The following is a 115,343-nucleotide window of genomic DNA, read 5'->3' on the forward strand; positions in this document are numbered from 1 at the left end:
TCAGTTTTCAAAGAGCAATTTCTTTGTCGCTGTTTCAAATTGGCGACTTTATTAATTTATCACACTTTCAATTTGTTGTCAACAACTTTTTTGATTTATTTTGTTGTCATCTCACTGAATCGTTTGTGTGATGCGCATTGCGTTTATGCAACGATAATTAATTTATCATGATTCTAAAATGAAAGCAAGTCTTTTTTTAAATAAATTTACACAAGATAAATATTTCTATAATTCATTTTATTAAAGCAGTTTTATAAACCCTTTATAAATCACTGTTTTACAAGTCTGCTTCGATATGTTTTCATATGTAAAAAGCCCCGACAGAAGAAGATCTTCCATCAAGGCTGTTCACAAAACAAGATAATGAATCAACGATTTTTCATTTGCGGGAATAATAATACATCACGAATGGAAGGAGAATTTGTTAATAGCATCACCAAACGATCTACTCCGATTCCTAATCCGCCAGTTGGAGGCATGCCATATTCCAATGCTTCCAAGAAGTCCTCATCCATATAATGTGCTTCGTCGTTACCTTGCGCTCTTTCTTTTACCTGTGCTTCAAAACGCTGACGCTGATCAATCGGGTCATTTAATTCGCTGAAGGCATTGGCATGCTCTCTTCCTACAATAAACAGCTCAAAACGATCCGTAAAACGCTCGTCTTCTTTATTCTTTTTAGCAAGTGGAGAGATTTCTACAGGATGCCCAAAAATAAACGTAGGCTGAATGAGTGTTTCCTCGATCTTTTGCTCGAAAAATTCATTTACAATATGTCCAAAAGTCATCGCTTCTGTAATTTCAATATTGTGTTCTTTCGCTAATGCACGTGCTTCATCATCAGATAAATGCTGCCAGAAGTCTACACCTGTCTCCTGTTTAATCGCATCTACCATATGCAGTCTGGTCCATTTTGGTTCCAGATTTACTTCATTATCACCATATTGAATTGTTGTTTTTCCGTACACTTCCTGTGCAATATGTGCAATCAGGTTTTCAGTAAGATCCATAATATCATGATAATCAGCATATGCTTCATATAACTCAATCATTGTAAATTCGGGGTTATGTCGTGTCGATACCCCTTCATTACGAAATACACGGCCAATTTCATATACTTTTTCCAGTCCGCCGACAATAAGACGTTTCAAATGTAATTCGATTGCAATACGCATATATAATTCGATATCTAATGCATTGTGATGTGTCATAAATGGACGTGCAGAAGCTCCACCTGGAATACTATGCATCATCGGTGTTTCTACTTCTAAATAGCCTTGTGCATTTAAATATTCACGCATGGATTGAATAATTTTACTACGGGCTACGAATGTATCTCTGCTCCCTGGATTGGTGATTAAGTCTAAATAACGCTGACGATAGCGTTGCTCAATGTCTTTTAATCCATGATATTTTTCCGGTAAAGGACGTAATGATTTCGTTAATAGATGAAACTCTTTCGCTTTAACAGATAACTCTCCAACATTTGTTTTAAACATGACGCCTGTAACACCAACAATGTCTCCTAAATCTGCTGACTTAAAAATATCATATGCTTCTTCGCCAATTGCATCTTTACGAACATATAACTGAATTTGTCCACTTAGATCTTGAATATGCGCAAATCCGGCTTTACCTTTTCCACGCTTTGTCATTAAACGTCCTGCAATAGTTACCTCGTCTGTAATGGTTTCCAGCTCTTCTTTAGAAAATTGATCATATTTTTCAACTAATTCTTTTGATAAATGCGTACGTTCATATTTCCCTCCGAATGGATCTAATCCTTTTTCGGTGTACTCTGAAAGCTTATCTCGTCGTACCTGCATTTGTTCATTTAACTCTTCTGACATTTCTACCACTCCAATTCCTAAATAATAAATTATAATATCTTCTAACCTAATTATTAAAACAGCTGTTGCTTTACCTTTACGAAGAATAGTCTCCGTTATTTTTTATCGCAGCTTAACCGGCAGTCCTTGCAGCATCTCATTGCAAGATTTCGGTTTATATATCTGACTTCCAAAGCCTTACATCTTCTTTATCCTGCTCCGGAAGATCTTCTAAATAAGCTTCTACAGACCTTTCGTGTACAGGTATCATAAATTCAGGAGCAATTTCCGCTAACGGAATTAATACAAAAGCCCGCTCATGCATGCGAGGATGCGGTATAATCAATCTTTCTACTGTACTATTTTCATGATTAAACGTCAAAATGTCAAGGTCAATGGTTCTAGGCCCAAATCGGATATCACGCTTTCGTCCAAGCTCCTTTTCAATCTGCTGACAACTATCGAGCAGCTCTATAGGCGATAAGCTTGTTTGGAGCTCTAATACCATGTTTAGAAAATCTGCTTGATGCAGATATCCAACTGGAGCAGTTTCATACACAGAGGATTTTTTTTGGATAGTAATACGCGTATCCGCTTCTAACAAATCTAATGCTTGCAGCAGATGTTCTTCTCTTGGTTCAATATTTGTTCCGAGCGCGATAAATGCTTGATTCATTTTGTTCTCTCCCTATAAATTTCTACAGCTACCGACTCATAATAACCCGGAATCGGCGGGTCAGGCTTTGTTACATGAATGGTACACGCCTCCAGTAACTCAAAGGAAATAAAAAGCTCGTCTGCAATTGCTTCCGCCAAAGCTTCAATAAGATGAAAGCTTTTTTTCTCTACAATGTCCTTAATTTTTTCATACACTTCTCCATAGTGTACGGAGTCTTCCATGGCATCGGACTCTCCCGCTTTCTTTAATGATAGATGCAGATCAGCATCGACATAAAAACGTTGACCTAATGTATTTTCTTCAGGTAAAAGCCCATGATATCCATAGAACTGCATCCGTTTCAAAATAATTTTGTCCATTTTCATCTTCCCTTTTCTATATATTAATTATAGCTTTGAATGGTAAATCGCATCCGCTACTTTGGCCGCTTCCCAATTAGCCTTCACATTATGCACACGAACGATATGCGCACCCTTAGTAATACCGACCACTGTTGTTGCCGCTGTTCCAACATCTCTTTGATCAGCAGGAACATCTAAAATATCACCGATAAATCTTTTTCGGGATGCGGCCAGGAGCAATGGGTAACCAAATATCTTCAGCTCTTGCAGTTCTTTAATCATATATTGATTCTGTTCCATCGTTTTTGCAAAGCCGATGCCCGGGTCAATAATAATCTGATTGTCCTTCACACCTGCCTCTTTGGCAATCGAAATACTCTCTTGTAAGTCTGCTTTTACATCTGTGATGAAATCTCCGTAGTCCATATCTGTTCGATTATGCATTAAAATAATTGGCACCTGATATTGAGCAGCGACCTCCGCAATTTTCGGATCCTTTTTCGCTCCCCAAATATCGTTTATGATGGAAGCACCAGCTTTTACAGCCTGCTCTGCTACAGCTGCTTTAAATGTATCGACGGATATAGGTATTTGCAAAGCATCTTTTAAAGCCTCGATGACCGGAAGAATTCTTTTTAGCTCCTCTTTCACACTGACAGGAGTGTGTCCCGGGCGAGTAGATTCTCCACCAACATCAATGATATCCGCTCCATCTTCCTCCATTTTCTGTGCTGCGGCAACTGCCTTTTCGATGTCTGTATATCGCCCGCCATCTGAGAAGGAATCAGGGGTAACATTTAATATTCCCATAATATGCGTCCGTTTATATAAATCTAATTGAAAGTTTTTTGCCTGGATCACTCGTTTTCCCGCCTCTTTTCTCTCAAAAATATATCTATTCTACATCCTACCTTAACAAGTGAAAGAAAAAAAGTGGGAAGCGCTGGTTAAAAAGAAGAACATAAAAAAGGAGCCAGCTCCTCTTTAAACTGACTCCTTCTATATTTCCACTTTATTCTTCGTCTTCAAACTGGTATAGAGCTGTAGAAAGGTAACGTTCGCCATTATCAGGAAGAATTGCAAGCACCTTCTTGCCTTTTCCTAATTCCTTCGCTACTTTTAGCGCTGCTGCAACGGCTGCTCCAGAGGAAATGCCTCCCAGAATCCCGTTTGTCGTAGCGACCTTACGTGCTGCTTCAAATGCTTCTTCATTTTCAATCTGCAGCACTTCATCATAAATGGATGTATCAAGCACTTCCGGTTTAAAGCCTGCTCCAATTCCCTGAATTTTATGCGGTCCAGGATTTCCACCGGAAAGTACAGGTGAATCCTTTGGCTCAACAGCATAAATTTTCACACCATCAAAATGGTTTTTAAGCACTTTTCCTGCACCGGTAATCGTTCCGCCTGTTCCAATTCCGGAAACAAAAGCATCTAATCCATCTGACATTTGCTCTACAATTTCTTTTCCAGTTGTTTTCTCATGAATTTCCGGGTTCGCAGGGTTGTTAAATTGCTGTGGCATAAAGTAACCTTTTTCCTCCTGCAGCTCCTTCGCCTTAGCAATAGCACCCTTCATTCCTTCAGCTCCTGGAGTTAATACTAATTTCGCCCCATAGGCTTTTAATAAATTACGACGTTCCTTACTCATTGTATCCGGCATAACAAGAATTGCTCCATAACCTTTGGCAGTAGCAACCATTGCTAAACCGATTCCAGTATTACCACTTGTTGGTTCAACAATTGTATCACCAGGCTTTAAGTCTCCTGATTTCTCTGCTGCCTCAATCATTGCTGCTGCAATACGATCCTTTACCGAGCTTCCAGGATTCATAAATTCTAATTTCACATAGACCTCTGCACTCTGCTCATCTGTAACATTATGAAGCTTTACAATCGGTGTTCCACCAATTAAACCTGAAATATTATTTGCGACTGTCATAAAACTCCTCCTAATACCAAGTAATTTTATATGATTTATATATAATGTATTTCTTTATGAGGAAAATGTCAATCCTAAAAGTGAAAAAAGTGCCTATTTTTCTAATTCTAAACCGATAAGCGAATATATCATCTGATGTTGCTTAATTTAAAAAGAGCGATAAGAAGGGCCAAGAAGTTCAAGGTGACGTCATTTTTATTGGACTTTTTGAACATCCTCTTATATAAAAAGCGGCTCATCATACTTTCCATCCGTATCATGAAACCGCTGTTTGCATACTTTTCTATGACTGTTTAAGCTCTTTTAATTCTTCTTCTGTAAAAGTATAGCGCTCATTACAGAAATGGCAGGTTGCTTCTGCTCCATGATCTTCATCAATCATCTGTTGAATTTCTTCCTCACCCAGCCCAATAATTGCATTCGCAAGTCTATCCTTCGAGCATTTACATTGAAATGCAATTGGCATTTTCTCCAATATATTTACATTGTCCTTATCAAACAAAGTATATAGAATTTCTTCTGGTGTCTTCCCTTCCTGGATAAGAGACGAAATAGCAGGAAAAGATTGAATACGGTCCTCCAGCCGCTCAATTACTGCTTCATCTGCACCTGGCATGACTTGTACAATAAAGCCGCCTGCAGCTAAAATACTTAAGTCGGGGTTAACCAGAACTCCTGCCCCTACTGCTGAGGGAACTTGCTCAGAGGTTGCAAAATAATACGTGAAATCTTCACTTATCTCACCGGAAACAATCGGTGTCTCCCCTGTGAAATAGTCTTTCATTCCTAAATCCTTGATAACACTGATGTTTCCTTCTGTTCCAACTGCTCTGGATACATCCAGCTTCCCTTTTTCATTTAAATCAAAATCGACATGCGGGTTGGTAACGTATCCCCGTACGTGACCTGCAGCATTTCCATCTGCAATAATAGCACCAATCGGTCCATTCCCCATTACTTTTACCGTAACAGAGTCATCTCCTTTTAACATTGCGCCCATCATTGCTGTCACCGTAATGGTACGGCCAAGCGCAGCAGAAGCTGTTGCCCATGTGTCTTGTCTCCGGCGGGCTTCTTCTACTGTTTCTGTCGATGTAACAGCATATGCGCGAATCATCCCGTTATAGGTGGTCGCTTTAATTAAATAATCCTTCACCATCATTATCCCTCCATTTTCATATATGTTCACCAAGCTTTTGAACATCTTTTTTAGCTATCATACTTTTTGTGAATAAGATATAATCCATTCAGCGTTAAATATGGCTCCACATAATCTATTGTTTCCGATTCATAGGCAATTAATTTAGACAGACCGCCTGTGGCAATGACGGTTGGCTTTGTTCCTTTTTCCTGTTTAATCCGTTTGACCAGTCCATCAACTTGTCCGATATAACCATAAAATACACCGGATGTCATCGCCTCAACCGTGGAAGAGCCGATAACGTGCTGCGGTTTTTGGATCTCGATCTTTGGAAGCTTGGAAGCCCTGGTATTTAAAGCCTCCATCGAGATATTGACACCAGGAGTAATAATTCCGCCAGCATACCTTGCTTCTTCATCCACATAACAAAAAGTGGTCGCTGTTCCAAAATCAATAATAATTAATGGCGCTCCGTATTTTTCAATCCCTGCTATTGCATTCACAATGCGGTCTGCTCCAACTTCAGCCGGGTTTGGATAATTCATCTTCATCAGCTTGTCATAAGAGGCTTTCCCAATAACTACTGCATCTATGTTAAAGTAATCACGGCTCATTTTCTCTAAAGCAAACATAATAGGTGGTACCACAGAGGAAATAATCACTCCCGTAATATCTTTAAAATGGACTCCTCTGTATTCAAATAAAGAATGAATGAGTATGCCAAATTCATCTTCTGTTTTATAACGATCAGTTTTTATCCGCCAATGATGAATCAGTTTATCATTATCAAAAACACCGAGAACCGTATTCGTGTTTCCTACATCAAGAACAAATAACATCTATCATCATACCTTCCTTCGTTTATTAGACCGTTTCTTAGCAAATGCAGCATTCGCCACACTTTTGGTTAAATGTTTTTACAGCTGCTTAGATTAGACAAATCAGAAAAATTACTTCTCGCTTACCTAAAACTTAATATAACATACTTCTTTTCAGGAAAAACCCCAAAAGCATCCGCATTTAACCTGTCAAAAAAAGAAGCAGCCTTTCCATTCCCCAGGCTGCTTCTTATAAAGACTGTTCAAAAGTCACCAGCGGTCTTGATGGGGCGAGTAATCGCAGCCCCAAGTGATAAGCGGCACCTTTTTGAACACACATTTATCCATCTTTTTCAATCTCTTAGTTTTTACGATCTGAATCAGGGTCTTCCTTGTTATCATCAGAATCAGGTGTTTCTATTTTCTCAGAATAATCACCCATAATCGGATCATTAATATAAGAGTCAGATTTCTTTTCAGCTCTTTCTTTCGCTTCTTCAAAGGAAAGACCTTTTTTATCCTCTTCCTCTTCATCCTTAGATTGGATGCTTACCTTCACATCATCTGAATTTTCTTCCGGCTCAGGAAGCTTTCCATCTTCAAAAAGAGATTTGATTTGTTTTGCATCGAGTGTTTCTACTTCTAATAATGTCTGTGCAATCAACTCAAGCTGCTCTTTGTGCTCCGTCAAAATTGTTTTGGCACGATCATAACAGTAATTAATGAAATTCTGCATTTCCTGATCAATATCATGGGCAATTGCATCAGAATATGTTTGTTCATTTTGAATGTCACGGCCAAGGAATACATTACCCCCACCGCCATTACTGAATTGAAGCGGACCAATCTTATCACTCATACCAAATTCGGTAATCATTTTATGCGCGATACCTGTTGCACGCTGGAAGTCATTAGAAGCACCAGTACTTACCTCGCCAAAAATGATTTCTTCTGCAACACGACCGCCCAGTAAACCAGTGATTTTATCAAACAGCTCAGGTTTTGTCATAAAGTACCTGTCTTCTCTTGGAAGCATGACAGCATATCCACCAGCTTGACCACGAGGAACAATCGTTACTTTATGAACCACATCTGCATCATCCAGCACCATCCCGATTACAGTATGACCACTTTCATGGTAAGCAACAATATTTCTTTCTTTTTCAGAAATAACTCTGCTTTTCTTTGCAGGTCCCGCAATAACACGGTCAATTGCTTCATCAATATCTGTCTGATCAATTTGCTTACGGTCAGCCCTTGCAGCAATTAACGCTGCTTCATTGAGTAAGTTCTCTAAATCTGCACCCGAGAACCCTGGTGTACGCATAGCAATTGTTTTTAAGTCAACACTGTCGTCAAGCGGTTTATTTTTCGCATGAACACCAAGAACAGCTTCACGGCCTTTAACATCTGGACGATCTACCATAATTTGTCTGTCAAAACGTCCCGGACGTAATAAAGCCGGGTCAAGAATATCAGCGCGGTTGGTTGCAGCGATCATAATGATACCTTCATTCGCTCCAAACCCGTCCATTTCAACCAGCAGCTGGTTTAATGTCTGTTCACGTTCATCATGTCCACCGCCAAGACCAGCTCCACGCTGACGGCCGACTGCATCAATCTCATCAATAAAGATAATACATGGCGCATTTTTCTTCGCATTTTCAAATAAATCACGGACACGGGATGCACCTACCCCGACAAACATCTCTACGAAATCGGAACCGCTGATGGAGAAGAATGGTGTCCCCGCTTCACCGGCAACTGCTTTCGCTAATAATGTTTTACCTGTACCTGGAGGTCCGACAAGAAGGACACCTTTTGGAATACGTGCACCTACTTGCGAGAATTTACGCGGATCTTTTAAGAATTCCACAACCTCTACAAGCTCTTGTTTCTCTTCGTCAGCACCAGCGACATCTTTAAAGCGAACTTTTTTCTTATCTTCCGAGTACATTTTTGCCTTACTCTTTCCGAAATTCATCACACGGCCGCCACCGCCGCCTCCTTGTGCCTGACTAAGGATGAATAATAAGAATAGACCAATCAATAAGAATGGAATAATTCCAGTTAAGAATGTAAGCCAAGGACTAGGCTGCTCTTCTTCCTCTACCGTTAATTCACTTTGTTCACTTGCTCTTTCTGTAATTTGTGAAACAAGTGCTTCATTATCTGGTACTTGAGCAACAAATTCTGTCTCATCATCGTCTGTTAACTTACCCGTCAAACGAATGATACCATGTGACGGCTGAAAGGTCAGTTCCTTGATCTCACCATTATTTAAAGCATTCATAAATTGCTGTACATCATACTGCTCCTGATCTTCACTTGGATTATTAAACACTCCAATTACACCAATAAGGATAATAAATAAGAGCATCCAGACAAAGACCTTGCGAAATATCTGATTCATTGCTTACCTCCTCCCAAATGGGGAAAAACTATAGTAAATCGTATCATAGTAAAATCGCTTTATACAAATAATTTAACCATTTTTGACGAATTATTTTTTTGGAATGTTTAAGAAGTCCAAAAATTTCATCGTGCTCTATAAGTGCATCCTTTTATTAAAAATAATATTGCAAAATAATGTATAATATTATCCGGCATTATTTATTCAAATACATACATCGCTAACGAAGGAAAAAGCGATATTTTAAAACAATAGCTATACTCCTGTTCAAGCCTCTGCTACTATCTTTGTACTTTCACCATCAGCCGCCATAAATTTCCGGTTTGAGAACACCAATGTAAGAAAGGTTTCGATATTTTTCTGCATAATCCAAACCATAGCCGACAACAAATTCATCCGGGACTTCAAAGCCAATCAGATCTGCTTTGATATCTGCTGTTCTGCCTGCCGGCTTATCTAACAGTGTCACAATCTTGATTGAATTTGCTTTACGATATTTAAAAAGGTCTACTAAGTAGCTTAATGTAAGTCCGCTATCAATAATATCCTCCACAATGATAATATCGCGGCCCTCGACTTTCGTATTCAAGTCCTTTAGTATTTTCACTTCACCTGTGGAAGATGTTCCGCCATCATAGCTGGATACATCCATAAAATCCATTTCCAGGTGTGTTTCTGTATGACGAAGAATATCTGACATAAATGGCAGCGCACCTTTGAGTACACCAACAGCTAAAGGAAACTTGCCCTTGTATTCTTCTGTTAATACAGCACCAAGCTCCTTGCATTTTTCCTGAATTTCTTCCTCGCTTACTAAAATCTTTTCGATCTCGTCATGAATTGTTCCTTGCACCATGTTTTCTCCTCCTAATTATCGTTCCGAGCTAAATGTTAGCTTTATATTCATTCCTTTACCATTCTGTGCAGTCTCTGCTTTTTTTAGACCGGCAACCCAAAGAATAATCCCTTTATCATCCGTTATAATTGGCCAATTATCCCTTTGGCTTTTGGGAATCTTAGCATCTATAAAAATATCCTTCAGCTTTTTCGAACCATTTAGTCCTCTAACAGACATACGATCTCCGGCTTTTCTTACTCGGATATGTAGTGGTAATGAAATCGAATCTAGCGGAAAAACAAAAGTTGACTCATTCTCTGCCGGTGCTTCTTTGACTTTCGTTGCCTCGATCCTTCTTCCATCAGGAAGCAACACTTCACCTGGAACTGGCAACAAAGAGGAATGAGCTGACTTCGTGGATGATGGATGACCAAATTGCAGATAAATCTGCCCATATACATTTGTCATACGGAGCCTTAAAGGAAAATCTATACTTGAGCTTCCATTCCGGCGTCTTAATAGGTCAAAAAAGGTTACTTCGTGGATATAAGATAGGTCTCTAGGTAAGGTTCCATATAGATAGTTTAATATTAGATGAAAGGCCCTCCTTTGTAAAGCCTGAGGAAACTCCAAAAAAGCTTCTGCAGTAAAACAAATTTCCCGTGTATTTTCGCGAAATTCCACCACTTTTTCCACCATTTCTTTCGCTTGCTCCTGCAAGTATTGTTCATCCTGGGATAAGGTCTCACTCAGTGTCTGAATCGTCTCTGAAATATTTGGATTTTTCGCTTTGAGCAGCGGGGTAACATTTTTCCGGTAATAATTTCTCGTATACGTATCATCTGCATTTGTTTGATCCACTCGATAGGTCAATTGATGCTTGTTCAAATAAGCAAGGATGTTATCTTTTGTCACAGCTAATAATGGACGGATAATTTCACCGCCTGGCAAGTCACGTCGCACCGGTATTCCTTTTAGTGCATTCGATGTGGCAATTCTTACCATCCGCATAACCATCGTTTCTATTTGATCGTCCGCATGATGGCCAAGCGCAAGAACATCTGCATTTTTTTCAAACATAAGCTTCTGATAGACCTCGTAGCGTAACTCACGTGCAGCAACCTCTTCGCTGACACCCTTCTCTTTTTGGTATTTTTTCACATCTACTGTTCTTACCACGCAAGGTATGTCCCATTTCTGACAAATTTCTTCCACAAACCGGCAGTCCTCTGCCGAATCTCCACTGCGTAATTGATGATCTACTGTTACCGCCACAAGTGTCAGCTTCCAATTGGATTGAAATTTCTTTAGAAAATGTAACAGCGCAATCGAATCTGGTCCCCCAGAAACACCGACAAGAACCGTTGCATGCGTTTGAATTAACTGATGCCTTCTGATAAATGCACACACTTGCTGCTCCATCTCATTCTTCCCCCATCCAAGCCTTCTATTCGTCATATTAATCAGAAAAAAGTTGTCTTTTGACTATACCTCTATCATACTCCTTTTTCAGAAACGGTTCAAAAGAGAGGATGCCAAAAAGTGCATTTTCGGTTTACCTTTTTTCCAGTTAAGGCAACAGCATAGAAATAATCCAAAGCACCGAAGCCACCAGCGAAATACTAAATGATTCTTTGACAGGGTAAGCCTTTTTTTGCTGTGTTTTTTTTCGATATTGGCTGCGCCTGTTCTGCACCTGTTTTATTTTACCCATGACATCCTTTTTCATCTCTGCAGCTGTAAGGTACCTTCCTTTTAACGCTTTTTTTAAAATGGGATGCAGGAGCTGTAAATCTTTGGCCCGGTACAGTTTTTTCTCCAGCAGTTTTTCAGAGGACTCTCCCGTTATCCGGTCAAACCGTCTCGGATAATAGATATGGATAAATACCATTGCAACAGCAAATAAATCATAGCTGGGCTCTGCCTTACGCGTCCCCAGTCCCCAATAACCGCGGTCAAAAAACTCGGTATACTCTTTAATGGAACGCCCCATTCTTGTTGTGCCCCCTACATCCACCAGCCGGATTCTTGGCGGATTTGATTCAACAAGAATATTGTCCGTTTTTAAATCACCAAAGGTCCAGCCGGCCTGATGGAGCTGTTCTAAATCCTCCAGTAACTGAATCATCAAGACCCCCAGCCACTTTTTCCCTCTCTGCTGAATAAACGAACCTAATGTTTTCCCCTCCATATATTCCATCACATAAAAGGAATACATCCTTCCATTTGGGGCCTGCCAATCATCGACATCCAATAAAGAAGGTCCAAGGCGATATCCTTGAACCTTTTTCAGTGCTTTAAGCACATTGACTTCTACGGTCACAGCAGCATCCTGTTCACTCATTTTCAAAGCAACAGGGCGTCCATGATGCATGCAGAGGTAAACAGCTCCAATCGCACCCTCGCCAATTTTTCGTACTACCGTATAGGATTTATGATGCCACTTCCCTGTAACTATTTGCTGCGCATGTAAACTAATAGCCGGTTTCTTCCATGTCGAATGGTTCTTCATCCGAATTCCTCCGTAGCTGCTTCTTACTAAATTGGTACATCGCCGCACGTAATGCTGGTCCAGTCGGGGTAATCCCGCCGCTTGTCAGCTTGGGAAAAACTTTTGAAATCCCATCCAGCCTTGGTGACCAATCAAGCACCAGCTCAATATCATTCCGCCTGCCTGGAAACCGGTAAATACAAAAACGATTTTTCCCTACACGTGCATTTAAGCTCATTGATAAATCAAACAGGGCTTCCTTGACTGTTTCTAATTTATCACGCATGCTTGCACTGCTATCGACGAGTACAACTACCTCTAAATCACTGGTTTCACCTAAGTCTTCAACGACCTCCATAATTTCACCGCGTTTTTCAGGATCCAGCTCCTCCATCGACTGATTTTTTCCTAAAATACTGCGCAGCTCTTTATTGACAAACCCCTGCAATGTTTGCGTCATTGCTTGTCTTGTTACCATCTGCACGGTTTGCGATAAGCGTTCACTATAGACAATCTGACTGACGCCGCCGCCAGATACAGCGATATCCTCTACTTCTTGCAGACCTTCTGGCTGTTCTGTCTGATCATCATCTAAAATACCAATGACATTCACGGTAATTCCTTGTTGATTTGCTAAATTGGCCACAATAGCAGGATCTTCACCTTTGTTAGAGCAACCATCTGTCAATAGCAGAATTTGTTTTAATGTTCCTGCCTTCATGTCATCTATACCTCCCTCATCTTCCATTAACAGCATCACCAAATAATGCTTCCCGTATACATCTATTTGATAGATTTGCTCGCGAGAAGAGAGAGTATAAATCTACATAGAAAGTACCTTCCCTTGATGGACTGGAACATTCGCCCACTTTGGTGTGTTTTTCTGTACCTTAGCCACCAAAACAGTCATGTCATCATTAATATCGCCTGATCTTGTCCGAATTACCTCTTCTAATAGCAGATCAGCAATCTCTTGCGGATCTTCTGTATCCATTTCTTTAATTTTCCGTTTAATCCAAACATCGATATTCTCTACATCTTTCGGCCCATCAAAAATTCCATCACTCATCATAATTAATAAATCATTCGGCTTTAACTGTTCACTGACAATATCTACATCAAACTCCTTGATAATTCCCATTGGCAAATTGCTCGCCTCAATCTTCAGCATGGTGTTTCCCCTGCGGATAAAGCTTGGTGTTGAACCAATCTTTAAAAATTCGGCAGATGCATTATGCAAATCAACTACTGCTAAATCAAGCGTCGCAAACATCTCATCCGTTGTTCGTAAAGCAAGAATCGAGTTGATCGTTTTGATCGCTACTTTTTCTCTTATCCCTGTCTGTAATATCTGCTGCAATAAGCGCAACGTTTCTGTACTTTCTTCTTGCGCACGTTTCCCGTTTCCCATTCCATCACTGATTGCCATGGCAAATTTTCCGGCACCGAGTTCAATTGTGGTAAAGCTGTCCCCAGATACCAGCCCGCCTCCTTTTGCTGCATTTGCTGCCCCTGTCTCAATTGCAAAATCCCTCGCTGACCCGAAGACAAAGTGACTGTAACCGTATGGGAAGGAAGAAATATCCTCGTTCCTTACAACAATCATTTCATCGAGTAACTCAGAAAGAACCGGAGCAATCAATTTTTCCCCCTCACCGTGATATTCATAAAAGCTGGTGGTCAATTCAATGTCTACATTTCCTTTCTCTAAGTGATATATATCTAAACGGACCAATTCAATGCCCATTTGTTTTAATGCCTGAATAATTTGCGATTCCTGCAGTTCATGATGCTGCCGCTCCTTCAGTATTTCCTTGGCAAAATCGTTCATCACATCGGAAACCCCCTGGAGCTGATCAGAAACTAAGCGTTTACTTTCTGTCACCTGCTGCTTGAGCTGCTGATTGGCTTCATAAAAGCTCATTTCCGACCGCATTACCTCCATCACCTGACGTGACCTCACACAATGATTCTCAAATTCCTTCACGACATTTCGATGAGGGTCCTGTCCAGCAGTGATATTCTGCTTCATCATCTCCATCAGAGAATAGGTTTTATCAAATTCCTTCTGCCAGCATTTATTCTTTAAAAAGCATCCTTGGCACGTTTTTTCCGTCACCTGACTTAAAAAATAATCCGTATCCCGCCTCTCTTCCCTTTTTTCATCACTTAATGTTCTATCTGTTACAGCAAAGCTCTTGGATAGCGCCTGAAAAACATCTGAAAATTGTTCCACACGCTTTGCCGTAACATCGCGAATCTTTTGCGAATACTGCTCCTGTTCATTTGTATATGCTTCTGTCCCCGGAATATAACGGGCGATTTGGTCAAACCATGATGCCGGGGTAACGATAAACAGCATCACCGCCATAAGTGATTCTGTTAACGATGGTAATAAGGCAACGTTTTCACCATAGACGCCAATCAGGCCTGTCCCAATTAAAAGCCCCAGCGCAGTTCCCGTTTTTTTACCTTCCTTCAGTAATCCCCCGAGGACACCTGAAAATGCGAGCAGGCTCATTTGATAAAGATTGGCAACATTGGCTAATGATAAAATCATTCCTGCTACAACACCGACGGTTGATCCGATGGCTGCCCCGCCAATAAAAGCAAATACTAAGACAAAATATCTGGAAAAGACCTGCTCTAAGGACGCTCCATACACCTCCCAGCCGATAAATCCTGTTAATACCGAGGCAATAAGAATAATCAAACAGACAATTTCTTCACTTTTTAAAGCAGGTTTATAACGTTTTGGTGATAATAGCGGAATACTTTGCATAAATATTAGTACAAGAATCGCTCCCAGTATTCCCTCAACAGCTAACATCATCCACTCAAAGGATGTTATCGTATCCTGAATGGAATATAGAAACATTCTAGGCAGGCTGGTAGCAAAAAAGACAGTAATGGGCAACATCCACTGCTGATTTTTAATAGACTTGGTTGCTGCCGCTATGAAGATAAATAAGATAAAAGCAAGAAAGATATATACAACATGCTGCATCGAGTAGGTTAATGCTCCTAAAATCACAGCTATCATGGACCGGAATGATTTTTCCCGGTGGACAAGCCACATACTCGCAATAAATGCGACAGCAAATGGAGATACCGTCTGCAGGATGACAGCTCGTCCTAATAAGAAACCGGTAATATAAAATAACCAGCCTTGTGCGATTAAGATATGATTCACCTTTGCCATAACCTGTTCTCTCCATTTTCTCTTTTTATTTGCTTTCTCGATTGTAATGCTTCCCGATTCCACCCTTGGAATTGAACCTATCATTTTATCCACTCCCATCTTTCCAACTAGTAAAACACAAGCTGCTTTCTTTTTTTGTCAAAAAAGCTTGGGGGTTTTTAAAAATCGTTCGACGTAATTTTGGTAAGTTAACATCATTTTGCTAAAAGACTGTACATTCAGATAACAATATGTTTTCATGAAAAAATGGCGGGCAGAGCCATTTTAAGCTCCGACTCCTTCCCTGTTCATGCTTTTAAATCTTTACGGCTTTTTAGATACTTCTACATCATTTGTAGAAAAAGGCGGGAGAAAAGCTGTTCTTTTCTATAAGCTCGACAAGATAAGCAAATTTTTAAAAATAGAGCGGACAGCGCATTTTTAGATTGCAGATATAGACCTTCCTCTCGCAGATAACAAATGAGCTTTGAAAATATACAAAGAAACTATTGACACTTCACCCTGTCTGTTGTATGATTTTTCTTGTTGGTTTTCTATGGCGGCGTAGCTCAGCTGGCGAGAGCGTACGGTTCATACCCGTGAGGTCGTGGGTTCGATCCCCTCCGCCGCTATCCTGAATCATGAAAAAGCTCATTTTCTTTTATCAAGAGAATGAGCTTTTTTTGGACTGTAGTATTTTATAATTTTCTTTAACCAGTGAAAAAAGCAGGGAACCAATATCCCTGCTTTTTATCTATCCATAGAGCATTATTAATAGACAGCAACTACTATCCTCTTCTTGCACCACGGCCACCACGCTTTGATTCCGTGTGCTTTTTCAAAGAGGCTAAACGATCCTCGGAATCCTTTAGGAAACGATTCATTTTGGACTCGAAGTTCTCTGTGCGTTCTTTTTGACTCTTTTGACGTACTTGCGGGCGATCTTTCGCCTTTCTAATGGATAGGCCAATCTTGCCATCCTTTTCAACATTAATGACTTTAACTTTTACTTCATCTCCGACTGTTAAATGCTCATTAATATCTTTAACATAGTTGTCAGCAACCTCACTAATGTGAACGAGACCTGTTTTTCCTTCTTCTAATTCCACAAAAGCTCCAAAATTAGTGATTCCGGTTACCTTTCCTTGCAGCTTGCTGCCTACTTCAATTGACATAAAAGAAATGCTCCTCCTTAAAAGATTAAATGTTCTTCAATATATAGTATATTAATCAAAATAAAAAGTGTCAATATGATGGGTCTTCATCCGGCAATTTAAATATTAATTCTCCTTCATTTGAGAAGAAATAATTAGTTCTGGCAATTTCGAGGACGTAGTTTTCATCCTGCAGCAGCTCAATTTCATTATTTAAGCTTTTTTCTTCCTGCTTTAATTCCGCCAGCTGCTGTTCCAACTGTTCGTACTCGTCCATCTTATCTGCCTTAATAGCCCGCTGATTAAAATGATAAATAGACATACTTCCTACGATAACAGCAACAACCAATGCATACAGTACCAGCCTTCTGGTAAGGCGCTGTTTTTTTCTATTCTGTCTCTCTATGTACGCATCGTACTGGTGTACAGATTTGGATTGAAGCTTTGTTACTTTCTTCTTTCTTTCCTCCACAGCTTTTCCTCCTTCGATTAAGACTGAATCCATTTAGTGGATGTTTAAAAAGTCCAAATAAAATAATGCTACGAATTACTTTCTTTTAATCACTCTTTTTTTAACACGTATTTATAAACTATATTCTTCATTTTACTATAAAATCCTGCTATGTGCAGAAAGAATTTTTGAATTGATTGTGGACATATCCGAAAAAGACTTCTCCCTATCCACCTGAAAGGGGTAAACAAGAACAGAAACAGCCATGCCGTTATTTTAAAAATTCCAATCACAATTGCCCTTATCATACGATAGAACGTCAAGAATATCCACCGTAAGGGAGAAATAAGCAAAAAATTTATTAATCTTTCTATTCCCCGATAAATCGCTTTAAAAACACGAATCAAATATTCTAATATTTTTTTGTACACCTGCTTCGCCAAGGCCTGATAAATAGAAAAACCAAAGAGGCATGCTAATACAATATAGATCCTAAGCTCTCCTTGGTTGACTCGATATAATATATAAAATAAAATGCCCGCCTGTATCATCCAAAATAATATCTCTAAAAAATAGGTTAAGAATAATCGTTCCTTCCAATAAATCATGAAGCGACGGAAGGTTTCCTGCGCAATACCTAAATAAAACCCGCTTAAAATCATCGTCATAAGTGTTAAAAATTGTGTAGATAAGGTCATCGGAATATCTTGCTAAAGAACCCTTTAGCTTTCTCCTGCTGCTGATCGTCTACATAGGAAAGCTCATATATTTTTCCTTTGATCGTGACAACTCCTTCTGTCACATCTAAATTCTTCAGCTGCAAATTCTGTCCGCGGATAATTAAATATCCCATTACAGTTTCTAAAAGAAAGGCTTCATTATCAAAGCTGTCCACTTCTTTGACACCCGTAATTTCAAGGTTTTTTCGTTTGTCAATTTTTACCGTATGCTCTAGTTCAACGTTATTTCTTACATCTCTATTCTCATAATAATTCATCTAAAAACCCTCCCTATCGTTAATAGTTTATGACGGGAGGGACAAGTATAGAACTATATTTCTAGAGGATGTTTCTATTGCTCTAATTTTTCTTCTTTAACAATCTTGTAAAGGGTATCTGCTTCCTCTTTACGGACATTTTCCCGCAACGCATTTACTTTAACAGTAACAAGCTTTTGACCAAAACGAATCACAAGCTCATCTCCCTCAGAAAGCATAGTAGAGGCTTTTGCCGGGTTACCATTTACCGTAATTCTTCCTTGCTCCGCTACTTCTTTTGCTAATGTACGGCGTTTAATAATACGGGATATTTTTAAAAATTTATCTAATCTCATTTTCATTCTCCTCCAGTGTCTTTTTTCTTCGCTTCTTCCCAATAAGCATCCATCTCCTGCAAAGAAGCAGTCTCAGGTGTCTGCCTATTTTCTTGAAGCTTTTTCTCTATATACTGAAATCGGTCAATAAACTTCCGGTTGGCACGCTCCAGCGCCACTTCAGGATTTACTTTATAGTATCTGGAAATATTCGCTAAAACAAATAATACATCCCCCAGCTCCTCTTCCACATCCGTAAATTCCTTTTCCTCAACCGCTTCGATAACCTCATTTATTTCTTCCTTCAATTTCTCCCAGACTTCCTCGACATGCCCCCACTCAAAGCCGACCTTCCCTGCTTTTGAGGTAAGCTTATATGCTTTTGCCAAGGAAGGTAAATGAACCGGGATACCATCCAATAAAGATTCTCTGTTTTTTCCTTTTTCCTGCTTTTTAAGCTCGTCCCAGTTCTGTAATACTTCCTCTTCTGTCTCCGCAATGGTTGTCTGAAATACATGCGGATGACGATAAATCATTTTATCAGAAATCGACTGAATCACATCATCTATGGTGAAATAACCATGATCCTCGCCAATTTGGCTATGCAATAAAATATGCATCAGCAAATCGCCAAGCTCCTCTACAATATGGTTATCATCTTCCTCATCAATCGCTTCCACCAGTTCGTATACCTCTTCAATGGTATGGTGACGCAGGGATTCATGCGTCTGCTTCTTATCCCAGGGACAGCCGTCAGGACCGCGCAGAATGGCCATTACCTCGCGTAAAAATGAAAACGTATGGTGAAGATATCCTTCTGGAACGGGAGGAATATATAGCGTGGTTAAATTGCTAATTTCCATCCTGTGATCCAATTCCTCTAAAGGAATTTTTTCAATTTTTTCTGCGCTGCTGCCAGCTGCTTCCACAATATAAATCTCATAATCAGGAGGCAGATCCTCTAATAAAGTCAGCTTGACCTCTGATGCGATAAACGTGTCGTATACCTGGCAAACAAATAAATGATTGCGCAGATTAAGCTGATTGCGTCTGAAATCCGTTCCATCTACAAATTGAAAGCCTTCGATAGGATCAATCTGCATTGCAGTAAACAGATCATCCAAATAACTTTGTCCGCCGGCAATCGACACCTTTATCTCTTTTTGCTCCAACAGAAGCTGCACGGTTTTTTCTGCCAGCATCGGATGACCGGGCACAGCATAAATAACTGGATCTCCGCTTGTTTTTGCGGCTTCTGTCAGCTGGTTTACAATACCCTCATACACAGCTCCAAACTGCTCCTCTTCTTCATAAAGCTGATCAAAGGACGTAAAAGAAACCCCTTCCGCTTTCAGTGCTTCCACTACTGGATGATCTAATGTCCTTGCATAGATCGCTTGTTGTGCTTGCTTTAATTTTCGATATATACCGAGCGGCAGCTGCTCTAAATCGCCTGCCCCCAGTCCAATGACCTCTATTTGCTTCAAGGCTGCTTCCTCCCTTTGTAAATACGTAACAGATACTCTGATTTCGGTAAAATTTTAATCTGATCTTCGGTTAATCCGCCGGTCTTAAGCAAAATAAAAAGAAATAAACCTGCTCCTGACCCCGACATAAAAAGAACATAGACAAGCAAGAGCCATCTTATATTCATCATGAAGGCAGAAAACATTCCTTGCATCATCAACAGATAAATAATCATTGACAAGCTCGCTGCTGCCAAACTCTTCCATGATATAGAACGATATAATGGGATGCCTGGTAATTTCCGATATAATTCAATTACTATAAGCAATAATAACACACTGAGACTGACAATCGTTGCTATACTCGCTCCATATACACCATAAAGCGGGATAAGAACCAGATTACTGCACAGCTTTACAGCAAACGAGATAGCAATAAACACAGCCGTCCGCACAATCATCCCCAGACTTTGCAGAATCGATGCACCGATAATAGAGATGGTAGAAACAGTAATAGCCACGATTAATAGCCTTAATTCACTTGTCCCCTGTGTATTTTTATAAAGTAATTGATTGACCTCCGGAAATATAATAAATAACCCCAGAGCAGCACCAACTGCGATAAAAATACCGACATGAATAGCTGTTTGAATGTAAGTTATTACCTGTTTTCTTTGCTCTTTTAATTTCTTATAACTAATTGCCGGTATAATTGCTAAAGCAATCGATGAACCGATAATCGTTACCACCTGAATGAGCGGCTGTCCCCGATCAAATACACCCTTCATTTCTTTCGCAGCTGTCTCTTCTGCTCCACCAGCTATTAATTGAGGTACAAATGTGAAAGTATCCGCTAACTGCATTAATAATAGCGTCATATGATTCATGGCAGCAGCTATTCCAAATAACAGCAAGGTTTTTACATATTTTTTCCACGGAGCAGCTTCCTCCAATGAAGAAGCTTGTGTCCCTGCATACGGAGTCTTTCGATTTTTATAATAAAAGAGTACCAGAACTGCCAGCGCACCAATTCCACCTAACAGGGATGCCAGCACTGCCGTTGTTCCGATAGCATGTATTTGAAAAACACCCTGGCTGATCAGCCATGCCCCAGCAATAATCGTACATACACGAATAAGCTGTTCGCCAATTTGTGAAAATGCAGTAGGAGCCATCTCATATCTTCCCTGCTGTATCCCCCTGAGTATTGCCAGGACAGGAACAAGCAGAAACAGCATAGCCGAAAATTGATACAATACGATAAAACGCGCATCACCAGCTAAACCGGCCAGTAATGGAGCTGTAAAATAAATCAGCGCGATGAGTATCATATGAAAGCTCCCGAGAATAAGGAGAATCGGTCGGTAAAATCCTTTCCAGGACAATATTTTCCCCTTTTCAATCTCCGTCGCTGTCAACGAAGAAATAGCGGAGGGGAATCCATATAATGCAAGCATGGTCGCAATTCCTAACAGCGGATAAAGCTGCTGATACATGTAAAACCCAATATCCCCTGTTAAGTTTTGCAATGCAATCCGATAAACCGCACTAAATACTTTACTTATCAAACCAGCGATACTTAGTAAAAGGGCACCTTTGACCAGCCGGTTTGTTTCATTATCTGACATGACGCATTTTTCCTTTTCCAAATGAATTTCTCTCAGTATATCATATCGGGGGGAAAAGCACTTTATCATACATAGCTGCATAAAAAAGAAGCCTATGCTCTGGATTGGAGGTAACCCAGAGAAAGCTTCTTCCTGTAATAATATTAGCAAACGCGGTCTATTCCATTTGTTTTGCGAGGAAAACAGATGCAGTTTCTGCTGCCTTCTGCTCTACCTTGTTTAACTTGTCATCATGAGAAAAAATCATCACACAGCCGATTGGATCTCCATTAGCAATAATTGGATGAATCGTATAAGAGTGCAGATTCTGGTCCTTTCCATCTACAATTTCTATTTGAGACTTATCACCTTCATAAACAGGCGAACGCCCTTCAATAATATCTGCAATACGACTGCTTAACGGCTTATTTAAATATTCTTTTTTTGATTCTCCAGCAATGGCAATAATTTCATCCCGGTCAGTGATAATAACTGGCGCTTGTAAGGATTGAAACAATGCCTCTGCATATTCTTTCGCAAAATGCCCCAGCTCGCTAATCGGCGAATATTTTTTTAAAATGACCTCTCCTTCTCGGTCAACAAAAATTTCGAGGGGGTCGCCTTCACGGATACGCAGGGTTCTCCGAATTTCTTTTGGTACTACTACCCTTCCTAAATCATCGATACGTCTGACTATTCCTGTTGCTTTCATCTAAGTATCCTCCCTTTCTGAATGTCGATGATGACTCGAATAGAGGTCTTGCTTCCACGATTCATCATCGGCTGTTTTTATAGTATTAATCAACCAGAAATAACTATACATTCCAAATGAAATTTTTGTTATTTTATTTGTTTTAAATTTAAATGAACAGTTAGAAATCATAGCAGCTTATCATTTCCAGCATAAAACAGGCTGCTCTCTTTTAGAAAGAAAGCAGCCTGCCTCTGGTTTTTATACATTTAACGCGTTACTTCACTTAACTGTTTAATAAATTCTATCACGGTATCATGGCGCTTATAAGCCTTGTCATTACTCCATTTAATACCTGCTTTTAAGTTTTGATTTTCTGTACCCAGGCTTACTTGACGGTCAAATTGATTAGCCACTTCAAATAATTTAGACCCATCAATTTCCTGACTTCTTTCCTCATCAATCAGCATCGTAATTTTCTTTGGAGCCTCTGTAATGGATTGAACACGCTGCTTTTTAGCATGCATTCTCATAATACTTACCGTGAATAAATTCTCCACCTCAGCAGGATAATCTCCAAAACGGTCGATTAATTCATCTCTCAGATCCTGGACTGCTTCTGGACTGTCCAAGGTCTGGAATTGCTTATACATATCAATTTTCTGCTTCTCATCCTTCAAGTATTCATCTGGAATATATGCATCAATTTTCAATGAAATCTCCGGTTCAAACGGCTTGATATCCTCTACTTCTTTTCCTTCCTTGCGGGCATCGATTGCATCCTTCAGCATTTGAGAGTACATATCAAACCCGACAGAGTCAATAAAGCCATGCTGCTGCGCACCGAGTAAATTCCCGGCACCGCGAATAGACAGGTCACGCATTGCAATCTTAAATCCAGACCCGAGTTCTGTAAATTCTTTAATTGCCTGCAATCTTTTCTCTGCAACCTCTGTTAACACCTTATCACGCTGATACGTGAAATAAGCATAAGCGACACGATTGGAACGTCCGACACGCCCTCTTAACTGGTAAAGCTGACTCAGCCCCATCCGATCTGCATGATTGACAATTAATGTATTTACATTCGGGATGTCCACGCCTGTTTCAATAATGGTCGTACTGACTAAAATATCAAATTCCCCTTCAATAAATCCGAAAATAACATTCTCCAGTTCTGATTCGTTCATTTGTCCATGTGCGATCGCTACTCTTGCATTCGGCACAAGCATACTGATATCACGCGCTATTTTTTCAATATTATCCACCCTGTTATGCAGGAAGAAAACCTGTCCGCCTCTGGACATTTCCCTATCAATTGCTTCACGGATAAAGGATGGATTATATTCCATCACGTAGGTTTGAATTGGAAATCTGTTTTCAGGCGGCGTTTCAATAACAGATAAGTCCCTTACACCAAGCATCGACATATGCAATGTTCTCGGAATAGGTGTTGCAGTCAGTGTTAAAACATCGACATTGGTTTTCAGCTGTTTTATTTTTTCTTTGTGCTTTACACCAAATCGCTGTTCCTCATCGACAACCAGCAAGCCTAAATCCTTATACTGAACATCCTTCGATAACAGACGATGGGTTCCTACAACGATGTCCATATTTCCATTTTCCAGACCCTTTATAGTTTCATTGGATTGCTTACGTGTACGGAAACGGCTTAGCAAACCAATATTTACCGGATAGTCCTGGAATCTTTCACGAATTGTCTCATAATGCTGCTGTGCCAGAATTGTCGTCGGTACAAGGATAGCCACTTGCTTGCCATCTGTAACTGCTTTGAACGCAGCACGGATAGCAACCTCTGTCTTCCCGTAACCTACATCTCCACACAGCAGGCGATCCATTGGTTTTTCTTTTTCCATATCGGCTTTAATCTCTGCGATACAGCGTAACTGATCCTCTGTTTCCTGATAGGCAAAGGAAGCTTCAAATTCACGCTGTAATTCAGAGTCCGGGGAAAAGGCATACCCTTTTTGAGCTTCGCGTTCTGAATATAATTTGATTAAGTCATCTGCAATATCCTCAACAGAACGTTGCACTTTCCGCTTTACCTTTGTCCACTCCGTACCGCCTAATTTATATAATTTGGGTTCTTTTCCTTCTGAGCCGACGAATTTCTGCACTAAATCAATTTGATCAATCGGCACAAACAGCTTATCATCCCCAGAGTAACGAATCAGCATATAATCCTTATGCAGCTTGTTGACCTCTAAGGTTTCAATCCCGATATATTTCCCGACACCATGATTTGCATGGACGACATAATCGCCGACCTTCAGCTCCTGGTAGCTCTTAATCCGTTCGGCATTTGTAATTTTGGGCTGTTTTCTGGGACGCTTCATACGCTTTTTGAATAATTCTTTTTCTGTAATAATCGCCAGCTTGTGCATTGGGAACTCAATCCCTGACTGCAAATTACCAACAATAATAGTCGGCTTTTGAATAGGCAGCGTTAATTCTTTTTCCACCTGCGTTTCGATATCATAATCTTCTAAAATAGAGTGTACCTTTTCTGCACGCTGTTCATTTGGCGTGAGAATAACAACAGAAAAATCACCCTTTTCCCAACGCTTCAATTCATTTTTAAATAAAGGCATCTGTCCATGAAATTCCTGCATGGTTCTCGTCGATAGATTAATAACATTTTGCGGACTGGTATTGGAAATATGCCGCATAAATACAGACATATAGACACGCGAATGCGAAATGCCTTCTATCAGCGTATTCCACTGAAAAGAAAACTTGCTGCCCCGAACCATTTTATTCGCTTCCAAAAGCCCTGTATACCACTCCAGCTCCTCGTGATCTAAATTGGTTGCTGTTTCCTGAATACGACTCAATTCATCAAAAAATACCACGCCATTCCGTGGCAAATAGTCTAACAAACTAGCGGGGTCATCGTATAAATAACCAATATATTTATACATACCTTGAAAACGATTTAATTGCTTGAATTGTTCAATATCCTGCCCAATTACCTCGACAAGCTCTTCCTGATCAGCAGGCTTTTTAACTTTTTTCAGTGTATCGGAAAGTGCATCCTCCACCCGTTCTGCTACTTTCACCATTTCTTGTTCATCTATTAATAATTCTGTTGCAGGGTTAATCGTTATTTCCTCTAATTTATCTAAAGAGCGCTGCGACTCCGCATCAAAATAACGGATAGAATCTACCTCTTCATCAAATAATTCAATCCGGACCGGATGCTTCTCCGTAATTGGATAAATATCTATAATTCCTCCGCGCTGACTGAACTCCCCAGGCGCTGTAACCATGGAGGCACTTTCATATCCCATCTCTACCAGGGAATGCAAGAAGACCTCCACCTCAATGTCCTTGCCGACTTGAAATAGAAGCTGATATTTGCTCCAATATGCTTTAGGCGGCAGCATCCTTTTCAATGCTGCAACAGGTGCAATTAATATCCCTTTGTCCTTACCCGTCCAAGCTGTTAACGCTTCAATCCGCTGTGCACGCAGCTCTGGACTGGCTACAGCCATTTCCGAAGCAATTAACTCATTGACAGGATAAAGATATACGCCTTCATCGTTTGTCAGCTCTGCTAAATCATCATAGAGCTGCTGTGCCTGGGCAAGTTGATGTGTAACAATTAATAAAGGACGATTCATAGATTGATTTATGGTGGATAAGAGCAGGCTTCTGGCAGAGCCGCTTAAACCGGCAACCATCTGCTCCTTCATACCTGCAAGCAATCCATCCATAATCGACTGAATATCTTCCTGTAACTTTAAATAATTATGAATTGCTTTCATTCGTATTTCTCCTCTGATATTGTTAAAGTAATTTATAAAACGCTGATTGTGCGTATCGAAGTCAATAAAACATGACAAAGCCTTAAAAAACTTGGCAGACCAAGTCTGAAAGACGCAGGATTGCCAAGTTGGGGTCACCCCATCAAAACCGCTGCGCTTATACTTGGTACCTTAAAATTTTTACTACGTCGAATTACTACCAAGCTAAAATTTTATACTTTCCTAATGTGTAAGAAGAAACGGTATATATGGCCGGCGGAAAAATGATTACCGGAAACAGCTCATTCACCTATTGTAAAAAATGATCCAGTTCATGATAATCAGGGTGAGCGTCAAGAGCCTGCTGACAGTACTCACAAATGACATCCAGGCGAAAATGACCATCTTTTTCAGAGGATATCATTTCTGCCAGTTCCTGCTCTTCTAAAAGCTTGAGAAAACGCATAGATAAATCTATTTCGGTATGATTCAGCACACCCAGCTCTTTTCCGCAATGTCTGCAACCATAGTAGATAACCATCTCATTCACCTCAATTAAAACACAAAAATTTTCAGCACAGTCTGCTCCGTAAATAGAGAGAGTATCTGCGCTTTTCATTTAGTTTTAACCGAGGGGAATAAGAATATACCCTGCTTCCATTTTATGCTAAAAAAGTTCCAAAAATTGAATTTCTTTATTAGTACGTGTTCAAAAAGTTCGATAAAAAAGTCCAAGAAGTTCAAGGCGACGGGGTTTTTTACGAACGGAGCGTATGCTTTTAAATACGTGAGTATCGTAAAAACCACGTCAACGCAGAAATTCGCCGTGTCATTTTTGTTAGGCTTTTTGAACATCATCTATTAGAATAAAGGTATGCTTTATTGATTAAAATCATTCATTACTTCCAGAAACGATTTCCCCTTTACCCATGCTTCAATAGCATCTGCTGCTTCCTGAATGCTTTGTTCGACAGCTTCTTTTTCCTCTTTTGGAAATTTCCCTAACACATAGTCTACCACAGGTGTGGCATTCACCGGGCGTCCGACGCCTAAACGTACACGCTTAAATTCTTTTGTGCCTAAATAATCAATCGTTGAACGAACACCATTATGACCGCCATGACCACCCTTTTGCCGTAATCGGATTTTTCCAGTCGGCAAATCTAAATCATCATAAATAACGACAACATCATCTGTGTCTATATTATAATAATCCATCAATGGGCGAATAGACTCCCCTGATAAGTTCATATAGGTTTGCGGCTGTAATAACACTATCTTTTCCCCATTGAAATGCTCTATGGCATAGTCCCCATGAAATTTGGAGTTGTTTAATTTCCAGCCATGCCGCTCCAATAATGCATCAATGGTGCGAAAACCAATATTATGGCGTGTCTTCTGATATTTTCTGCCAGGGTTACCCAGTCCTACAATTAATTTCATCACCTTACCCTCACTTTTTCCAACCACATTTTCTTCAAATACAATAACCCTTCTTTACACACACTTGTATAGTATATGTAAAGAAGGGAGGTGTTACTTCTATACGGTTAACTTAAAGTACATGTTCAAAAAGTTCGTCCACACTTTCGCGGGATGCGGTAGCTTCTACGTTGGTCACACAACACAGGCATTCTCAGCAGAAGATTCTTTTCCCGCTGCGGCACTTTTATTAGACTTTTTGGAACATCCTCTTAAAAACTATTCTTCCTCTGAATCAGATTTTTCTTTAATGACTTCTGGTTCTGCATTTTCATCTACGTCTGTTTCTAAATCCTCTTCTGTAGTTGGAGGAACAACGGAAGCGATTGTTGTATCTGGCTCATCTATAAATGCATAGTTTCCAGCTACTTTCAAATCAGAAATAGATAAGCTTTCGTTCACATCCAGGTCAGAGACATCCACCACGATTTCCTCTGGAATATCGCTTGGCTTTGCACGGACTTGTACTTCGTATAGCGGCTGTTGCAGCACGCCGCCTTCTTTTTCACCTTTCGAATTACCCTCCAGGCGAACAGAAACCGAAACATCCATTTCCTCAGACATATTTACGATATAGAAATCGGCATGAAGCAAATCATCTTTTATCGGATCTATTTGATAATCGTGCAGCATAACATCTACGGCGTCGCCACCTTCGACCTGCAGTGAAATGATTGCATTTCGTCCTTCATCCCGAACGGTTTTAACTAAATCTATGCTATCCACAGAAACGGTTTTGGGATCTTTGCTTTTCCCGTAAACAACTGCTGGGATTCTACCGTTTTTTCTTATTTCGCTTGTTGCTGATTTTGCAAGATTTTCTCTTTTTTGTGCATTTAATTTTACTGCCATTTCGTATCACCCTCCAAGTTGATTAAAAAATAATATGGAACATTGTCATTGCATATGTCGCATTATTTCTTTTTCTCAGTAAAAAAACGGTCAGTATCATACATACCCTAAAATAGAACAAGTTAAACCTTTCAATTCAGAAAAGCGGAAAGTATCCTGCGCCGGGCAGCTATACTTTGAACTGAAGAGAGGATCATTTATGCCCAAGATTATATTTTCATTATCAGTCAAAAAGAATACTTACAGATTGCATTTCATGAACACGGATAATTGCCTCTCCAATAAGGGAAGCGACCGATAGCTCTGTAATCTTATCAATTCTTTTTTCTTCCGGCAAAGGAATTGTATCTGCAATAACAAGCTCTTTAATTTGCGAGTTATCAATACGCTCAATCGCCGGACCAGAAAGTACTGGGTGTGTACAGCAAGCATATACTTCTTTTGCGCCGCTTTCAATTAATGCATTTGCTGCTAATGTAATGGTGCCGGCAGTATCGATTAAATCATCGATTAAAATAGCTGTCTTGCCTTCGATATTACCAATAATATTCATAATTTCAGCAACATTCGGCTTGGGACGGCGTTTGTCAATAATACCAATTGGTGCTTTTAAGCGGTCAGCCATTTTTCTGGCCCGAACTACACCTCCATGGTCAGGTGAAACAACAATCACATCATCTAAGTTTTTTTGTTCAAAATAAGTAGCTAAAATGGGAACACCTTGTAAGTGATCAATTGGAATATCGAAGAAGCCCTGGATTTGCGGTGCATGTAAATCCAGTGTAATCATACGGTTTGCTCCTGCTTTCTCAATTAGATCTGCAACTAATTTTGCAGTAATCGGCTCACGAGACCGTGCTTTACGATCCTGACGTGCATAGCCATAATATGGCATTACAATGTTTATGGATTTTGCAGAAGCGCGTTTTAACGCATCAATCATAATAAGCAGTTCCATAATATGCTGGTTTACCGGAGAAGAAGTAGACTGAATAACATAAACATCGGAGCCACGTACACTCTCCTCTATATTGATTTGAATTTCTCCGTCACTAAATTGCGTTACTGTACATTTCCCTAATTTCGTTCCAATTTGAGCTGCAATTTTTTCTGCTAATGCTGGATTCGAATTTAATGAAAATACTTTCAACGACGTGTCCTTATAGTTGGATGACATTCCTTTACCCTCCATGACTTTGTAGTCTATTTTTTAAACTTTTTTGCATAGCCTTCTTTATTTGTTTGCTTCGATCTTGCAATGGACAATGCCTCATCCGGCACATCTTTTGTAATGGTCGAACCCGCTGCCACATATGCACCCTTGCCAATTGTGACTGGTGCGATTAAATTTGAATTACATCCAATAAATGAATCATCTTCAATGGTCGTTAGGAATTTATTTTTTCCATCATAATTTACTGTAATTGTACCACATCCGACATTTACACGCTCTCCTACATCAGCATCTCCAATATAGCTAAGATGAGAAACCTTGCTGTTATCACCAAGTACAGTTTTCTTAAGCTCTACAAAATTGCCGATTTTCGTATCGTTCCCTACATTCGAAGCTGGACGAATATGTGCGTAAGGGCCAATATTTACCCGGTTGCCAATACGGCTATCTGCAGCAACACTGAATCGAATGGTTGTATCTTCCCCAACTTCACAATCTTTTATTTCTGTATGTGGACCAATTTCTGAACCAGTTGCAATAGACACATCTCCTTTTAAAACCGTTCCCGGGTGGAGATACACATCTGCAGCAATTTTTACATCAGGACCGATGTACGTATTATCAGGATCCACAATGGTTACTCCATTACGCATATGTAGCTCATTAATACGTCTTTTCATCACTTTTTCTGCTTCACTTAATGCTACACGATCATTAATGCCTATTGTTTCATTAAAATCAGTTGCTACATAAGCACTGATGCGCTCACCTTGGTCACCTAAAATTTTAATCACATCAGGCAAGTAATATTCCCCTTGTGCATTGTCATTGGAAACGGATTTCAAAGCTTCAAATAAGGCTTTATTGTCGAAACAGTAGGTTCCTGTATTAATTTCATTTATCTTTAATTCCTCTAAAGAAGCATCTTTATGTTCCACAATTTTCTCTACTTCTCCTGCAGCATTTCGAACAACCCGGCCATACCCGGCAGGATCATCTGCGAGGGCTGTCAATATACTTGCTTTAGAACCCGTCTGTTCATGGTGTTCAAATAATTTTTGGAATGTTTCTGCACGAATCAAAGGGGTATCGCCACAAGCTACAATGGTTACACCTTCTTTATCCTGCAATAAATTCTCCGCCTGCATCACAGCATGCCCTGTACCTAATTGCTCCGCCTGCACTACAAAATCACTAGATTCTCCAAGCTGCGCTCTTACTTGCTCTGCTCCAAACCCAACAATGGTAACTAATTTATCTAGCTGTGTTTGTTGTAATTGATCTACAACATGCTGTACCATTGGCTTTCCAACTACAGGATGAAGCACCTTATATAACTTTGATTTCATCCTTGTTCCTTGTCCTGCTGCTAAAATAACAGCAAATCGATTCGTCATTAGGAAACCTCCATCATCTAAATATCCATTTAAAAATATATCGTAAAAAAACCTTTATTTCAATAAAATGAAAGGTTTTATTTCTAATACTATGTTATCATATTTTCAATCTTTTCGTTGCATAGCTTTGCTAACATGCAAAAAAAAATTATGGAAAAAGGAAAGACAGAAGTTTTTTCTGCCCACAAGTGGGGCAATCTGATTATGAAACGATTGCAAGCACATCCAGACAAATTTTATGTACAGAAAAAAGAAGGCAATTATCCATTCCGAATTACTGCCTTCTCATTTATTCGCCATTCATTCTAACCTCAGGAAACACCAGCTTCTTCTTTATAGCCGAGTTCTTCTTCATTCTCACGTTCACGATGATACTCCCCTAAAACAGCTTCTTGAATTTTTGAGCGTGTTCCAGAATTGATAGGATGAGCTATATCTCTAAACTCTCCGTCTGGTGTTCGCTTTGATGGCATTGCCACAAATAATCCACTATTCCCGTCAATCACACGGATATCATGGACAACAAACTCATTGTCTAATGTAATTGAGGCAATAGCCTGCATTCTTCCATCTGTTTTAACGCGGCGTAATCTTACGTCAGTCACTTCCATGATGTTTCACCACCTTTTTCCTAATTCAAAGATCATCCTTTATACTTATATTACTTCAACATAAATTACAAAAATCCTTCTTATAAATACCAATAAAATAAAATTTTTTAAATTCACTATCCCGTATACCTAAAAAGTTATTAACATTCGACATCTTTGGTCATTATTATTCATCTTTTTCTTCCAAACATGATAATCAGCTTGCTTTGGTTCCTTTTTCTTTGAGCGGACAGTCTGTGTAATCTTCACATTCAAACCGTTGCATGAAATTCGAATTCTATCTGCGAGGTTTGCGTGTACATATAACTGTCGATCATTGGCACAGGTGTATGTATCTGCGCTTTTGTCGTAACCTATACCCAGCATTTTGGGTTTTTGACTTTCTATGTAAACGACAACATAATAAAGGAAAGAAGTCTAAAAGATTATTTGGAGAGGATGAAATCATGAAGCCATCAATAAAATCGGTAAAAAGATATTTAATCAGAAATATAATAATCTTTACAGTTTTAACAATAGTATTCTATATTAATTATCAAAGTAATAACTCCTCAATATTCGCTATAGAAAATTTACTCTTGTAATTGGAATTACTATATTGATTGTTTCAATAACTTCATATATTTCAATAAGAATATATGAAAAAAACGTAATGCAAAAAATTAGGAAATAAAAAGGCTGCTGCGCAATCAGTTATCCGATTGTGCAGCAGCCCCCTGTATGGCAAACCTATATGCTTTTTAACTGTTTTACTTCAGGACTCCATTTGATAATTCCCCGGCTGTACGGAGACATAATTATTCTGTATATCGACAGGAGAAATTTTTAAAAGGGAAGTATAATCCGTAATCACTCTTTCCTCTTCCTCATCATCTGCTTCTGCCAGCACACCAACAGCTTGTACAGTTGCAGAGAACTCCTCTAAGAGGCTTTTTATCCCTGTGATCGTTCCCCCGGCTTTCATGAAATCATCTATAATACATACATTGGCTCCATCCGGCAGACTGCGCTTGGGCAGCACCATCGTTTGAATTTTCCTGGATGACCCGGAAACATAGTTGATACTTACAGACGATCCTTCTGTTACTTTTGGATCTCTGCGTGCTATAATAACGGGGACATTTAAAAAAGATGCCGTTGCGTATGCTAAAGGAATTCCCTTTGTTGCAACGGTTACGATGGCATCAATCTGTAAGTGGGCAAAGCAGGAAGCAAAAACGCGACCAATTTCCCTGACCATAGAAGGATTACCAAGGATATCACTCATATACAGATATCCCCCTGGAAGAATTCGGGAAGGGTCTTCTAATTTCTTCTGAAGCGTGGATATAAACTCCCTGCTTGCTTCTGCAGTGCTGGTGGGGATATATTTCACACCGCCGCCTGCACCAGTCGTTCTCTCTAAGTACCCTAATCCTTTATGTTGAAATACCTCATGTATAATATCTAAATCCTCACTTATCGATGACTTTGTTGTATCACAAAGCTCGACAAAGTATGGCAGCTGAATATGTTTCCTCGGGTTTTCTAAAAAGTATTCTGTCAACACAACCAATCGATTACTTCTTTTCAAAATCACACCTCAAATACGAATGTTCTCCATATAATATAGCATTTTCATATGCGTTTTAGCAATGGTTATCCTAGCATTCGGATTAATTGTACGTCCTGGCAGAAGCCCCGCATACTATTGTAAATTCGCAGCGCCTTTCGATGGTGCTTCAACAGCCCGAACACAGTCGGTCCGCTGCCACTCATCATTACACCTTCTGCTCCCGCCACCTGCATAGCTTCCTTTAGCCTTGCAACCTCTGGATGCATTGAAAAAGTAATTGGCTCCAATGTATTTCCCAGGTGATTACACAGCTTGGAAAAGTTTCCTTCATGTAATGCTTCCAAAACCTGTGCTGTATTTGGATGCTGTAGCTCAGGAATGTTAATTTGATCAAATACAGTATAAGAAGATACACCAATATCCGGTCTGGCAAGAACAACCCAACAGGTAGGCGGTGCAGGCAGGAGCTCAATACACTCTCCATATCCTTTTGCAATCGCTGTTTTACTGTAAACACAAAAAGCAATATCCGCTCCTAATTGTGATCCCAGATCAGCTAATTCAGCCAATGGGATATCCAGCCTCCATAATCGATTAAGCCCTCGTAAAACGGCCGCAGCATCGGCACTTCCTCCGGCTAACCCTGCAGAAACAGGGATTGATTTATCAATTCGGATGTGAACACCTTTTTTTATATTGTACGTCTCTTTAAATAAAACCGCTGCTTGATAGGCCAAATTTCTTTCATCACTGGGAACATAACGGCTTTCCAAAGATAATTGAATGTTATCTGCAGGTAATTCCCGTAATTCTAACCGATCTGCTAAATCTATCGTTGTCATGACCATTTCAACATCATGATAGCCATCTTCCCGCTTATTTAATACATCTAATGACAAATTTATCTTAGCAGGTGCTTTCTCCATGACAAGCATCTTCAATCACATCCTCAAAGCGTTGGAAATTCATTCACCTATTTGATACCATACCTACGTCCATAAAATATATTTTATTGTATCATAATCAAAACACTGAAGCTAATTTGGTATAAATGTATGTTCAAAAGTCCGATAAATAGAACCAGTCGGCTAAGAACACGACGCCCTGGGGTTGCGATTACTCACCCCACCGAAAACATTTGTGCGTCGAAAGTTCAAGGCGGCGCAGATTGAGCAACGGGCTTTCACAGGATGTGATGACTTCTGTGTTGTCCACACGACGTGGACGAACTTAACAGAAGTTCCTCTATGCTTTTAGATACGTGAGCAGCGGAAAAGCAATGCGATGATTTCTACGTTGCCCACACAACGTGGGCTCCCTTAGTAGAAGTTTCTTTTCCCGCCATGTCATTTTTGAACATCCTCTATAAAGAAAAGAGCAAGCCCGGTCAGGACTCGCCCTTTTTCATACTCTCTTCTGCCATTTCTATCGCCCGTTTCACCATATTACCGGCATCACGAGCTTTGATTCCTCCCCAGCCTTCCTGCTGTACCGTATCGTAAAACCCTAATTCTTTCGCTATTTCTTCTTTCATTTGTGTGGACATAATCCCTCGTCTACCCATATAAAAGCTCCCCTTTACGAATGAATGTATTTCTCGATCGGCAATCATAGCTTATGTATTTTTCCTTCATTCACTCACACAAGAATTAACCAATAAAACCAATTCCTGCTGTTTTTTATCCATTAAAAAACAGCAGACAAATGCTTGTCTACTGCTTAAAAATTACCGCTGAACTTCCTTCAACAAAATTCAGCTCTACCGTTTCTGTCAATATGTCCGTATAGCTGTATGAAACTCGTTCGAATGCATTCTCGTCCTGATCAAGCTCAACAATGAAAACAGAGGGATATGTCTCCGCTAGAATACCGCATCTTTCAACGGTTTTCCGTCTTCCACCATTCGCTCTGAGCTTTAACCGTTTACCTACCTGACCATCTAGACCTTGCTTGATTTCGATCAACGTTTTGCCCACTACACTCCACCTCACATATACTTATTTTAACATATATGCCGATGAAAAGTCAAATAAAAATTATAATTATATCAGCATATGTTTTTGCTTGTCAACTATTAATTATGTCTGTTTCTGATATTATTTGTCGCATTCCTATTTTTATACATAAATTGTCACAAAAAAATGCATAACAGGCTGATTTAAAAAAAACAATAAAAAAACAACTAATCTGAATGATCTAATTATTAATTTATTTCATTGGAAAAAAGGAGGAACAAAAGCATACGTGTTATTCCAATGATCTCCTTTTCTAAATGTGGTTTCAAACTATATTTCACCTTCATTTTCATGTGATAAATAAGGCATGCCTGTTCGCAGCAATCCTCTGGTCTGGATACCTCCCAGACCTTTTTCCCCAGTCAATGTATTACGGAGCGCCTCCCACACAGATACGCTTTCCATAAACGATGTATACGCTACTTTGGCAACGATATAAACAGGATCCAGCGCATGGATATTAACCCGGGATGGTGAGCTGGCAAAATTCGCACCAGAGCGTATTAATGACTCAAAATGAGATTGACATGCTCCTGCAAAAATAACAAGCTGATCCAAATTAGGATAAATACTGCGTGCTTCACGAACAGCTTCGACAAAGTATTTGGAATGACGGTATGCACTTAAATCATGCTTCAATCCTTTGTTATGTGAATAAGCATCATGACCAGTGATGACCATAATATCCGGCTGGATTTTCTCCAGTAAATCTTTAATCTGAAATGACATCTCCGTTTCCGCTAAATGAACACCATGTACTTGCAGCCCAATACGCTGATATAATTGAATGCATTTTCTCAAATAAGATGGATCTCCATCGATATGAAGCACCTTTGCAGGCAATTGAAAATAACTCGCAGCGTCCGTATAGCCTTCTGTCGCTTCATAATTTCTTTTTTCCTTCATCATTTGGTAGTCCTGACGAAATAAACGATAGGAAGACTCCTGCTTTTCTTTATCTACCGCTTTTCTTTTTTTATGCTCTCTTTGGTTTACTATTGTTAAATCCGATAAATCGGCATCTGCTTTGAGCCTTAGTTCCTCTCCATGCAGAATAGCAATTCCTTTTTTTATCTCTGCTACACGGAATAACAGGTCATGACGATATGATTTCCTTGTTACTAACGCACCATTCTGTATATCCATCGCTTGCACCTCTCACCATTTACTCCTCTTAGTGTATGTATAAAGATGCAGCTCTGTTCCACATGCAAAAAGCTAATTAGAAGAGACTCTCTTCTAATTAGCTTTTGGGAAGTTCCTGATAAATCATATTCGCTAAAACAGCAAATTCCTCCATGGTTAAGGTTTCACCACGTCTGGCTCCATCTATTGCTGCTTTTTCAAGTAATGCTTCTACCTGCTGTTTCTCAAATTTCCCATGCAGAAATCTGTTTAGGTTATTGCGAAGTGTTTTTCTTCGCTGGGCAAAGCTTGCCTGTATCAATTCAAAGAAAAAGTCCTCATTATCTACCTGGACTGGAGCTTCTTTGCGTATAACAAGCTTTAATACACTCGAATCAACATTAGGCTGCGGCATAAATACCTGCTTCGGTACATTCATCACAACACGGGCTTCAGTATAATATTGTACAGCAATACTAAGCGAGCCGTAGCTTTTTGTGTTTGGGACAGCAGCCATTCGATCTGCTACTTCCTTTTGAATCATGACAGTCAGACTTGTAACTGGAAGCTGATCACGAACAAGCTTCATCAGAATAGGTGTTGTGATGTAATAAGGAAGATTTGCGACCACATGAATGTCCTGACCTTGATGAAAATGCGTTTGAATGACTTCCTCTACATTTGCCTCTAAAATATCCTGATGAATAATATCTACATTGTCATAGTCTGTTAACGTTTCTTTTAAAATAGGCAATAGACGCTGATCAATTTCAAAAGCAACTACCTTATCCGCATGAATAGCTAATTGCTCCGTTAAAGCACCCATTCCCGGACCTATTTCAATCGCTCCTGCTTCCTTCGTAATTCCCGCTTGCCGGATAATATTTTCTAATACATTAACATCAATAAGAAAATTTTGTCCCAGGCTTTTCTTAAATGCAAATCCATATTTATTCAGCAGTTCTTTTGTCCTCGACGGCGTTGCAATATATTTTTTAGTCATTCTGCTCCTCCTGCTCTATTGCTTTCATCGCTGCATCAAATTGCTCCCTGGAAATTTGAAATTGTGTGAGACGTTTTAACAGCTGCTTTCCGTTCGTATGACCGATATGCAAAAGCTCACCAAGACGTTTTCTGCGGTCCGCAGCCTTCTTACCACCAATTAATCCATAATCGATCAGATTCTCTTTGGTAATATCACTATCCGAAAAATCCGCGAGCTCATATACATCCGCCAGTGCTTTTTGAATATCCTCGACAGAAGCATGCTCAATGCCTAAGCTCTTACTTCTGGAATGCTTTGCTTTTGCCTGATCTCTTCTTAAAAAGGCATGCTTACAGCCGGGAACAGCCTGATTTATCAAATGTCTGATCCGCTCGCCCGGATAATCTGGATCTGTAAAAACAATTACTCCGCGTTTTTCCTTTGCATGACGAATTTTATCGAGCGTTGCTTTATTCACTGCCGAACCATTGGTTTCAATCGTGTCCGCATCTACAGCCAGCTGAATCCGTGTTGTGTCGTCTCGCCCTTCTACAACTATCATTTCTTTTATCTTCAATCGATTTCCTCCAGTTTATTCTGAAATCCTTAGGAATCACTTAATGTTAAAAAGTCGTTTTGCATTCTCTGTTGTTATTTTTCCAACTTCCTCTGCATCCATTTCCCGCAATGCAGCAATATCCTCTGCTACACGGGCAACATAAGCTGGTTCATTTCTCTTTCCACGGTATGGATGCGGTGCTAAAAATGGTGCATCTGTTTCAATCAGCAGACGGTCTAAAGGCACCTGCTTCGCGACCTCCTTTGGTAAAGGGGCATTTTTAAAAGTGACCGGTCCGCCTAAGGAAATATAAAAATTCATATCAAGACAGGTCTGGACATAACGGACAGAATCGTTGTAACAATGCATAATACCGCCAACTTCCTCTGCATTCTCTTCCTGCAGAATAGCTATAATATCCTCTGTTGCTTCCCGGTTATGAATAATAATCGGCATATTTACTCTTTTAGCAAGTGCTATTTGCTGACGAAAAACCTTCTTCTGCACATCTTTTGGCGATTTATCCCAGTGATAATCCAACCCCATTTCTCCAATTGCTACCACTTTAGGATGTGCACTCAAGTCTTCAATCCATTCCAGCTCTTTTTCTGTCATATCAATTGCATCAACAGGATGCCAGCCGACTGCCGCATAAATATTCTCATTCTGTTCAGCAATTTCTATCGCCAGCGGAATGGTCTCATGATCAAAACCAACTACAACCATATACTCCACCCCTGCATCCTTTGCCCGCTGAATGGTCGCTTCTCTATCTTCTGCAAACTGCCTTGCGTTTAAGTGAACATGTGTGTCAAATAACATCTTAACCATCCTTTTTATTCTTTACCTGAAAAGGAGGAGCTGACATGATGACAGCTCCTGCTCCATTTATTATTGTTTAAGAAATCGGCGATCCGTTTGGTACACTTTCCGGCGCTGGAACGATTTCTAACTTCCCGTCTTTTTCTGCGGAAAGAATCATTCCCTGGCTGATTTCGCCACGCATTTTTCGTGGTTTCAAATTAGCTACAATAACGACCTTTTTACCAATCAATTTTTCCGGTTCCGGATAATATTCTGCAATTCCCGATAAAATTTGACGGTCTGTTTCATCCCCAGCATCCAGGCGGAATTTCAATAATTTATCTGCACCTTCTACTTTACTGCAATCCTTCACTTCTGCTACTTTTAGCTCGACTTTATCAAAGACATCATATTTAATTTGTTTTTCTTTTGTAGAAACAAGCTCTGTTTCATTAGGATCCCAAGCTGCTTCTGCTTCTTCATCAGCTGCAGCAGCTCCTCCCATTTGTGAACGGATATATGCTACTTCTTCCTCTACATCTAAACGAGGAAAGATTGGTTTTCCTTTTTTCACCACAGTAATGCCTTCCGGGAAATTGCCGAACGGAATATTTTCCCAAGATAATCCGCTTGCTTCATCTAACCCAAGCTGCTCAATGATTTTTTTCGGTGCATGAGTCAGACAAGGCTGAAGCATGGTCGCAACGACACGTAATGTTTCTGCCAGATGCGCCATAACGCTCGCAAGTTCTGGACGTTTTTCTTCGTCCTTGGCAAGAATCCAAGGCTGTGTTTCATCAATATATTTATTCGCTCTGGAAATTAATGTCCACACTTTTTTCAATGCATTACTGAATTCCATCTTATCCATCGATTCCTGATAATCCCGAATAACAGATGCTGCTGTCTCCTGTAAATCAGCATCTTCCTTATTAACAATGCCATTTACAACAGGTGCTTTTCCGTCAAAATATTTATTAATCATCGCTACGGTACGGTTTAATAAGTTTCCTAAGTCATTTGCTAAATCATAGTTCACTCTGGAAATAAAGTCCTCCGGTGTGAAAACACCATCACTGCCAAAAGCAACCTCTCTCATTAAATAATAGCGCAAAGCATCCAAACCATAACGCTCTACCAGCATTTCCGGATATACCACATTCCCTTTAGATTTCGACATTTTTCCGTCCTTCATCAGTAACCAGCCATGCCCAAAAACTTTTTTAGGAAGCGGCAGGTCTAAAGCAATCAACATGATCGGCCAATAAATGGTATGGAAACGAACAATTTCCTTCCCAACCATATGTACATCTGCCGGCCAATATTTTTGGAAATCAGCGTCATGATCTGTACCATACCCTAATGCTGTAATATAGTTAGCCAAGGCATCAATCCATACATAAATAACATGCTTCGGATTACTCGGAACCTTAACTCCCCAGCTGAATGTTGTACGGGATACTGCCAAATCCTCAAGCCCCGGTTTAATAAAATTATTAATCATTTCATTTTTACGGGATTCCGGCTGGATAAAGTCTGGATGCTCCTCATAATATTTCAATAATTGGTCTGCATACTTACTCATACGGAAGAAATAAGACTCCTCTTTAATCAGCTCAACAGGATGTCCGCTATCCGGTGATTTTCCGCCAATTATTTTTCCATTCTCATCTTTTTCAATATCTACAAGCTGTGTTTCTGTATAGAAGGTTTCATCAGGAACAGAATACCAGCCTTCATATTCATCCAGATAGATATCTCCCTGCTTTAAGAAACGCTCAAAAATATCCGCCACAACCTTCTGATGCTGTTCATCTGTTGTACGAATAAATTTATCATTGCTTATTTCAAGTGTCTTCCATAAATCCTGCATTCCAGCTGCCATTTCATCTACGTATTCCTGCGGTGATATATGCTTTTCAGCTGCCTTCTGCTCAATTTTTTGACCGTGTTCATCACTTCCAGTTAAATAGAACACATCAAATCCAAGCATACGCTTGTATCTCGCCATCGTATCACAAGCTATGGTTGTATACGCATTACCAATATGTAATTTTCCGCTTGGATAATAAATTGGCGTTGTAATGTAAAAAGTATTTTTGTTTCCCATCCGTTATGCCTCCTAGATCTCTTCCTATTTAAAAAATCTTATATCGGAATATTCACCTTTAAGAGTATGTTCCAAAAGCCCTTCCAAAAATGACACGGCGAGAAAAGGAACTTCTACTACGAACACCCGCGTCGTGTGGACAACACAGAAGTCATCACATCCTGTGAAAGCCCGTTCCTCAAAGCTGCGCCGCTTTGTACTTCTTGGTCCTTTTTGAACGCACACTTTAAGGCGATACATGCTATGCAACAAGCATTGCCATCTCATCCGAAAAAGATTCAAAATTAACTTTTTTAGAATTGCATTCTTCATATTTCTTCCAAAAACACACTATAAATATAAAAATGTCAACATCTATTGTAGCTATTATATCGCAATTTGCCAAATTGTGTACCTATCCACTTGCTGTTTATCTGTCCTCTTATCAATTAATTTATTAGAAAATCAGGTTGTCACCAGTTATTTAGATAGCAACCTTAGTTAAGACTCCGGACTGCGATTACCTCCCATGCCAAAAGCATTGCTATTTGCTGGTTTAGTAAAACCATTCCATTTAAGCAGTTTAGAAAAACAAAAGAAAGCACTTCGTCTTTTAAAACATCGTGTTCTTATCATAAAGATATCTGCTTCAGCCTCTATTCTATACTTTCTGCTCTTAAAAAAGGATAAACTTTCCTAACTGCCAAAAAAAGCGATACATTCTCATCCCTAAACCATAATATTCTATTAAAAACCTGAATATTTATAAAAAATAAATAAAACTTTTCCTTAAACAGTAAAATTGTATTGACAATACCAAATATTGTTGCTATTCTAATGTTATTAGTAACGACCTATAACGACATTTTTTGCAATTTCTTTCATTATTTGAAAGTGCAAGGTTCGTTTATTCAGAAAATTTTATTAAATCTAATATTGGAGGAATGGAGAAATGAAATCTACTGGTATTGTACGTAAGGTTGACGAGCTTGGTCGCGTTGTTATTCCTATTGAATTACGCCGCACACTTGATATTAAAGAAAAGGATACAATGGAGATTTACGTTGATAATGATCGTATTGTATTGAAAAAATACCGACCAAACATGACTTGTCAAATTACTGGAGAGTTAACGGATGATAACCAGACTTTAGCTGATGGGAATCTTATTTTAAGCCCTGAAGGTGCAAAAATTTTACTAGAAGAAATTCAAAACCGTTTTAAATAATGATTGCTGATTCAAAGGCAAAAAAGGGATAACCCCTTCTGTTTTCAGGGGACATCCCTTTTTCGTTATATAACATGATAGCAGCAGTCAATCAATATGGTAGCTTTGATAAACTTCTCTTTTTGGCAATTTCCGTTCCACTGCTGTTTGCTTAATGGCTTCCTTACTTGATAAATGATCTTTATTCATCAACGCCTCTACATGCTCTTTTATCGATAATCCTTCCCACCAGCTCAGGTTTTCTTGAAAATAATCTGAAGCTGCCTCATTTTGTCCTTCTACAACAATGACAAACTCCCCACGCATCTCTGTTTTCTTACTCCATGAAAAAAGTTCTTGACTGGTTCCTCTAACATATTCTTCAAATTTCTTAGAGATTTCTCTTCCTATTGCCGCTTGTCTATGCGTTAAAATACTTTCCATTGCTTCCAGCGTATCCTTCATACGATAGGGTGACTCGTAAAAAATTAAAGTAGAATTTAAATTTTTTAATCTTTCCAGTGTTTCTTTTTTATCTTTTTTCTTCCTGGGAAGAAAACCATAGAATGTAAAAGGCTGTGCTGTTAAACCAGAACCAACCAATGCGACAAGCGCTGCATTAGCTCCTGGTAAAACAATAACATCCAGCCCTTCCCTGATAGCGGCTTGTACCAGCTCTGAACCAGGGTCAGAAATGGCAGGCATTCCTGCATCACTGACAACAGCAACAGACTCTCCATTACGAATCTTATCTAAAAGCAGCTTCTCCCTTTCCTGGTGATTATGCTCATGATAGCTGATGAGAGGTGTATGAATCTCAAAATAATGAAGCAGTTTTTTTGTATTTCTCGTATCCTCCGCAGCAATCCATGCGCATTCCTTTAACGTCCGGATAGCTCGGAAAGTCATATCCTCCAGGTTACCAATAGGTGTCGGGACGACGTATAATGAAGCATGCTCCCCTGATCTGTAGCTATTTTGGATATTCATTCATCACACATTCCTTTCTCATAGGCTTGAATCATCGCCAGCTTCTCATGACGCGGTAATTTCTTAATTCGATACTCTGCCCGCATGGCATCGGACTTGTCTTCAAATGCACATGTATACATCAGATGAAAAGGGCCTCTGCCTCTTGTATATTTTGCCCCTTTTCCTTCCTCATGCATACGGATCCGATGCGCTAAATCATTTGTGTATCCTGTATAAAGCGTTCCGTCCTGACATTTTAATATATATACCCAATGTTCTTTGCTAGCCATAGATAACTTCCTCGGCCTGCTTTGTGTAAGAGCCATCCTGCTCATAAATATAGAAGGGCGGCAGTATTTTCACATCCGCTTTCCCGTCGCGAATGCCCTCGATTAAGAGCATATTTGCTTCCTTTCCCTGTTTTGGATAAACAAATTGCACACGCTTCGGCTCAATACGATACTTTCGAAACTGCTCAATAATATCAACGAAGCGCCCCGGACGATGCACCATAGCTACTTTTCCACCTGGTCTGACATACCTTTTACAAGCTTTCACGACGTCCTCCAAGGTACAGTACACCTCATGCCTGGCAATGGTAAGAAATTCATTGTGATTGTGTTCTGCCGCAGAAGGTGTTTTAAAATAGGGCGGATTAACGGTAACCATGTCAAAGGAGCTTTGAGTCAGCGTTGTTTGCATTTCCTTTAAATCACCATGAATCATTTGTAATTGGGAGTGTAAGTCATTTAACATAACATTTCTTTCCGCCATCTTAAAAATGCGCTCTTGAATCTCCACACCTATTATTTCTGCATTGGTCTTTTTGGAAAGTAATAAAGGAATGACACCATTCCCTGTACATAAATCAAGAATTCTTCCTCTTTTTTTAGGAATCGAACTAAAATGAGCTAATAATACGGCATCTAATGAAAACGCAAAAGCAGTCGGGCTTTGGATAATCTTCATTGTTTCATCTGCTAACAAATAATCTAAACGTTCATCATCATATAGCTCCACCACCGGTTCATCACATCCTTATCTTCTCTCTGAAAAGCTTATCAGAAAAAGAGCTGCCTTCATAGGAAGACAGCATCCAATACGATACGCTTATTTCGTTTTTCCACAGTATGAGTGTCCATAAATGACGCTCATACTGTATAAAAAATGTATATTAAGTTACATCGGAAAAAACGGACATACTCGAGCTTCCGTTTTCATTCAAGCTTGCATCATTAGGGAAAGGCGCTCCTGATTAAAGCTTCGTTTTATCAAAGAAGTCCAAGCAAAAAATACAATCTTCATTTCTTCTCGGACTGCCGAACTCTAAACTGCAAATATGGAATCCTTCTTCATAAAGACGCGCTAAATTATCATAGCCTTCTCCTGGAAATACGCCTTTTTGTTGCTTAGAGTCACTTTGTTTTTGCTGTTTTTCTACGGATTCCTCTGTAAAATTATCTAGGTGATTGCGCAAATGATGATTTTCATGGGCTAACCGGTGATTTTCTTCGAGCAAATCACTTAGCTTTCCTTTTAAATCACCTAATTGCTCATATAATTCACCAATTTGCTTCTCCATATCGGAAACTTGATCAAATATTTCCCTGTTTCCCACGATTGATCACCTCTATTCTGTGACTTGTGCTATAACATGACGTTCAAAATGTCTAATAAAAATGACACGGCGAATTTCTGAGTTGACGAGTTTTTCCGATGGGACTGCGATTACTCGCCCCACCCAAAAGCGTTACTCACGTATTTAAAAGCATACGCTCCGTTCGTAAAAACCTCGTCGCCTTGAACTTCTTGATCCTATTTATCAGCCTTTTTGAACACTCATTATAATTCCCTCTTCAATTAATTCATCTAATGTATACTCCACAACACGTTCTTTATCTAAAAGCTCAATTTGAACCATTTTTTCCAATATATTTAAACCGACAACCTTGCCTTTTCCGTGTGGTGTCGGCATTGTTTCTCCAATATCAGGCAAATCTCTTTTTGCTGTTTCATACGCATCATTTTCATATTTTAAGCAGCACATTAATCTTCCGCATAGACCGGATATTTTTGCCGGATTTAAAGAAAGGTTTTGATCCTTTGCCATTTTTATCGACACTGGCTCAAAATCTCCCAGGAAGGTGGAACAGCACAGCATACGTCCGCATGGGCCAATTCCGCCCAGCATTTTTGCTTCATCTCTGACTCCGATTTGCCTCAGCTCAATACGTGTCTTGAACATGGATGCAAGATCCTTTACCAGATTTCTGAAGTCCACTCTTCCGTCTGCTGTAAAATAGAAAATAATTTTATTGCGGTCAAACGTATATTCTACGTCTACCAGGTTCATCTCCAGCTTATGCTGCGTGATCTTGTTGGTACATATGTCAAAGGCTTTTTTTGCCTGTTCCTGATTTTCTACAACGGTCCGCTTATCCTTTTCATTTGCGACCCGAATGACTTTCTTTAAGGGTAAAACTACATCTTCTTCGTCAACTTGCTTTTGCGCAATGACTACTTTTCCAAATTCTATCCCTCTTACCGTTTCCACGATGACATAGCTATCTGGAGTTACCGAGTAAGAATCCGGGTCGAAATAGTAGATTTTACCAGCTTTCTTAAAACGTACGCCAATAACTTCTAACATTTTTTCACCTCTGTATTTGAAGCGCTAGTTGTTCAATAACCAATGTTGGCTGAACATTTGCCTTTAATTTTCTTTTTGCCATTAAAATCTGATTTAAGATAGTCAATAGTTGAGCTTGCGAAAAAGTAAGGACCATCTTTTCCAATTTGGATGGATCATTGGGTAATAGTATCGTATTGGCGTCTGTGTGTATATGCTGATGTAAAATATCTTTAAATCCTAGTATTAATAAGTCCAGACCTCGTTCCTGGTCTTCTCTATCTTTTAAATGAGGTATCCAATGCTGATGAATATATGTGTAGATATCCTCAGGCTGTGTGGTATACATTTCTACCCATTGTATCACTATTTTTCGCGCACCTGCAAACCAATCATCCTGGGCTAGCTCAAGTGCTTCTGCCAGACTATTCGTCAGTACACTTAACAGCTTGGCATCTGACTCACTCAGCCCCTCCTGCTGCAATCTTTCCTGCAGGATACCCGGCGGAAGCGGCTGCAGATCAATAATCTGACAGCGCGACCGAATCGTGGACAGCATTGTATGACCATTCTCTGTAAGCATCATAGCAGTCGTTTCTACGCTTGGCTCTTCTAAAAATTTTAACAGGCGATTGGCCGCATTTACGGTCAATGTATCGGCGTCCTTAATGATATAAACCTTCTGATTCGATTCCAAGCCCGAATACGTAAATTCCTTTTGCAAATTACGTACCTGTTCTATTTTAATAGAGGCTCCGTCCGGCTCGATCCAATGCATGTCTGGATGATTTCCCGAGTCGATCCGCTGGCAGTTGATACAGCTGTTACACGGATTTTCTCCCTGTCGATTCATGCAAAATAAATATTTTGCCAGGAGAAGTGCCATCTCCTTTTTACCAGTCCCTCTATCTCCTTGAAATAAATAGGCATGGGAGATACGATTTTTCTTGATACTATTGATAATGGTTCGACTTGCCACAGGCTGTATTTTTTCGATTTCTTCCCATGTCTGCATCATTACTTCCACCTTTAAAAATGGAGCCTGCCTATCGTCCGTGTTCGAACACTCTATTTAACACTTATTCCTTTAGCTTTATGAAAGGTCAGGCTCCTTTTATATGATAAAGCTTAGCTCATGTATAAATATTAACTAACAAACCTTTAATCTCTCCTATTAGTCCGAGAATATCAAGGGTTTTCTTTTCTTCGTCCATTAAGTCTTCTGCTAACTGGGCAATTTTTTCATCAATTATTTTTACCGTAGACAATTGTCTGCTGCCCTGCATGCCAAAGCTTTGTTTTTTCTCTAATAGATACCCTTCTGATGTTGCCTTTTCAAGAAACCCTTTTACCATTCGCTTAAATTTGACCAGCTCACGAAAAGAACGGTATCGGCTCAGCTTATCGCCCTGCTCCGTAATCTGCTTCACCATATGCGTTAATTCCTGCGTTTTCAGCTGTTCTGACTGGGTTTGAACAAGATTTTGAAAAGAGGCATTACCGGGGTGCGAAGGGCGCTTCAGATTGCCATCTCTTGGTGTTAAGATATCACTTGAAATTTTCATTGTTCTCCCCCTTTAGCTTTATTAAAACGTGTGTTTAGAACTGATAAAAGGACTCAATAGGCAGAATAAACACTGTAGCTCCGCCAACTTCCACCTTCACTGGCTTTGGAATGTACGAATCTGCATTTCCTCCCATTGGAGAAATAGGCGCAACCATCTGTTCACGATGCGAGCAATTATCACGAATAATTTCGAGTGCATCATTCACATACTCGTCCTCACAGCCAATCATTAGCGTCGTATTACCTTCTTTTAAAAAACCGCCTGTTGTCGCTAATTTTGTTGTTTGAAATTGATTTTCTCCTAATGCATTTACCAGTCGATTGGAATCTTTATCTTGAATAACCGTGATAATTAATTTCATTATTGATCAGCCCCTTTTTAGCTTATTTATAGAAGTCATTATTCTTTCCAGCACATCCTGATATACCACTTCAAGTGAGCGATCGGCATCCACTGTTTGAAAACGCTCCGGGAAACGAGATTTGATTAGCTGATAACCTTCATAGACTTTCTCATGAAACACCATCGTTTCTAAATCCAGGCGATTTTTCTCTCTATCTGCATTTGCTGCAATACGCTCCAACCCTTTTTTAGGATGAATATCAAAATAGAGCGTTACATCCGGCATACAGTCCTGAATCACAAATTGATTGATGGCATATACCTCTTCCACACCAATGCCTCTTGCATAACCCTGGTAAACCAGACTGCTGTCAACAAAACGATCGCATAATACTATTTTCCCCTTTTCTAATGCTGGAAAAACCTTTTCTACGAGATGCTGCCTTCTTGCCGCTGCATATAATAATGCCTCCGTTCTTTCTTCCATTTCAAGATGCCAAGGATCATGAATAATCTCTCTGATTTTCTCGGAGATACGAATGCCACCTGGTTCTCTTGTCTTGATAACTTCTATTCCTTGTGATGTCAATTCTTCATAAACCTGATTTAGAATGGTGGTCTTACCAGCGCCCTCGCCACCTTCAAATGTGATAAACAAACCAGTTGTCATAATCGTTCCCCTTTATTCCTATATATGCGTACACTCACGTCCCTATGCTGCAATCGAACACCCTGCTCCACTAATTTTTCCAAGCGTGTGATATGCGCCCCGGTTATTTTTTCTCCTTTTAAAATAAGTGGAATACCGGGCGGATAAGGGATAACCGCCTCAGCAGCTATTTCGCCTATACCTTCCTTCATTGGGACCGGATACGTTGTATAATTGTTCATTTCCTGATACGACAAATCTAATTCCTGAATCTTTTTCGGGAAAAAATTTGTCCTCTCTATTGTAGCATGATTTACCGAATTTTTTAATGGATGCCCTATTGTTTTCAACCTTTTTTCCAGTCTATCTTTTTGTGCAAATGGAGCTAGTCCATGAATAAATAAAATTTGTTCATCTGTAGCAAGCTCCGGGAAAATACCTGCTTTTTCGAGCAGCTCTACCATTGATTTTGTCGAAAAAGAATGTTTCACGTGGAACGTCAGCTTTAATGGATCAGCCGAAGGAACAAAATCCCAGAAAGGAAGATTTAACAACAAATTTTTTACATGCTCGACACTCTTTATTGTTTTTATTTGGGCTTCTTTTGAAAAATTCGCCAAAAAATGTCTTGCTATATCCAAGGAAGCCATAAGCACGTAAGACGGACTGCTTGATTGGATAATTTGTAAATAATGGGCAATTTGAGTCTGGTCAATACGCTGCGTCACAATATGTAAGTAGGAAGCCATTGTCATCGCCGGAGCCATCTTGTGGGCTGAGTGCACCACAGCATCCGCTCCTAATTGAATTGCTGACGCAGGAAAAGGATCTCCTAATGTAAAATGAACTCCATGTGCTTCATCGACCAAAACAAGGATATCGAATTGATGCGCTTTCTCTATCATGGCTTTTAGATGATATGTTTGTCCAAAATAATCCGGATAGGTAAGGATTAATGCTTTTGCATCCGGATGCTGCTCTATCGCCGCTTCTACCGTTTCGTAGCTTGGGCTCGTATACCTGCTAACACACTCATCCCAATCTGGTGCTAAAAAAATTGGCTGCGCTCCGGCTAATTCGACACCATTCATCACAGATTTATGACAATTACGCTGAATGAGCACCTTATCTCCCTGCTTACAGGTTGCAAGGATCATTGCCAGATTTCCGGCAGTAGACCCGCCCACCAGAAAAAAAGTATGCTGTGTCTTAAAAAAATCTGCTGCCAGTCTTTCTGCTTCAGCAATAACGCCTGTCGGTGCATGTAAATCATCCATTCCCGAAATTTCTGTTACATCCCAGCTCAGCAGCTGTTGAAAATCTGCGTGGTAATCAGGTGTGAAGACCTGTCCATGCTTATGACCAGGTACATGGAAAGAGATAGCATTACTTTTGGCGAATGCCTGTAAATGCTCTGCTAATGGCATATGCTGTTGGTTCATTTGCCTGCCTCATTTCTTTTTATATCTAAATAAACAAACCAACTCATAGGAATTGATTTGTTTCTAAGTGTTTCATTCTATTATAACAAGTTAAGATAGCGTATGAAAAATATGTATAAAAAAAGCCTTTGCACGCAAAGACTTTATCATAAAGGGATTATTTTAAGAGTGTAATGTTGATTGATTGATATTTTTTAACTTTGAGAGATAGTATTGATATTTCTCTTCCCGCGGCTCCGTGTGAATCATATTATGCTCACATTCCGAACATAGAAACATGGAATATAAATGAATCCCATTTTCCTTTGGCTCCTCACAAATTCCGCAATACTCATATGCTTGAACTTTTTGCTGTTTCATTTCCCCACCTCCGTTAAAACTAGTATCTCCTAATCTAACGGATGTTATACATAAAAAAATATATTATTGATCAGCATTACTAGTGGAAGAAATATAAAGAAAACTTGGCAAGCCAAGCCTGAAAGGCGCAGGATTGCCTTAGTAGGGACTGGGACTGCGATTATTCGTCCCACCGAAAACCATTGCACTTATACTTTTTTCCTTAGATTCTTTATACTTTCTTAAAGTGCAAGGATAGCCAAACAGCATCTTAAAGAGGATGTTCAAAGAATAAATAAATGAATAGCCGCCAGGGAACCAACACCAAATATACCAAGAAACCCAGATACCAGAACCGTAAATAGATTAATGGGAATATGCAAGCCGACAGATCCTCCAAGTACATTCAAGAAAAAAAGCAGTAATACCCCTATTCCCAGCTTCATTATTGCTTTCCCAATATGCTTCATTGGTTTTACCGGTGCACCTACGATAAATAAAAGAATAATCAATCCGATAATCGTTCCAATAAATAGTGCTGAACTCATCCCTCTCCCCACTTTCCATTCCTCACTTTAACTTATTTCTATGATTGGACGATAGGGAATAGAACAGACTTTTAAAAGAGGTTCCTTTTTCTAATCATTGGCGGCGTCCTTCTTTAGCTGAGCTGAACGAGCAATAAAGAAAGTCATCGTCCCTATTAGAATAAGAATGATAATGACAAGAGCCCATGTATTCATATAAGAAGGGAACCCCCTCGCAACCCGAATACTATTCCAAATTGTAAAGGAAAAGAGAATGGCTATTTCATTCTTTAAGAAATTTACTAACATTCTAGAATTGATATATTGACCTTCCACATTTGCTTCGGTAAGATTTCTGTAATTATAAAGATGTGGAAATCTCTCCATAACAGTCATAACGATCCATAAAAGTAACCCGATACCTAAAAGGATGAATAGTTCTTCTCTCCCTCCCCATCTTGTTACTTCACCAGCAAAATTATAATGTCCTGGAATCCGTTTTGGAATAGAGCTCCATGTCAAAATAATAAATAGCATAATACCGGAAAAGCTTAGTATTCCAAAAACATTAAACAGCTTTTCAATCAAAGTCATTCTTAATTTCAGAATTGGTGGATTATTTTCCATGATAAGCACCTCTTCTACTTTTATAAAAAAAAGAACCAGGCAGCTTCTGACATACTTGATTCTTTTGTAAAACTTATTTTTTATTTTAAAACCGATCAGCTTTTACCTTACGAATTCGGGCTTCTCTTAGCAGCATCATATATTTGGATTTCGCTAATAACTCCTCTTTCATCCCATTTCGTAAGGGATCGATACTTTTCCGTACAAAATCCTGAAGCTGTCTCCATTCTCCTTCTACTTGATATAAAGCATTAAGAAGCTCTTGATCTACATCCTTTTTCTTTAATTTCTTTGCCATACTTCCACCAAACCTTGTTATAAATGAAATTTCATCCTTTTAGATGATCAGAAACAGCAATTAGACATCTCTTCTTCCTTCTAATGCTTTGGACAACGTCACTTCATCCGCATATTCTAAATCGCCGCCGACCGGCAATCCATGTGCAATACGTGTTGTACGAATACCTGATGGTTTGACCAGGCGGGAAATATACATCGCTGTTGCTTCCCCTTCAATATTCGGATTTGTTGCCAGAATGAGCTCCTCTACCTCTTCGTCTTTTAAGCGATTGAGTAAATCTGGTATATTAATATCCTCTGGACCAATCCCGTCCATCGGCGAAATCGCTCCATGAAGCACATGATATCTGCCGCGGAACTCCTTCATCTTCTCCATCGCAATGACGTCTTTCGGGTCCTGAACCACACAAATAATAGAACCGTCCCGGCTTGTATCCTGACAAATCGCACACGGGTCCTGATCGGTAATATGTCCGCAAACTGAACAATGGGTAAGCTCCCGTTTTGCATTCACTAATGCATTGGCAAAATTCATCACATCATCATCTTTCATATTTAAAACAAAGAAAGCCAAACGTGCTGCTGTCTTTGGACCAATTCCCGGTAATTTCGAGAAACTGTCCATCAGCTTGGTTATCGGCTCTGGATAATACATACTCTCTTACCTCCCTATGGAAACGTCAATTTAAGAGGATGTTCAAAAAGCCCAATAAAAATGACACGGTGAATTTCTGCGTTGACGAGCTTTTTACGATACTCACGTATTTAAAAACATACGCTCCGTTCGTAAAAAGCTCGTCGCCTTGAACTTCTTGGTCCTTTTCATCGTACTTTTTGAACACGCACTTTTAGGGAAAATAAGACGCCTTGGCAAAGAAGCCAGACGCCTTATCTTTAAATTAGAAAGGAATTAGAACATTCCTGGCATATTCAATCCTTTTGTAAATTGTCCCATTGTTGCGTTTGTTTTTTCATCAATTTGATTTAAGACATCATTTGTCGCTGCTACAATCAGATCCTGCAGCATTTCGATGTCGTCCGGATCGACAACCTCTTCTTTAATTTCTACATCAATAATTTCTTTTTTACCATTTGCCCGGACAGTTACCATACCGCCGCCAGCTGTAGCCTCAAAGGACATTTCATGCAATTCGTCCTGTGCCTTCATCATTTTTTTCTGCATTTTCTGCATTTGCTTCATCATGTTATTCATATTTCCCTTCATGGAAAATACCTCCTTTAAGTATATATGTTAATCATGAATTTCTAAAAGGTCATCACCAAAAAGCTTTCGTGCCTCATCTACCAGGGGATCTCCTTCTGGTTTATTCTGTTCATCGGGCTTCTCCTGCTTTTGGATATATTCACTGCGCAGGTCATTCCACTCTTTTTCTGGAATGGGAATAATCGTGCGATGCTTATCTAAATTCCCTAATATCGATTCTACCATTTCCCGATGGTCAAGGAATAAAGAGCAATGAATCTCATATTTAAATGCAACAATCAGTGTATCCGCTGATGCCGCGGCAGGCTTGCTGTCCTGAATTGTCGCATGGGCCGGGGCATTCGTTGTTTTCAATTGATTTAAGAAGTTTGCCCAGTTTGCATGCACATCCTTCAGTTCTTTTTTCTCTGCCTTCCCTAGTGTATCACGAATCCGGTCAAATGGAATCTTATATGTGTTCCGTGAATTCCTGGAAGCCGGACGGCGTCGCTCAGGCGCAGGAGCAGTACCTCCAGCATCCTGATACTGTGGAGGGGCTTCTTTTAATTTCGCTATATCGCGCTCCATCGCCTGCAGCTGCTGCTGAAGCTTGCGAACAACCTCTGATTGATCGACAGCTTCTGTTTGTATTTGCTGCGGTGCCGATTTTCCAAATTGGTCTGTAATAGATAACAAAGCTACCTCAATAAAGATTTTCGGACTGTTGGACCATTTCATTTCCTGCTGGCATTGATTCAGTTCAATAATAGCATGCTGAATCCAGCTGTTTTCAATCTGTTCAGCCAATGCTTCAAAAGCTTCATTCGCTACTGCCCGCTCTAATAAGTCTCCTAATCCGGACGAGCTTTTATATAAAAGTAAATCACGCATAAAGTAGATCAAATCCTGTACAAACTTTCCCGGATCCTTTCCTGTTTGAATCATCTGATCTAATCCATTGAGTACGGTCTGTACATCCTGCCCGATCATCGAACGGACGATATTGGTAAGAACCTCCTGCGATACACCGCCAGTTACAGCAAGCACATCCTCTAACTCTACCTGCTCCTCACTATAAGAAATAGCCTGATCCAGGATACTCAGTGCATCACGCATACCGCCCTCTGCTGCTAATGCTACAGACTCTAGAGCTTCCCCCGTAACAGAAACATTCTCCGCCTGCATGATTTTCTGCATTCTCGCTACAATTGCCTGGTTAGAAATCGGTTTAAAATCAAAGCGCTGGCAACGGGATATAATTGTTAATGGTATTTTATGCGGCTCTGTTGTTGCAAGGATAAAGACAACATGCTTTGGCGGCTCCTCCAGTGTTTTCAGAAGCGCATTAAAAGCATTGACAGATATCATATGCACTTCATCAATAATATATACTTTGTAAGGTACAGAGCTCGGTGCATACTTCACTTTATCCCGGATATCACGAATATCATCGACGCTTGTGTTTGATGCCGCATCAATTTCAATAACATCCGAAATAGAGCCGTCCTGAATTCCTTTACATGCCGCACATTCATTACATGGCTCTTTGACAGGTGCATGCTCACAATTAATGGTTTGTGCAAAAATCTTTGCAGCACTTGTTTTCCCTGTCCCTCTTGGACCAGAGAATAAATAAGCATGTGAGAATTTATCTTGCGTAATGGCATTTTGCAATGTTCTCGTGATATGCTGCTGCCCTACAACATCTTCAAATGTTCTTGGTCGCCAGACGCGGTATAAAGCTTGATAACTCATGATTTCGATTCCCCTTATTTGTCTCCTTATTATTATACCCGATTAAAGGCTTGGATGAAAACCTTAGAAATAGATTAATATGAAAGTAATTCATGTTTGCAGATAATGATTAAAAAAATTGATTTTTATCAATTTTATTTATGAAGAATAAAGAAGCTTTATCGAAATAATAGAACAAATGTTCTTGTTGTGATATAATACACTTTGATACACACAATAAGAAATTTAATGGCGGAAGGTACCATCTCCTGTATGAAAGGGGGTGATGCTTATGGCTACTTTTGATACCCTGTCTTTAATGATCAGCTTTGGCCTGCTTATTATAGCCATTCTTTCATTTCATGATAAAGACCAAAAGTAAAAACCACCCTTCGCTTGCCGGCAAACAGGGTGGCTTCATTCGTCACTTTAAAGCAGCCTTCCCTCTCTGATGGAGAGAAATAACTGTGTGTATTTTTCGGGCAGTATGTGGATGCATCCTGCCCTTCTTTATATACGATGTTTATCTATAAAAATTATACCATATCCCTTGCTTCTAGTACAATTTTACCTGTTAAAAACTTTCGATTAACTATACTGATATAAGCCTATACACCGCTACTTTTTCGGATAAGCCCGCTTATATTGCCTTGCCGGTTCCATTGTATCCCCCAGCTGCTCGCTGGCCCGAATCGCCCAATAAGGATCTTTTAGCATACCGCGGCCAATGGCAACTAAATCCGCGTCACCATTTCCGATCACAGCTTCTGCCAATAGCGGGTCTTCTAAAATTCCAACAGCAATCACCGGAATATCCAGCTCTTCTTTAAACCTGCGTGCAAACGGAACCTGGTAGCCTGGGTGTGTCGCCGGTTTTTGTTTTCCCGGAGGTGCTTCCCCACCGCTGGAAATATGGAGCATATCGACACCAGCTGCTTGATATTTTTTGGCAATTTCTAATGCATGGTCGATATCATAACCGCCATCCATATATTCAACAGCCGAAATACGCATCAGCAATGGCATATCCTCAGGGATAACCGCTTTAACAGCATGAATAATCTGGACACCAAACAAGGATAGCTCCTGACCATATTTATCCTCTCTCTGATTGATGCCTGGAGAATGAAACTGGTGAATCAAATAGCCGTGTGCACCATGCAATTCAATCGTATCAAAGCCAGCCTTCACTGCTCGTTTTGCTGCATCCTGAAATTGTTGAACTGTTTTTTGGACTTCCTCTGTAGTTAGCGCACGAGGCATTTTGTCATCTTTTGTGACAGGAATTGCAGATGGAGCAACCGGCGGATTCGCATCTTCTCCCTTTCTGCCGGCATGGGCAATCTGAATACCTATTTTTGCGCCTTGCTTGTGAACTGCATCAACGATTTTCTTGTAAGCTGGAATGTGTTCATCTGACCAGAGACCAAGATCATAATCGGTAATCCGACCATCTGGATCAACATCTGTCATCTCAACTAAAATTAATCCAGCGCCGCCCACTGCACGAGATGTATAATGGACAAAATGCCAATCATTCGGAATTCCATCTTTGGCATCCACAGAATACTGGCACATTGGCGCCATCACAATTTTATTTTTCAAGGTTAAATTTTTAAATGTAAAAGGTTGTGTTAATTGAGCCATCTTTGCACCCCATTTATAAATTTCTAAGTAATTCACAGCATATGCTTTCTTATTCTTCCATGCAAATAATCTGTTTATCCCGCAATATTTTTGCATAAAAAAAAAGAACTGCATTAACAGTTCTTTTTCAATATGTAACGTGCACCTGCTTTCGATGAAATGACCATATGCGCTACATAAGTTCATGGCTCAGCCCAGGCTTCCCTGCGGCACACAAGAGTAACCACTTACTGCTGCTTCCTTCCGGACCTGACAGGGTTCATGGGCCCCTGTTGCGCAGGACCCGGACGTCAACACCAATCCCTTATGTCGGACCATACAGTCATCCCACCTAGAGCAGGAATTCGGCCTCGCTATAGCGGATTGCGAGTACAGGGCACCGCTACCTCCCCGCTTAGCACGTAACTATTATTATAGCTTCCTGAACGGAAAAATGCAATGAAAATGGTATCTTTTCCGATACACACTTTACTCTTCCGTTTCAGAACCTCTGTCATTCTTTTTTTGACGCAGTTCTTTAAAAAAATTCTTTAAAACGGTACTGCATTGCTGCTCAAGGATGCCGGATGTCACATCGACCTGATGATTGAAACGCGGTTCTTCTAATAAATTCATTAATGTACCGGCGCATCCAGCTTTTGGATCACTCGCTCCGTAAACTACACGTTTAATCCTTGATTGTACTATTGCTCCAGCACACATCGGACAGGGCTCCAAAGTAACATACAAAGTACAATCCTCCAGTCTCCAGCTGCCCACCGCCTGATTAGCCTCCTGAATAGCCAGAAGTTCTGCATGAGTCAGCGTTGTCTGCATGGATTCACGTAAATTAAATCCTTTTCCGATCACTTCCCCATCCTTCACAATTACAGCACCAATCGGAACTTCATTTAACATCCAGGCCCGGCGTGCTTCCTGCAGGGCAGCTGCCATATACTTTTCATCCTGACTTACGAATATTTCTTCTGTCATCTTGATCACATCACTTTATTATCGTTTTAATTATTGTTATAAGAGGGAATACTACATGAACTTATTTCTTTAAAAAGGAGACAAACTTATGAATATTACAGCTGATAATACAGCCCTTGTCTTTGTCGACGTTATTAATGACTTTAGATTTGATGGCGGTGATAAGCTTCATACTTATACAAAAAACATGCTGCCAAATTTAATCAAACTCCGTTATTTCGCTAAAGAAAAATCTATTCCTATCATCTATGTTAATGACCATTATGGTTTATGGCAAGCAGACTTTCATAAAATTATCAACCATTGTAAAAATGATAAAAGCAAGGAAATTATCGAAAAAATCAAGCCTGATGATGACGATTATTTCCTTATTAAACCACAGCACTCTGCTTTTTTTCAAACACCCTTGCATGCACTATTAACAGAATTAAACCGCTCGCATATTATTTTAGCAGGAATTGCCGGTGATATTTGTATTCTATTCACTGCAAAAGATGCCTATATGTATCAATTAAGCCTTTCTATTCCTAAAAACTGCATTGCCTCTGAGGAACACGACAATAATAACTATGCACTTTATCTGATGGAGTCTGTTATGAACGCAGATGTCTCACCAGTTTAGCATATAACTACCTCCCCCTTCATAGATATAGTATGTAAGAAGCAAACTGAAGGGGGTTATTATTTTGCAAATATATGTTGTCGAACAAGGTGATACACTAGAGCAAATCGCTAATACATACGGTTCCTCCGTTCAAGATATTATCAATGCCAATGAATTAAATACACCGGACCAATTAGTTATCGGGCAAGCACTTGTCATTCCAATTGTCGGGGAATTTTATTTTGTTCAGTCTGGAGATACACTTTCTTCCATTGCTGCTCAATTTAATATTCCTGTAAACGAATTAGCAACAATTAACGGTTTGAATGCGAATCAAATTATTTATCCTGGTTTCCGTCTGTATATTCCGCCAGCTCCCAAAACTCCAATTACTTCCAATGCATATGTTGAACCGATGGGAGAAGAAGTTTCTCAAACGCTGGAAACAGCAGTCAGCACCTATACACCTTTTTTAACGTATCTCAGTTTATTTAGTTATCGTGTGAATCGGGATGGTACACTGACAGCTCCGCCAACTGGAAACCTGGTTGCCTCTGCGAGAGAAAATGGAGCCTCCATTGCGATGGTGGTAACAAATTTAGAAGCAGGCGCATTCAGCTCAGAAGTCGGTCATATTATTTTAACAGTACAGGCTGTCCAAAATACATTATTAGATGAGATTATTAATATCGCAACCGAACAAGGATTTCGCGATGTACATTTTGATTTTGAATTTTTATTGCCGGAGGATCGGGAGGCATACAATACCTTTTTACGGACAGCAAAGGATCGCCTTTCCCAAGCAGGGCTGCAGATTTCAACAGCACTCGCTCCCAAAACAAGTGCAGAGCAGGCCGGACAATGGTATGAGGCACATGATTATCGAACACATGGGGAGATCGTTGACTTTGTTGTATTAATGACCTATGAATGGGGCTATAGCTATGGTCCGCCAATGGCTGTTTCCCCACTAAATGCCGTTCGGGATGTGGTTGAATATGCCGTCTCCGAAATTCCGGCAGAGAAAATTTTACTGGGGCAAAATTTATACGGATATGATTGGACACTTCCTTTTGTGGAAGGAGGAGCAGCTGCAAGAGCAGTCAGCCCACAGCAGGCTGTCAATATCGCCTGGGAAAATAATGCTGCTATTCAATTTGATTCTGTGACTCAGGCACCTTACTTTATGTATGCTGATGCATCTGGACAGGAGCATGAAGTTTGGTTTGAAGACGCACGTTCCATTCAGGCAAAATTTGATTTAATCCGGGAGTTTCAGCTTTTAGGTATTTCTTATTGGAAATTAGGGCTGGCTTTTCCGCAAAATTGGATGCTTTTAAATGCTGAATTTGAGATTCGAAAATTGGATGAATAAAAATCTGTGTTCGAAAAGAATAATATGATGTCAAATGCTATACTTCCTTATCCCAAAAGAGGGTGTTCCAAAAAATTTGGAACACCCTCTTTACCTCTTTCTATTACTGATTAACGAAGCACATTTACTGATTCGCGGTTAAATGCCGGAAGATCATCTGGTGTACGGCTGGTTACTAATTGATTTTGGCAGACAACGACTTCCTCATCTTTGTAGTTTGCACCAGCATATTCCATATCCACTTTAATTGATTTAAAACCGGTTGCACCTCGGCCTTCTAATGCTTTTGCTGTAATTAGCAACTGTGGACCATGACAAATAGCCATCACCGGCTTTTTCTCATCCATAAAGTGTTTTGCAAATGCCACGAAGCGATCGTCTGCACGCAGTATATCTGGAGAGAAGCCGCCAGGAATTAGCAGCGCATCGAAGTCTTCTGGATTTACATCATCGATTCCTTTATCAATAGTTACTTTTGTATTTTCTGATTTGCCTGTTACCGTATTTCCCTGTTTGTTTTCAATGGTAACCAGCTCGTGTCCAGCTTCCTCCAAAGCTTCTTTCGGACTTGTATATTCTACATCTTCAAATAAGTCTGTAATCACTGTTGCGATTTTTTTACCCATGAATGATTCACTCCTTCTATACTTAAATGGTTACATTTCTTGTCTTCCCAAGTAGTATTTTTTTCAAACATAAGAAATTATATTCTTTTTATAACTTTTTACAGTTGAATATTCATTTATTCTTTTTTCGACTGCAACAAAAGAGACCGGAATATTTCTCCGATCTCTTGTTCATTTTATTCCTCTAATGTCGACGTATCACCTGTCGGCAATCCTAACTCCCAAGATTTCAAGAGACGACGCATAATTTTACCGCTGCGTGTCTTAGGAATAGAATCCTTCACTTCGATTTCTCTTGGGGCTGCATGTGCGCTCAGCTCTTTTTTAACAAATTGACGAATTTCCTCTAGAAGTGCATCACTTTTTTCATAGCCCGGGTTTAAGGTAATAAACGCTTTAATAATTTCTCCGCGTTCAGGGTCGGGCTTACCGATAACTCCGGCCTCTGCAACAGCCTCATGTTCTATCAGCTTGCTCTCTACTTCAAATGGCCCGACGCGCTCACCAGATGTATTGATCACGTCATCCAGGCGGCCCTGGAACCAGAAATATCCGTCTTCGTCCCGATACGCACTGTCTCCGGAAACATACCATCCGTTAATAAAATAGCTCTCATATTTTCCTTTATTATTCCATACCTCACGCATCATAGCCGGCCAGCCAGCTTTAATTGCTAAATTTCCCATTTGGTTCGGTGGTATTTCATTTCCTTCATTATCAACAATCGATGCTTCTATGCCAGGAATCGGTTTCCCCATGGAACCTGGTCTGATTTCTAGTGACGGGATATTTACGATAACCTGTGCACCTGTTTCTGTCATCCACCACGTATCGTGAATACGCAGATCAAATGCCTTCAGTCCCCAGGTAATAACCTCTGGATTCAATGGCTCTCCAACACTCAGGATATGGCGTAAAGAAGACAAGCCATACTCTCTGACCTTCTCCTCCCCATGACTTACCAGCATACGTAAAGCTGTCGGTGCAGTATACCACACGGTAACCTGATTATCCTGAAGCGTCTTATACCAATCATTTGGAGAAAAACGTCCCCCTCGAATCACATTTGTCACACCATGCAGCCAAGGTGCAAAAATACCATAGCTTGTTCCTGTTACCCAGCCCGGGTCTGCAGTACACCAGTAAATATCATCCTCTTTTAGATCCAATACCCATTCTCCTGTTGCATAATGCTGAATCATTGCATTATGCACATGCAGAATGCCTTTTGGTTTACCAGTTGAACCGGATGTATAGTGAAGCAGCATTCCATCTTCTCTATCTACCCAAACGATATCAAAATCAGTTGACGCACTTTTCATTTCTGCATGGAAATCAATATACTGATCTCCTTCTCCCTCATACGCACCCACTAAAATAATCTTTTCCAAATTGGGCAGGCTATCTTGAGGTACACGATAGAGTAAATCAGGTGTAGTTATTAATACGCGTGCCTCACTATTTTCTAATCGATCTCCAACAGCCTGCTCCATAAATGCCTCAAATAATGGTCCTGCAATCGCACCAACCTTTAAAATACCAAAAAATGCCTGATAAAACTCCGGGCTTCTCGGCATAAATAGAAAAACACGATCTCCCTTTTGCACATCGTATTTTTTCAGTACATTTGCAAACTGGTTACTTTGTAAACGAAGCTCATCAAAGGTTGTTTTTTCTTCACGATCTGGATCTGAATATAGTAATGCAATCTTATCCTTTGTATCAGGATTAGCAGCATGTTTATCAATTGCTTCATATGCCATGTTCACTTTTCCTGTTTCATGCCAGGAGAAGTTCTTTTCTACATCCCCCCAAGAAAAAGTGTTTCGAAAATCCTCGTAGTTTTTTAAATTATGATTGCCCTCACGGACCGGTATTGCTTGCATATCCATCTAATCACCTCTTCATCTTAATTGGAACCGATTACAAAAAGAATTAAAAAAAGGATTCAAATATTTTGTTAACTATTTCTATTCTAGAACATTCTGTGACATTTTTAAAGAGTTTATTTCTAATTTTACAAAATAAAGGAGATACCCTTTCCCGTTATCAATCTATTATAAAACCGATAAGTCAAAGCTTATCGGTTTTATAAGTTAGGCCTTCTGCGTTTTGCTCTCTTTTCGTTTCTCCCGCTCTGATAAAATATATGCACATGCAGCATCTCCGGAAATATTTAGAGACGTTCTCAGCATATCCAGAATACGGTCAATACCAATAATTAATGCAATCCCCTCGACAGGAAGACCAACCTGATTCAGAACCATTGCCAGCATGATTAATCCGACACCTGGCACACCGGCTGTACCAACACTCGCCAAGGTGGCAACCAGTACAACCATTAAAAGCTCCGTAATCGTAAGCGGTAAATCATACACTTGCGAAATAAATACAGTAGCTACAGCCTGCATAATTGCTGTTCCATCCATGTTGATAGTAGCTCCAAGCGGCTGTACAAAGCTGCTGATTTCTTTCTTGACGCCAAGATTTTCTTGTGCTGCTTTCATCGCTACAGGCAGGGTTGCATTCGAACTCGATGTACTGAATGCTACTGTCATTGCCGGGAAAAATCCTTTATAGAAGGTAATAGGATTCCCGCGTCCCAATACCCAAATAGCCAATGAATAAATGATTAAAGCATGTAAAATCAGCCCGGCAATAACCGTCAGCATGTAGCTCAACATGGAACCAACTGCATCCAGTCCTGCACCGCCAATTGCTGATGCAATTAACGCAAATGCACCATATGGAGCAAATCGCATAATTAACATGACAAGCCAGTTTAAAATTTCATTTGCCTGTTCAAATAAATTAAATATACCTTTTGTTTTATCACTTAAATATGCTAAAGCAATTCCTATGAAAATAGCAAAGGAAATAATTTGCAGCATTTCCCCGGATGACATTGCCGCTATTGGGTTCTCAGGAATAATATTAATCAATGTTTCCATAATAGGCGGTGCTTCACCAGGTGTATATCCATCCAAATTAGAGGTATCAAAAATACCTGCTGTTCCCGGCTTGACAACATATGCCAGTGCTAAACCGATGGTAATGGCAATTGCCGTAGTTGTTAAAAAGAAAGTAACTGTAAAAACACCGATTTTCCCCAACTTCGCCGGATCACCAAGACCTGCAGTCCCTAGAACAATAGATACAAATACCAGAGGGACAACAAGCATCATTATAAGATTAATAAATATTTGACCGATTGGATCTAACACATACTTGTCGAGGGGGTTAAAAAAGCTTTCCGGGGCAAATGTCAAGGCCATACCGACAACTGCACCAGCAAGTAAAGCGATTAATATTCTTCTCGTTAGGTTTTTAGAATCCATATATCTTCTTCCTTTCACTATGTTTGTGGTTTTTAAAAATATCCATCTCTAAAAGATAAAAATTTATAGAGGTTCTCATTCACCTTGTTTCAGGTTCATCGTTCTGCACTCTTGATAAATTCTTGGCTGCCATAGGATATAAAACATAGATTTATTGGATTTTTCTTTGTAGTTGAGGCGACTACATTTTACAGGGATTATTTCTAAATGCAGAGTAAGTAAAATAAATTCTACCATAAATGTTAGGTATTTGGATAGCGCTATTTTTAATATCACATTATCCAAGAAGACTTTGCAATCTTTACCCCAACTTTTATTGAATAAAACACAATCTTATGGAGATTCGTTGAGCTTTTCTATAGTAATAAAAAAACTACCTCCTGTAATGAGGAGATAGAACACAATTTACTTACTATCCAGGATTAAATTAACTTTGATTGAGAGATTTTTCTATGAGGAAATAGCTGTGTGGCGCCCTTCATAATATACATATCCAGGCTCTTTGAGGTATTATTCTGATCTAAGGTGTATAAAATCTCTTTTACTGCACAGTTTGTGTCATTTCATTATTTTTATAAAAACTCTTTGCATTTATTTAATGCATCATTTAATTCCTTATCAAATAACATTTTCACATCAATCTGTAATGCAGCTGCTATTTTTTCCAGAGTATCTACATCAATCTTTGTCTTCCCTTTAGAAATATTCGTATACCAGGCAGGTGTTTTTGAGCACTTTTTCGCAATTTGTGTCTTTGTTATCTGTTTTTGCTGCCTGATAAACTCAATTTTCTCATGTATTTCCACTAAATCACTCCGTCCTTCTTTTGTTTTTGCAACTTAAATTATAATTAAGCGCTTTGCATAAGTCAATATACCAGAACATTAAAATTTGCATTTCGCTTAAAAATAATATTGTTCTCATTAAAAATGGTATTATCTCTATATTGAGGTGGATACAATGAAAATTCTTTCCCAACGATTAAGAGAAGCACGAGAAAATGCTGGATTAAAACAAATTGAAGCATCCAAACTTCTTGGTATTTCAAATGGTACTTTATCAGGTTATGAAAGAGAATATCGCGATCCCGATACGGAAACTTTACATAAAATGGCTGATTTATATGGTGTTTCTGTGGACTGGCTTCTAGGTAAATCTATGTATCCCTCAACGGAAGATACTTCCCAGCCTGAGGCGATGTCTGAGCAAGATACATTAATGTTCCGTAATTGGAAACGCATGACAGAAGAAGAGAAACAAGAAGCATTAAATGTGATACAATATATTTTATACAGAAAGAAAACAAACAACGGAAATGCTGATAGAACAGAGTAATATTTACTATTTTTAATAAGGAATATACAAACAGGTGTACATGCTGCACCTTATTTTTAATACCTAAAATAGAACATACATTCCTGAAAAGGTGATCTGATGTATTATTCAAATGCAGAAAATGTTATCGGAGCTTTATATACACAGCTTGATATCCCCCCTCTATTCCTGCTGTTGCAGAAGCTTTAAAAATAGAATTTATTTATTCTGAGTCTGAAGTAAACTTACTACATGGCAGGATGATTTTTTAGATAAACTGTCCTTTACTATAAGAATAGGATTAAAAATAGACCTTATTTTCTTATCTAAATGAAAACAAGGCCTGCCTTCCTAAAAGAAATTTAGTAGCACAATTCCACTAACAATCAGAATAACAGCAATCATTCTTCTTTGATTAATCCGATATTTCGGCAAGTTAAACATACCAAAGTGATCGATTAACAGTCCCATGATAATTTGTCCCAAAATAGCAGACATCATTGTTAGTGTAACGCCAAGATAAGGCATTAAAGTAATGTTTGAGGTAATATATGCTGCGCCGAGTGCACCGCCGGCAAAATGCCAGGACTTTAATTTTAAATCCCCGGAAGTACGTGCTAATCTTATTCCTTTATTAATCAGTATGGATAGAATAAGTAACACAGCAGTACCGATAATAAATGATATAAAAGCGGCATAGAAAAAGGAATCTACTTCATATCGTAAGGCACTATTGATCGCTGTTTGCAATGGCGGCATCATTCCTGTACATAATCCAAATAATATCCACAGACGAGAACGATTCTGCGTAACAGCATTTTGCTTTCTCGCATTCATATAAACAATTCCGGTAATTAACAGGAGTACACCAATTATATGCATAAAATGCAATGGTTTTATTTCTGCATTAAACCAGCCAAATGTATCAATTAAAATACCAATCAACATCTGTCCGGTAACTGTAACAATAACCGTTAACGCTGCACCGATTCTAGGCAGTAAAATAATATTACCTGTAAGAAAAATAACTCCGAGTACACCGCCAGCAAACCAAACATAGGAAAAAGATTGCGATGCAAAGTAAGATACCGTAAATTTTTCTGGTTCCATGATGAAATTAATAAAAAATAAAATAACACTCCCTGTTAAAAAGGAGTAAAAGGATGTTGGTAAAACAGCCTTGGTAAACACATTCAGCCGATTATTCACCGCTGTCTGCATAGGAATCACCATTCCTGCAATTACCCCCAAAATAATTAAGAAATACAAAAAAGAAACCTTCCTTCTAAAATATGTAATGTATTTATTTTAAGCAAATATGCAATGAAAAACAATATTCAGGAGTTTTGTTATGAAAATAGCAGATGAACTGGTGAAAAATACAGAGGATATATTAAACCGGACCCCGGCGCATTAATTGCGACTGTCCTACGGGAAAAGGCTGGAAGCAAATCCAGCGAAAAAGCAGCTTTCTACATTTGAGCAGGAAGCTGCCTTGTTTTATACTGCTAACGTGAAATCAGATCGCCAAAGTCTACCTGCTTCAAATTCCACAAATATTTATCACAGATAATCGTCCGTAAAACCCCAACTGATTGAAGTTTCATTTTATGAAATGAATCACATTTAAAACCAACTAAATTAATATGTTTAATTGAAACAAATATATATTTAAAGTAAAATAGGAGAAAATAAAGTAGGAGTGTTATCATTGGCAAAGATATATATATTACATGAGAATGATGATTGGACAGTACATTTAACCAATCGCTTAGAAGAATTAAATTTGCCTTATGAAGCCTGGCATTTAGATAAAGGTATTGTCGATTTAACAGCGGAACCGCCTGAAGGAATATTTTATAATCGCATGAGTGCCTCTGCACATACTAGGGATCATCGTTTTGCACCTGAATTAGCTAAAGGTGTGCTGGCCTGGTTAGAAATGCATCATCGAACAGTCTTTAATGGTTCACATGCACTCAATCTGGAAATTAGTAAGATAAACCAATATACAGCTCTTGAAAAGAATGGAATAAAAACACCAAAAACAATTGGAGCAGCTGGACGCGAAGAAATTATAGAAGCTGCCAAGAAAATCGGGGAAACTTCTTTTATTACAAAGCATAATCGAGCTGGTAAAGGGTTGGGAGTCCAGCTTTTTCATTCTATCAATGCGCTTGAGGCGTATGTATATGGTCCGGATTTTGAAGAGCCTGTTGATGGAATCACACTGATTCAACAATATATTCAATCATCTGAGCCTTTTATAACACGGGCTGAATTTATTGGCGGAAAGTTTTTTTACGCAGTTAAAGTAGATACCTCCGAAGGCTTCGAACTATGCCCTGCAGATGCATGCCGTATAGATGCTGCCTTTTGTCCAGTTGGCGAAGGAGAACATCGGCCTAAGTTTGAAATTCTTGAAGATGGGATTGACCCGGAACAAATCGATCGTTATGAAACCTTCTTAAAAGATAGCGGAATTGATATTGCAGGAATAGAATTTATTCGTGATTTACAGGGTGAGGTTTACACATACGATGTAAATACGAACACAAACTATAATTCAGAGGCGGAAGAAACAGCGAATAAATATGGCATGTTAGAATTAGCAGAATTTCTGGGAAAAGCTTTAAAAGAAAAATTTGTAACGAAATAATGGGAAAAGAAGCGTTCCGGCTCAGGCAGGAACGCTTCTTTTCCCATTATACCCCAACGCCCCCGGCAGGATTCGAACCTGCGGCACACGGTTTAGGAAACCGATGCTCTATCCCCTGAGCTACGGGGGCTTTCCATACAAAATCAGGTTATTATATACACCTGATTACAATGTATCATCCGTTTTGTAAAGAAAACGTGGCAAGCCAAGCCTGAAAGGTGCAGGATTGATCGCCTTCGTTGCGCTTATACTTGGTACTTTAAAATTTTTACTACGTCGAATTACTACTTCCAAGCTAAAATTTTTTACTTTCCCAACGTGAAAAATAAACGAACAATCGTATTATACTAAACCTTATCTATTTTGGGAAGCAGGTTGCTTGCATTTATTTCCCCGCTTTCTGTAATCTTGTCCGATAAGGGATAGACAGAATGTGAAGAATCATTAATAAACACCCTGCCAGAATAATTCCAGTAGAAGACAGCTTTAATACAAAGGCCAGCCCTAAAAAAACAGGAATGGCCAACAAAGGAAGCCAGCCGCCTTTTTTACTTGCTTTATAATAATTTTCTTTCCCGCAATGCGGGCATATCATTTTAATTTTAAATACCTGTTTAAAGGTCTGCCCATAGCTCCATCTTTTCCCGCAATAGCTGCAGTCCGGTGTATGCATCTGCTTCTCCTCTTTTCTCTTAAAGTGTGCGTTAAAAGATTATTTCTGTGCATTTGTAATTTCGATAGAACGCTCTCTGGCACCATCTATACATGCTTTGATAATCTTATCAAAGCCATTCGCCATTAACTGATTTAAGCCAGCCTCTGTTGTCCCTGACGGGCTGGTAATATTAATCCGGAGCTGCTCCGGATCTTCACCGGATGACTCCAGCATTTTTCCTGCACCGATAACAGTCTGGGTTAACAGCTCTAATGCTGTATCCCGGTCCAGTCCTGCCTCAATAGCTGCTTTTTCCATCGCTTCTACCATATAATAGAAAAATGCCGGGCCGCTTCCTGCAATGGCAGTAATGGTATGCATCTGCTCCTCTTCGACAATTTTTGTTGTGCCCACCGTCTGAAAAAGTTCTTCTGCCAGATAAAGCTGACTAAGCTGGACATAGGAGCCCTTTGAAATGGCAGTAGCTGATTGACCGATCAATGCAGATGTATTTGGCATGGTACGGATAACAGGAATACCCTCTCCAAGCGTTTTTTCCATCTGTTCGATGGATAACCCTGCAATCACAGATATAACCACGTGATGCGGCTTTATGTAATCTTTAAGCCAGTTTAAATAATTGCCGGCATCCTTAGGCTTCATCGCCAAAATAATAATATCTGCTTCCTGAATCATTTCTTCTTTATTCCGGTTACATGTAACCCCATACTTTTCAGCAATGACATCCAACCGTGCTTTATCACTGCGGTTTGTCACAAGCACTTGTTCTCTTGTAACCACTTTAGTCCTTGTCACACCAGCAATAATCGCCTCCGCTAAATTTCCTGCACCAAAAAATGCTATTGTCTTATTCATATGTTTTCCTCCTGTATTTTTCTTCATTCAATTGTTATATATAACCACTGATACCCCGTAACAATAAAAAAACTGATTACTCATCCTTTGTAAAGGACGGAATCAGTATTACTCCGCGGTACCACCTTTGTTGATAAACGTTACCCACTCTCATTGATAATGCAGCTTACTGCAGTTAGCACCTACTAACATACTCCCAGATAGGTTCATCAAGGCATTTGCAGAAATCTTACAGCCGCTGGATTCCCTCTCTTTGGTAAATACACATCGATTACTGGTCTGTTCAACGTATTGTTATATTGAATTGTACTATAAGGCTTTGCCGTAGTTTTGTCAAGACTGCATGGATGAAGGTGAAATCTGCCGCCTTTTTATCTGCTATTCCCAACAACCTTTGCTATACTTATATTGTACACTAACGAAAGCTAGAAAGGAATTTTAGCAATGGATGATGGAAAACAAATAAACCAACTGAAAGCTGTACGAAAAGAACTGACACGTTTTATGCTCAGCTACAAATTTGGATTGGATGAAATGAATACGAAGCTTAACATCCTTCAAGAAGAATTCGAACATATTCATGACTATAACCCGATAGAACATTTAAAATCACGTGTTAAATCACCGGAAAGTATTTTGCGAAAATGTCAGCGCAAAAATATTCCGATTACCCAAAATTCGATTAGCAGTCATATTAAGGATATTGCAGGCATACGGATTGTCTGCTCATTTATCTCTGATATTTATAAAATTAGTGAAATGATTCAAGGACAACAGGATATCAAAGTGGTTGAAACAAAGGATTACATCAAACATCCGAAGCCGAATGGTTATAAAAGCCTACACTTGATTGTATCCATTCCCGTCTTTTTCTCCGACCGTCAGGAGGAGGTCTTTATCGAAATTCAAATTCGTACCGTTGCCATGGACTTTTGGGCAAGCTTAGAGCATAAAATTTATTATAAATATGATGGGGAAGTACCGGCATATCTTATTGAAGAATTAACAACCAGTGCGAATATTGCAAACCAGTTAGATGAGAAGATGGAAGTACTTCATACAGAAATCAATGAGGCAAAAGAAGATAAACATGCAGAAAGACAGCTCGATTTTCTGCCACTGAATAACAAACGCTTCCCACTGCCAAAACAGTTATTAGAATCATTGATGGAGAAAAGAGATAGAGAATAAATAGAGGCTATGCAGTAAAAATACGTTCTAAGATATAAGAAACCCGCAACTCCATAGCTGCGGGTTTTTATCTTTAATTTTTTATATTTGTTATAAATGGAGGAGGTAGAGGGATTCGAACCCCCGCGCGGTTTGACCCGCCTGTCGGTTTTCAAGACCGATCCCTTCAGCCAGACTTGGGTATACCTCCACAGATATAAATAAAGTTCACTGACTCGTTCCTTAGCGAACAAAATATACTATATCATCCTTAAATCTTATTTGTCAACAATTTTCCTTAAAAAACAAGAAGCTCTCCCTCAACAGAAGAGCCCTTGTTTATCTGTTACTTACCAATAACCTCTACACCGCCCATGTAAGGACGCAATACTTCAGGCACAACCACACTTCCATCTTCCTGCTGATAATTTTCCAAAATAGCTGCTACGGTGCGTCCTAATGCAAGACCAGAACCATTTAAGGTATGAACAAATTCCGGTTTTCCATTTGCTTCCCGACGGAAACGGATTCCGGCACGGCGCGCTTGGAAATCTTCAAAGTTAGAGCAGGAGGAAATTTCACGATACGTATTCTGGCTGGGAATCCATACTTCAATATCGTATTTCTTCGCAGCTGTAAAGCCTAAATCACCTGTGCACATGGTCATTACACGATAAGGAAGCTCTAACAGCTGTAATACCTTTTCTGCTTCTCCAGTTAATTTTTCTAGTGTCTCATAAGAATCTTCCGGTTTCACAAAATTCACAAGCTCTACTTTATTAAATTGATGCTGACGAATCAAGCCGCGTGTATCCCTTCCGGCAGAACCTGCTTCAGAACGGAAGCTGGCACTGAATGCGACATATTTTTTAGGCAGGTCATCACCTGTTAAAATTTCTTCCCGATGATAATTGGTGACAGGAACCTCTGCAGTTGGCACCAGAAAATAATCCCAGTCCTCCAGCTTAAATGCATCCTCCTCAAATTTTGGAAGCTGTCCTGTCCCTGTCATGCTTGTGCGATTTACAATGTATGGAGGCAGCATTTCCTGATAGCCATGCTTATCCGCATGCAAATCCATCATAAAATTCAATAATGCACGTTCCAGTCTGGCTCCTAAGCCTTTATAGAAAACAAAACGGCTTCCTGTCACTTTTGCAGCACGTTCAAAGTCCAATATATCTAAATTTGTCGCAACATCCCAGTGCGGCTGCGCTTCAAATGAAAACTCCGGCACAGTACCCCAGCTGCGTGCTTCTAGGTTATCATCCTCACCTTCTCCCACTGGAACACTTTCATGTGGCAGATTAGGAATGGAGAGCATAATATGCTCTAACGTTTCTTCAATTTCTTTTAATTCTTTATCAAGCTTAGCTATCTCATCTCCAACTTCACGCATGGAAGCAATAGCAGTTTCCGCATCTTTCTTCTCACGCTTTAAAACAGAAATCTCCTTAGACACTTCATTACGCTTTGCCTTTAACTGTTCTGTCTCCGCAATTAACTCCCGTCTTCTTACATCAAGCTCACCAAATCTGTCTAATTCGCCAAGATCCTCTCCCCGATGTGCAAGACGACTCTTGACCTCCTCAAAGTTATTTCGTACATACTTCATATCTAACATCATCATTACCTCCTTGGAATTTTTGATTACACTTTTAAACCATTAAAAAACTCCCGTCCCTTATATAGAAAGGGACGAGAGTATATTTCCCGCGTTGCCACCCTAATTAAAGAATCTGTGCAGATTCTTTCGGCTTTATATACGAATAACGTCGTATCTCCGTGCTTATTTCATGAGTCCCGCTCACTTCCATAAGCATGCTCCAGGATGGATTCACTGTCCTCTAACGCTAATTTACACCGGCCATCAGCTCTCTTTAGATAGAGTCAAACAGTTACTAATTCCTATCAACACATAATTATTTCAAGAGGATGTTCCCTCTATTTCAATGAATTATTGTATATCATAAGCTATTTCTTATCAGGTTGCAAGACTTCTCATAAAAATTAGCTAAAAAGTCCTTTTACCCAATTAAATGCACCTTGAAATATATTAACAAAGAAATCACCAATAGATTGGAGAGTAAGCATAAACCAATTGGATTTTTCTACGGCATCCATTGCAACTAATTCATAGCTTTCCTGACTTGCTTCATCCGAAATATATCCAAAATCTTCTTCTTCCCCGTCATAGACAACAGTAACTGTTCCAATAACTTCATCTGCTGCTATCGGAGCTTCTAATTCTCCATTTTCATTCAGCCTGTCTTCATCAATAGAATACTCTAAATGGTATAATTCTTCCTCACCTGATTTGATGGGAACATGGATACCTTCATTGATACCAATATTAACTTCTTTTTCTTTTCCTCTTGCTACAGGAGCAGTTTCGCTGCCTTCTTCTTGATATCCTGCCGGGAATAATTCTTGTGTCTCAAACTCATCAAAACCATAATCAAACAGTCTTGCTGTCTGTTCAAATCGTGCATCTTCACTTTCTGTCTTCATGACAACAGTGATCAGACGTCGTCCATCACGTTCTGCTGTTCCTGTAAAAGCATAGCCGGCAACTGTAGTAAAGCCTGTTTTTAAACCATCGACACCTTCATAGTAATGCTGCTGTAAAAAATCGGCATCGTGCTCCAGCATATAATTCCAGTTACGAATTTCCTGCTGATCAAATTCTGTACTTGGTATGCTGGAAATCTCTAACGCTTCCGGATAGTCATTAACCAATGCAGACCCTAAGATCGCTGCTGAACGGGCTGATAATAAGTTGGTATCATTAGGACTTGTTCCTTCTGGATAATTATCCCCCAAACTCTCATTATCTAATCCAGTCGAGTTTACAAACTTGTATTCCGGCATACCCAGCTCTTCTGCTTTTGCATTCATCATTTCAACAAATTCGCTTTCTGATCCTGCAATTAATTCTGCCAGGGCAATTGTTGTTGCATTATCTGAATTAATCGCCATTGCTTCATATAGCTCTCGTACAGTATAGTCTTGTTGCTGTGTTAATCCAACACCTGAGAAATCATCATTACCAGATATTTCATATGCATAATCGCTAATTTGCGTTGTTGTATCCCAAGAAATATCTCCATTTTCAACTGCTTCCCAAACGAGATATTCTGTCATTATTTTCGTCATGCTAGCAGGAGGTAATGCCACATCCGGATCTTTCGCATATAAAATTTTACCCGTCTCCGCATCCACTAAAATAGCCGATTCCGCCTCTAAATCTAATCCACTTGCATAAACAGATATAGATGGTGTAACAAAAGATGTTAAGACAAGCGCTGCCGCAACTACCAAAAGAAATAATTTATTCATAGACTTTCTCACATTTCCTTACCTCCGTTTAATAATATAGCTTGTTTACATAAAACGAAACTTTATTTTGTGGGCGCTTTTCCTCACAAAATATTAGTTGAGTCAATCAGGACATTAGCGGCCGTTTTCTCTCGCCTTCATTTATTCTTTACCCTTTTCTCGAGGGCGGGAGCATTTACGGACGGTTATCCGTGATAAAACGAAACTTTATTTTGCAGGTGCTCTTTCATCCCCACAAAACTTCATTCAGTGACATTTTTCGCTCTTTTTCTCACTGAATAGGGTCTGTCATTACCTATTCCACCTTAAAAGCGCAGCACTGTAAAAGTTCTATGTATTCTGCTAAGCACGCTTCACATTTTACCATAAAAATTCATAAAAAAATAGATAGAGCAACATCCTCTATCTATTTTTTTTAAGACGGTATGACACAAATTTGTCATCAAATACTATCTGTTATGTCTTCCTGCATTACTGTACAAAATAGTTTGGAGCTTCTTTCGTAATCTGCACATCATGCGGATGACTTTCTTTTAACCCTGCTCCTGTAATGCGGATAAAGCGGGAATCATTTCTTAAATTCTCTAACGTTTTCGTTCCGCAATAACCCATACCGGAGCGTAAACCGCCTGCCAATTGATGGAAGGTATCTCCAAGTGATCCTTTGTAAGCAATACGCCCTTCAATACCTTCTGGAACAAGCTTTTTATTTTCTGATTCACTTTGGAAGTAGCGGTCTTTTGATCCTGCCTGCATCGCTCCGACAGATCCCATACCGCGATATACTTTATATTGGCGTCCCTGGAAAATTTCTGTTTCCCCAGGGCTTTCCGTTGTCCCTGCAAAAATACTTCCCAGCATCACTGCATGTGCGCCTGCTGCTAAAGCTTTCACAATGTCACCGGAATATTTAATGCCGCCGTCTGCAATGACAGGTACACCATATTCTTTTGCTGCCCGTGCACAATCATAAACTGCTGTAATTTGCGGTACTCCGACACCTGCCACCACACGGGTTGTGCAGATTGATCCCGGTCCGATACCTACTTTTACAACAGAAGCTCCGGCTTCGATTAAAGCTCTTGTTCCCTCTTCTGTTGCCACGTTCCCTGCAATAATTGCTAAATCAGGATATGCCGCACGAATATTTTTTAATTGATCCAGAACACCTTTAGAGTGACCATGTGCTGTGTCAATCACAATGGCATCCACACCAGCGTCCACTAATTTTTCAATTCGCTTCATCGCATCGCCGGTCACACCGACTGCTGCTGCTACAATCAACCGCCCCTGTGAATCCTTTGCTGCATTTGGAAATTCAATGACCTTCTCAATATCTTTAATCGTAATTAATCCTTTTAAGATTCCCTGATCATCAACAAGAGGCAGCTTTTCAATTTTGTATTTCTGCAGAAGCTTCTCTGCTTCCTCCAGTGTTGTTCCTACCGGTGCTGTTACCAATTCCTCCGTCGTCATTACTTCTGAAATCAGAATTGAATAATCCTCAATAAAGCGCAAATCACGATTGGTTAAAATACCGACAAGCTTTTGTTCGTCAATATTATTTACAATAGGAACTCCTGAAATGCGGTATTTTCCCATTAAATGTTCCGCATCGTACACCTGATGCTCAGGAGTTAAAAAGAACGGGTTCGTGATAACACCACTTTCCGAGCGTTTGACACGATCGACTTCCTCTGCCTGCCGTTCAATAGACATATTTTTATGAATGACCCCAAATCCACCTTGACGTGCCATCGCAATTGCCATTTCTGCTTCTGTTACGGTATCCATCCCGGCACTGATAAATGGTGACTTCAATTTTAAGCTTGATGTTAAATCAACACTTAAATCCACCTGGTTTGGTAAAACCTCTGATTCTGCCGGAACAAGCAATACATCATCAAACGTAAAACCTTCTTTTGCAAATTTGTCTTCTCTCATTGCTAGCTTATCCTCCAATCATTGAATTCGCAACATCGTTTCACTTTATTTTGCAGGTATTATACAGTTTTCAAGGTATATCCTCATACGATATCGGAGAAACTGCTAAAATATACCAACCTTCTGAAATTAGTAGCAAATATCTATTTTTACTTACATTACTCTATCTTTTACGCTTTTTCAAGCACTCAATATAGAAGAAAAAATAGAAGATAGATTCAAAATATTTCAATAGTTATGGAGCTGGAATGAAAATGCATAATGAAGATATATATTCCTTTTTAACAGTGGAAGAAAATGCACAAAATTACTTGAGAGAAAAATATCACTTTCTTGATGATACTTCTACAAAAAGCTATCAAAACAGCTCTGCCTTTATACATTATCTCAGTAATGGAACCAGCTTTATGGAAGCCAGTCAGGGAAGCAATATTCTGGTTCAGCCGGTTCTGTCGTTTTATGGAATGATACACCTTTTAAAAGGCTGGCTGCTGACGAAACGTCCAGATTATCCTGAAACAACAAGTGTACTCGCCCATGGTTTGACAGCCCGGAAAAGAAAACGAAAAGATTATCGTTTCATCGAGGATGAGGTCAAAATTCAGCAGCAGGGGTTATTTCCATATGTCAGCCGCTATCTATTTTCTCTCCATCCTTTTCCGTTACATCGTGTTTCTATGCAGCTGCTGCTGCGTTCTATTCCGGAACTAAGCAGTATATGGAAGCTCTACCGGGAAGCCCCTATGGTAATTATCGGGGAACAAGGAAGCAAAGAGCTTCGTTTTCCAAACAGGATTTTTGATGGCTTTCATTTAAAAGAAGAGACATTTGTAGAGCGTATTCGTATGTTTTTGCCACCCATTGATCATATTCAGCAAAAAGAGGGAGAACTGCTGCTTTATCTGACAGAACCCGTCAAAGATTGGAACGGGCCATTCCGTTATCATCTGCATAACCAATGTATCTATTTTCCGGCAGATAGAGCGGACTACTTCCCTTATTCTGAAATTCTGGTCCATTATCTTCTGTTGTTTAATTTAAGCATGATTTGCCGATATGAAACCGAATGGTGGGGCGAGCTTATTCAATTAAAAGCAGATCGGGAGTATCCGCTTATTCAGCAATTTTTAAAAGTAACCCAGAAAAAAACACCGGCTCTTATCAGTCAGTGCTTATTGCAGCATTTTGAAATTAAGGACAAATAGTTAATAAAAAATCAACCGACGAGCTATACTTTCATAGCCTGCCGGTTGATTTTTATCGTCTGCTGAAGTAACGAAACTGTCTCAAAACGTGTGTATTATTCGTCGTTATGATCGTTTGCTTCTTTATTTTCCTCTGAACCCTCTACTTGTTCTGATTGTTCCGTTTCTTCCTCTTCTTCCTTCTCAATCCGCGCGACAGTTGCAACCTCTTCATCGTCCTGCAGACGAATCAGGTGTACCCCTTTGGTATTTCTGCCTGTCTGCGAAATATCGGATACTTGAATACGGATCAGCACACCTGCAATCGTGATAAGCATTAAATCTTCATCGCCATGGATAGCTTTCACATCAACAACATGTCCTGTTTTTTCATCCAGCTTACAAGTAAATACCCCTTTACCTCCACGGTTTATGCGGCGGTATTCATTTTCCGGTGTTTGTTTTCCAAACCCTTTACTGGTTACATGAAGAATTTTAGAGTCTTCTTCCAAAATTTCCATCGATACGACTTCATCGTCCTCCCGTAAAGAGATACCTTTTACGCCTGCTGCTGTTCTTCCCATTGGGCGCATCTGCTCTTCCTCAAAACGAATCAAATAACCGTTTTTGGTAGCAATCATAATTTCTTTTTCGCCATCGGTCATGCGGACAGAAATCAATTCATCCTCTTCCCGCAGATTTACGGCAATCAGTCCGCCTTTACGGATATTTTGGAATTTTTCAAGAGATGTACGCTTTGCTATCCCATGCTTCGTTGTGAAGAATAAGAAATGCTCCTCATCAAACTCGGATACAGAGATGACAGCATTTACCCATTCTCCTTTTTCTACCTGCAGCAGGTTGATAATTGGAATCCCTTTAGCAGTACGACTAAACTCCGGAACCTCGTAGCCTTTTGTTTTATATACCTTCCCTTTGTTCGTAAAGAAAAGAACGGTATCATGAGTTGAGGTAGATACAAGATGCTCAACAAAGTCATCCTCATTGGTTCCCATCCCTTGAATTCCCCGGCCGCCGCGACGCTGTGTCCGGTACGTAGAAGCCGGCAATCGTTTAATGTAACCTTGATGTGTCAGCGTGATAACAATATTTTCTTCTGGAATAAGGTCCTCGTCTTCAAAGAAACCAGCCCCGCCGGCAACAATTTCAGTGCGGCGTTCATCGCTAAATTTCTCTTTAATTTCCGTAAGCTCTTCGCGAATTATTTCCAATACTTTTTCTTCATCCGCTAAAATGGCTTTTAATTCAGCAATTAACGCCTGGAGCTCTTTGTATTCTTCTTCAATCTTTTCACGTTCTAAACCTGTCAAACGCTGCAGACGCATATCAAGAATTGCCTGAGCCTGCTTCTCTGATAATTTGAAGCGCTCCATTAATCCTTCTCTGGCAATATCTGCTGTTTTCGAATTACGGATTAAGGAAATAACCTCATCCAGATGATCAAGCGCAATTCGCAATCCCTCTAAAATATGGGCGCGTGCTTCTGCTTTATTCAATTCAAAAGCTGTACGGCGCTTAATAATTTCTTTTTGATGCTCTAAATAATATTCTAAGCACTGCTTAATGGTTAATACTTTGGGACGCCCGTCAACAAGGGCAAGCATATTGATCCCAAACGTTGTTTGCAGAGAGGTATGCTTGTATAAATTATTCAATACAACATTCGCATTTGCATCTCTTCTAAGTTCAATGACAATCCGCATTCCATTACGGTCAGATTCATCACGAAGATCTGTAATGCCATCAACCTTTTTATCGCGGACCAGCTCAGCTATTTTTTCAATAAGCTTAGCTTTGTTCACTTGATAAGGAAGCTCTGTCACAATAATCGTTTCTTTATCATTTTTGCCTTGTTCAATATTGCTTTTTGCCCGGATTGTAATAGAGCCTTTGCCTGTTTCATAGGCTTTACGGATACCGCTTCTTCCCAGAATTTGTCCGGCAGTAGGGAAATCCGGACCCGGAAGATAGCTTTCCATAATTTCATCTACTGTTAAATCAGGATTTTTACTCACTGCCAGTACAGCATCAATCGTTTCACCTAAATGATGCGGCGGAATATTTGTTGCCATTCCGACAGCAATCCCCGATGTTCCATTCACCAGCAGATTGGGAAATCGTGCCGGAAACACAATTGGTTCACGTTCTGCACCGTCATAGTTATCCTGATAGTCTATCGTGTCTTTATTAATATCACGAAGAAGCTCCATGGAAATCTTTGACATACGCGCTTCGGTATAACGCATTGCCGCTGCAGAATCTCCATCAACAGATCCAAAGTTCCCGTGTCCATCCACGAGCATATAGCGATAACTAAAATCCTGTGCCATTCTTACCATTGTTTCGTAAACAGCCGAGTCTCCATGTGGATGGTACTTACCAATAACCTCTCCAACGATACGTGCTGATTTTTTAAATGCTTTGTCAGAGTGCATCCCCAAATCATTCATTGCGTAAAGAATACGGCGGTGTACAGGTTTCATTCCATCCCGGACATCAGGTAATGCACGGGATACGATAACGCTCATTGCATAATCTAAGAAGGATGTACGCATCTCTTTACTAATATTTATTTCCTGGACACTCGGACGTTTTTCCTCTGCCATAGTTTAATAACCTCCCAATCACTATTATGTTAGTGATTTCCTTGAATCTTTCTGTTAAATTAAGTTGGATTACATTATTTGAGCTTTTTGAATATGTTTAGAATGTTTAAGAAGCTTATATAGCGACCGCTCCAACGTTTTTTATGGGGGAGTAATCGCAACCCCGGAAAAACACTAGGTGTAGGGAATACATATTCATCATTGTTGTAAGAAAGCAAACATTAAAGCATGTAATTTATCATCCAGCTTATACAGTTATTGTATTTTCTAATATCTAACAACAAAGCGATAGAAGTACTTCTATCTGCTTTGTCATTATTATTAAAAGGATGTTACTTTTAAATATCTAAGTTCTGTACATATTGGGCGTTTGCTTCAATAAAGTTGCGGCGCGGTTCTACTTTATCGCCCATCAGCATATCAAAAACTTGGTCCGCCTCAATGGCGTCACTAAGTTCAACCTGCAGCAATGTGCGTGATTCCGGGTCCATGGTTGTATCCCAAAGCTGGTCTGCATTCATTTCGCCCAGTCCTTTATAACGCTGAATACCCGGCTTTGGCGCTTTTGGAAGCTCGGCAAGGAGTGCATCCAGCCCTTTATCAGAATACACATAATGAACCGCTTTGCCCTGCTTAATTTGATAGAGCGGCGGCTGTGCTATATAAATATAGCCATGCTCAATTAATGGACGCATATATCGATAGAAAAAGGTTAATAATAACGTTCTGATATGAGCACCATCAACATCAGCATCGGTCATAATAACAACTTTATGATAGCGCGCCTTGGATATATCAAAATCTTCACCGATACCGGTTCCTAATGCCGTAATCATCGCCCGTACTTCATTATTGGATAAAATACGATCCAGACGTGCTTTTTCGACATTTAAGATTTTTCCGCGTAAAGGAAGAATTGCCTGATAATGACGGTCTCTTCCTGACTTTGCCGAACCGCCGGCAGAGTCACCCTCTACGATGTACAGCTCACTTTTAGAGGCGTCTTTGGAGGAACAATCAGCTAATTTCCCCGGCAGACTTGTTACATCAAGTGCACTTTTACGGCGTGTCAGCTCTCTTGCTTTTTTCGCAGCCAAACGTGCCCTGGACGCCATTAACCCTTTTTCTACAATAATTTTGGCAGTCGTAGGATTTTCATAAAGGAATTTAGAGAAGGACTCTGAAAATACACCATCGGTAATGGCACGTACCTCACTATTTCCTAATTTTGTTTTTGTCTGTCCTTCAAATTGCGGATCAGGGTGTTTTACAGAGACAATAGCTGTCAATCCTTCCCGGACATCCTCCCCGGACAAATTAGATTCATTATCTTTCAATAAACTATTCTTTTTCGCATAATCATTGATAGCACGTGTCAGTCCAGAACGGAAGCCAACCTCATGTGAACCGCCCTCATACGTATGAATATTGTTTGCAAAAGAATATAAACTCGTTGCAAAACCATCGTTGTATTGAATCGCGAGTTCCACAGCTATTCCTTGATCTTCCCCTTCAGCATAAAACGGGGCGTGTAATACTTCTTTATTTTTATTAATAAATTCAACATAAGAGCTGATTCCGCCCTCATAATAATAAGTCGCAGGCTCTTTCTCAGTACGCTTATCTTCAATGGAAATACGCAGTCCTTTATTTAAAAAGGCAAGCTCTCTTAAGCGCTGCTCCAACGTTTCATAATTATATTCTGTTGTTTCCGTAAAAATTTCCGGGTCTGGTATAAAATGGGTGACTGTTCCAGTAATATCTGTATCGCCAATAATCGTAATTTCCCCATCAGGCACACCTTTTTGAAAAGAAAGGTAGTGAACTTTCCCATCACGATGAACAGATACCTCTAAACTGCTAGAAAGAGCATTCACAACAGATGCACCAACACCATGAAGTCCACCGGAAACCTTATACCCGCCACCGCCGAACTTACCGCCGGCATGAAGTACTGTCATAATAACTTCCAGAGCCGGGCGACCTGTTTTCTTCTGTATATCTACAGGAATTCCCCGCCCGTTATCCTTCACAGTAATACTGTTATCTTCTTCAATAGTGACTTCAATATGATCACAATAGCCTGCCAACGCTTCATCGATACTATTATCGACAATTTCCCAGACCAGGTGATGCAATCCTTTTTCACTTGTAGAACCAATGTACATTCCTGGTCTTTTACGAACTGCTTCAAGACCTTCAAGCACTTGTATCTGATCAGCATCATAGGCTTGGTTTTCTGTAACTCTGTCTTCCATTGACATCTTCTCACACTCATTTCTATATGAATTACGCTTCATCAATTTACCACGGATAACCATCCGTAAATCTCCTGCCTCAAAATAAATTTATTTAGCGCGAGATAACGGACGTACTTTCCTGTTTCACTTAAGCTGTAATTTAGTGGAGAAAAATGTTCCACTTTAATTACGTTTCGATTTATATTTAAAAGAGCATATTCTGCGTTATTTTAGAGCAGAAATCTCTTGATTTTGTTGTCTGTTTAAGAAGTTATAAAATTGTTTACTTGTGAATAACTATTTATAAAAACAGCCATGTCCACCTCCAGGCGTCAAACTTTAGAGGGGTATACTTTAACCTGTTATTCATAATAATCTTCTAGATTACTGATCGTTGTTAAAATACCTGACCGCTTTCTTAACGTAGCTACAGATAAGGAACTGAAAAAAATATGATTTTCTGTAATCATCATAGATTTGGCCTTTTTTTCGGGACCGGAAACTTTTTTTTGCTGCTTCCATTCTTGTATCATCTGATACATTCCTGATGCATTTGTATATAAATCGTAATCAATGATCGCAATGACCTCCTGAGACCGGATAACGTTGTCATTGCCAATGTGAATGAACACGATCAATCGCTCCCTTTCTTCGGCTGTCTATTTGGGGTGAAGGGGGTATTTCAAAAAAACATAAATTTGATTTTCGGATCCTTCGTTAAAATAACAGCAGATTACAACTCTTTTTCATTTGTGGCAAACCCTTGGTGGACATGAAACAACTCTGCATTTTTCAGCGTTTCATGATGAATACCATCGATATTGGTCGTGGAAACAAATGTCTGTACCTTTCCCTGAATCGTATTTAGTAAGTGTGACTGACGATAATCATCGAGTTCACTTAATACATCATCCAGTAACAGAATCGGATATTCACCAACCTCTTGATAGATCAATTCGATTTCAGCCAGCTTAATCGACAATGCTGTTGTCCGCTGTTGTCCTTGTGAACCATACGTTTGTACATCCTTGCCATTCACAAAAAAGATCAGATCATCCCGATGCGGTCCAATCAACGTTGTGCCGCGTTCAATTTCTTTTTTACGGGCATCCTTAAAGGAATCGTGGTAGCTAGTAGTTATTTTCTCCTTATCCGCCTCTTCTGATACCTTTATTGTCGCATCATATTGAATTTCTAAGTTTTCTAGATTACGGCTGATGCCTTCATGAATCGGCCCGGCCCATTTTCTTAGCAACTCAAGGTAAACAAATCGCCTCTCCAACAAAAAAGAAGCATGCTCAACCAGCTGGTCTGTTAATACATCCAACATAGTTTCATCAGCAGAGTTCCTGCGTTGCAGCTGCTTTAATAAATGGTTTCTTTGCTTCAGTATTTTTTGATATTGAGATAAATGGTAGATATAAGTCGGCTGGATCTGACCTAACTCCATATCCATAAAACGACGGCGAATTTGCGGAGCTCCTTTAACGATGGTTAAATCCTCCGGCGCAAACATAACCACATTAACTGCACCTATATAATCACTTAACCGGTGCTGCTCCAAATGATTGATTTTTGCCCTTTTCCCTTTGGATGAAATGGAGATTTGCAAGGGGATAGATTGCTTTCTTTTAGTAATCTTGCCCTCTATTGTAGCATAATCTGAGTCCCAGCGAATGAGCTCTTTTTCCCGCATTGTACGATGAGAACGGGTAAAAGAGAGCACATAAATAGCTTCCATCAGATTGGTTTTTCCTTGTGCATTCTCGCCAATAATGACATTTACCTTATCATCAAATGTAATATCCAATGCTTCATAATTGCGATAATTGGTTAATTTTAACTGTTCAATATGCATGCTTTATTCCTCTTTAAGAATGATAAAGGACCCTATCTCATCTATTTCAAGGACATCTTCCGGATATAATTTTCTCCCGCGGCGATGTTCACGTTCGCCATTGACCACAGCACCTATATCTTGAAGATATACTTTAACCATTCCACCAGAATCTAAAAAGTTAATCAGCTTGATACATTGCCCAAGCGTTATATATTCCGTATCTATTTTTATCTGCTCATGCATAGATATCACCAAATGCTTTCTATTTATTTTATCTAAGTGTAACCGGCTGTATGTTTCACTTTATTTCCGCTATTATCTATTTTACTAAAGATTGATTAAAAAAGGAAGAATAGGCCTCAAATAATTGCAAAAAGATGCGTTATAGCGTTTTTAAGCTGTATTTAATGGGGGGAATTCTTATTTTTCCATTCTCTTCTTAGAGCGCGTTTTCTGTTGTTTTTTAGAGGGTGTATAAATGGACTTCTGTTTTTCTTTTTAATTCCCAAAAAGAAAAAGCCTTTCCAAACAAAAAAGCTTTTTCTTATCAGGTATAACTTTTACTTATTGTCTTATCCAACGTTTTTTTTAACGCGAAATGCATAAAAACATATTGTCCAATGTGTCTTAATATGTTCTTACTGGTAAAATTAGCTGCAGAATAGAATCATTTTCTACTGGGCGAATGATAAATGGACGCATGGCTCCAGTGAATTCGATTAATACTTCATCATATTCAATCGCTTTTAGCGCATCGATCATATATTTTGAACTGAAGGAGATTTTTAAGCTTTCCCCCTCAATCTGATCAGCCGTCACTTCTTCCTCAACATTTCCGATTTCCGGAGAATTACTTGATATTTGAATCAAGGTATCATCATTACTTGTAAACTTAACCACATTATTTCTTTCTTCTTTTGCTAATAAAGAAGCACGTTCAATTGATCTTAAAAGTGGTGTTGTTTTGATTTGAATGGTTGTTTTACTATGATCCGGGATTAATCTTGAAGTTTCCGGATAATTGCCATCTAATAATCGGGATAAGAAATTTAAATGTTTTGTACGGAAAAGAATTTGGTTATTGGTAACACTGATTTCTACTGTTTCCTCCGAATCATTTAAAATTTTATATAGTTCATTCAAGCTTTTTCCAGGTACAACGACCTGCTCGATAGAAACAGTTGCCCCTGCTACCGGAACTTCTCTTTTTGCCAGACGATGGCTGTCTGTTGCAGTAAATACAAGGTTTTGATCCTCTAATTTAATATTTACTCCAGTTAAAATTGGCCGGGTTTCCATCGTAGAAACTGCAAAAACAGTTTGTTTAATCATACTTTTTAATAAATCAATAGGCATCTCAAAGCTATTTTTTGTTTGTACCTGTGGAAGCAATGGGTATTCGTCTGCACTTTGCCCGTTTAAATTAAACTCTGATTTTCCAGAAGTAATCTTGACATTAAACTGCTCATCAACAACAATATCTACTTGTGATTCTGGAAGCTTCCGGACAATTTCAGGGAAATACTTCGCCTGCAGGACAATAGTTCCCTCTTCTATATTTTCAACATATACTTTATCTTCATCCTCTGCTGGAATATAAGATTCAATAGAAATATCAGAGTCACTCCCAGTCAATGTGACCCCATGTTGTTTCACTTCTATTTTCATTCCGGTTAATATTGGAATCACTGTCCTGGAAGATATTGCTTTCATTACATCTTGGACACCGGCAATGAGTTTATCTCTTTGTATTGTAAAACGCATTTATATTTCCTCCTTCTTTATAAAAAAAGCTTAGCGATAATAGTTTTTAATTTTTCCTAAATCAATGAAAAAAGGGTTCTATTATTTATTAATTATAATATAAAAGACAGTAATAATAGTAATAAGTGCTGTGGTTATTGTGGATAAGTGAAATTGATTTAAAAATATCAAAGTTTTCCACATGTGTATAACCTGTTTATATGTTGCGCTGTTTTTTCACATCATACACAGCTATGCATTATCATTAGCTGTAAGAATCCCACTTCAAGCATAGAGAAAGATCAAAAATTCTAAAGGGATGAAAAGAAAACCCCACCTGAATGAAGTTTCCCTTTATATGGATTTAAGCTTTTCTTTTAGTTCCTCAATATCCCGATCGAGTTCTGTATCTGTTTCAAGCAGCTTCGAGATTTTTTCATGTGCGTGAATGACTGTTGTATGGTCTCTCCCGCCAAATTCCTGACCAATTTTAGGTAACGAAGCATCTGTCAGCTCCCTGGATAGATACATGGCAATCTGTCTTGGGAATGCAATCGATTTGGTACGTTTTTTAGCAGGAAAATCCTCGAGACGGATATGATATCGATCCGCTACAACCTCCTGGATGGCAGGAATGGTAATTTCTTTTGGTTTATTACTTGGAATAATATCCTTCAAAGCATTAGCTGCCAAAGAAGCATCAATATCCTGATTTACTAATGAAGAATAAGCAACGACACGTATCAGCGCACCTTCCAGCTCCCGGATATTTGTATTAATTTGATTAGCGATATATAGCATGACTTCATTTGGAATATCTAATCCTTCTGCTTTGGCTTTCTTATTCAAGATAGCAATTCTTGTTTCTAAATCAGGAGGTGTAATATCTGTAATTAGTCCCCATTCAAAGCGCGAACGTAAACGATCCTCTAATGTAGGAATTTCTTTTGGCGGCCGGTCGCTGGAAATAATAATTTGCTTGCTTTCCTCATGCAGTGCATTAAACGTATGGAAAAATTCCTCCTGCGTTGATTCTTTTCCAGCAATAAACTGAATATCATCAATAAGAAGGACATCGATATTGCGATATTTATTGCGGAAATGATTCGATTTATTATCCATAATGGCATTGATAAATTCATTCGTAAATTTTTCAGAAGTCAGGTAAACTACTTTGGCATCTTTGTTATGCTCTCTTACATAATGCCCGATTGCATGCATTAAATGTGTTTTTCCTAAACCTACTCCACCATAGATAAATAATGGATTATATGCTTTGGCAGGAGCTTCGGCAACAGCTAATGAAGCTGCGTGTGCAAAGCGGTTTCCTGCGCCGATAACAAACGTATCAAATGTATATTTATCATTAAGCATAGATTTTGGAGAGTCTGATGCTTTAGCGTCAATATTTGGTTTTGGCATCGGTTTTTGATCGGACGGTTCTTCTACAGAATCAGGAATAATAAATTTTGCATTTAGACTTGTACCAGTGATTTGTTCTAAAGTCTGTGTAATTAAGTCTGTGTATTGTGTTTCCAGCCAGTCCTTCGTAAATTCATTTGGAGCAGAGATAACCAATGTATTTTTTTCTAAGTGAAGGGCCTTGGTGTTTTTCAGCCAGGTATCAAAGCTCGGCTTGCTTAGTTTTTCTTTTATAACATCCAGTGTCGCATCCCAAAGTTCCTCAATATTTTCCAAAGTTACTTTCACTCCTTTCGACCTAAGTTTAGAAAATGTAATGATCAGCATGATTAGCAATTAGGAAGGTTCCATTTGCAGATAATCTATTAAACGCAACCAGCTTGTTTGATTGCTATCAGTAATAAAAGTCTATATAAAAGGTAATTTCATTCCTGATGAAGAGAAAAATATGTTTGTCTGCTTTTATAAACCTCTAAAAATAGAAGAAAAAAGCCTCTCTCAATCTATTTTAATTTATTAGATGGAAAGGCAAACGTATTAATATTGTAAAGAAAGCTTAGCAAGCTGATCCAGAAAGGCACGGGTTTGCCTACGTCGGAACTGGGACTGAGATTACCGTCCTACTGAAAAGCCCGCTCCAAACCGCTGCACCTTTACCGACTAAATACGATCACATTGTGTGACGAATGTCGATGACAGGACATTGTGTCCATCGTACTTTCATAAAGTGAAAAAAAGACTGTGGATAAATAAAATGAGATTTTATATGTCATTCAATGCTACTATTAGAAACTGGTCATTGATATCATCAAAAATAAAATGATACATTTATATACGCTATCCACAACTTTGTAGAAAACTTTATCAAAAATCCGTGGAAAGAATATCCACAACTTATCCACATTTTGTGAATAAGTTTTTTAGGGCGAGATTATTTCCACAAACTAAAACATAAATATAATACCAAATAAAACCGAATAAATCAATGGCTTTCCAATAGTTATCCACATTTTCCATCTATTGTGTGCTTCAATTATAAACAACACTGTATTTTGTGATTATCTTGTTTATTTTGTGTGTGGATAGAAAAAAAGAGAGAAAAAATATTCGATAGAAATTGTGGATAATAAAGATGATTGCTAAAATAGAAATTTAATGAGTGCTGTATTAATCACTGTACTATTGCTGGAATGTTAGAAAATGATTTTCTCGTTGGTAGATGCAAAGATATAATTAGCAGGAGCAGAGAAATATCCTGAAATTAAAATGGGATAATGAAGAATTTATTTGGAAATAAATAAGATAGTAGCTGCTATATTCATTTGAAAATGTGTGAGAAACAGAGGAAACTGGAATTTTATTAAATAGCTGGTTGACAAAATGAATCATTTTTTCGTATAATATCAAGGACTGTCTAATTGATAAGTTATAAGCTATTTTAGTTTAAATATGAAACTTGGATTTTCCAAGGAGGTGCACACTCATGAAAAGAACGTTTCAACCAAATAATCGCAAACGTAAAAAAGTTCACGGCTTTCGCGCGCGTATGAGCACAAAAAATGGTCGTCATGTATTGGCTCGTCGTCGTCGTAAAGGGCGTAAAGTTTTATCTGCATAAGCCACTGACAACTATCAGTGGTTTTTTTTCTGTTATTTTAGAGGGGATTCACATTTTTGAATACCCGCTTGTATAGTTATTCACATAAAATTACATATTCTTTTCCTGATAAAGATGGACTAGCTATTCCAGTGTTAGGAGGAAGACTCGACTTGTTTTCTTTATTGGATGAATAGATGAGGATGTATGTGGGGTAAATTAAAAGGTGATGACGGTGAAAAAACAATTTCGAATTAAAAAAAATGAAGAATTTCAGGCAACTTTTAAGAATGGAAATTCTTTCGCAAATAGACAACTGGTCATTTATTATAGAAAAAAAGAAGGTCAGAAGCACTTTCGGATAGGGCTGTCTGTTGGGAAAAAAATAGGGAATGCCGTTGTCAGGAATCGTATAAAAAGATTGTTGCGGGCGTCTTTTCAAGCATTAGAACAAGATATTAAGCCTTGTTATGATATCGTAATCATTGCCAGGAATCAAACAAAAACAATGGATTACGAGATGATGAAAAGAAGTCTCTCGCATTTATTGTATAAAGAAAAGCTATTTAAGCATTCCAAATAGAAAAACAATATTTTATACTTTCGTACTTTGCAAGTTTAAGATAGAATTCACTATGTAAATAAGCTAAAATAGCTAGTAGAAGCATTGGGAATATTAAGGAGGAAAAGCTTTGCGCAAAAAATACGGGATTTTAATCACTTTTCTCGTGTTAGCGGTTTTTTTAGCTGGTTGTACCCAGATCAATGAACCGATTACACCCGAAAGTGAAGGATTTTGGAATACAATCTTTGTTTATCCATTATCTTGGATTATAACAGTGATTGCAGAATTTTTAAGTGAAAACTATGGCTTGGCGATTATTTTAGTAACAGTAGTTATCCGTTTAATATTAGTTCCATTGAACGTAAAACAGATTAAAAGCACAAGAGCAATGCAGGAAATTCAGCCGCAGTTACAGGAGCTGCAGCAAAAATATGCGTCTAAAGATGCAAATACACAGCAAAAATTACAGCAGGAAACGATGCAATTATTCCAGAAGAATGGTGTTAATCCATTAGCAGGATGTTTGCCAATTCTTGTACAGATGCCAATATTTATCGCGATGTATCATGCAATTATGCGTACGACAGAAATTGCTACACATGATTTCCTATGGTTCCAGCTTGGAACACCGGATTATATTTTACCAATTTTGACAGGACTATTTACTTTCTTACAGCAGAAATTAATGATGTCTACCAACTCAGCTGCGAGCAGTAATCCTCAAATGAGATTACAGCTGCAGATTATGCTTTATGTGATGCCGGTTATGATTGGTGTGATGGCATTCTTCTTCCCATCAGCACTAGCATTATACTGGGTAACAGGTAACGTATTTATGGTATTCCAAACACTTCTTATTAATAAGCCGATGATGTCAAAAAAATAATTTCTTATAATAAATGGGGGGGAAGTGATTTCCCCCATATTTAATAAGGAGATGAATCGTTATTCCCCGTACAATAAAATAATTTTTTTATAAATTAAAAGGGGAAATTACGGACACTCATGCTGTATAAATGGAGGGGAAGCTATTGAGAGAAGTAACTGCAAGTGGTCAAACAGTTGAAGAAGCGATTCAATCAGCTCTGGAGCAATTAGGAGTGGAAGAGAATCAAGTAGATGTTGAGGTCATTGATGAAGGTAAAAAAGGAGTATTTGGAATCTTTGGATCGAAGCGTGCTTTTGTAAAAGTAACTATCGCAAAGGATCCAATTGAAGAAACAGCTCAATTTATCAAAGAAGTTACTAGCAACATGAATCTCTCAGTAAAAATTGATGCAGAAGTAAACGAGAATCACGTAACGTATACGATGCATCATGAAAATATTGCACAGCTCATCGGAAAACGTGGACAGACTCTGAATGCACTGCAATATTTAGTTCATTTAGCCATTAATAAACATAATGAAACGTATTATACGGTGACCTTAGATGCAGAAGGGTACCGTGCAAGAAGAAAAGAAACATTGGAGTCACTTGCGTTAAAAATGGGTGATAAAGCACAGAAAACAAAGAAGAAGGTAGTGCTGGAGCCAATGCCGGCATTTGAACGTAAGATTATCCATAGTGTCCTGCAAGATAAAGAAGTTTCTACTTATTCTGATGGTGTTGAACCGCATCGGCATGTTGTTATTAAACCGTAAAACCAGAGCTTGAGCGATTATATTTTCTCAGGCTCGGTTTTTTATATAATAGGTAAGATAACGAAAGAAATACGTTTCATTGATATATATATATATGTTTTCAAAGTCAATTCTTATCCGAAATAGATTTTGTAGTTTAATTAAACAGATGAATCCTTTTTGACATTTTTAATTTTAGGAGTATCCCTATCCTGAATTGAAATGGTATCAAGAAGGATTTTTTTATTTCTATATAAACTTTGATAATGAGGAGCCTATAAAAGGAAAGCTTTTTATCTTGGATATACACATATACTTGAAGTGGTTTTTAAATAATTACAATAATCCATTGCGGAACATAAATGGAAAAAACACGTTATGCACATGTGGATAACATTACATGCGTAGAAACTAAAACATTTTTTGTGGATAAGTTTCTTTTTTTTAAAATCTATGTTATTCTTGATTGTTAGTGATAATAAAAATTAACGATTTAATTATAGATATAGAATGAAGGTAAGGCAGGTGAACAGAATGGATACAGATACAATAGCAGCGATATCTACTCCAGTTGGTGAAGGGGCTATTGCCATTGTGCGTTTAAGCGGACCAGAAGCGATTTCGTTAGCATCTGATGTGTTTCAAGGAAAGAGCCTGAAAGAGGCAGATTCCCATACAATTCATTATGGGAAAGTAATTGATCCGGTAACGAAAGAGCTGGCAGAAGAGGTCATGGTATCTGTCATGCGTGCTCCGAAAACATTTACGCGGGAAGATATTGTCGAGATTAATTGTCATGGCGGTTTAGTATCTGTGAACCGTGTGTTAGAGATTGTGCTGGCAAAAGGAGCGCGTCTGGCAGAGCCGGGTGAATTTACAAAACGTGCTTTTTTAAACGGCCGTATTGATTTATCACAGGCAGAAGCAGTTATGGATTTAATACGTGCGAAGACAGATAAAGCAATGAATGTGGCACTAAAACAAATGGATGGACGTCTGTCGAAGCTTATCCAGACGCTAAGGCAGGAGCTTTTAGAAACAGTTGCCCATGTAGAGGTAAATATCGATTATCCAGAGTACGATGATGTAGAGGAAATGTCGCATACCTTGATGGAGGAAAAGACCAAAGAGGTAGGAGAAGAAATAGAAAAGCTGTTGGAGGTTGCGGCACAGGGGAAAATCCTCCGTGAAGGACTGGCAACAGCGATTATTGGACGGCCAAATGTTGGCAAGTCTTCCTTAATGAATACGTTAGTACAGGAAAATAAAGCAATTGTAACGGAAATCCCAGGGACAACAAGAGATATTATTGAAGAATATGTGAATGTCCGCGGTGTTCCATTGCGGTTAGTCGATACCGCCGGGATCCGGGAAACCGAGGATATTGTCGAGCGTATCGGTGTGGATCGCTCCAGACAGGTATTGAAGGAATCAGATTTAATTTTATTTGTATTAAATTATAATGAATCTTTGAGTGAGGAAGATAAAAAATTATTTGAAGCTGTTCAAGGATTAGAGTATATTGTTATCATCAATAAGACAGACTTAGAGCAGAAATTAGATTTAGAAGAGGTACAGGCATTTGTAGAAGGGAAGCCAGTCGTAACAACTTCCTTAATTGAAGAGCAGGGCGTTGATCAACTGGAGCAGGCAATTGCCGATACCTTTTTTTCTGGTGAAGTAGATGCAGGAGATTTAACGTATGTATCCAATGTACGTCATATCCAGCTGTTAAAGCAGGCAAAACAAGCACTAGATGATGCACGTGAAGCGATTGAACTCGGGATGCCAATGGATATTGTCCAAATTGATGTGACCCGCTCGTGGGAGTTTATGGGGGAAATCATTGGGGATACAGCAAGCGACAGCCTGATCGATCAATTATTCTCTCAGTTTTGCTTAGGAAAGTAAATTTATTGTTTATATAAAAGGAAAGGAAGAAAAAAATGACTTACAATGCAGGAAATTATGATGTCATTGTTGTTGGAGCCGGTCATGCCGGAGTAGAAGCGGCGTATGCTTCTGCCCGTATGGGAGCAAAAACATTAATGCTGACATTGAACTTAGATATGATCGCATTTATGCCTTGTAACCCATCCATCGGCGGACCTGCAAAAGGAATTGTGGTACGGGAAATTGATGCACTTGGCGGAATAATGGGGAAAATTATTGATAAAAGCTATATTCAAATGCGGATGCTGAATACGGGGAAAGGTCCGGCTGTACAGGCATTACGTGCGCAGGCTGATAAGCCGGTATATATGCAGGAAGTAAAGAATCTGGTTGAAAATGAACAGAACTTAACAGTTCGCCAGGGAATGGTAAATTCTCTTATTGTAGAGGACGGTATTTGTAAAGGGGTAATTACGGAAACAAAGGCAGCTTATTACGCCAAATCTGTTATTGTGACTACCGGAACATTTATGCGCGGTAAGGTACTGATGGGTGATTTAGAATATGAAAGTGGTCCAAATAACCAGCGTGTGTCGATTAAATTATCGGAGAACTTAGAGGAATTAGGCTTTGAATTAACACGTTTTAAAACAGGTACGCCGCCGCGTGTCAACAGTCATACGATTGATTATTCCAAAACTGAAATTCAACCGGGAGATGATAATCCGAAAAGTTTCTCTTATGAAACAACAAAGGTTATTGAGGATCAGATTCCGTGCTGGTTAACGTATACGAATGAATTTACACATGAAGTGATTAATGAAAATCTGACGCTTTCAGCTATGTATTCTGGAATGAAGCGGGGAACCGGTCCAAGATATTGTCCATCTATTGAAGATAAAATTGTCCGTTTTAATGATAAGCCGCGTCATCAAATTTTCTTAGAACCAGAAGGAAGAAATACAGAAGAAGTGTATGTGCAGGGACTGTCAACATCATTACCGGAATCCATTCAGCATGAAATGGTAAAATCCATTCCTGGTCTGGAAAATGCAGAAATTATGCGTGCCGGCTATGCGATTGAGTATGATGCTGTAGTGCCGACACAGCTTTGGCCGACACTGGAAACCAAACGTTTACCAGGACTATTCACAGCCGGACAAATTAACGGAACTTCCGGTTATGAAGAAGCAGCCGGTCAGGGGTTAATGGCTGGAATGAACGCCGCAGCAAAAGTAACAGGCAAGGACCCGATTATTTTAGATCGTTCTCAAGCTTATATTGGTGTGATGATTGATGATTTAGTAACAAAAGGGACGAATGAACCTTATCGCTTACTGACATCACGTGCAGAATATCGTTTGTTACTTCGTCATGATAATGCAGATTTACGTCTTACCGATATTGGCTATGACTACGGGTTAATTTCTGAGGAAAGATATGCAGCTTTCACGGCGAAGAAAGAACAGGTGGAAGCAGAGAAAAAACGTTTAAATAATATAGTTGTTAAACCGACAGAAGAAGTACAAAGTGTTATGAAATCTGCCGGCGCTGCACCAATGAAAGAAGCAGTTAAAGCATACGATTTATTAAAACGGCCTGAATTAACGTATGAATATGTAGATCAAATGATTGAAAGTGATAATGACCTTAGCGATGATGTAAAAGAGCAGGTAGCAATTCAAATAAAGTATGAAGGCTATATAAAAAAAGCAAAAGAACAAGTAGCAAGAATGCTTAAAATGGAAGATAAGAAGATACCAGCAGATATTGATTATAGTGTTATCAATGGAATTGCCACAGAGGCAGTTGAAAAACTGAAAAAAGTCCGCCCGCTTTCTGTCGGACAAGCATCCAGAATCTCTGGTGTAAATCCTGCTGATATTTCTATCCTGCTTGTTTATATCGAACAAGGAAATATTGCCCGGGTTGCAAATGAATAGTAGAAAGCTTTGTATTTGCCAAATCTTTGGCGGAACTTGTAAATAAGAAAGCATAAAACCTTCCTATTTACGAATAAAATAGCGGCGTTATCTATACGTCGCTATTTTTCTAAATAGAATATAGCGTTTTCTATTTTGATGTATAGATAGAGCATGCATCTGGCAGGGGAGAGGATTGCTCTTCCTGAAAAAATGCATACATAAATATATTGGTAAACTGTAATAGTAAATAGTGGCTTGCTATAAGGTTTACTTTTAAACATAAGATAATACATTATATATTAATTTACATAAAATACCATTTATATAGAAGGGGATTATTATGAAACCAGAACAATTTGTACAAGCATTGGCGGAAAAGGGAATAACATTAAATGAATCCCAGCAAAAAGCATTTGATATTTATTTCAAAGAGCTTGTCGAATGGAATGAAAAAATAAATTTAACAGCAATTACAGAAAAAGAAGAAGTCTATGAAAAACATTTCTATGATTGCATTACCGCAGCCTTCTATACAGATATGACGCAGGAGCTATCTATTTGTGATATTGGTGCAGGAGCGGGGTTTCCAAGTATTCCATTGAAAATATGTTTTCCGCATTTAAAAATAACCATTATTGATTCTTTAAAAAAACGGATTACTTTTTTAAATCACTTAGCAAATAAACTGGAACTGACTGGTGTCGCATTTTACCATGATCGTGCGGAGAATGCAGGAAAAAATGAAGTGTTCCGGGAACAATATGATCTAGTAACTGCCAGAGCAGTAGCCAGAATGTCTGTATTGAGCGAATTATGTCTCCCATTTGTGAAGAAAGGTGGTTATTTTGTTGCCATGAAAGGTTCGCAGGCAAATGAGGAGCTGGAAATAGGTAAAGCTGCGATTGAATTGCTTGGGGGTGAGGTAGAATCAATGAATACCTTTACACTTTCTCAGGATGCCGGGGAACGCTCCATTATTAAAATTGCTAAGAAACGTAAAACACCAAAAAAATATCCCAGAAAAGCCGGATTGCCAAATAAAGAGCCGATTGAATAAAATTTCAGACAGATACGCTTTAGATTATTTAAACGCATTTTATATTTTTTCAGCGGTATGTATGGTAAAATAAAACTATACATACCAATTGTTTGTTGTTGTATTATGTGAAGCATTGATGCTATTATAGGAATGTTATAGGTGTTGATTTACTAGATGAATTCACTAAATATTTATTCAAGAAAAAATAGAGAGCTTTTGTTAAATGCAGAGCCTCGATACCGAACTCTCTTTATTTTTAAGATAAGGAAATAGGCAGAGTTAACGAACCAATAAAGATAATGTTTCACGTGAAACATTATTTTTTACACTTTAAGAAAGTATACAAAATTCAAGGAAGAAAGTATCGCAACTAAGACTGTCACCTAAAAGCTTGGTGACAATCAAGTTTTCTTTAAGTGAAGAGCAAGTGTGAATGTAATATGCATAATCTCTGATAGATAAAGTAAACTTACAGCCAGTTATATTGCAAGAAATTTTTGCATAAAGCTTCGAGCTTTTATTTATATAGATGGAATAATGAGTTTGTTAAATTTAGAAGGTGGTGTCAGCAAGTGGTAAGTCCTTTTAATCGGATATTTGGAAAAAGCGATAAGGATCCAATAGATACAGATAAGGTTTCCTATTCTTCAGATGAAGTGATTCAAATCGATATCGATAAAATTCAGGCTAATCGCTACCAGCCACGAACGATTTTTCAAGAGGAAAAGATAAAAGAATTAGCACAAACCATACACACACATGGCATAATTCAGCCAATTGTCGTTCGTAAATTAGATGATGATTCCTTTGAATTGATTGCAGGGGAGAGAAGATGGAGAGCAGTTCAGCATTTGGGCTGGAAACAAGTGTCGGCAATTATTCGTGAAATGAGCGATACAGAAACAGCTTCTGTTGCGCTTATTGAAAACCTGCAGCGTGAAGAATTGACTGTCATTGAAGAAGCTATTGCATATAATAAGCTGTTGGAGCTGCATAATTTGACGCAGGAAGCACTAGCGCAGCGTCTTGGTAAAAACCAGTCTACAATTGCAAATAAACTGCGCTTATTAAAACTGCCGCAAGAAGTACAGGATGCTTTGTTAGAAAAATTAATAACAGAAAGGCATGCCCGTGCTTTGATTAAGTTAAAGAATGAGGAACAGCAGCTGCTTGTGTTAAAAGAAATTCTTGAGAAAGAATGGAATGTGAAGCAAACAGAAGAGCGAATTGCTAAAATTAATGAACCAAAAGATGAGAAGAAGAAGACAAAACCGAAATTAAAGGGTATTAATAAAGATGTCCGGATTGCTATGAATACAATCAGACAGTCCCTCAACATGGTTTCAGATACTGGTGTCGATGTAGAATCAGATGAGCAGGAACTGGATGATTACTATCAAATAACGATTAAAATACCAAAACAAAAATAGCAGCAGAATTACTGGCATATATATTTCTTTGCCCATCTTCCATTAGATGGGTATTTATTTTGAAGTAATGGAAGACGGAGGCATTTTCTAGTGGTACTTTATATTATTCTATATTAAAATTAAATTAAAATATGCTAGAATGCATCGTAATTTCAAAAAAAATGCTATGATAGTGAATATAGAAGTGATTGCTCAAGTTTTTTATCAAGAAAGATTTGAACAACCTCCGGGTAAGGTAGGTGTCAACATGGGAAAAATTATATCCATCGCAAATCAAAAAGGTGGCGTTGGAAAGACAACATCGTCTGTGAATGTCAGTGCTTGTTTAGCTTCGTTGGGGAATAAAGTATTACTCGTTGATACAGACCCTCAAGGCAATGCAACAAGTGGTGTTGGTGTGAATAAGGCAGATGTGAATCAATGTATCTATAATGTATTAGTAGAGGATACACCGGCAGAAGACGTCATTGTTCCTTCCAATTTAGAGAATTTAGATATTATTCCTGCCACAATTCAGCTGGCAGGATCAGAAATTGAACTTGTTCCGATTATTTCAAGGGAAATTCGCTTGAAATCTGCATTAGGTGAGATAAAAGATCAGTATGATTATATTATTATTGATTGTCCTCCCTCCTTGGGCTTATTGACAATCAATGCATTAACTGCATCAGATACGGTAATGATTCCAGTACAATGTGAGTATTATGCATTGGAAGGCTTGAGTCAGCTATTAAATACGATAAGGCTGGTGCAAAAGCATTTAAATAAAGAATTAATGATTGAAGGAGTCCTTTTAACGATGCTGGATGCACGTACCAATCTTGGCATTCAAGTAATTGAAGAAGTGAAAAAATATTTTCAAGACAAAGTATTTGAAACCATTATTCCAAGAAATGTTCGTTTGGGTGAGGCACCGAGTCACGGTCAGCCGATTATTTCTTATGATTCCAAATCTCGTGGTGCAGAGGTATATCTTGATTTAGCGAAGGAAGTGATGACAAATGCCGAGAGGGTTAGGTAAAGGAATTAATGCGTTGTTTCCAGAAGCTGAAAAAGACAGTAAAGATCATATTCAAGAGATTGAAATATCTAATTGTCGTCCCAATCCTTATCAGCCAAGGAAGAGCTTTCAAGCAGATTCTATTGAAGAGCTGAAGGATTCCATTAAAGAATATGGTGTTATTCAGCCAATTATTGTCCGAAAAAGCCTCAAGGGTTTTGAAATTGTTGTCGGTGAAAGAAGGTTTCGGGCGGCAAAAGAAGCAGGACTCAGGACTATTCCTGCTATTATCCGGGAATTAACGGATGAACGCATGATGGAAGTTGCATTATTAGAAAACCTGCAGCGTGAGAACCTGACTCCCATTGAAGAAGCACAAGCCTATGCGAATTTAGTAGAAAAGCTGAAAATTACACAGCATGTCCTTTCTGAAAGGTTAGGAAAAAGCCGCTCTCATATTGCAAATATGATTCGTTTATTATCCTTACCTGATGAAGTGATTGCTCATATTAATAATGGTGATCTGTCTATGGGGCATGGACGGGCACTTCTTGGCCTAAAAGATCGGGATGCAATCCTTGTTCTGGCTAATAAGATCCGCAAAGAAAAATTGAATGTCCGGCAGGTAGAAAAGCTTATTATCGAAATGAACGAAAAACAGATAAAGAAACAGAAGAAAAAGCCGAAAAAGGATATATTTATCCAGGAAAGAGAAACGGTACTTCGGGATACACTTGGAACAGCTGTCCATATTCATAAAGGGAAGAAAAAAGGTAAAATAGAAATTGAATTTTACAATGATGATGATCTAAACCGTATATTGGAATATCTTGAAAAATAATAAATAGCCGATGTATTCTTTATGACTATTCATGAGAATATAACGGCTATTTTTTTATGGTTATAGATGAAAATATTGAGTATACAAAGGACAAGGAATTTGATGAGATTCAAGCTAATACGATGATTTTGGACTATTTATCCAAAAATAATTATATAACACGAAAAGAAGTAGAAAGACTTTGCGGTTTTTCGCCAGCTACAAGTAAGAGGATCTTAAAAGGTTTAAGAGATCAGGGAAAAATCGTTTTAGTGGGTCAAAATAAATCCAGTAAGTACCAATTAAAAGAATAAGCGGTCTGTAAATGAGCCGCAAATCAAAAATATTAAAAAACTGTATTTAAATGGGATTTCTGGGAGTTATAGTAAAAGGAATTTTTTAGGGGAATTAAAATTGCAAATATAGATGTCTATGGAAAGTAAATCATAAGACAAGATACCGCCCGGTTATCCTGTCTTTTTTAATATTCATTTACATAGATAGCTGATTATGATGTAGAATGCTTTTACTACAATATTATAACTCATATTGGAATATAATGGTTAAAAAGTTTCCTTAAAGAAAAATAATAGACAAGATAAAATTTACTTGACAAAATGAAATACACTGCATAAAGTAGGTGTTAGATAATAAAGTTTACCGTATGCAAAAATAAAGGGAGGAAGAAAATGGAGAACGTTTGGAAGAAAGCACTTTGCTTGGCTATGGTAATAGGAATATTATTTTTAGCAGCTTGCGGGTCAGATAGTAAAGAAGGAAATGCAAGTGAAGAAGAGGGCGATGAACCAATTGAAATTGTCACAACAATTGCGCAAATAGGCGAGCCCTTATCTGTCATTGGCGGCGATCTAGTACACGTAGAAAGTCTAATGGGACCATCTGTGGATCCGCATTTATATAATCCTACACAAAGCGATATTTCTAAGTTGTATGATGCAGATATTATTTTTTTCAATGGCTTAAATTTAGAAGCAAATATGGTTGAACCATTAGAGGCTATTGGAACAGAAAAGCCAGTATTAGCAATCGGTGAAACATTGCCGGAGAGTGTTCTTTTAGACGATGAGGAAGAAGCAGGAGCTACTGATCCACACATATGGTTTGATTATCACTTATGGCAGGATGCACTGGATGCAGCTGTAGAAGAATTGAAAGAATATGCTCCAGAGCATGCAGATACCTTAGAAGCAGGGAAGCAGGAGTATTTTGCACAATTACAAGCGTTAGATGAAGAAGCGGCTAAATTACAAGATATTCCTGAAGCACAACGTGTATTAGTAACAGCCCATGATGCATTTGGTTATTTTGGCAAATTGCATGATATAGAAGTCATTGGTTTACAAGGGTTAAGTACGGAGAGTGAAATTGGTGTATCTGATATTAATGATACAATTACGATCATTGCAGAGAATCAAGTTCCGGCAATTTTTGTTGAAAGCAGTGTAAATCAGGACTCCATCAATGCAGTTATCGAAGGAGCTGCCGATAATGGTGTAGAAGTGGAAGTCGGCGGAGAATTGTATTCTGATGCAATGGGAGAAGCAGGATCAGAAGAAGGCACATACATCGGAATGTATAAGCATAATATAGACACAATCTATGAAGCTTTATCTGGAGGAGATGAGTAAGGTGGCAGCAGCTGTTATAAGCGTAGATGGTTTATCCGCTTCCTATCAAAAAAATACCGTATTGCATGATGTAAATTTTCAAGTTAGAGAAGGAACCATTACAGCAATTGTCGGACCCAATGGAGCTGGCAAATCAACGCTAATTAAAACCATGTTAGGCCTGCATCCCAAACTGACAGGAAATGTAAGATTTTGGGATGATGCTTTTAAAACAGCAAAAAAGAAAATCGGATATGTGCCTCAACGCGGCTCTGTGGACTGGGATTTTCCGACAGATGCACTGGATGTTGTAACCATGGGCTTATATGGGAAGATAGGCTGGTTTCGGATTCCTTCTAAAAAGCATAAAGAAAAGGCGATGCAAGCTTTAAAGAAAATGGGAATGGAAGCTTATGCACATCGGCAAATCAGTCAGTTATCAGGAGGGCAGCAGCAGCGGGTATTCTTAGCACGTGCATTGGCCCAGGATGCTGAGCTGTACTTTATGGATGAACCACTGGCCGGAGTAGATGCGTCCACAGAAAAAGCAATTATGGCTATTTTGAAGGAATTAAAAAGCAGGGGAAAGACTGTATTGGTCGTCCATCATGATTTACAAACAGTTCCTGAATATTTTGATCATGTTTTATTTTTAAATAAAAAAGTATATGCACATGGTGAGACAGAAAAAGTATTTACCAAAGACAATATTGCAACAACGTATGGTGGAGATATGCAATGGGTTGGAAAGGGAGATCAATATGTTATCCAATCTACTTCACACTAATACGATGTGGGTTATGACAAGTACCATGATTCTGGGAATTGCTGCTGGAGGAATTGGCTGCTTAGCTTATTGGAAAAAGCAAAATCTGATGAGTGATGCTTTATCCCATGCAGCACTTCCCGGAGTTGTTGTAGCTTTCTTCATTATACAGGAAAAAAATCTGCTGCTGCTTGTTATCGGTGCAGCAATCAGTGCTCTCTTAGGAGCATTCCTTATTCAATGGATCACCAATACATCAAGAATTACAGAAGATACGGCAATGGGGATGATATTATCGGTCTTTTATGGCGGCGGTGTGATGCTGCTAGCTATTGCAAATCGCTCTGCCGGAGGAAACCAGAGTGGGCTAAACAGCTTTATATATGGGCAGGCGGCAGCGATGGTCCGTTCCGATGTCATTACGATGATGGTGTTAGCATCTATTGTTATTTTCATCATTTTCATCGCTTTTAAAGAATGGAAATTATTTTTGTTTGATGCTTCCTTTGCAAAAGGGATCGGATTATCTGTTCGTGGTATGAATGTGCTTTATACCACAGTACTGGTCACAACAATTGTGATTGGAATACAGGCTGTTGGTGTTATTCTGATGGCAGCCATGCTAATTATTCCGGCTGTCAGCGCGAGGTATTGGACGCATTCCTTTAAAATGATGATTATCCTTTCTTCTGTTGTCGGCGGTATATCTGGTGCAGCTGGTACCTGGATAAGTTCTACGGGAAGCGGATTGCCGACAGGACCATTTATTGTGTTGGTTTCTGCGACTATTTTTGTTCTTTCTTTGTTATTTGGGAAGGAAAAAGGAATTATTATCCGTTTCATTCAGTTTAAAATACAGCAGCGATCCTCTAAAGAAGATTATCCATTGACAGCCGGAAAAGGAGGGTCACAATGACATATACGATGTGGATTATTTTAACAGCATCACTTGTAGGCCTTTCCTGTGGCTTAATTGGTGTATATCTCATTTTGAAAAAGCAGGCGATGATGGCGGATGCCATTAGCCATACGGTGCTATTAGGAATTGTATCAGCTTATCTGGTGACACAGCAAATGACAGGAACAGCGATGCTGGTGGGCGGTATTTTAGCTGGACTTCTCACGGCATTCCTTGTTCAATCGCTTAATAACTTAAAGGTGCAGCATGATGCTTCACTGGGAATTGTATTTACAACATTGTTTGCAATCGGGGTTATTCTCATCTCTACCTCTGTTGGTAACGTACATTTAGATGTACAGCATGCCTTGATGGGAGAGATTACATTTGTTCCATTTGCAACGATAGATATTCCTTTGATTGGAGCTGTTCCAAAAGCAACAGCATTACTTGGCCTTGTCTTAATTGTAGTGATTTTCTTCATCATTGCCTTTTATAAGGAATGGAAAATTACCTCTTTTGATCCGGCATTAGCAGCAAGTATCGGTATTCCAGTCGTTTTCTTTCACTATTTATTTATGACACTTGTATCGATAACAACAGTGGCTTCTTTCGATGCAGTTGGTGCGATACTAGTAGTTGCGATGCTGATTACGCCGGCAGCAGCGGCTTATTTATGGACGGATAAGTTAGTTGTCATGCTGTTTCTAAGCGGCGGATTTGGGGTATTATCTGCCATCACAGGTTATTGGGTAGCAACATGGCTCGATACGTCTATTTCCGGGTCGATGGCATTTGCAACGGGATGTATCTTTTTTATAAGTTTTATCTTTTCACCAAAGCATGGGCTGATTTCAAAATGGGTGCGACCTGCGGGAGTCAGTGAAGAGCAAGGAATATAGGAGATTTTCATAAAAAAAAGGATTTTCATATCGAGCAGGATATGGAGTTCCTTTTTCTTTTGCACTTTAAGAAAGTATACAAAAATTAAAGGAATAAAGTATAAGCGCAACTAAGGCAATCCTACGCCTTTCAGGCTTGGCTTGCCAAGTTTTCTTGATTATACTATGGATAAAAGAAAAATGTTTCACGTGGAACATGTAATAAACAAGAGGTATCTGTAAAGTGAAATTTTACTTCGTTTTCGTTTTATAAATGTGGGACGGCGGGGGATTGCTAAAATCATTGGAGACTGCAATGGTTTGTCCCATTTAAAACCGTTACGGTGTAGTAAAACCTCATAAACATAGGAGGAGCAGGAAGTGGCTTTATTTGGAACGATTGTTAATTTAGTATTTATTATTATTGGAAGTATTATTGGTTTGTTTTTCACAAAAATCCCGGAACGGTTTAAAGAGACAGTGATGAATGGAATTGGGCTGGCAATCGTTTTAATTGGTCTGCAAATGGCATTACAAACGGAGCAAATTATTGTTGTCTTATTAAGCTTATTATCTGGAGCAATCATTGGCGAGGGGTTAAAGATAGAAGAAGGGTTAAATCGTTTTGGAACATGGATAGGCTATCGTTTTGCCGCTAATGAAAATGATACCAGCATTTCTCAAGGCTTTGTGACAGCTTCTCTTATATTTTGTGTCGGAGCAATGGCAATTATTGGGTCTTTAGACAGCGGCATCCGTGGAGATCATGGTATTTTGATTACCAAAGGGATTATTGATGGCTTTACTTCTCTTGTCTTAACAACGACATTAGGTATTGGTGTTATCTTATCAGCTATTCCAGTTGTACTTTACCAGGGAACGATTACACTTTTGGCAACGCAAATTGACAGGTGGGTGCCGGCTGCTTTTTTAGATGGATTAATTGTCGAGCTGACAGCCGTTGGCGGGCTGCTTATTCTTGCAATTGGATTAAATTTATTAAATATCACTAAGATTCGGATTGGAAATTTATTACCCAGTATTTTGACCGTGGTGCTGGTTTATTATGTGTTTACTTTGTTTTAAAAACAAAAAATAGCAAAAATCGGGTGGAGATGCCCGATTTTTTCGATCTATTGTAATCAACTGGGGAGGAAAATTTTCCGATGACAGTTTCACTTTACATCATATTCCGGCTGTATGAGAATGCTGGGCATAGGTTAATTGATTATCAATTTGTTTAAGTATACCTGCTATTTCTAAAGCCATGTCCATTACCAGAGATAGGCGGGTGTTTTGTAAAACTGTATGCTCCATAAAGCCGCTGACATTGACAACGCCGGTAATGTTCATATTGCCAACCTGCGGGAGTTGTTTGTTAAGAGCAAGACCGGGCTTTAAAGGTTTGTTTTCAGCAATAATACTTCCGACAGAGCTGCTTTTGCCCAGACATGCATCAATGGCAATCAGATAAGGTTTATCATGTTTTTTATAAATGCTATGGAGTGCTTCTCTTAAGTTAACAGCATGGACTGGGTCATGAACTGTTCCATAGACATGTAATTTTCTTGGTCTCATTTCCTCAAAATAAGTGCCGGCGAGCGGACCTAATGCGTCTCCTGTAGAACGATCGGTGCCAATAAAGATGGCAATATAATTATTTGCTTTCAAAGGAAACCAGGGAAATACTTGCTTAGATAACGTTTTAGCTATATCGGGTTGTTTATAATTTGCTTTGAAATAGTCTGATTGTCTGCGCAGGCTTGTTTTTAGATTCATAGCAGTTCCTCCAAAATCATATTGTTACAGTATACGGTAAATTACGAAGAACTATACGTATGAATTGGAGGAAATACCATGTGGAGAAGAGGTCTGCAATGGATGGCGTTAATCCTTGGTGCAACGATTGGTGCCGGATATGTATCAGGAAGAGAGCTGTGGCAGTTTTTTGGGCATGAGAGTGGACTGGCTATTGTGATATTTGCTTTTCTTTTTTCATTTTGCTGTTATGTGATTATGGCGATTAGCTATCAGATGAAAAGTGTAAATTATTTACCTGTTTTAGAAATCATAGCCGGAAAAAAGCTGACAAAGGTATTTGACGGATTAATTCTTTTGTATCTTTTTACGACCACCATGATTATGATTGCAGGAAGCGGGGCGGCAGGACAGGTATTCCACTTACCATATAGTGTTGGAATCGCGATTACTGGAATTTTACTTGTGCTGCTATTTCTAAAAGGAATAAAAGGATTGCTTACTGTAAATGAATTTATTTTACCAGTTCTGATTACCGGACTTTTATATGTATTAGCCTTGTATGTCTCTAATGAGAATTTACAGCTGTTTGCATATTGGCATGAGCAGCGTAACTGGTTTGCAGCGTTTCCTTTTACGGCATTGAATATTCTTCCTTTAGTAGCTATTTTAGGGGCAATTGGAAGCAAGGTAAAGGGCAGAGGAGAAATGCTGGTTTGCTGTATTGGTACCGGACTGTGCTTAGGCACCGTTTCGTATATTTATAATAGCAGCCTGATTCAAATTGCAGATGAAATCATGCTGTATGAGATTCCTTTATTCGCTATTTTAAAAGAGTTTCCATTAGCGATGATTTTATTTATGTCTACCCTTCTCTGGCTGGCTATTTTTACAACTGCTGCTGCAGGGATGCTGGGCATTGCTACGAGAGTACAGTCATTTTTAAAAGAAGAAAAACCCATGTACCTCATCGTGTTTATTTCTGTATTGCTTATGCTGCCATTGACAGGATTTGGTTTTGCTAACCTGATAAATTTTCTCTATCCCTTATATGGTGTCCTCAATTTATATATTTTAGCAAGGTTATTAACATATCCATTATGGAGCAGAATTAAATAAGCAATTAGATTTTGAGTAAACTACTTAAAAATGTATGTAACTATAATGCTTAATGGTTAAAAGAAGTAAGTATAAATGTATAATACGAAAAATATAAGATTTGTACGTTTACATTTTTGCAGAAGGGAAATACATTATGGTAATATTTTTTGAGCATCCATTGTAAAGATGCTGGTATGGAAAGTGAAAGGAGTTATTACTGTATGAATTTTATAAATAATCAATTAGACAAGCTATGGGATTATTTGAGCAGTCCGGAGCCCTGGTTAGCTATTTTAGAGGGAGCAATCCGAATTGTTCTGATTATCTTTGTTTCTTGGCTGGTTGTTCGTATTGTGCGGAAAATAGTAGATAAATTATTTGTACAAAGGCAGCATGGACCGATAAGGATTCCAAAACGCCGGGAAGATACGCTGAAAAAATTGATCAAGAGTGTGGTTGCCTACGTAGTCTATTTTATGGCGATTGTGATGGTGTTACAGGTCTTTAACTTTCAAATTGGACCCCTGTTAGCCGGAGCTGGTGTTGCAGGCTTAGCGATCGGTTTTGGGGCACAGAATCTTGTCCGTGATATCATCTCAGGCTTCTTTATTATTTTTGAGGATCAATTTTCAGTAGGAGACTATGTTTCCACTGCAGGAATTGAAGGAACAGTTGAAGAAATTGGATTACGCACGTCAAAAATAGTCTCCTGGACAGGTGAGCTGAACATCGTTCCCAATGGAAATATTACGCAAGTTATCAATTACTCATCCCGAAATGGACTGGCTGTTGTAGATGTGAATGTGCCATATGAAAGTGATGTTGCTCAGGTAGAGCAAATTATTCAGGAAGTAGCTGAAACACTGCCGGATAAGTATGAATTTATTTTAAGTGTTCCTGAGATTATCGGTGTTCAAAACCTGGATGTCTCTCATTTTGTTGTTCGTGTTATTGCTGAAACAGAGCCTGTCTTCAAATGGGCGGGAGAGCGGAATATACGTAAAGAAATTCAAGATAAGCTATATAAATCTGGCATTAAAATTCCTTCTCCCCGAATTGTCACTTATTCTGAGGAAGAGGTTGAGAAATTAACCCGGGACCGTCAGCAAAATCACAGATAAATCCTTCTAAAATTTGCTATAATAAATGTAAGAAAAGCTCCGGGCCCCATTTCTGGAGCTAGACACCATTAATTTAAAAAACTTGGTTGTCATCAAGCTTTTAGGTGACAACTCTTGGGTTGCGATTACTCACCCCATGAAAAACGTAGCACTTATGCAGTAAGAAAATTTAAACTTTCTTAACTGCCAAAAAAGGAGCAGGAGTTATGGATAAAGAATTTGGTTTGAATGATGTTGTCCAAATGAAAAAGCCACATCCATGCGGTGAAAACCGTTGGAAAGTTATTCGTATGGGGATGGACATCCGTATTAAATGTCTTGGCTGCGGACATAGTGTGCTGATACCAAGACGGGATTTTACCAAGAAGCTAAAAAAAGTCTTGGAAAAACATGAAGAATAGTGAAAAAAAGATTTTATATGAGAATTGGGAAGATAAAAATAAATATTTCCTTAGGAGAAAACGCAAAACAGGCTTAGATAAGGAACCTGTTTTGCGTTTTCTCATGCTTGTCTTTTTGTCAGGGACTATCTATAATTGGAGTTACGAAAATGTTCATGAACGAATTGAATCCTTAAGGAGTTGAAGAAAGTAATATGGCATTAACAGCAGGAATTGTCGGTCTTCCCAATGTAGGGAAATCTACATTGTTTAATGCAATCACACAGGCTGGAGCAGAAGCAGCAAACTATCCATTTGCTACGATTGATCCGAATGTAGGGATTGTGGAAGTTCCAGACGAACGTTTAAATAAATTAACAGAGCTTGTCAAACCGAAGAAAACAGTCCCGACTGCATTTGAATTTACGGATATTGCCGGCATTGTAAAAGGCGCCAGTAAAGGGGAAGGATTAGGAAACCAATTCTTATCTCACATCAGACAGGTAGATGCGATTTGCCAGGTGGTACGCTGTTTTGAAGATGAGAATATTACACACGTTTCTGGAAAGGTCGATCCGATTGATGATATTGAAATCATTAATCTGGAGCTGATTTTAGCAGATTTGGAATCTGTCAATAAACGATTCCAGCGTGTAGAAAAGTTGGCACGTCAAAAGGATAAGGAAGCACTTGTAGAGTATGAGGTATTAAACAAGATTAAAGAGGGCTTGGAGAATGATCAGCCAGTACGTGCTTTGGAGTTTACAGAAGAGCAGGAAAAAACGGTGAAAGGGCTGCATCTGTTAACAAGTAAGCCAACATTATATGTAGCAAATGTAAGCGAAGATGAAGTAGCAGACCCGGATGCAAATGAAAATGTGCAAAAGGTAAAAGAATATGCAGCAAATGAAAATGCGGAAGTGATTGTTGTTTGTGCGCGTATTGAAGAAGAAATAGCAGAATTAGAGCCGGAAGAAAAAGTTGAATTTCTGGAGGACTTAGGTATCTCCGAATCAGGCTTAGATAAATTAATTAAGGCTTCTTATAGCTTACTTGGACTGGCCACTTATTTTACAGCCGGTGAACAGGAAGTACGTGCATGGACTTTCCGTCAAGGAATAAAAGCACCACAGGCTGCAGGAATTATCCATACCGACTTTGAGCGCGGGTTTATCCGTGCCGAGACAGTATCCTATGAGGATTTAGTGGATGCCGGCAATATGGCAACTGCAAGGGAAAGAGGGAAAGTAAGACTGGAAGGAAAAGAATATATTGTTCAAGACGGTGACGTTATTCATTTCCGATTTAATGTATAAGCTTATTTTCTAAGCAAACTATCGCTGATACAAACAAGCTAAAAGCTGATTAACAGTAATTATTGAAAAAGATAAATCAGGTTCTCTCGAAGACTTGTCATAACATAATTTATTTGGTATAATATTGCATTGTGAGTAATTAGATAATTATTCCTTGCTCTTATGTCTATGATTCATTGTGGAATGATGAGAGATGAGGGCCGCTAAGACCAAAAGGAGGTGTAACGGATGAGAAAATACGAAATTATGTACATCATCCGCCCAGATATCGAAGAGGAAGCACAAACGGCTTTAATCGAGCGTTTTAACAAAATCCTTACTGATAACGGAGCGGAAATCGAAAAAGTTGATGAAAAAGGCAAGAAGCGTCTTGCATACGAAATCAATGACTATCGTGATGGCTATTATGTTGTTATCAATTTCCAAAGTGATGAAGCTGCAGTTAATGAGTTTGATCGCCTAGCGAAATTCAACGATGATATTATTCGCCATATGGCAATTCGAGATGAAAAATAATAAGGAGTGGTTCTGATGTTAAATCGTGTCGTATTGGTTGGCAGATTAACGAGGGATCCTGATTTACGCTATACTCCAAATGGTGTGGCAGTAGCCAACTTTACTATTGCTGTTAACAGACCTTTTTCAAATCAACAGGGAGACCGCGAAGCAGATTTTATAAACTGTGTCGTTTGGCGTAGACCAGCTGAAAACCTGGCGAACTATATGAAAAAAGGAAGCCTGATTGGTGTAGATGGACGTGTTCAAACACGTAATTTCGAAGGACAAGATGGCAAACGGGTTTATGTAACAGAAATTGTTGCGGATAGCGTTCAATTCCTGGAGTCGAAAGGGACTCAAGGCGGAGGACAGTATCAATCTGATGGCTACCAGAGTAACCAAAATAATCAGAACCAATACCAGCAAAATCCATTTTCATCAAATCAAAATCAAGGATTTAATCAAAACCAAAGCTTTAATCAAAATCAAAATCAGGAAGATCCATTTAAAAATAATGGAGAACCGATTGATATATCAGATGATGATTTACCGTTTTAAATCATTACCTAAACAAATATAAAAAAGAAGGAGTGTATTCACATGGCAGCTCGTCGCGGACGTGCAAAACGTCGTAAGGTGTGTTATTTCACAGCAAACGGAATTACACACATCGATTACAAAGATGTAGATTTGCTAAGACGTTTCGTTTCTGAACGTGGAAAGATTCTTCCTCGTCGTGTAACTGGAACTTCTGCAAAATATCAACGTAAATTGACAATTGCAATTAAACGTGCTCGTCAAATGGCTTTATTGCCTTACGTAGCAGACTGATTAATGAACCCTCAAGTTCCTATGGACTTGAGGGTTTCATTGTGTTCTTATATCTGGATTGATCTCTTGCAATACTTGTATAAACTTCTCCTTGGACTCTGGAGAAATATAGATAATACGATATGTTCCATAGCTGATTTCTATTCGGTGTATGGAAAGAGCAGGTGCAGAATAGATATTTTTTGTTTTGCGAATGAAGTGAATCTCTCGGATAGGGATAGATATTTTCCAGAAACCTGATTTTATAATAAGATGCTGATTATTGACGATATATTTTGTATGAAACAAAAGAGAGCTGAGCCAAAAAATAAATAACGATAAAATAATAATCGTAATGATTTCTGATAGAAGGATAGAGCGGATAAATAAAAATAAGAGAAACAATATACTCGGTATTAAGAAAATACCTATCCAAACATCCATTTTTGATTTAAAAACCATGAAAAAAACTCCTCTATAAAAAAACTAAGCGATATTTGCGTAAGTTTTCCTTTTAAATAAGAGCCCGCCATATCAATACAGCAGCTAAAATAATCACAGGCAAGCCGATAAAGTAGATATAGGAAAGGCTTGAAAAACTTTTCTTTTGTTCATAATTATCATCTAATCGTTTAGTAACCAAAATCGTACCCGCTAACGCTATCATACAGACGATAATAACAATGATGATCAGGATATGCAGCATATTCAAAATCCGTTCACCTCCTTGATAGATCATACGTGCTGACTTGGAAATAAAGCTGTCTATTTTTGCAGGGTTCTCCGCCTTCTCAGTCATATACTAAGGCTATCACAGAATAATGATAGGAACTTTGACAAATTTCAAACATCCTTATTCTTAATAAAAAACACTCTTCAAGCATAGGGAACTTATCTACACTTGAAGAGCGTATATGAATCTATCAATTTGATTTTAGATAGTAACAACACCAATTAAAACTGCAAACCCTAACAGGATAATACTGAATCCCCATAGCCAGAAGAAAGAGTATTTGATATGCTTACCCATGTTGGCGGAAGCAAGACCAATCCCTAACCATAGCGCAGGAGAGAATGGACTAACAAATGTACCGATAATATTTCCAATCATCATAGAATAAGCTGTTGATACAGATGCAATATCCTGTGTGCTGGCAATCTGGTCAACGATTGGCAGCAATGCAAAATAATAAGCATCTGTACTGGTTAATAAGTCTAAAGGAACTCCCAGCACACCAACAATCAGATGAATAAACGGAATAACAAAGGCTGGCATAATTGCTACGGCCGCTAATGCAATCTGTTCAAGCATCCCTGATTCATTCAGGACACCCAGGAATACCCCGGCAGACAGGATAACTGCAGCCATCATTAAGGCATTCGGAGCGTGAACTTTGACGCGATTCATTTGGTTATCAACGCCTTTATAGTTTAACGGAAGGGCAATAGCAACCCCAATCATAAATGCGTACTGAGGTGCCAGCAAACCAGCCATCATTGTTCCTAATACGAGAACGGTAAGAACAAGGTTTGCCCAATTTCTCCACGCTACATCTCTTGGCTGTTCTTTCGCTTGTGCCATCTCTTCATTCTGTCTCTTTGTAAAGTTATCAGCAATAGCCAGAATATTGATATTTTCATTTAATGTAATCTCACCTGCAGCAGCTCGTTTACTGATTCTTTTCTTTTCACGAATACCAAGAATTACAGCGAGTGTCAGGATAAGCCCGGCACCGATTGCCTGTACAGGAATAAGCGGTAAGTAAAATTCAATTAGATCCATCTCTATCACTGTTGCTGCCCGTGCAGCTGGCCCTCCCCAAGGAATCATATTAATAACACCAGCACTTAGAGCAACTAATAATAATAGTAAATAACGACTCATATGTAGTTCTTTATACAAAGGAAGCAATGCCGGGATACAGAGAAGAAAAGTAGATGCTCCTGCTCCATCGAGCTGTGCAATCATACCAATAACTGCTGTCGCTATAGCTACAACTATGACATTTCCCTTTGTTACTAAAATCATAAAGCGGATGAAGGGATTGAATAAACCGCTGTCTTGCATAATGCCAAAGTAGACAATGGCAAAAATAAACATAATCACAACGCCCATTACTTGCTGCGAGCCGGCTGCTAAAAATTCTGATAATTCCCCGAAATTAAATCCGGCTATAAATGCACCTATAATTGGAATAATCGTCATTCCGACAATCGGACTGATTTTATTGGAAATAAGTAATCCGACAATGGAAAAGATAATAAGCAGCCCAACAATCGTGAGCCAAACAGAAATGTCTTCCATAATAAACCTCTTTTCTTTTGTAAACGCTTTACAAAACTTTTAAAAAATTGCATATTACTACTATAAAACGTTTATAAGTGAATTTCAATCATTTCTTTTGCATGGATCAGTTAGCGAGTTCTCTTTTGCGGGTATAAGAAAACCATCCTTATCAATAGTAACAAAGGATAAATAAAAAAGATACCTAAAAACCAATCTGGAATTGGCCAAATGAATGAAGTCAAGGTAAATACTGCTGTAGGGATGGTGATCGAACAAGCCGTTAATTTCCATAGTGTTCCATAGGAGAGCTTTCGATTTGCCAGATGAACAACCCCTCTGCCCAAATAAGCAATAAGTGAAATAACTCCCAGCAATAGAATGGCTAATATTAAATAATAGAACATAAAGAAATAGATAAGCTGAAAAATAATGTTCATCTCTCCTCCTAAACCAGTCCAGTTTGTTAAACGGAACATGAGCTCAGGTAATGATGCGATCGTAAATAAGATAAATAGATAAATCATGATTTTATCCATCTCTATTCGATTGATTTGAAACATTGCTTTCTTTTGTGGCAGAAACAAGCTTTCTTTTAGTATCTTGATAAAGTTCATTTTTTTCATCCTTTATTTAAAAGTGGGGGGAAAGTCTCTTCATTATCATATAATGAATGATGTGATTTAATCCGCTTTCTGTTGGCAACACTATTATTATAAAGGAATCTGCTTTTATATGGGAAAGAAAATAACACTATTCGACAAATTTCCCGGGAAATAATATCAAATTCTATCACATCCTGCCAATGTTCAGAGGGGTAATTGCAGCACGTATTCTGCTGAAGAGGTGGATAGTTCTTGGGAAAATAAAAATTTATACTATGAACAAGATGCAATACAAGCCATTCTGTTAAATTCATGTTATCATTATAAAATATGTGTTGAATGAACAATGGTTGTCTGAAGACAATAAAATGATTGCAGATAAGTGAGGAAGAAAGCAGTCAATTTCTTTTTTTGACAATCTTTCTCATAAGCAGAGAGAAGTTTTCACCAAAATAAATTTATTTTGGTGAAGATATAACTATTTATTTTGCTAGAACGAGGTGCAGTATATGAACCAATCGAGAAAAGTGACAGAAGGAGCATTAATGATCGCTATTTCTATCGTTATATTGATAGCTTCTTTATTTCCGATACTTAGTTTGCTTACAGCCTTTGTATTACCTGTTCCTTTTATTTTTTATGTGAAGCGGCATGGAGTAAAGGCAGGTCTTGTTATGACATTGGCTGTTGCTATTATTTCTACATTGCTGATGTCTGTGATGATATTGCCAATTGTATTAATGGCAGCAGCAGGCGGTATTTTCATCGGATATGCAATCTATAAAAAGAATACAGCGTATGAAACACTGGCTCAAGGGACATTTGGGTTTATCCTTGGCGGGCTTCTGTCTTTTGTCTTTATTCAAACACTATTAGGTGTTAATATAATGGCTGAATATGAAAATATGGTAGAAGAATCTGTCAGGATGAGTGCATCTATGATAGAAAGTGTCAGCCCATCACTGAGCGGAGAAGATATTGAAGCGCTGCAAGAGACGCAAACTAACTTATTACAGCAATTAATTCCTACCTTTATGGTTGTGTTTGCTTTTATTATCGCGTTTCTCACGCAATGGATCAGCTATAAATTATTAAACCGGATAGAAAAAGAAAAATTATCCTTTCCTCCATTGCGTGAATTACAATTTCCAAATGCCATTATTTGGATTTACCTGTTGGCATTAGTTCTTTCTGTGATTGGTTTTGAAGAAGGAAGTACGATGGCATTTGGAGCGCAGAATTTACTGATGATTGTTGGAATTGCTTTGGTATTGCAAGGATTTTCATTTATTTTTTATTTTGCGCATATCAAGAAAATCGCAAAAATAGTCCCGATCTTAATTGTTATCACAACAATAATTTTTCCTGGATTTCTTCTTTATTTCATCCGAATCTTAGGTATAATTGATATAGGTTTTCGATTAAGAGGTCGGTTGAAATAAGAATAAGAAAAGGAAGAAGTTTGCTGTGTCATTTTTATTGGACTTTTTGCACATCCTCTTATAAAGAAAGACTGTTGGAGTTTGAAGGAGCTGAATGCCGTGCCAGATTTAGAGAATAGACCAACATTGAGCAAGCATGTATGGCTGATTTATATCCTTACTTTTTTGCTGCTTCTATGTGTGTGGTACTATCAATGGATAGTTGGCTTAATAATGACAGTTGTCTTCGCTGCTTCATTTTATTATAGTATTCGAACGGAAAGAGTGCTTCTGGATGAAGCGGAAGAATATATATCGACCATTTCTCATCGTGTCAAAAAAGTTGGTTCGGAGGCTTTATTAGAGATGCCTTTTGGAATCGTTCTATTCAATGAGAATTATCAAATAGAATGGTCTAATCCGTTTATGAACCAATTTAAAACAAGCAAAGACACGATTATAGGTGAATCTCTTAATAATTTATCTGAAGATTTAATTCCGATGATTATTGAAAATAGAGATGAGATATGGGTGAAAATAGGAGATTATACGTTCCTGTGTGTGATTAAAAAGGAAGAAAAACTGCTCTATTTCCTTGATCGTACAGAGCATCAGCATCTGAAGGATCGCTATCATAATGAACAGACAGTACTGGCCATTATCTTTTTAGATAACTACGAGGAAATCACGCAAAATATGGATGATACAGCCAAGAGTCAATTAAATTCTCAAGTAACGGCGGTTCTGAATAACTGGTCCAGCCATTATGGGCTTTATTTGAAGCGAACGTCACAGGAAAGATTCTTAGCTGTTGGAAATATAGAAATTCTGGAGGAACTGGAAAAAGTAAAATTCTCTATTTTAGATGAAGTCCGGGAAATGGAAGGATCTGAGAGTAATCCAGTCACATTAAGTATTGGCGTCGGCGTTGGAAACATGACACTGCCGGAGATAGGTGAAGTGGCACAGTCCAGTTTAGATTTAGCTTTAGGCCGCGGCGGTGACCAGGTTGCTATTAAGGATGAAAATGGAAAAGTACGCTTTTATGGCGGAAAGACGAATCCAATGGAAAAACGTACCCGTGTAAGAGCCCGAGTGATTTCTCATGCATTAAAAGAGCTGGTCCGTGCCAGTGATAATGTGATTATTATGGGGCATAAATCACCGGATATGGATGCGATTGGTGCAGCTATTGGTGTTTTAAATATTGCTAAAACAAATGATGTTTCCGGCTATATTGTATTTGATGAAAATGAAGTAGAGTCCGGTGTTTCCAAGCTGATGAATCATATTCGTGAAGATGAGGAGCTCTGGGAGCAATTTATCAGCCCGGATGAAGCCGAAGAACTGATGATAGACCAGCAGAGTTTATTAATTATTGTTGATACCCATAAGCCAAATATGGTTGCAGTAGAAAGCTTATTAAACTATACCGATTATAAAATTGTTATTGATCATCATCGCCGGGCTGAGGAGTTCATTGATAATCCGACGCTTGTTTACATGGAGCCTTATGCATCGTCTACAGCAGAACTGGTAACAGAGCTATTGGAGTATCAGCCGAAAGGAACCAAGCTGAAAGTATTGGAGGCAACAGCGCTGTTAGCTGGAATTATCGTTGATACGAAAAGCTTTACACTGCGTACAGGCTCCAGGACGTTTGATGCGGCATCTTATCTCAGATCACAAGGTGCAGATACTGTATTGGTTCAGAGACTGCTCAAAGAAGACTTAGATGTATTCGTCGAGCGCAGTCATATTATTGAAAGAACACAAATATATAATAATCATATTGCGATTGCGAAAGCACCAAGTGGAAAAGCATACAGCCCGGTGCTGATAGCCCAAGCCGCAGATACCTTGCTGACAATGGAAGGCATTTCCGCATCATTTGTTATTTCGGAAAGATCGGATGGCAGAGTGGGCATTAGTGCCAGATCACTTGGCGATGTTAATGTCCAGGTCATCATGGAGAAAATGAATGGCGGCGGACATTTGACTAATGCAGCTACGCAAATCGCCGGCAAAAATATCGATCAAGTAGAAGAGATGCTTGTTGAAATTATTGATGAGCTGGAGTATAAAAAAGGGAGAGATTCAGA

General features: G+C 38.9%; 110 protein-coding genes, 3 tRNA genes, 1 other RNA gene, 1 pseudogene and 1 other annotated feature (1 of these 116 running past the window's edge). Of the genes and pseudogenes, 34 read left to right on the plus strand and 81 right to left on the minus strand.

The features are described 5' to 3' along the window. Window positions 1–368 precede the first annotated feature (368 nt). The 13 genes from lysS to spoIIE all read right to left on the minus strand — a co-directional run bounded on the left by lysS (window position 369) and on the right by spoIIE (window position 15,778). A complete protein-coding gene (gene lysS, locus FLK20_RS14825) occupies window positions 369–1,850 on the minus strand; it encodes a lysine--tRNA ligase (protein WP_152657379.1) in 1,482 nt (493 codons plus the stop codon). 154 nt (window positions 1,851–2,004) lie between these two features. Continuing rightward, the gene (gene folK / locus FLK20_RS14830; RefSeq protein ID WP_152657380.1) at window positions 2,005–2,505 is read right to left on the minus strand and encodes a 2-amino-4-hydroxy-6-hydroxymethyldihydropteridine diphosphokinase; all 501 of its coding nucleotides are present in this window, start codon (window positions 2,503–2,505) and stop codon (window positions 2,005–2,007) included. Beyond that, window positions 2,502–2,867, minus strand: coding sequence for a dihydroneopterin aldolase (gene folB, locus FLK20_RS14835; RefSeq protein ID WP_152657381.1), 366 nt, complete (start codon window positions 2,865–2,867; stop codon window positions 2,502–2,504). The genes folK and folB overlap by 4 nt, the downstream gene beginning before the upstream one ends. Window positions 2,868–2,894: 27 nt before the next feature. Continuing rightward, entirely contained in the window at window positions 2,895–3,659 is a 765-nt protein-coding gene (gene folP, locus FLK20_RS14840; protein WP_152657526.1) for a dihydropteroate synthase, read from the minus strand. A 202-nt stretch (window positions 3,660–3,861) separates the two neighbouring features. Beyond that, on the minus strand, window positions 3,862–4,791 hold the full coding sequence (cysK, locus tag FLK20_RS14845) for a cysteine synthase A (RefSeq protein WP_152657382.1): 930 nt from the start codon (window positions 4,789–4,791) through the stop codon (window positions 3,862–3,864). Window positions 4,792–5,074: 283 nt separating this feature from the next. Continuing rightward, the gene (gene hslO / locus FLK20_RS14850) at window positions 5,075–5,947 is read right to left on the minus strand and encodes an Hsp33 family molecular chaperone HslO (RefSeq protein ID WP_305080942.1); all 873 of its coding nucleotides are present in this window, start codon (window positions 5,945–5,947) and stop codon (window positions 5,075–5,077) included. A gap of 53 nt (window positions 5,948–6,000) precedes the next feature. Further along, complete coding sequence (locus tag FLK20_RS14855) at window positions 6,001–6,771, minus strand: type III pantothenate kinase (protein ID WP_152657384.1); 771 nt, start codon at window positions 6,769–6,771, stop codon at window positions 6,001–6,003. A 340-nt stretch (window positions 6,772–7,111) separates the two neighbouring features. Next, the gene (gene ftsH / locus FLK20_RS14860) at window positions 7,112–9,163 is read right to left on the minus strand and encodes an ATP-dependent zinc metalloprotease FtsH (RefSeq protein ID WP_152657385.1); all 2,052 of its coding nucleotides are present in this window, start codon (window positions 9,161–9,163) and stop codon (window positions 7,112–7,114) included. A gap of 301 nt (window positions 9,164–9,464) precedes the next feature. Beyond that, the gene (hpt, locus tag FLK20_RS14865) at window positions 9,465–10,019 is read right to left on the minus strand and encodes a hypoxanthine phosphoribosyltransferase (RefSeq protein WP_152657386.1); all 555 of its coding nucleotides are present in this window, start codon (window positions 10,017–10,019) and stop codon (window positions 9,465–9,467) included. Window positions 10,020–10,034: 15 nt separating this feature from the next. After that, entirely contained in the window at window positions 10,035–11,423 is a 1,389-nt protein-coding gene (gene tilS, locus FLK20_RS14870) for a tRNA lysidine(34) synthetase TilS (RefSeq protein WP_152657387.1), read from the minus strand. Window positions 11,424–11,571: 148 nt separating this feature from the next. After that, window positions 11,572–12,513, minus strand: a complete 942-nt coding sequence (locus FLK20_RS14875) for a serine/threonine protein kinase (RefSeq protein ID WP_152657388.1) — start codon at window positions 12,511–12,513, stop codon at window positions 11,572–11,574. Further along, on the minus strand, window positions 12,476–13,213 hold the full coding sequence (locus FLK20_RS14880; RefSeq protein WP_152657527.1) for a VWA domain-containing protein: 738 nt from the start codon (window positions 13,211–13,213) through the stop codon (window positions 12,476–12,478). The genes FLK20_RS14875 and FLK20_RS14880 overlap by 38 nt, the downstream gene beginning before the upstream one ends. Window positions 13,214–13,315: 102 nt before the next feature. Then, the gene (gene spoIIE / locus FLK20_RS14885; protein WP_152657389.1) at window positions 13,316–15,778 is read right to left on the minus strand and encodes a stage II sporulation protein E; all 2,463 of its coding nucleotides are present in this window, start codon (window positions 15,776–15,778) and stop codon (window positions 13,316–13,318) included. A 453-nt stretch (window positions 15,779–16,231) separates the two neighbouring features. On the opposite strand from spoIIE, the gene FLK20_RS14890 reads away from it, so the two are divergent. Further along, window positions 16,232–16,305 (plus strand) — tRNA-Met (locus FLK20_RS14890). A gap of 156 nt (window positions 16,306–16,461) precedes the next feature. Here the strand turns inward: FLK20_RS14890 and FLK20_RS14895 are convergent. The 24 genes from FLK20_RS14895 to metG form a co-directional block, all read right to left on the minus strand. Further along, window positions 16,462–16,848 (minus strand): S1 domain-containing RNA-binding protein, encoded by a 387-nt coding sequence (locus FLK20_RS14895; protein WP_077602862.1) that lies wholly within the window; start codon window positions 16,846–16,848, stop codon window positions 16,462–16,464. A gap of 70 nt (window positions 16,849–16,918) precedes the next feature. Beyond that, on the minus strand, window positions 16,919–17,299 hold the full coding sequence (locus FLK20_RS14900) for an FtsB family cell division protein (RefSeq protein WP_152657390.1): 381 nt from the start codon (window positions 17,297–17,299) through the stop codon (window positions 16,919–16,921). 89 nt (window positions 17,300–17,388) lie between these two features. Next, window positions 17,389–17,976, minus strand: coding sequence for a spore cortex biosynthesis protein YabQ (yabQ, locus tag FLK20_RS14905; protein WP_152657391.1), 588 nt, complete (start codon window positions 17,974–17,976; stop codon window positions 17,389–17,391). Continuing rightward, entirely contained in the window at window positions 17,973–18,275 is a 303-nt protein-coding gene (gene yabP, locus FLK20_RS14910; protein WP_152657392.1) for a sporulation protein YabP, read from the minus strand. Before yabP ends, yabQ begins: the two co-directional genes overlap by 4 nt. A 74-nt stretch (window positions 18,276–18,349) precedes the next feature. Then, window positions 18,350–18,610 carry an RNA-binding S4 domain-containing protein gene (locus FLK20_RS14915; RefSeq protein ID WP_152657393.1) on the minus strand — a complete coding sequence of 87 codons (261 nt, stop codon included), beginning with the start codon at window positions 18,608–18,610 and terminating at the stop codon, window positions 18,350–18,352. 2 nt (window positions 18,611–18,612) lie between these two features. Then, complete coding sequence (gene yabN / locus FLK20_RS14920) at window positions 18,613–20,076, minus strand: bifunctional methyltransferase/pyrophosphohydrolase YabN (RefSeq protein WP_152657394.1); 1,464 nt, start codon at window positions 20,074–20,076, stop codon at window positions 18,613–18,615. Continuing rightward, the gene (locus FLK20_RS14925) at window positions 20,073–21,683 is read right to left on the minus strand and encodes a putative polysaccharide biosynthesis protein (protein WP_152657395.1); all 1,611 of its coding nucleotides are present in this window, start codon (window positions 21,681–21,683) and stop codon (window positions 20,073–20,075) included. The genes yabN and FLK20_RS14925 overlap by 4 nt, the downstream gene beginning before the upstream one ends. 157 nt (window positions 21,684–21,840) lie before the next feature. Next, window positions 21,841–22,374: a stage V sporulation protein T gene (gene spoVT / locus FLK20_RS14930; protein ID WP_152657396.1), complete on the minus strand. Its 534-nt coding sequence runs from the start codon at window positions 22,372–22,374 to the stop codon at window positions 21,841–21,843. A 248-nt stretch (window positions 22,375–22,622) separates the two neighbouring features. Next, window positions 22,623–26,141 carry a transcription-repair coupling factor gene (mfd, locus tag FLK20_RS14935; RefSeq protein ID WP_152657397.1) on the minus strand — a complete coding sequence of 1,173 codons (3,519 nt, stop codon included), beginning with the start codon at window positions 26,139–26,141 and terminating at the stop codon, window positions 22,623–22,625. Between the two features lie 289 nt (window positions 26,142–26,430). Further along, the gene (fin, locus tag FLK20_RS14940; protein ID WP_152657398.1) at window positions 26,431–26,661 is read right to left on the minus strand and encodes an anti-sigma-F factor Fin; all 231 of its coding nucleotides are present in this window, start codon (window positions 26,659–26,661) and stop codon (window positions 26,431–26,433) included. Between the two features lie 338 nt (window positions 26,662–26,999). Continuing rightward, window positions 27,000–27,563 (minus strand): aminoacyl-tRNA hydrolase, encoded by a 564-nt coding sequence (pth, locus tag FLK20_RS14945; protein ID WP_152657399.1) that lies wholly within the window; start codon window positions 27,561–27,563, stop codon window positions 27,000–27,002. 258 nt (window positions 27,564–27,821) lie between these two features. Beyond that, complete coding sequence (locus tag FLK20_RS14950; RefSeq protein WP_152657400.1) at window positions 27,822–28,454, minus strand: 50S ribosomal protein L25/general stress protein Ctc; 633 nt, start codon at window positions 28,452–28,454, stop codon at window positions 27,822–27,824. A 223-nt stretch (window positions 28,455–28,677) separates the two neighbouring features. After that, window positions 28,678–29,631 (minus strand): ribose-phosphate diphosphokinase, encoded by a 954-nt coding sequence (locus FLK20_RS14955; RefSeq protein ID WP_152657401.1) that lies wholly within the window; start codon window positions 29,629–29,631, stop codon window positions 28,678–28,680. A 26-nt stretch (window positions 29,632–29,657) separates the two neighbouring features. Beyond that, window positions 29,658–31,025: a bifunctional UDP-N-acetylglucosamine diphosphorylase/glucosamine-1-phosphate N-acetyltransferase GlmU gene (glmU, locus tag FLK20_RS14960; RefSeq protein WP_152657402.1), complete on the minus strand. Its 1,368-nt coding sequence runs from the start codon at window positions 31,023–31,025 to the stop codon at window positions 29,658–29,660. 311 nt (window positions 31,026–31,336) lie between these two features. Next, on the minus strand, window positions 31,337–31,636 hold the full coding sequence (spoVG, locus tag FLK20_RS14965) for a septation regulator SpoVG (RefSeq protein WP_152657403.1): 300 nt from the start codon (window positions 31,634–31,636) through the stop codon (window positions 31,337–31,339). A gap of 754 nt (window positions 31,637–32,390) precedes the next feature. Continuing rightward, entirely contained in the window at window positions 32,391–33,209 is an 819-nt protein-coding gene (gene purR / locus FLK20_RS14970; protein ID WP_152657404.1) for a pur operon repressor, read from the minus strand. Window positions 33,210–33,274: 65 nt separating this feature from the next. Next, window positions 33,275–34,126: a 4-(cytidine 5'-diphospho)-2-C-methyl-D-erythritol kinase gene (ispE, locus tag FLK20_RS14975; protein WP_370453197.1), complete on the minus strand. Its 852-nt coding sequence runs from the start codon at window positions 34,124–34,126 to the stop codon at window positions 33,275–33,277. A 452-nt stretch (window positions 34,127–34,578) separates the two neighbouring features. Next, window positions 34,579–34,755, minus strand: a complete 177-nt coding sequence (locus FLK20_RS14980; RefSeq protein WP_152657406.1) for a small, acid-soluble spore protein, alpha/beta type — start codon at window positions 34,753–34,755, stop codon at window positions 34,579–34,581. A 148-nt stretch (window positions 34,756–34,903) separates the two neighbouring features. Next, window positions 34,904–35,167 carry a biofilm formation stimulator Veg gene (gene veg, locus FLK20_RS14985; protein ID WP_152657407.1) on the minus strand — a complete coding sequence of 88 codons (264 nt, stop codon included), beginning with the start codon at window positions 35,165–35,167 and terminating at the stop codon, window positions 34,904–34,906. 309 nt (window positions 35,168–35,476) lie between these two features. After that, on the minus strand, window positions 35,477–36,352 hold the full coding sequence (yabG, locus tag FLK20_RS14990; RefSeq protein ID WP_152657408.1) for a sporulation peptidase YabG: 876 nt from the start codon (window positions 36,350–36,352) through the stop codon (window positions 35,477–35,479). A 97-nt stretch (window positions 36,353–36,449) separates the two neighbouring features. Then, entirely contained in the window at window positions 36,450–37,334 is an 885-nt protein-coding gene (rsmA, locus tag FLK20_RS14995; RefSeq protein ID WP_152657409.1) for a 16S rRNA (adenine(1518)-N(6)/adenine(1519)-N(6))-dimethyltransferase RsmA, read from the minus strand. Further along, complete coding sequence (gene rnmV, locus FLK20_RS15000) at window positions 37,327–37,893, minus strand: ribonuclease M5 (RefSeq protein ID WP_152657410.1); 567 nt, start codon at window positions 37,891–37,893, stop codon at window positions 37,327–37,329. Before rnmV ends, rsmA begins: the two co-directional genes overlap by 8 nt. Window positions 37,894–37,929: 36 nt before the next feature. Continuing rightward, entirely contained in the window at window positions 37,930–38,697 is a 768-nt protein-coding gene (locus FLK20_RS15005) for a TatD family hydrolase (protein WP_152657411.1), read from the minus strand. Window positions 38,698–38,773: 76 nt separating this feature from the next. Continuing rightward, window positions 38,774–40,789, minus strand: a complete 2,016-nt coding sequence (metG, locus tag FLK20_RS15010) for a methionine--tRNA ligase (RefSeq protein WP_152657412.1) — start codon at window positions 40,787–40,789, stop codon at window positions 38,774–38,776. 931 nt (window positions 40,790–41,720) lie between these two features. Between metG and FLK20_RS15015 the strand changes: the two genes are divergently transcribed. Then, on the plus strand, window positions 41,721–41,996 hold the full coding sequence (locus FLK20_RS15015; RefSeq protein WP_040977653.1) for a transition state genes transcriptional regulator AbrB: 276 nt from the start codon (window positions 41,721–41,723) through the stop codon (window positions 41,994–41,996). Between the two features lie 87 nt (window positions 41,997–42,083). On the opposite strand, the gene rsmI is transcribed toward FLK20_RS15015, so the two are convergent. The 17 genes and pseudogenes from rsmI to dnaX form a co-directional block, all read right to left on the minus strand. Further along, entirely contained in the window at window positions 42,084–42,965 is an 882-nt protein-coding gene (gene rsmI / locus FLK20_RS15020; RefSeq protein WP_152657413.1) for a 16S rRNA (cytidine(1402)-2'-O)-methyltransferase, read from the minus strand. After that, window positions 42,962–43,237 (minus strand): GIY-YIG nuclease family protein, encoded by a 276-nt coding sequence (locus FLK20_RS15025; protein ID WP_152657414.1) that lies wholly within the window; start codon window positions 43,235–43,237, stop codon window positions 42,962–42,964. Before FLK20_RS15025 ends, rsmI begins: the two co-directional genes overlap by 4 nt. Continuing rightward, window positions 43,230–43,970 carry a tRNA1(Val) (adenine(37)-N6)-methyltransferase gene (locus FLK20_RS15030; RefSeq protein ID WP_152657415.1) on the minus strand — a complete coding sequence of 247 codons (741 nt, stop codon included), beginning with the start codon at window positions 43,968–43,970 and terminating at the stop codon, window positions 43,230–43,232. The genes FLK20_RS15025 and FLK20_RS15030 overlap by 8 nt, the downstream gene beginning before the upstream one ends. 232 nt (window positions 43,971–44,202) lie before the next feature. Then, a complete protein-coding gene (gene yabA, locus FLK20_RS15035) occupies window positions 44,203–44,565 on the minus strand; it encodes a DNA replication initiation control protein YabA (RefSeq protein ID WP_152657416.1) in 363 nt (120 codons plus the stop codon). Window positions 44,566–44,769: 204 nt separating this feature from the next. Beyond that, complete coding sequence (locus FLK20_RS15040) at window positions 44,770–45,597, minus strand: PSP1 domain-containing protein (RefSeq protein ID WP_152657417.1); 828 nt, start codon at window positions 45,595–45,597, stop codon at window positions 44,770–44,772. Between the two features lie 4 nt (window positions 45,598–45,601). Then, on the minus strand, window positions 45,602–46,591 hold the full coding sequence (gene holB, locus FLK20_RS15045) for a DNA polymerase III subunit delta' (protein WP_152657528.1): 990 nt from the start codon (window positions 46,589–46,591) through the stop codon (window positions 45,602–45,604). A 118-nt stretch (window positions 46,592–46,709) separates the two neighbouring features. Then, the gene (locus FLK20_RS15050) at window positions 46,710–47,141 is read right to left on the minus strand and encodes a YaaR family protein (protein WP_152657418.1); all 432 of its coding nucleotides are present in this window, start codon (window positions 47,139–47,141) and stop codon (window positions 46,710–46,712) included. 34 nt (window positions 47,142–47,175) lie between these two features. Beyond that, window positions 47,176–47,505 carry a cyclic-di-AMP receptor gene (locus tag FLK20_RS15055; protein WP_152657419.1) on the minus strand — a complete coding sequence of 110 codons (330 nt, stop codon included), beginning with the start codon at window positions 47,503–47,505 and terminating at the stop codon, window positions 47,176–47,178. Further along, window positions 47,474–48,156: pseudogene (tmk, locus tag FLK20_RS15060) on the minus strand (dTMP kinase). The gene FLK20_RS15055 and the pseudogene tmk overlap by 32 nt, the downstream one beginning before the upstream one ends. Beyond that, entirely contained in the window at window positions 48,153–49,577 is a 1,425-nt protein-coding gene (locus FLK20_RS15065; RefSeq protein WP_152657421.1) for an aminotransferase class I/II-fold pyridoxal phosphate-dependent enzyme, read from the minus strand. Before FLK20_RS15065 ends, tmk begins: the two are co-directional and overlap by 4 nt. Window positions 49,578–49,739: 162 nt before the next feature. Next, window positions 49,740–49,937: a sigma factor G inhibitor Gin gene (locus tag FLK20_RS15070; protein WP_152657422.1), complete on the minus strand. Its 198-nt coding sequence runs from the start codon at window positions 49,935–49,937 to the stop codon at window positions 49,740–49,742. Window positions 49,938–50,200: 263 nt separating this feature from the next. Continuing rightward, the gene (locus FLK20_RS15075) at window positions 50,201–50,464 is read right to left on the minus strand and encodes a pro-sigmaK processing inhibitor BofA family protein (RefSeq protein ID WP_152657423.1); all 264 of its coding nucleotides are present in this window, start codon (window positions 50,462–50,464) and stop codon (window positions 50,201–50,203) included. A 90-nt stretch (window positions 50,465–50,554) separates the two neighbouring features. Then, window positions 50,555–51,070, minus strand: a complete 516-nt coding sequence (locus tag FLK20_RS15080) for a DUF1648 domain-containing protein (RefSeq protein WP_152657424.1) — start codon at window positions 51,068–51,070, stop codon at window positions 50,555–50,557. Between the two features lie 85 nt (window positions 51,071–51,155). Continuing rightward, window positions 51,156–51,368: a DUF2508 family protein gene (locus tag FLK20_RS15085; protein WP_152657425.1), complete on the minus strand. Its 213-nt coding sequence runs from the start codon at window positions 51,366–51,368 to the stop codon at window positions 51,156–51,158. A 60-nt stretch (window positions 51,369–51,428) separates the two neighbouring features. Continuing rightward, window positions 51,429–52,025 carry a recombination mediator RecR gene (gene recR, locus FLK20_RS15090; RefSeq protein ID WP_152657426.1) on the minus strand — a complete coding sequence of 199 codons (597 nt, stop codon included), beginning with the start codon at window positions 52,023–52,025 and terminating at the stop codon, window positions 51,429–51,431. Between the two features lie 255 nt (window positions 52,026–52,280). Next, the gene (locus FLK20_RS15095; RefSeq protein WP_152657427.1) at window positions 52,281–52,595 is read right to left on the minus strand and encodes a YbaB/EbfC family nucleoid-associated protein; all 315 of its coding nucleotides are present in this window, start codon (window positions 52,593–52,595) and stop codon (window positions 52,281–52,283) included. Between the two features lie 27 nt (window positions 52,596–52,622). Beyond that, window positions 52,623–54,329, minus strand: coding sequence for a DNA polymerase III subunit gamma/tau (gene dnaX, locus FLK20_RS15100; RefSeq protein WP_152657428.1), 1,707 nt, complete (start codon window positions 54,327–54,329; stop codon window positions 52,623–52,625). 271 nt (window positions 54,330–54,600) lie between these two features. On the opposite strand from dnaX, the gene FLK20_RS21965 reads away from it, so the two are divergent. Continuing rightward, window positions 54,601–54,690, plus strand: a complete 90-nt coding sequence (locus FLK20_RS21965; protein WP_227995066.1) for a putative holin-like toxin — start codon at window positions 54,601–54,603, stop codon at window positions 54,688–54,690. A 236-nt stretch (window positions 54,691–54,926) separates the two neighbouring features. Here FLK20_RS21965 and FLK20_RS15110 read toward each other — a convergent pair whose 3' ends face one another. The 3 genes from FLK20_RS15110 to tadA form a co-directional block, all read right to left on the minus strand. Next, complete coding sequence (locus tag FLK20_RS15110; protein WP_152657430.1) at window positions 54,927–55,955, minus strand: NADH:flavin oxidoreductase/NADH oxidase; 1,029 nt, start codon at window positions 55,953–55,955, stop codon at window positions 54,927–54,929. Window positions 55,956–56,092: 137 nt separating this feature from the next. Further along, an RNA gene (gene ffs / locus FLK20_RS15115) (signal recognition particle sRNA large type) lies at window positions 56,093–56,358 on the minus strand. 65 nt (window positions 56,359–56,423) lie between these two features. Continuing rightward, complete coding sequence (gene tadA / locus FLK20_RS15120) at window positions 56,424–56,927, minus strand: tRNA adenosine(34) deaminase TadA (protein ID WP_152657431.1); 504 nt, start codon at window positions 56,925–56,927, stop codon at window positions 56,424–56,426. Between the two features lie 88 nt (window positions 56,928–57,015). On the opposite strand from tadA, the gene FLK20_RS15125 reads away from it, so the two are divergent. Together FLK20_RS15125 and FLK20_RS15130 are read left to right on the plus strand one after the other, a co-directional pair. Beyond that, window positions 57,016–57,549, plus strand: a complete 534-nt coding sequence (locus FLK20_RS15125) for a cysteine hydrolase family protein (protein WP_152657432.1) — start codon at window positions 57,016–57,018, stop codon at window positions 57,547–57,549. A gap of 64 nt (window positions 57,550–57,613) precedes the next feature. After that, window positions 57,614–58,906 carry a glycoside hydrolase family 18 protein gene (locus FLK20_RS15130; RefSeq protein WP_152657433.1) on the plus strand — a complete coding sequence of 431 codons (1,293 nt, stop codon included), beginning with the start codon at window positions 57,614–57,616 and terminating at the stop codon, window positions 58,904–58,906. A 110-nt stretch (window positions 58,907–59,016) separates the two neighbouring features. Here FLK20_RS15130 and FLK20_RS15135 read toward each other — a convergent pair whose 3' ends face one another. From FLK20_RS15135 to FLK20_RS15150, 4 genes are all read right to left on the minus strand, one after another. Next, window positions 59,017–59,532 carry a type 1 glutamine amidotransferase domain-containing protein gene (locus FLK20_RS15135; RefSeq protein ID WP_152657434.1) on the minus strand — a complete coding sequence of 172 codons (516 nt, stop codon included), beginning with the start codon at window positions 59,530–59,532 and terminating at the stop codon, window positions 59,017–59,019. Between the two features lie 176 nt (window positions 59,533–59,708). Beyond that, window positions 59,709–61,424, minus strand: coding sequence for an acetate--CoA ligase (acsA, locus tag FLK20_RS15140; RefSeq protein ID WP_152657435.1), 1,716 nt, complete (start codon window positions 61,422–61,424; stop codon window positions 59,709–59,711). 204 nt (window positions 61,425–61,628) lie between these two features. Continuing rightward, window positions 61,629–62,870, minus strand: coding sequence for a dicarboxylate/amino acid:cation symporter (locus tag FLK20_RS15145; RefSeq protein WP_152657436.1), 1,242 nt, complete (start codon window positions 62,868–62,870; stop codon window positions 61,629–61,631). Window positions 62,871–63,442: 572 nt separating this feature from the next. Next, window positions 63,443–63,676 carry a helix-turn-helix domain-containing protein gene (locus FLK20_RS15150; protein ID WP_152657437.1) on the minus strand — a complete coding sequence of 78 codons (234 nt, stop codon included), beginning with the start codon at window positions 63,674–63,676 and terminating at the stop codon, window positions 63,443–63,445. A 154-nt stretch (window positions 63,677–63,830) separates the two neighbouring features. Here FLK20_RS15150 and FLK20_RS15155 point away from each other — a divergent pair, with 154 nt between their 5' ends. Beyond that, entirely contained in the window at window positions 63,831–64,205 is a 375-nt protein-coding gene (locus FLK20_RS15155; RefSeq protein WP_152657438.1) for a helix-turn-helix domain-containing protein, read from the plus strand. 330 nt (window positions 64,206–64,535) lie between these two features. On the opposite strand, the gene FLK20_RS15160 is transcribed toward FLK20_RS15155, so the two are convergent. Further along, on the minus strand, window positions 64,536–65,453 hold the full coding sequence (locus FLK20_RS15160; protein WP_152657439.1) for a DMT family transporter: 918 nt from the start codon (window positions 65,451–65,453) through the stop codon (window positions 64,536–64,538). Window positions 65,454–65,895: 442 nt separating this feature from the next. Here FLK20_RS15160 and FLK20_RS15165 point away from each other — a divergent pair, with 442 nt between their 5' ends. Continuing rightward, complete coding sequence (locus FLK20_RS15165) at window positions 65,896–66,843, plus strand: ATP-grasp domain-containing protein (RefSeq protein WP_152657440.1); 948 nt, start codon at window positions 65,896–65,898, stop codon at window positions 66,841–66,843. Between the two features lie 57 nt (window positions 66,844–66,900). Here the strand turns inward: FLK20_RS15165 and FLK20_RS15170 are convergent. The 3 genes from FLK20_RS15170 to proC all read right to left on the minus strand — a co-directional run bounded on the left by FLK20_RS15170 (window position 66,901) and on the right by proC (window position 68,374). Further along, window positions 66,901–66,973 (minus strand) — tRNA-Arg (locus FLK20_RS15170). A 255-nt stretch (window positions 66,974–67,228) separates the two neighbouring features. Then, window positions 67,229–67,516, minus strand: a complete 288-nt coding sequence (locus tag FLK20_RS15175; RefSeq protein WP_152657441.1) for a TIGR04104 family putative zinc finger protein — start codon at window positions 67,514–67,516, stop codon at window positions 67,229–67,231. 39 nt (window positions 67,517–67,555) lie between these two features. Beyond that, window positions 67,556–68,374, minus strand: a complete 819-nt coding sequence (gene proC, locus FLK20_RS15180) for a pyrroline-5-carboxylate reductase (RefSeq protein ID WP_152657442.1) — start codon at window positions 68,372–68,374, stop codon at window positions 67,556–67,558. Window positions 68,375–68,818: 444 nt separating this feature from the next. Between proC and FLK20_RS15185 the strand changes: the two genes are divergently transcribed. Further along, window positions 68,819–69,565 carry a GTP pyrophosphokinase gene (locus tag FLK20_RS15185; RefSeq protein ID WP_152657443.1) on the plus strand — a complete coding sequence of 249 codons (747 nt, stop codon included), beginning with the start codon at window positions 68,819–68,821 and terminating at the stop codon, window positions 69,563–69,565. Window positions 69,566–69,662: 97 nt separating this feature from the next. On the opposite strand, the gene FLK20_RS15190 is transcribed toward FLK20_RS15185, so the two are convergent. The 4 genes from FLK20_RS15190 to guaB form a co-directional block, all read right to left on the minus strand. Then, window positions 69,663–69,755: transfer RNA gene (locus FLK20_RS15190), tRNA-Ser, on the minus strand. 135 nt (window positions 69,756–69,890) lie between these two features. After that, a complete protein-coding gene (gene serS / locus FLK20_RS15195) occupies window positions 69,891–71,168 on the minus strand; it encodes a serine--tRNA ligase (RefSeq protein ID WP_152657444.1) in 1,278 nt (425 codons plus the stop codon). A gap of 67 nt (window positions 71,169–71,235) precedes the next feature. Continuing rightward, window positions 71,236–71,468: a binding site (T-box leader), on the minus strand. 86 nt (window positions 71,469–71,554) lie between these two features. Beyond that, window positions 71,555–72,895 carry a D-alanyl-D-alanine carboxypeptidase family protein gene (locus FLK20_RS15200; RefSeq protein ID WP_152657445.1) on the minus strand — a complete coding sequence of 447 codons (1,341 nt, stop codon included), beginning with the start codon at window positions 72,893–72,895 and terminating at the stop codon, window positions 71,555–71,557. 459 nt (window positions 72,896–73,354) lie between these two features. Next, window positions 73,355–74,827, minus strand: coding sequence for an IMP dehydrogenase (guaB, locus tag FLK20_RS15205; protein WP_152657446.1), 1,473 nt, complete (start codon window positions 74,825–74,827; stop codon window positions 73,355–73,357). A gap of 254 nt (window positions 74,828–75,081) precedes the next feature. On the opposite strand from guaB, the gene FLK20_RS15210 reads away from it, so the two are divergent. Next, entirely contained in the window at window positions 75,082–76,032 is a 951-nt protein-coding gene (locus FLK20_RS15210; RefSeq protein WP_152657447.1) for a YaaC family protein, read from the plus strand. A 95-nt stretch (window positions 76,033–76,127) separates the two neighbouring features. Here FLK20_RS15210 and gyrA read toward each other — a convergent pair whose 3' ends face one another. From gyrA to dnaA, 7 genes are all read right to left on the minus strand, one after another. Beyond that, window positions 76,128–78,638, minus strand: a complete 2,511-nt coding sequence (gyrA, locus tag FLK20_RS15215) for a DNA gyrase subunit A (protein WP_152657448.1) — start codon at window positions 78,636–78,638, stop codon at window positions 76,128–76,130. A gap of 338 nt (window positions 78,639–78,976) precedes the next feature. Then, window positions 78,977–80,902, minus strand: a complete 1,926-nt coding sequence (gyrB, locus tag FLK20_RS15220; protein ID WP_152657529.1) for a DNA topoisomerase (ATP-hydrolyzing) subunit B — start codon at window positions 80,900–80,902, stop codon at window positions 78,977–78,979. A gap of 338 nt (window positions 80,903–81,240) precedes the next feature. Beyond that, window positions 81,241–81,510 carry an extracellular matrix regulator RemB gene (gene remB / locus FLK20_RS15225; RefSeq protein ID WP_152657449.1) on the minus strand — a complete coding sequence of 90 codons (270 nt, stop codon included), beginning with the start codon at window positions 81,508–81,510 and terminating at the stop codon, window positions 81,241–81,243. A gap of 101 nt (window positions 81,511–81,611) precedes the next feature. Next, window positions 81,612–82,736, minus strand: coding sequence for a DNA replication/repair protein RecF (gene recF, locus FLK20_RS15230; protein WP_152657450.1), 1,125 nt, complete (start codon window positions 82,734–82,736; stop codon window positions 81,612–81,614). A gap of 3 nt (window positions 82,737–82,739) precedes the next feature. Next, complete coding sequence (yaaA, locus tag FLK20_RS15235; protein WP_152657451.1) at window positions 82,740–82,961, minus strand: S4 domain-containing protein YaaA; 222 nt, start codon at window positions 82,959–82,961, stop codon at window positions 82,740–82,742. A gap of 384 nt (window positions 82,962–83,345) precedes the next feature. Then, window positions 83,346–84,482, minus strand: a complete 1,137-nt coding sequence (gene dnaN, locus FLK20_RS15240; RefSeq protein ID WP_152657452.1) for a DNA polymerase III subunit beta — start codon at window positions 84,480–84,482, stop codon at window positions 83,346–83,348. Window positions 84,483–84,815: 333 nt separating this feature from the next. Continuing rightward, window positions 84,816–86,159 (minus strand): chromosomal replication initiator protein DnaA, encoded by a 1,344-nt coding sequence (dnaA, locus tag FLK20_RS15245; protein WP_152657453.1) that lies wholly within the window; start codon window positions 86,157–86,159, stop codon window positions 84,816–84,818. A gap of 1,207 nt (window positions 86,160–87,366) precedes the next feature. On the opposite strand from dnaA, the gene rpmH reads away from it, so the two are divergent. The 16 genes from rpmH to FLK20_RS15325 all read left to right on the plus strand — a co-directional run bounded on the left by rpmH (window position 87,367) and on the right by FLK20_RS15325 (window position 103,033). Continuing rightward, window positions 87,367–87,501: a 50S ribosomal protein L34 gene (gene rpmH, locus FLK20_RS15250; RefSeq protein WP_080871878.1), complete on the plus strand. Its 135-nt coding sequence runs from the start codon at window positions 87,367–87,369 to the stop codon at window positions 87,499–87,501. Between the two features lie 214 nt (window positions 87,502–87,715). Then, window positions 87,716–88,063 carry a ribonuclease P protein component gene (gene rnpA / locus FLK20_RS15255; protein WP_152657454.1) on the plus strand — a complete coding sequence of 116 codons (348 nt, stop codon included), beginning with the start codon at window positions 87,716–87,718 and terminating at the stop codon, window positions 88,061–88,063. Between the two features lie 109 nt (window positions 88,064–88,172). Continuing rightward, window positions 88,173–88,931 (plus strand): membrane protein insertase YidC, encoded by a 759-nt coding sequence (gene yidC / locus FLK20_RS15260; protein ID WP_152657455.1) that lies wholly within the window; start codon window positions 88,173–88,175, stop codon window positions 88,929–88,931. A gap of 145 nt (window positions 88,932–89,076) precedes the next feature. Beyond that, window positions 89,077–89,688 carry an RNA-binding cell elongation regulator Jag/EloR gene (jag, locus tag FLK20_RS15265; protein WP_152657456.1) on the plus strand — a complete coding sequence of 204 codons (612 nt, stop codon included), beginning with the start codon at window positions 89,077–89,079 and terminating at the stop codon, window positions 89,686–89,688. Between the two features lie 513 nt (window positions 89,689–90,201). After that, window positions 90,202–91,578 (plus strand): tRNA uridine-5-carboxymethylaminomethyl(34) synthesis GTPase MnmE, encoded by a 1,377-nt coding sequence (mnmE, locus tag FLK20_RS15270; protein ID WP_152657457.1) that lies wholly within the window; start codon window positions 90,202–90,204, stop codon window positions 91,576–91,578. A 35-nt stretch (window positions 91,579–91,613) separates the two neighbouring features. Beyond that, window positions 91,614–93,503: a tRNA uridine-5-carboxymethylaminomethyl(34) synthesis enzyme MnmG gene (gene mnmG, locus FLK20_RS15275; RefSeq protein ID WP_152657458.1), complete on the plus strand. Its 1,890-nt coding sequence runs from the start codon at window positions 91,614–91,616 to the stop codon at window positions 93,501–93,503. Window positions 93,504–93,825: 322 nt separating this feature from the next. Then, on the plus strand, window positions 93,826–94,542 hold the full coding sequence (gene rsmG / locus FLK20_RS15280) for a 16S rRNA (guanine(527)-N(7))-methyltransferase RsmG (protein WP_152657459.1): 717 nt from the start codon (window positions 93,826–93,828) through the stop codon (window positions 94,540–94,542). 554 nt (window positions 94,543–95,096) lie between these two features. Continuing rightward, window positions 95,097–95,954 (plus strand): nucleoid occlusion protein, encoded by an 858-nt coding sequence (noc, locus tag FLK20_RS15285; RefSeq protein WP_152657460.1) that lies wholly within the window; start codon window positions 95,097–95,099, stop codon window positions 95,952–95,954. 247 nt (window positions 95,955–96,201) lie between these two features. Continuing rightward, on the plus strand, window positions 96,202–96,975 hold the full coding sequence (locus tag FLK20_RS15290; RefSeq protein ID WP_152657461.1) for a ParA family protein: 774 nt from the start codon (window positions 96,202–96,204) through the stop codon (window positions 96,973–96,975). Continuing rightward, window positions 96,956–97,795 carry a ParB/RepB/Spo0J family partition protein gene (locus FLK20_RS15295; protein WP_152657462.1) on the plus strand — a complete coding sequence of 280 codons (840 nt, stop codon included), beginning with the start codon at window positions 96,956–96,958 and terminating at the stop codon, window positions 97,793–97,795. The genes FLK20_RS15290 and FLK20_RS15295 overlap by 20 nt, the downstream gene beginning before the upstream one ends. A gap of 56 nt (window positions 97,796–97,851) precedes the next feature. Beyond that, a complete protein-coding gene (locus FLK20_RS15300; RefSeq protein WP_152657463.1) occupies window positions 97,852–98,088 on the plus strand; it encodes a hypothetical protein in 237 nt (78 codons plus the stop codon). Window positions 98,089–98,463: 375 nt separating this feature from the next. Then, entirely contained in the window at window positions 98,464–99,423 is a 960-nt protein-coding gene (locus tag FLK20_RS15305; RefSeq protein ID WP_152657464.1) for a metal ABC transporter solute-binding protein, Zn/Mn family, read from the plus strand. A gap of 1 nt (window position 99,424) precedes the next feature. Then, on the plus strand, window positions 99,425–100,189 hold the full coding sequence (locus FLK20_RS15310; RefSeq protein WP_227995067.1) for a metal ABC transporter ATP-binding protein: 765 nt from the start codon (window positions 99,425–99,427) through the stop codon (window positions 100,187–100,189). Further along, on the plus strand, window positions 100,164–101,084 hold the full coding sequence (locus FLK20_RS15315) for a metal ABC transporter permease (RefSeq protein WP_152657466.1): 921 nt from the start codon (window positions 100,164–100,166) through the stop codon (window positions 101,082–101,084). Before FLK20_RS15310 ends, FLK20_RS15315 begins: the two co-directional genes overlap by 26 nt. Beyond that, window positions 101,081–101,968 carry a metal ABC transporter permease gene (locus tag FLK20_RS15320; protein ID WP_152657467.1) on the plus strand — a complete coding sequence of 296 codons (888 nt, stop codon included), beginning with the start codon at window positions 101,081–101,083 and terminating at the stop codon, window positions 101,966–101,968. Before FLK20_RS15315 ends, FLK20_RS15320 begins: the two co-directional genes overlap by 4 nt. A 360-nt stretch (window positions 101,969–102,328) precedes the next feature. Further along, window positions 102,329–103,033, plus strand: coding sequence for a DUF554 domain-containing protein (locus FLK20_RS15325; protein WP_152657468.1), 705 nt, complete (start codon window positions 102,329–102,331; stop codon window positions 103,031–103,033). A gap of 99 nt (window positions 103,034–103,132) precedes the next feature. Here FLK20_RS15325 and yyaC read toward each other — a convergent pair whose 3' ends face one another. After that, complete coding sequence (yyaC, locus tag FLK20_RS15330; protein WP_152657469.1) at window positions 103,133–103,726, minus strand: spore protease YyaC; 594 nt, start codon at window positions 103,724–103,726, stop codon at window positions 103,133–103,135. A 78-nt stretch (window positions 103,727–103,804) separates the two neighbouring features. Here yyaC and FLK20_RS15335 point away from each other — a divergent pair, with 78 nt between their 5' ends. The 7 genes from FLK20_RS15335 to rpsR all read left to right on the plus strand — a co-directional run bounded on the left by FLK20_RS15335 (window position 103,805) and on the right by rpsR (window position 108,952). After that, the gene (locus FLK20_RS15335) at window positions 103,805–104,824 is read left to right on the plus strand and encodes a YkvI family membrane protein (RefSeq protein ID WP_152657470.1); all 1,020 of its coding nucleotides are present in this window, start codon (window positions 103,805–103,807) and stop codon (window positions 104,822–104,824) included. A 203-nt stretch (window positions 104,825–105,027) separates the two neighbouring features. After that, the gene (locus tag FLK20_RS15340) at window positions 105,028–105,927 is read left to right on the plus strand and encodes a mechanosensitive ion channel family protein (RefSeq protein WP_152657471.1); all 900 of its coding nucleotides are present in this window, start codon (window positions 105,028–105,030) and stop codon (window positions 105,925–105,927) included. 206 nt (window positions 105,928–106,133) lie between these two features. After that, window positions 106,134–106,328: a DUF951 domain-containing protein gene (locus tag FLK20_RS15345; RefSeq protein ID WP_152657472.1), complete on the plus strand. Its 195-nt coding sequence runs from the start codon at window positions 106,134–106,136 to the stop codon at window positions 106,326–106,328. 194 nt (window positions 106,329–106,522) lie between these two features. Beyond that, window positions 106,523–107,623: a redox-regulated ATPase YchF gene (ychF, locus tag FLK20_RS15350; protein ID WP_152657473.1), complete on the plus strand. Its 1,101-nt coding sequence runs from the start codon at window positions 106,523–106,525 to the stop codon at window positions 107,621–107,623. A gap of 228 nt (window positions 107,624–107,851) precedes the next feature. Continuing rightward, window positions 107,852–108,139 (plus strand): 30S ribosomal protein S6, encoded by a 288-nt coding sequence (gene rpsF, locus FLK20_RS15355; RefSeq protein ID WP_152657474.1) that lies wholly within the window; start codon window positions 107,852–107,854, stop codon window positions 108,137–108,139. 15 nt (window positions 108,140–108,154) lie between these two features. After that, a complete protein-coding gene (ssb, locus tag FLK20_RS15360; protein ID WP_152657475.1) occupies window positions 108,155–108,679 on the plus strand; it encodes a single-stranded DNA-binding protein in 525 nt (174 codons plus the stop codon). Window positions 108,680–108,721: 42 nt separating this feature from the next. Further along, entirely contained in the window at window positions 108,722–108,952 is a 231-nt protein-coding gene (gene rpsR / locus FLK20_RS15365) for a 30S ribosomal protein S18 (protein WP_040977734.1), read from the plus strand. Between the two features lie 36 nt (window positions 108,953–108,988). Here rpsR and FLK20_RS15370 read toward each other — a convergent pair whose 3' ends face one another. The 4 genes from FLK20_RS15370 to FLK20_RS15385 form a co-directional block, all read right to left on the minus strand. Further along, entirely contained in the window at window positions 108,989–109,393 is a 405-nt protein-coding gene (locus FLK20_RS15370) for a PH domain-containing protein (protein WP_152657476.1), read from the minus strand. Between the two features lie 52 nt (window positions 109,394–109,445). Further along, the gene (locus FLK20_RS15375; protein WP_152657477.1) at window positions 109,446–109,643 is read right to left on the minus strand and encodes a BshB3 potential contributor to bacillithiol synthesis; all 198 of its coding nucleotides are present in this window, start codon (window positions 109,641–109,643) and stop codon (window positions 109,446–109,448) included. Between the two features lie 222 nt (window positions 109,644–109,865). Next, entirely contained in the window at window positions 109,866–111,236 is a 1,371-nt protein-coding gene (locus FLK20_RS15380) for a CitMHS family transporter (RefSeq protein WP_152657478.1), read from the minus strand. 110 nt (window positions 111,237–111,346) lie between these two features. Continuing rightward, the gene (locus tag FLK20_RS15385; RefSeq protein WP_152657479.1) at window positions 111,347–111,832 is read right to left on the minus strand and encodes a DUF1189 family protein; all 486 of its coding nucleotides are present in this window, start codon (window positions 111,830–111,832) and stop codon (window positions 111,347–111,349) included. Between the two features lie 497 nt (window positions 111,833–112,329). On the opposite strand from FLK20_RS15385, the gene FLK20_RS15390 reads away from it, so the two are divergent. Beyond that, complete coding sequence (locus tag FLK20_RS15390; protein WP_152657480.1) at window positions 112,330–113,262, plus strand: YybS family protein; 933 nt, start codon at window positions 112,330–112,332, stop codon at window positions 113,260–113,262. A gap of 99 nt (window positions 113,263–113,361) precedes the next feature. Then, a protein-coding gene (locus tag FLK20_RS15395; RefSeq protein WP_152657481.1) for a DHH family phosphoesterase crosses the window boundary here: on the plus strand, window positions 113,362–115,343 show its 5' portion. 4 nt of this gene lie beyond the right edge of the window; the window shows 1,982 of its 1,986 coding nt (coding positions 1–1,982); the start codon lies at window positions 113,362–113,364; its stop codon lies beyond the right edge, outside the window.

Source organism: Oceanobacillus sp. CFH 90083, assembly GCF_009389585.1.
GTDB lineage: Bacteria > Bacillota > Bacilli > Bacillales > Amphibacillaceae > Oceanobacillus.

Excerpts from the sequence above, each read along its gene's own strand:
- lysS (WP_152657379.1), bottom strand. The coding sequence starts at position 1,850 with ATGTCAGAAGAGTTAAATGAACAAATGCAGGTACGACGAGATAAGCTT.
- folK (WP_152657380.1), bottom strand. The coding sequence starts at position 2,505 with ATGAATCAAGCATTTATCGCGCTCGGAACAAATATTGAACCAAGAGAA.
- folB (WP_152657381.1), bottom strand. The coding sequence starts at position 2,867 with ATGGACAAAATTATTTTGAAACGGATGCAGTTCTATGGATATCATGGG.
- folP (WP_152657526.1), bottom strand. The coding sequence starts at position 3,659 with ATGGGAATATTAAATGTTACCCCTGATTCCTTCTCAGATGGCGGGCGA.
- cysK (WP_152657382.1), bottom strand. The coding sequence starts at position 4,791 with ATGACAGTCGCAAATAATATTTCAGGTTTAATTGGTGGAACACCGATT.
- FLK20_RS14855 (WP_152657384.1), bottom strand. The coding sequence starts at position 6,771 with ATGTTATTTGTTCTTGATGTAGGAAACACGAATACGGTTCTCGGTGTT.
- ftsH (WP_152657385.1), bottom strand. The coding sequence starts at position 9,163 with ATGAATCAGATATTTCGCAAGGTCTTTGTCTGGATGCTCTTATTTATT.
- hpt (WP_152657386.1), bottom strand. The coding sequence starts at position 10,019 with ATGGTGCAAGGAACAATTCATGACGAGATCGAAAAGATTTTAGTAAGC.
- tilS (WP_152657387.1), bottom strand. The coding sequence starts at position 11,423 with ATGGAGCAGCAAGTGTGTGCATTTATCAGAAGGCATCAGTTAATTCAA.
- FLK20_RS14875 (WP_152657388.1), bottom strand. The coding sequence starts at position 12,513 with ATGAAGAACCATTCGACATGGAAGAAACCGGCTATTAGTTTACATGCG.
- FLK20_RS14880 (WP_152657527.1), bottom strand. The coding sequence starts at position 13,213 with ATGAAGGCAGGAACATTAAAACAAATTCTGCTATTGACAGATGGTTGC.
- spoIIE (WP_152657389.1), bottom strand. The coding sequence starts at position 15,778 with ATGATAGGTTCAATTCCAAGGGTGGAATCGGGAAGCATTACAATCGAG.
- FLK20_RS14895 (WP_077602862.1), bottom strand. The coding sequence starts at position 16,848 with ATGTCAATTGAAGTAGGCAGCAAGCTGCAAGGAAAGGTAACCGGAATC.
- yabQ (WP_152657391.1), bottom strand. The coding sequence starts at position 17,976 with ATGACCTTATCTACACAATTTTTAACACTTATGACGATGATTTTAAGC.
- yabP (WP_152657392.1), bottom strand. The coding sequence starts at position 18,275 with ATGAATTATTATGAGAATAGAGATGTAAGAAATAACGTTGAACTAGAG.
- FLK20_RS14915 (WP_152657393.1), bottom strand. The coding sequence starts at position 18,610 with ATGAGATTAGATAAATTTTTAAAAATATCCCGTATTATTAAACGCCGT.
- FLK20_RS14925 (WP_152657395.1), bottom strand. The coding sequence starts at position 21,683 with ATGTCAGATAATGAAACAAACCGGCTGGTCAAAGGTGCCCTTTTACTA.
- spoVT (WP_152657396.1), bottom strand. The coding sequence starts at position 22,374 with ATGAAAGCAACAGGAATAGTCAGACGTATCGATGATTTAGGAAGGGTA.
- mfd (WP_152657397.1), bottom strand. The coding sequence starts at position 26,141 with ATGAAAGCAATTCATAATTATTTAAAGTTACAGGAAGATATTCAGTCG.
- fin (WP_152657398.1), bottom strand. The coding sequence starts at position 26,661 with ATGGTTATCTACTATGGTTGCAGACATTGCGGAAAAGAGCTGGGTGTG.
- pth (WP_152657399.1), bottom strand. The coding sequence starts at position 27,563 with ATGAAATTAATTGTAGGACTGGGTAACCCTGGCAGAAAATATCAGAAG.
- FLK20_RS14950 (WP_152657400.1), bottom strand. The coding sequence starts at position 28,454 with ATGGCAGTAAAATTAAATGCACAAAAAAGAGAAAATCTTGCAAAATCA.
- FLK20_RS14955 (WP_152657401.1), bottom strand. The coding sequence starts at position 29,631 with ATGTCATCCAACTATAAGGACACGTCGTTGAAAGTATTTTCATTAAAT.
- glmU (WP_152657402.1), bottom strand. The coding sequence starts at position 31,025 with ATGACGAATCGATTTGCTGTTATTTTAGCAGCAGGACAAGGAACAAGG.
- spoVG (WP_152657403.1), bottom strand. The coding sequence starts at position 31,636 with ATGGAAGTGACTGACGTAAGATTACGCCGCGTTAAAACAGATGGAAGA.
- ispE (WP_370453197.1), bottom strand. The coding sequence starts at position 34,126 with ATGCTTGTCATGGAGAAAGCACCTGCTAAGATAAATTTGTCATTAGAT.
- FLK20_RS14980 (WP_152657406.1), bottom strand. The coding sequence starts at position 34,755 with ATGGGTAGACGAGGGATTATGTCCACACAAATGAAAGAAGAAATAGCG.
- yabG (WP_152657408.1), bottom strand. The coding sequence starts at position 36,352 with ATGGATATACAGAATGGTGCGTTAGTAACAAGGAAATCATATCGTCAT.
- rsmA (WP_152657409.1), bottom strand. The coding sequence starts at position 37,334 with ATGACTAAAAAATATATTGCAACGCCGTCGAGGACAAAAGAACTGCTG.
- FLK20_RS15005 (WP_152657411.1), bottom strand. The coding sequence starts at position 38,697 with ATGTTATTTGACACACATGTTCACTTAAACGCAAGGCAGTTTGCAGAA.
- metG (WP_152657412.1), bottom strand. The coding sequence starts at position 40,789 with ATGGGAAACAAAAATACTTTTTACATTACAACGCCAATTTATTATCCA.
- FLK20_RS15015 (WP_040977653.1), top strand. The coding sequence starts at position 41,721 with ATGAAATCTACTGGTATTGTACGTAAGGTTGACGAGCTTGGTCGCGTT.
- rsmI (WP_152657413.1), bottom strand. The coding sequence starts at position 42,965 with ATGAATATCCAAAATAGCTACAGATCAGGGGAGCATGCTTCATTATAC.
- FLK20_RS15025 (WP_152657414.1), bottom strand. The coding sequence starts at position 43,237 with ATGGCTAGCAAAGAACATTGGGTATATATATTAAAATGTCAGGACGGA.
- FLK20_RS15040 (WP_152657417.1), bottom strand. The coding sequence starts at position 45,597 with ATGTTAGAAGTTATTGGCGTACGTTTTAAGAAAGCTGGTAAAATCTAC.
- holB (WP_152657528.1), bottom strand. The coding sequence starts at position 46,591 with ATGCAGACATGGGAAGAAATCGAAAAAATACAGCCTGTGGCAAGTCGA.
- FLK20_RS15050 (WP_152657418.1), bottom strand. The coding sequence starts at position 47,141 with ATGAAAATTTCAAGTGATATCTTAACACCAAGAGATGGCAATCTGAAG.
- FLK20_RS15055 (WP_152657419.1), bottom strand. The coding sequence starts at position 47,505 with ATGAAATTAATTATCACGGTTATTCAAGATAAAGATTCCAATCGACTG.
- FLK20_RS15065 (WP_152657421.1), bottom strand. The coding sequence starts at position 49,577 with ATGAACCAACAGCATATGCCATTAGCAGAGCATTTACAGGCATTCGCC.
- FLK20_RS15070 (WP_152657422.1), bottom strand. The coding sequence starts at position 49,937 with ATGAAACAGCAAAAAGTTCAAGCATATGAGTATTGCGGAATTTGTGAG.
- FLK20_RS15075 (WP_152657423.1), bottom strand. The coding sequence starts at position 50,464 with ATGAGTTCAGCACTATTTATTGGAACGATTATCGGATTGATTATTCTT.
- FLK20_RS15080 (WP_152657424.1), bottom strand. The coding sequence starts at position 51,070 with ATGGAAAATAATCCACCAATTCTGAAATTAAGAATGACTTTGATTGAA.
- FLK20_RS15085 (WP_152657425.1), bottom strand. The coding sequence starts at position 51,368 with ATGGCAAAGAAATTAAAGAAAAAGGATGTAGATCAAGAGCTTCTTAAT.
- recR (WP_152657426.1), bottom strand. The coding sequence starts at position 52,025 with ATGTATTATCCAGAGCCGATAACCAAGCTGATGGACAGTTTCTCGAAA.
- FLK20_RS15095 (WP_152657427.1), bottom strand. The coding sequence starts at position 52,595 with ATGAAGGGAAATATGAATAACATGATGAAGCAAATGCAGAAAATGCAG.
- dnaX (WP_152657428.1), bottom strand. The coding sequence starts at position 54,329 with ATGAGTTATCAAGCTTTATACCGCGTCTGGCGACCAAGAACATTTGAA.
- FLK20_RS21965 (WP_227995066.1), top strand. The coding sequence starts at position 54,601 with ATGGCTACTTTTGATACCCTGTCTTTAATGATCAGCTTTGGCCTGCTT.
- FLK20_RS15110 (WP_152657430.1), bottom strand. The coding sequence starts at position 55,955 with ATGGCTCAATTAACACAACCTTTTACATTTAAAAATTTAACCTTGAAA.
- tadA (WP_152657431.1), bottom strand. The coding sequence starts at position 56,927 with ATGACAGAAGAAATATTCGTAAGTCAGGATGAAAAGTATATGGCAGCT.
- FLK20_RS15125 (WP_152657432.1), top strand. The coding sequence starts at position 57,016 with ATGAATATTACAGCTGATAATACAGCCCTTGTCTTTGTCGACGTTATT.
- FLK20_RS15135 (WP_152657434.1), bottom strand. The coding sequence starts at position 59,532 with ATGGGTAAAAAAATCGCAACAGTGATTACAGACTTATTTGAAGATGTA.
- acsA (WP_152657435.1), bottom strand. The coding sequence starts at position 61,424 with ATGGATATGCAAGCAATACCGGTCCGTGAGGGCAATCATAATTTAAAA.
- FLK20_RS15145 (WP_152657436.1), bottom strand. The coding sequence starts at position 62,870 with ATGGATTCTAAAAACCTAACGAGAAGAATATTAATCGCTTTACTTGCT.
- FLK20_RS15155 (WP_152657438.1), top strand. The coding sequence starts at position 63,831 with ATGAAAATTCTTTCCCAACGATTAAGAGAAGCACGAGAAAATGCTGGA.
- FLK20_RS15175 (WP_152657441.1), bottom strand. The coding sequence starts at position 67,516 with ATGCATACACCGGACTGCAGCTATTGCGGGAAAAGATGGAGCTATGGG.
- proC (WP_152657442.1), bottom strand. The coding sequence starts at position 68,374 with ATGAATAAGACAATAGCATTTTTTGGTGCAGGAAATTTAGCGGAGGCG.
- FLK20_RS15185 (WP_152657443.1), top strand. The coding sequence starts at position 68,819 with ATGGATGATGGAAAACAAATAAACCAACTGAAAGCTGTACGAAAAGAA.
- serS (WP_152657444.1), bottom strand. The coding sequence starts at position 71,168 with ATGTTAGATATGAAGTATGTACGAAATAACTTTGAGGAGGTCAAGAGT.
- guaB (WP_152657446.1), bottom strand. The coding sequence starts at position 74,827 with ATGAGAGAAGACAAATTTGCAAAAGAAGGTTTTACGTTTGATGATGTA.
- FLK20_RS15210 (WP_152657447.1), top strand. The coding sequence starts at position 75,082 with ATGCATAATGAAGATATATATTCCTTTTTAACAGTGGAAGAAAATGCA.
- gyrA (WP_152657448.1), bottom strand. The coding sequence starts at position 78,638 with ATGGCAGAGGAAAAACGTCCGAGTGTCCAGGAAATAAATATTAGTAAA.
- gyrB (WP_152657529.1), bottom strand. The coding sequence starts at position 80,902 with ATGTCAATGGAAGACAGAGTTACAGAAAACCAAGCCTATGATGCTGAT.
- recF (WP_152657450.1), bottom strand. The coding sequence starts at position 82,736 with ATGCATATTGAACAGTTAAAATTAACCAATTATCGCAATTATGAAGCA.
- yaaA (WP_152657451.1), bottom strand. The coding sequence starts at position 82,961 with ATGCATGAGCAGATAAAAATAGATACGGAATATATAACGCTTGGGCAA.
- dnaN (WP_152657452.1), bottom strand. The coding sequence starts at position 84,482 with ATGCGTTTTACAATACAAAGAGATAAACTCATTGCCGGTGTCCAAGAT.
- rpmH (WP_080871878.1), top strand. The coding sequence starts at position 87,367 with ATGAAAAGAACGTTTCAACCAAATAATCGCAAACGTAAAAAAGTTCAC.
- mnmE (WP_152657457.1), top strand. The coding sequence starts at position 90,202 with ATGGATACAGATACAATAGCAGCGATATCTACTCCAGTTGGTGAAGGG.
- mnmG (WP_152657458.1), top strand. The coding sequence starts at position 91,614 with ATGACTTACAATGCAGGAAATTATGATGTCATTGTTGTTGGAGCCGGT.
- rsmG (WP_152657459.1), top strand. The coding sequence starts at position 93,826 with ATGAAACCAGAACAATTTGTACAAGCATTGGCGGAAAAGGGAATAACA.
- FLK20_RS15290 (WP_152657461.1), top strand. The coding sequence starts at position 96,202 with ATGGGAAAAATTATATCCATCGCAAATCAAAAAGGTGGCGTTGGAAAG.
- FLK20_RS15295 (WP_152657462.1), top strand. The coding sequence starts at position 96,956 with ATGCCGAGAGGGTTAGGTAAAGGAATTAATGCGTTGTTTCCAGAAGCT.
- FLK20_RS15300 (WP_152657463.1), top strand. The coding sequence starts at position 97,852 with ATGGTTATAGATGAAAATATTGAGTATACAAAGGACAAGGAATTTGAT.
- FLK20_RS15305 (WP_152657464.1), top strand. The coding sequence starts at position 98,464 with ATGGAGAACGTTTGGAAGAAAGCACTTTGCTTGGCTATGGTAATAGGA.
- FLK20_RS15315 (WP_152657466.1), top strand. The coding sequence starts at position 100,164 with ATGTTATCCAATCTACTTCACACTAATACGATGTGGGTTATGACAAGT.
- FLK20_RS15320 (WP_152657467.1), top strand. The coding sequence starts at position 101,081 with ATGACATATACGATGTGGATTATTTTAACAGCATCACTTGTAGGCCTT.
- yyaC (WP_152657469.1), bottom strand. The coding sequence starts at position 103,726 with ATGAATCTAAAAACAAGCCTGCGCAGACAATCAGACTATTTCAAAGCA.
- FLK20_RS15335 (WP_152657470.1), top strand. The coding sequence starts at position 103,805 with ATGTGGAGAAGAGGTCTGCAATGGATGGCGTTAATCCTTGGTGCAACG.
- FLK20_RS15340 (WP_152657471.1), top strand. The coding sequence starts at position 105,028 with ATGAATTTTATAAATAATCAATTAGACAAGCTATGGGATTATTTGAGC.
- FLK20_RS15345 (WP_152657472.1), top strand. The coding sequence starts at position 106,134 with ATGGATAAAGAATTTGGTTTGAATGATGTTGTCCAAATGAAAAAGCCA.
- ychF (WP_152657473.1), top strand. The coding sequence starts at position 106,523 with ATGGCATTAACAGCAGGAATTGTCGGTCTTCCCAATGTAGGGAAATCT.
- rpsF (WP_152657474.1), top strand. The coding sequence starts at position 107,852 with ATGAGAAAATACGAAATTATGTACATCATCCGCCCAGATATCGAAGAG.
- ssb (WP_152657475.1), top strand. The coding sequence starts at position 108,155 with ATGTTAAATCGTGTCGTATTGGTTGGCAGATTAACGAGGGATCCTGAT.
- rpsR (WP_040977734.1), top strand. The coding sequence starts at position 108,722 with ATGGCAGCTCGTCGCGGACGTGCAAAACGTCGTAAGGTGTGTTATTTC.
- FLK20_RS15370 (WP_152657476.1), bottom strand. The coding sequence starts at position 109,393 with ATGGTTTTTAAATCAAAAATGGATGTTTGGATAGGTATTTTCTTAATA.
- FLK20_RS15380 (WP_152657478.1), bottom strand. The coding sequence starts at position 111,236 with ATGGAAGACATTTCTGTTTGGCTCACGATTGTTGGGCTGCTTATTATC.
- FLK20_RS15385 (WP_152657479.1), bottom strand. The coding sequence starts at position 111,832 with ATGAACTTTATCAAGATACTAAAAGAAAGCTTGTTTCTGCCACAAAAG.
- FLK20_RS15390 (WP_152657480.1), top strand. The coding sequence starts at position 112,330 with ATGAACCAATCGAGAAAAGTGACAGAAGGAGCATTAATGATCGCTATT.